Consider the following 115,343-nt stretch of genomic DNA (forward strand, 5'->3'; position numbering starts at 1 on the left):
GCATTCTCCTGTCGGGCAACGATGAAATCTGACGCCTGAAGGCATTATTGAAAAGGCCGCGGCAGAAACCTGCCGCGGCCTTTTCGCGATATGAAAAATAGGGCGCCTAATAGCAATCAGTCAGCAGTCACACCCTGAAAGGGGCGAACCTCGCGGCCGGGCATGAAGACGCCGAGCCTCTTGATCTCCCATTCGAGCTTGATGCCGGAATGCTCGAACACCTCGCGACGAACCTGCTCGCCCAGATATTCGAGGTCATAGCCGGTCGCCTGTCCCATGTTGATCATGAAATTGCAGTGCAGCGACGACATTTGCGCGCCGCCGATGACGAGCCCGCGGCAGCCGGCTTCGTCGATCACTTTCCACGCGGAATGACCTTCGGGGTTCTTGAATGTCGAACCGCCGGTCTTCTCGCGAATCGGCTGCACGGTTTCGCGGTGATTGCGCACCGCATCCATTTCAGCACGAATCTTGACACGGTCCTCCGGATACCCCTCGAACACGACGTCGGTGAAGATCAGGTCGTCCGATGCGGAGGAATGACGATAGGTATAGCCCATCTCGGCATTGGAGAGCACATGCTTGTTGCCCTTGCGGTCGACCGCATGGACCTCGACCAGCCGGTCGCAGGTCTCGGAGCCGTTCGCGCCGGCGTTCATACGGGCGGCACCGCCGATAGCCCCGGGAATACCGTAGTAGAAATGAAAGCCGCCGATGCCGTTGTCCATCGCCATGGCGGCGACGTGCTTGTCCGGGCAGATCGCACCGGCCTTGATACGGTTCTCGCCAACCAGTTCAACAGCACCGAAGCCCTTGGCCGACAGCCTGAGAACGATGCCGGGGATACCGCCGTCGCGCACGAGAATATTCGAGCCGACCCCGACCACGGTCAGCGGCACTTCGGCCGGTAGTATCTTCAGGAATGCAACGAGATCGTCGCTGTCGTGCGGCTGGAACATCAGCTCCGCCAGCCCGCCGGCGCGGAACCATGTCACGCGATCCATCGGAGCGTCCGGTGTCAGCCTACCCCTGATGTCCTTGACGCCCTCACCGAGCGACGCAAGCAATTTTTCCCCATCAACTTGTTTCATGCGGACTTACCCGAAAGACCTTCCAATTCCTTTGGCAACGCTGCTGCCCAATAGGTTATGCTGCCAGCCCCTAACAAAACCACAAAATCGCCCGGCCGTGCAATCTCTTCCACCAACGGGGCAATATCCTCAGGCGAACGCAGATAACGCGCGTCGCGATGGCCGCCGGCCTTGATGCGCGCAACCAGCGCCTCTGAATCTACGCCCTCTATGGGCTCTTCCCCAGCGGAATAAACCGGCGCAAGGAAAATACTGTCGGCATCGTTGAAGCAGGTGGCAAATTCTTCGAACAGGGTGGAAAGTCTGGTGTAGCGATGCGGCTGGTGGACAGCGATGATCCGCCCGCTGCAAGCCTCTCGAGCGGCCTTCAGTACAGCCTTGATCTCGACCGGGTGATGGCCGTAATCGTCGAAAATCTTGACGCCGTTCCATTCGCCGGTAAGCGTAAAGCGCCGCTTGACGCCGCCGAAACCGGCAAGCCCCCGGGCGATATCCTCGTTGGAAATCCCCAGCCGGTTGGCGACGGCGATGGCGGCGACCGCATTGGAGATATTGTGACGACCGGGCATCGGCATGACGAGATCCTTGATCTCGATGATCTGGCCCGTGCGGCGCCTGCGAATCTCGATATCGAACACAGAGCGCGTGCCGTCGATGCGGACGTTCATGAAGCGGACATCGGCCTGCGGGTTTTCGCCATAGGTGATAACCTTGCGGTCCTCTATCCGCCCGACCAGCGCCTGTACCTCAGGATGATCAAGGCAGAGCACGCCAAAGCCATAGAATGGCACGTTCTCGACGAACTGCCGGAAAGCGGCACGAACCGCATCGAAGTTGCCGTAGTGGTCGAGGTGTTCGGGGTCGATATTGGTGATGACCGCAACGTCAGCCGGAAGCTTAAGGAACGTCCCATCCGACTCGTCGGCCTCGACTACCATCCATTCGCCGGCACCCATGCGGGCATTGGTGCCATAGGCGTTGATGATGCCGCCATTGATGACGGTCGGGTCGAGCCCGCCAGCCTCGAGCAGCGTCGCCACCAGCGAGGTCGTGGTCGTCTTGCCGTGGGTGCCGCCGATGGCAATGGCGTTGCGGAAGCGCATGAGTTCGGCGAGCATCTCGGCACGACGGACGACCGGCAGCAGCTTTTCGCGAGCCGCAATCAGTTCCGGATTACTCTTCTTGATCGCTGTTGAAACGACCACCACCTCGGCGTCGCCAAGATTTTCAGCGGCATGGCCGATGAGGACCTCGATACCCTTTTCGCGCAACCGCTGGACGTTGGCGCTTTCCGATTGGTCCGAGCCCTGGACCCGATGGCCAAGATTATGCAGGACCTCGGCGATGCCGCTCATCCCGATGCCGCCGATACCAATGAAATGAACCAAGCCTATAGCCTTCGGCAGCTTCATGCGCCTGCCCCCTTGAATTCTGCAATTGAACGTTTGCCCGCAATAGCCTCAACCATGTCCGCAAGCAAGTTTGCGGCATCCGGCTTGCCGGAGAGCTTTGCGGCTGCTGCCATCTTCACCAGCTTGTCCGGGGACGTCATCGCCCCCCGCAGGAGGCCGGACAGCTTCTCTGGCGAAAGCTCCGACTGGGCAATGACCTTGGCGCCGCCGTTGGCAGCAAGCGCTGCCGCATTGGCCGCCTGATCGTGATCGAGGGCATAAGGATAGGGAACGAGGATGGCCGGACGGCCGATGACCGAGATCTCCGAGACGGTCGAGGCGCCGGAGCGGCAGATGACGAGATGCGCGGCACCGATGCGCTCAGCCATGTCGTTGAAGAAAGGCGCGATGTCCGCGCCCATTTCCAGATGCACGACGCAGTTCTGGACCGTCTCCATGTCCTCGGGTCGAACCTGCTGGGTGATCCTCAGCCGCTTGCGCAATCCGTCTTCGAGAAGGCTGACCACGGTCGGAATGGCCTTCGAGAAGAACTGCGCGCCCTGGCTGCCGCCGAAAACCACCAGATTGAACGGATCGTCGGGACCTGACGGCGTGTAGGGGATCTTCGCAGCCTCGATGACGGCCGGCCGAACCGGGTTGCCCGTCGTCACGGTCTTCTCAGGAAACGCGCCGCCGTTTTCCGGCAGAAACCCGCCGGCGATTGCCTGCACCCGCCCCGCCAGCGCCTTGTTGGCGCGGCCCATGACGGCGTTCTGTTCGTGGATCATCGTCGGCACGCCCATGCGGGTCGCAGCGAGCAGCGGCGGCACGGTCGGATAGCCACCGAAGCCGACGACGCAGAGCGGCTTTATATTGCGGATCAGCTTGCGAGCCGCCCGCATGCCGGTCCAGAGCGTCCAGAGCGAGCGCGCTACCTTGATCGGGTTTTTCGAACCGATCGTCGCCGAGGGCACGACGTGGATCTCGTCGGCCGGAAACTTGCCGGCAAACCGCGCCGCACGGCTGTCGGTGACGAGATGCACCGAATAGCCGCGCTCCTTCAGCTTGTGGGCGAGCGCTTCGGCCGGAAAAACGTGACCGCCGGTGCCGCCTGCCGCCAGAAGGATGATGCCCTTGCTCATCGCCTCACTCCGCCGCAACGCCATGGGTGACGCGGAACAGGCTGCGTTCCTGCGCGCGCTTTTCAGGACGATGACGCGTCAACGCCAGGATGAAGCCCGCGGTGACGCAGATCGCGATCATCGAGGAGCCACCATAGGAGATCAACGGCAGGGTCATGCCCTTTGCCGGCAGAAGTTGCAGGTTCACGCCGACATTGATGATCGACTGTATGCCGATCTGCAGCACGAGGCCGGCAACCGCGAAGCGGTTGAAGTCGTTCTTTTCCTTGTAGGCGTGCGACAGCCCGCGCAGGACCAGCACGGCGAAGATCAGCACCAGGGCCATGCAGAAGATGATGCCGAACTCTTCGGCTGCGACCGAGAAGATGAAGTCGGTATGGGCGTCGGGGATGATGCGCTTGACGATGCCCTCGCCGGGTCCGACGCCGAACCAGTCGCCACGGACGATCGCCTCGCGCGCGGTGTCCACCTGGAACGTATCGCCTTCGCCGGTCAGGAACCGGTCGACGCGTCCCGCCACGTGGGGAAAGACGTAATAGGCCGTAACGAAGCCGCCGGCGCCAAGTCCGCCAAGTACCGTGATCCAGAGCCACGGCATCCCGGCCATGAAGAACATCCCGGCCCAGACGGCGGTCGTGAGGATCGTCTGGCCGAGATCGGGCTGCGCCACGAGCAAGGCGGCGACGATGCCGAAGAGGATGATAGCGAAAAGATTGCCCGGAATTTCCGGCTGACGGGCGTGCTCCGCAAACAGCCAGGCGCAGACGACGACGAAGGCCGGTTTCATGAATTCGGACGGCTGGATCGACAGGCTGGCAATATTGACCCAGCGCCGCGAACCCTTGACCTCGACGCCGAAGAACAGCGCGAACAGCATCATCGCCAGGGCGACGATCAGGATGATGACGGCGGTTCGCCGCACCTGCCTCGGCGTCAGGAACGAGATGCCGATCATCGTCGCCAGCGCCGGAATGAGGAAGGCCGCGTGGCGCTTGACGAAGTGGAAGGGCTCGAGCCCGATGCGCTCGGCAACCGCAGGCGATCCCGCAAAGGACAGCATGAAGCCGATGCCCATCAACAGGATGAAAATCGCCAGGAAAAATCGGTCGATCGTCCAGAACCAATCGGCCAAGGCCCCACGTTCAACGCGGCTTACCATGTCATTTGCCTCCTGTAGCTGAACCGATCAGCATTGTGATCCCGTCGAGCGCTGCAACGTGACTGACGAACGCGTCACCGCGAACTTCAAAATTCTTATACTGGTCGAAGCTTGCGCAAGCCGGTGATAGCATCACGGCCGAAGCGCCATTCTCGTCTTTTTCAGAATCGGCAGCAGCATGGGCCACCGCCTGTTCGAGTGTCCCCGATATCTCGTAGGGAACCGCTTCGCCGAGCGTCGCTGCAAATGCAGGCGCCGCCTCGCCGATCAGGTAGGCCTTGACGATGTGCGGAAAGAGCGGCGCCAGGGTGGTGATGCCGCCCTCTTTCGGCAGCCCGCCGGCGATCCAGTAGATACGGTCGTAGCTCGACAATGCGGGCGCCGCGGCATCGGCATTGGTCGCCTTGCTGTCGTTGACGAAGACGACGTTGCCACGCCTGCCGACCGGCTGCATTCGATGTTTGAGCCCCGGAAACGACGTCAGGCCCGCGCGGATCTCTTCAGACGAAAGCCCTACTGCAAGGCACGCGGCAATGGCGGCGGCGGCATTCTGCGCATTATGTGAGCCGCGCAGCGTCTGGATGCCGTCGAGGTCAGCAATGGTTGACGTTACGGCGCCGATAGCCTGCACGATACGGCTGCCCTCGGCGTATAGACCGTTGGCGAGGATGCCGCGGCGCGAAATGCGCGTTACCTTTCTTCCCCCCCGCTCGATGCGATCGGCGATCAGCGCCGAATAACTGTCGTCGACGCCGACGATGGCGACGCCACTGCCAGCCACCAGCCGCTCCTTGATGCCGGCGTAGTGCTGCATCGTGCCGTGCCGGTCGAGATGATCGGGCGTCAGGTTGAGCAGGATTCCGGCCGAAGGATTGAGCGTCGGCGCAAGATCGATCTGGTAGGAGGAGCATTCGACGACGTAGTATCGCTCGGCTTTCGGCGGCTCGAGCGTCAGGACCGCCGTGCCGATATTGCCGCCGAGCTGCGTATCGCGGCCGCTCGATTTGAGGATATGGGCGATCAGCGCCGTCGTGGTCGACTTGCCATTGGTGCCGGTGATGGCGATAAACGGACAATTCGGTGCATGCGCCCGGCGTTCACGCACGAAGAGCTCTACGTCGCCGACGATATCAACGCCTGCGGAGCGAGCCAGATCGACCGTCCAATGCGGCTTCGGATGGGTCAGCGGCACGCCCGGCGACAGCACGAACACCGAAAGCGCATTCCAGTCGATAGTCCTGAGGTCGGCGGTGTGTATCCCCTCGGCCGAGGCCTTCATCACGCTGTCCGGATTGTCGTCCCATGCGGTGACGTCGGCACCACCGAGGATCAACGCCCTAGCGGTCGCAAAGCCCGAGCCGCCGAGCCCGAACAGTGCGACTTTCATTCCCTTGAGCGTGGTGACCGGGATCATTCTCGTCTACCGCAGTTTAAGTGTCGAAAGGCCTACCATCGCCAGCACGACTGCGATGATCCAGAAGCGGATGACCACCTGGCTCTCCGTCCAGCCCTTCTTCTCGAAATGGTGGTGGATCGGCGCCATCAGGAAAACCCGGCGGCCGGTCATCTTGAAGAAGCCGACCTGGATGATCACCGACAGCGTCTCGATGACGAAGAGCCCACCGATGATCGCCATGACGATCTCGTGCTTGGTGGCGACCGCGACCGTGCCGATCATTCCACCCAGTGCCAGGGAGCCGGTATCGCCCATGAAGATTGCGGCGGGTGGCGCGTTGAACCACAGGAAGCCGAGCCCCGCACCGATCATCGCGCCAAGCACGACCGAGAGTTCACCGGTTCCGGGTACGAAATTGATCTGCAGGTAGTTTGCGAACACCACGTTGCCCGCGAGATAAGCAATGACGCCGAACGAGGCCGCGGCGATCATGACCGGGACGATCGCAAGTCCGTCGAGGCCGTCGGTCAGGTTGACCGAGTTGCCCGCAGCCACGATGACGAAGCCACCGAACAGCACGAAGAACACGCCGAGATTGATCATGAAGTCTTTGAAAAAGGGAAAGGCGATCGACGAACCGAAAGTCGATCCTGCAGGACCGGAGGAAAGCGCCGACCGCATCATGAAATAAACTGCGATGCAGGCGATCAAAAACTCGATGCCGAGGCGAGCGCGGCCGGAAAAGCCCTTGTCGCTCTGCTTGGTGACCTTGAGATAATCGTCATAGAAGCCGATGGCCCCGAACCCCAGCGTCACCAGCAACACGGCGACGACGTAGACGCTCGAGAGATCGGCCCAGAGCAGGCAGGATCCGACCACGCCGGCGATAATCATCAGCCCGCCCATCGTCGGCGTGCCGGCCTTCTTGAAATGCGTCTGCGGGCCGTCCGCACGGATCGGCTGCCCCTTGCCCTGCCGGACCCGGAGGGAGGAGATGATTTTTGGACCAAACAGGAAAACGATGATTGCCGAAGTAAACAGCGCGCCACCGGTGCGGAACGTGATGTACCTGAACAGGTTGAAGAATTTCACATGCTCCGACAGGTCGACAAGCCAGATCAGCATCAAGAGCCCTTTCTAGGGTCAAATTTCAGTTAGGACAGGATCCAGGGAGTCGGATCATGCCAATTCAATTGGGCCCCGTTTCGGAAAATGCGGCAAACTTGTCAAGCAAACCTGCCACGATCTTCCCGAACCCCGTTCCCAGCGAAGATTTCACCATCAAGACGTCGCCAGGGGCGACAGAATCCAGAATGAACGCCACGAGATCCTCGGTGTTCTCGCGATATTCGACATGCACGCTATCAGGCAACGAATCCCTGAGCGCAGCCATTTCAGGACCGGCCAGCCAGACATGCTCGATGCCGGCGGCAAGAAGCGGCCCCGCCAGATCCGCATGGACCTTGTGCGAATGGTCGCCCATCTCAAGCATATCGCCGAGCACGGCGATGCGCCGCGTCCGGCTGTCCGAGGAACTCGCAGCAAGCAGCGAGATCGCGGCCCGCATCGATGCCGGGTTGGCATTGTAGCTCTCGTCGATCAGCGTGAAATAGGACCCGCCGACCGACAATTTGTGCCGCTTGCCCCTGCCCTTTTCCGGCTGCAGGGTCGACAGCGCTTCGATCGCCTTGTCGAGATCCGCACCTACCAGCGTTACCGCGCCGAGTACTGCCAGAGCATTCTCTGCAATATGACGCCCCGGCGCGCCAATGGCGATTTCGAACGTCTCGCCGCCAAGCGTCAGCCAGAGGGCAGAGTTTTCTTCGGACCCATTGAACTCCGCCAGGCGGAAATCGGCCTTGGGGTGCTGGCCGAAGGTATGGATGTTCTCGACGCCGGCTGCCTGTGCGGCGCGATCGAGGAAATTGAACTGGTCGCTGTCGCGATTGAGAATGGCGTGGCCGCCGGGCACGATCCCTTCGAAGATCTCGGCTTTGGCCGTGGCGATCTCCTTGATGCTCTTGAAATTGCCGAGATGTGCTGCCGCGATCGTCGTGATGATCGCAACATGCGGCTGAACCATCTTCACCAGCGGGCGGATTTCGTCCGGATGGTTCATGCCGACCTCGAAGATGCCGAAGTCGGTATCCTCAGGCATCCGCGCCAGCGTCAGCGGCACGCCCCAATGATTGTTGAAGGATGCGACCGACGCATGCACCTTGCCGGACGGCGTCAACACATGCCGAAGCATCTCCTTGGTGGTGGTCTTGCCGACCGACCCCGTCACGGCAATGATCTTGGCCTCTGTGCGAGCACGCGCCGCGAGGCCGAGCTTGGCAAGGGCCGCAAGGACATCCTCGACGACGATCATCGGAACGGTCAGCCGCCCCATGGCCGGAAGCCGGGCCTCGCTGACGACGAGCAGCGCCGCACCGTTCGCCATCGCCATGCTGGCGTAGTCGTGCCCGTCGACACGATCACCCTTGATGGCGAAGAAGGCTTCGCCGGGGCCGATGGACCGGCTGTCTATGGAAATTCCGGTAATGCCTTCCGGCGGCGTGCCGAACGGCCGGCCCGCCATGGCGGCAATCATCTCATCCGTTGTCCAAAGCCAGCTCACGACCGCTCCTCCAACGCTTTGCGCACTTCCGCATGATCCGAAAACGGCAGGGTGACGCTGCCGATGGTCTGTCCTTCCTCGTGCCCCTTGCCCGCGACGATCAGCGTGTCGCCGGATTTCAACATCCCAACCGCCTGCCGGATCGCCAATGCCCGATCGGCGATCTCGGTGGCGCAACCGGCCGCCGCCATGATTTCTGCCCGTATCGCTGCCGGTACTTCCGAGCGCGGATTGTCGTCGGTGACGATGACGACATCGGCAAGGCGGCACGCGATTTCGCCCATGATCGGCCGCTTGCCCCTGTCACGATCGCCGCCGCAGCCGAAGACGGTTATGACGCGGCCGGTGGTGAACGGCCGTACAGATGCCAGGACATTTTCCAGAGCATCGGGCTTGTGCGCATAGTCGACATAGGCGAGCGCACCGTCCTTGGTGTGGCCGACCAGTTCCAGCCGTCCCGGCGCACCCTGCAGCTTCTCGAGCGCCGCCATCGCGACCGCTGTCGGAACCCCGGTCGAGATCGCAAGACCGGCTGCGACCAGCGCGTTGGCAACCTGGAAGTCGCCGGCGAGCGGAATATGCACTTCGAAGATATCCTTGCCGACATGGACCTCGGCAACCTGCTTGTGACGAAAATGCTCGACGCGCTTCAGCGTCAGGAAATCGCCTTTGCGACCGACGGTCCTGATATCGTGACCAGCAGCGGTAGCAGCGGCTATCGCCTTCTCGGACCATGCGTCGTCAGCGAAGATGACAGCCGGCGACCCCTTCGGCAGAAGGGCTGAAAACAGCCGCATCTTTGCCGCCATGTAGGCGTCGACAGTCGGATGGTAATCCATGTGGTCGCGGCCGAGATTGGTAAATGCGGCGGCTGCAAGCCGGACGCCGTCGAGCCGGAACTGATCGAGCCCGTGACTGGAGGCTTCCATCGCCGCGTGGGTGACGCCTTCCTCGGCGAGTTCGGCGAGAAGCTGATGCAGGGAAACCGGGTCGGGCGTCGTCAGCGAACCGTAGTCGTTGCGCGTTGGCGATACCACGCCTGTCGTACCGATCATCGCGGCAGGATGGCCGGCAAAGGCCCAGATCTGGCGGGTGAACGATGCGACGGAGGTCTTGCCGGCAGTGCCGGTGACCGCGACCATCGTTTCCGGCTGCTTGCCGTAGAAATGCGCGGCGGCGAGCGACAGAAGCCGGCGGGGTTCGGAAACCGCGAGAACAGGGACATCGCCCGCCTGCCCGGGATGCCCGGCGAAGATCACTGCTGCGCCGCGAGCGGCTGCATCTGCGATGAAGCTGGCGCCATCCGCCTTGGTACCGGCGACAGCAACGAAAGCCATTCCAGGTGCGATCTTGCGGCTGTCGGCGGAAAGACCAGAGATTTCAAGGTCACCAAGCGTCCCGTCGACATATCCGTTGAGGTCCGGAAATCCTTTTCCAGTGATGTCCCGCAATTTCATCGCGTATACTGCTTCTCTTTCGGGCCCCCGCGCCCTCGCGAATCGGCCGTTTCACCTATTTACACTTAATAAGACACCAGCAATGCGGAGCTATCTTGTCCGAATTTCGGTTGTACACCGAGATTCGGCGCAGCCCTTGCGATGATGTCACGGGCAATCGGCCCGGCCGTGCCGGCCGAAATTGTGTTGCCGTACTTGGCCTCACCGGACTTTGGCTCGTCACAGAAGGTCATGACGACATATTCCGGATTGTCGATCGGGAAGGCCGCAATGAAGGAGTTGAAGTTCAAGGTCTTGGAATAGCGCCCGTTGACGACCTTGTCGGCGGTGCCCGTCTTGCTGCCGACGTCGAAGCCGGGAACGCGGGCAACACGACCCGAGCCCTTCGAGCCGTTGAAATCGAGCAGGTATCGGATATCGTCGCTCGTGCTTTTCTTGAGGACGACCTTGGCAACCTCGTCGGCCTGCTCCCGCGTACGTGGGAGGAAAGTCGGCTCGATCAACTTTCCACCATTGACGAGGGCTGCGGCCGCAACCGCTGTTTGCAGCGGCGTCGTTGAGACGCCATGGCCGAAGGAGATGGTGATCGAGTTGATCTTCTTCCAGACATGCGGTTGCGACGGCATCTTCACTTCTGGCAGCTCGGTCTGCGTCTTGGTCAAAAGACCGACGCGCGTCAGGAAGTCCTTTTGCGCATCGATGCCTACCAGATCGACGATCTTTGCCGTGCCTATATTGGAGGAGTACTGGAAGATTTCCGGCACCGTCAGCACGCGGCCCTGGCCGTGGAAGTCATGGATCGTAAAGCCGCCGATATGAAGCGGTGCACTGGCGTCGAAGGCATCGTGCAAAGTGATCTTGCCGCTATCGAGTGCCATGGCCATGGTAAAGGTCTTGAAGGTCGATCCCATCTCGAACGTGCCGTTCGACATGCGGTTCAACCATCCTTCGGCAGCACTCGCGTTCGGATTGTTGGGGTCGAAATCCGGTGCCGATGCCATGGCGATGACCTCGCCGGTATGGATATCGAGTACGACCGCGCCGGCACCCTTGGCCTGGAAGTTGGTAACCGCATTGACCACGGCATCTCGTACGATTGCCTGGACCCGCAGGTCGAGCGAAAGCCTGACCGGCTCAAGCGGCTGATTGCTGGTCATGCCGACGGCAGCAAGATCGGCCAGACCCTGGTCGTCGATGTACTTCTCCATCCCAACCACGCCACGGTTGTCGATATTGACATAGCCCAGAACGTGGGAGGCAGTCGGGCCGCCCGGATAGAAGCGGCGCTTCTCCGGACGGAAGCCGATGCCGGGAATGCCAAGCGCCAGGATCTGGCTCTGCTGCTTAGGCGTCAGCTGGCGACGCAGCCATTGGAAATGCGACTTGGAGGAAAGCTTGCGATAGGTGCTCTTCGGCTCGAGATCGGGCAGCACGGTCGACAATTTCTCTGCCGCATCATCCGCATCGACGATCTTGTTCGGCTCCGCAAACAGCGACACGGTACGGATGTCGGTCGCCAGAAGCGCGCCGTTGCGGTCGACGATATCGGGCCGCGAAGCCATCAGCCGGTCCGGCGGCAGGATACTCGAGGTCGTATCCGGCATCGCAACGCCGTATTCGACGAGGCGAGCACCGATGATGCAGTAGACGGTGGTGAAGCTGAGGATCAGCAGGACGACGCGGCTCTTGGCCTGCCCTGATTTGCGCTTGCGCGTACCTTCGAAAATGGCGGCGCTGTAGGGGTCGGTCGGGCGGCTGTTGGCGCCGGCGGAAAAATGAGCCTTGCTCTTCAAAACCATGATGCGAGAGAGAAAAGACATCAGCGCTTCACCGATCCCGTTTTGATTTCGTCTGTGTCAGGCTTGCCGTGCTTCAGCGGAGTGGCCTTCGCCATGGGCTTCGGAGCGGGCTTGGAGGCAACGTCGGCGATCACCTTCCTGATGTCATCATCCGTGCTGCCACCCTTCGACAAGGCTACGCCTGCCGTTTTCGCGCCCTTGCCGTCCTTGCCATCTTTCCCATCTTTCCCATCCTTGCCATCGGCGACGATGGGGGCTTCCGGAAGCTGCGAACGAAGCATCGGCAGCTCCGTCGGCTGGACCATGGCGGTCGACAGCGTCGGAGCGAGCTTGAGCTCTTCGTTATAGTTGTTGACCAGCCGCTCCAGGCGGTTCGGCTGGATCACCAGCGCCCAATCTGCCTTCAGGAGCTCGATCGTATCCTTCTCGAGCTTGATCTCGGATTCCAGGCGATGCACCTCTTCGAGCTTCATCTCGGCCCGATGCTTGATCGTATAGGTCACGGCCGCAGCCGCGGTCATGATGCAGATCAGGATAATGTCAAAGGTCTTCAGCATCTCAACCTCCGAGCTTTCCGAGAGTGGCAAGATTGGGCAACTCGAAGATCGACAGATCGGCGGGCTCGGCGGGCGCGCCGGTCCGGAGACCCGCGCGAAGCTTGGCGGAACGCGCCCGTGGATTGACCGCTGCCTCACCGTCGCTCGCCGAAACCATGGCCTTGCCGATCGCATCGAAGGTCGCTGCCCGCTCATGGACGATCGGCAAGTGCCGAGAGCCGGTCGAGCGGCCTGACCGGTCGGCGAAGAATTTCTTGACGATGCGGTCTTCGAGCGAATGGAAGGTGACGACGACGAGACGCCCGCCGGGCTTCAGGACCTGCTCGGCTGCAAACAGCGCAGCGGCCAGTTCGCCGAGTTCGTCATTGACGAAGATGCGCAGCGCCTGGAAGACCCGCGTTGCCGGGTGAATCTTGTCCTTGGCCTTGCGCGGCGTCACCGTCTCGATCAGCCCGGCAAGATCGCGCGTCGTCTCGAACGGTTGTTCGGCTCGGCGCTTCTCGATGGCGTGAGCGATGCGCGGCGCCTGCTTTTCTTCGCCGAGGTAAACGAAGATCCGGATGAGATCGGCAAGCTTGGCGTGATTGACAACGTCAGCCGCCGAAACCCCGCTGGCCGACATCCGCATGTCGAGAGGACCGTTCTTCTGGAACGAAAATCCGCGCTCGGCCTCGTCGATCTGCATCGAGGAGACACCGATGTCGAGGACAATGCCGTCGAGGCCACCCTCTGGCGCATGCTCGGCAAGCTGCGAAAACTGCGATTGAATGAGCGTGAGATGGCCACTGTGCTTTTCGACCAGCGCCTGTCCGGCAGCAATGGCGGTCGGATCACGATCGAGCGCGATCACGTCGGCGCCGGAGGCAAGGATCGCAGAAGTATAGCCGCCAGCACCGAAGGTACCGTCAAGGATGACCTTGCCGGACGAAGGCGCCAGCGCCTCGATCACCTCGGTCAGGAGAACCGGAATGTGGCGAACCGGTCCGCCATCGGCATCAGAAGAACCTCCGCCTGGATTCGCCACCATTCCGTCCCCTCGTATGATCAGGAACGCCCGCCCGCCAGCCGGCGCTCCTCTCTTGCGGTCGCCTGCAAGGCCTGGAAGGCCCCCGGTTCCCAAAGCTGAAAATGGTCCGCCCGACCGACGAAGGTCACCTCGCTGGTGATGCCGGTGAAATCGCGGATGAAATCCGTGACCATCAGCCGCCCTTCGGCATCGAGCTTCATGAAGACCCCGCCCCCGTGGATAAGGAGCGACATCTGGTTCGCAGCCGGCGAAAACGGATCCTCGGCCGAAATCTGCCGCTCGAATCGATCGAGCAGATCCGGACCACCGACGCTGATCGCCGGAAACACGAAGTCCTGGAAACAATAAAGCTCCTGGACCTTGCGCTCCGACAGCACCGTACGAAACACCGAAGGTACGGAAACCCGACCTTTGGCATCGATCCTGTTTGTCGCATTCGACAGGAAGCGGTTCATCACGCGAAACACCCGTTCCCAATGGCAGGCGAACGATCATCCGTTCGCCGACACCGCCAAAATCGGACACAGCTTCGCAAGCCTCAGGAACGAACATCCCCTTGGCTCCCTCGTCACGAGGGTGGCCGTAGCTTTGCGATGAATGGGCACCGAATTGCCCTTGTGCAGTACGACTTTGGGATAGCATGGGACCATATGGGCGTCAATGGGATGCGACCAAATGAGCACTGTCGCAGCTTAGGATATTCATAAGCTGTTAAGTTTAACGAAAGGTTAGGATCGCCAGCTTCAGCCGGCGCGGACCCAGCGTATATGCAGGGAATCCAAGGAACCGAATTTCTGATTGAGAACATCTAAAACATATTGAATTTCAATAGCTTGCATGAATATATTCCAAGCGGCCGCATGCGCGCCGCCGGGAAAGGAGCGAATACCAGTTGGCCTGTAAGCCGGGTTCTGTAAGGCTCCGACCGAAGTCGGAACGTGGCAGCCATTCATCTGGGACGACACTTGCGCGCCGCCTCATGCAACCCACCCGGATGACCGGCCCGGAAACAGGCTGGAGCGCTTGCGCGCTCCGCGTCATCCCTATTCGGTTTTGCTCCCGGTGGGGTTTACCATGCCGTCGCTGTCACCAGAGACGCGGTGGGCTCTTACCCCACCCTTTCACCCTTACCCGCTCCCGAGGGAACAGGCGGTTTACTTTCTGTGGCACTTTCCCTGAGGTCGCCCTCGCCGGACGTTATCCGGCACCGTGTTTCCGTGGAGCCCGGACTTTCCTCACCTCACCGCCTTTCGACATTGTGAAGCGCGGCTGCCCGGCCAACTGGTAGCCGCTCATTAGCCGAGACCGTCACCGAATGCCACCGAAATATGCCTGACGAAGACTTATGGGGTCAGTTCAGAAAATGCCCTGAAAAATCCGTGCTGTAGGCTTGGTCCTTGATTCGACCTTCGAGGATCAGCTCCGCGCCGAGCCGTCCGATTTCGTCGGAGCTCTTCGCCGCCGTGCCGCATCCGCCTGTCAACACAGCGATACGCGGCGACGTCGTGTAGCTGATCATCGGATAATCGGTCGGCGGATAGGACGTGACGCAGGAACTGCTGGATGTCGAGATCGGCTCCAAACCGGGAACTAGCCCGTGGATCATTCCGGACAGATGCTCGCGCACCGTCTCTCGTCCATCGGTGCGAAACCAGGCGCGCAATTCGCCATCGCTGCCAAGTCCCAGATCATCCGGATCGCCGCCGATTTTCAAATAGTAGCGTCCATCTGGATAGCGTATTGGCGGCAGCAGGTAGATGCTGTCGGCATCGCTGGCGCCCTTGGTGATCAAGGACGGCATGGCGGAAAGAGCCCCGGCATCCGCCTCGCTAACCTCGAAGAACGCGACTGTCCGGCCGCGAATCTTCATGTCAACAGGCGTCGCCAAGAGATTCTCGGCAATGGAGAATCCGCCGGCGGCCATCAGCACCTTCTCGGCACGATAGCTGTGGCCCTCGCTCGTCGTCACGACGGCGAGGCCGCCCTCGTCGCGAATGGACGTTACCGTTTCCTTGATGACCCGAGCACCCGCCTTTTCGGCAAGCAGGGACTGCGCCTTCACCAGCCGACGCGGACTGATGTGCCCGGCACCATGTGGCTCGTGCACGCCCTCGCTGTCGGCGGCAAAGGAAAAATACGGGAAGCGCGCCTTCAGGGCGTGGTCGTCGAGAATGTCGGACCTGACGTCCAGCCGGGAAGCCGCATTGACCACATTCCCTATATAGCTGTCCGCCCCACCCCGCTTCGGACCGACAACGAGGCAGCCGACCTCGGCATAGAAATCAATGCCGCTGTCGCGCTCGATCTCGGCATAGCGGGCGATGGAGCGATTGGCGAGCAGTGCCCAGTTGGCGTCGGGATCGATGGTCCGGGTGATCCGGCCCTCGTCGTAGTGGCTGCCGAAGACGCCGTCGTGACGCTTCCGGTCCTTTGGCTCGTCCGGCCCGATCACCGCGATGCAGTCCGTCTGCCGCGCAAGGTGACGGGCTGCTGCCGCCCCCATCATGCCGCGCCCGACGACGATGAACCTGAAATCCGCTGCCATGTTCGACCCTCGCAAAAACCATCAACCGGATATCATGGTTGATGGTTGATTCAATACTTGAGGAGCAGGCAAAAGCGATTCAGTCCCAAGGACTTGGCAACTTTAGTCGAGAAGCGCCAGCACCTTGCCGCAATAGCGCTCAGAAATAGGGTTCATGCGGGTCGCGGCGTGGCCGGCATTGTATTTGAGGATGGTGTTGCAGGTAGGACCGCCACCGAGTTGCTGGGCCATGGCAAGATATTTCATGCCGATGCGGATATTGGTTTCGGGATCGTAGAGCCCCTTGGCCGAGCCGGTATAGCCCATCATCCGCGCGGTGGCAGGCTTGACCTGCATGAGACCGATTTCGCCGGCGCTGCCGCGCATCTTCGGATTGAAGTTGCTTTCGATCTGGACGACCGCAGTCGCCAGTTCAACCGGTACGCCATTTTGCGTGGCATACTTGGCGATCATATCCGTGTAGGGATTGGCCTTTGCGACGGATCCGCCCGGAGTGACGGCGGCGGTGGCTGCTGCGGCGACTTGCGGAGTGGCATATCCGGTGCTGCGCGTGACGGTCTTCAAGGAAACGGTCTCGACCTTCACCCGATGGCTCCGCTGGGCCACACGATTTTTGTGAACTAGGCGAGCCTTGTGGACTACGTGAGTCTTGTGAACCAGGTGGGTCCGGTGGACCGGGTGGGCAGGCTGGTTCTGGCCGGCGAATGCGCAATCATATCCTATAAGCAACATGCTCACGCACGCTGCAGCCACAGCAATCAGATTTTTCATGTAGTCTTTTGTCTCCGAGCAAGAGATCGCAGGACAGCGCGCAGCGCTATCGACCCGGACACTGCCATTGAATGGCAAGGGTGCCGCAACGATCCCCGTTGATTGATTTACGGCCACACCCAGACAAACAAACAGAGCGTGTGCGGCCGCCGTTCAGTGGCGCCGTTAGACCATCGCAATGAGGAGATAATAGGGAAATGATGTGGCAGCGCAGGGTGTTAGGGATTCTTGAGGCATTAGGAGAATTTTGCGCTGTGGAAAAGGATGCAACTTACGCTAGGCGAAGTTAGGCAAGGCACGGAGCAATCGATGCAGCGTATCGATCGTTGAGAAGTCGGCGATCCCGTCCACTCTCTCCTGCCGGAAATGCCGTTGGAAGGCTTCGACGTCGCCCGCCATGGGTTCCGAAAATTCGCCATTGATGTCAGTGCCGTAACCATAGAGCGACAGCATCGATTGCAGTGCCTCTATCGGCTGCCCGGCGTCGCCCTTCTGGAAGAAGCGTCCGCCGGTAATCGGCGTCGGCTCGACCCAGTGTCCGACCCCTGCAGCGTGCAGCCTTGCCCAGGGAAAGCGCTCGCCCGGATCGACCTTTCGGATCGGGGCCACATCGGAGTGGCCAAGCACCCTTTCAGGAGCGATCGACCAACGATCGCCGCAATCGAGACACAATTCGATCACTGCGGCTATCTGTTCGTCGGGGAAATGAGGCAGCCCGCCGGGATGGCCGGCATTGGCGATCTCGATGCCGATAGACTGGGAGTTGATGTCGCCCTGCTTGTGCCAGCTCCCCTTGCCTGCGTGCCAGGCACGCCGCTCCTCCGGCACCAGCTGGACGACGGTGCCGTCCTCGTGGATGAAATAGTGGCTGGAAACCTGGCTTTCCTCCCGACAGAGCCAGTCGAGAGCGCCGAGCGCGCTGCCCATGCCGGTATAATGCAGGAGGATCATGTCAGGCTTGCGCCCGCCCGCGCGCTCGCCATGGTTCGGCGAGGGCTGCACCAGCGCACGGCGATAATCTGCCGCAAACAAAGTCATGCGGCGCGGCGTTCTTTCTCGATTTCTTCGTAGGCAGCGTTCAGAATCGCCATCCGCTCGTTGGCGATGGCGTGGAATTCCTTCGGAACGCCGCGCGAAACGAGGCGATCAGGGTGGTTTTCGTGGACCAGCCCGTGATAGCGCCGGCGGATCGTCGGGAAATCGTCGCTCGGGGAAACACCGAGAACCTTATAGGGATCGTGGCCGTTGCCGGAAACATGGCGCGCCATGATCTGCTCGAAGCGCTCCTGGCTCATCTTGAAGATTTCGGCGACATGCGAGAGAAACGCAATCTCCTTGTCGTGGATCATGCCATCGGCCTTGGCGATATGGAAAAGACCGTCGAGCACGTCCTCGAGAACCGGGCAATTCTTGGCGCAGGTGACGCAGAGCGACGAAAGGCGTTCGGCATAGGCCTCGTAACCGGCAACATCCTGACGCGCCAGATTATAGAGCCGGGCGACGTTCTTTGCCTGGTCATCGGGAAATTCGAAGATCTCGCGGAAGGCGTTGACCTCTTTGTCGGTCACAACGCCGTCTGCCTTGGCCATCTTGGCGGAGAGCGCAATAATGGCCACGGAGAAGGCCACCTTGCGGCGCGTCTCCGGGTCGCCCTCGAACAGGGTGCGAATAGCCTCAACCACCGCCGACAGAGCATTGCTCGCGGTACCGACGGCATTCAGCAACTTTTCCCAAAACGACATGATGGTCTCGATCACTCTTCAGAATGAGAAACACGTTGATCAAATAATGGTTGCAAAAGCAAGCTGTCCATTGGTCGCATGTCTGAAAACACCTTTCACAATTCGGTAATGATCGGCCGCCCGCTAGCGACCCATCGCGTTCGCTTTTCGGCGCTAAAATCGAATGAATTTCGCAGCTTGGCCCGCTCCGGAGACGCTTTTCATCCGGAGTTCCGATGCCCTTTGGCGACCACCCTCGGCTCACCTCTTTGAACTGATCGGCCAGAACGGATTTCAATTGGAGGCTGGCGAGACATCCGACTGCCTGCGGCTGCCCTATCCGCGGCGTTCGCCTTTTTGGCGCTGCTCCCGCGCGCGCGCATCCGGCTCGGATGCAAAGCACGCCTTTCGTAAATTCTTTACTTTACAGCCTCCATTCCCTGTCGCATCCATTCCCACAGCAACTATCGGAAGGACGCAACGCGTCCCTGCAAGGAGGAACCTATGGCCAAACAGAAAGTCGCAATGCTCACCGCCGGCGGACTGGCGCCCTGTCTCTCCTCCGCGGTCGGCGGCCTCATCCAGCGCTATACCGACGTCGCGCCCGATATCGAAATCATCGCCTATCGCTCCGGCTATCAGGGCGTCCTGCTTGCCGACCGCATACAGGTGACCCCATCGATGCGCGAACGCGCCCATCTGCTTCACCGATACGGTGGCTCGCCGATCGGCAACAGCCGCGTCAAACTGACCAACACGGCCGATCTCCTGAAGCGCGGCATGGTCAAGGAAGGCGAAAACCCGTTGCGGGTCGCAGCCGAACGCCTGGCTTCCGACGGGATCACCATCCTGCACACCATCGGCGGCGACGACACCAACACCACGGCTGCCGATCTTGCCGCCTATCTCGGTGCCAATGGATATAACCTGACAGTGGTCGGCCTGCCGAAGACCGTCGACAACGACATTGTGCCGATCCGCCAGTCGCTCGGCGCATGGACAGCAGCCGAAGTCGGCGCCGCCTTCTTCGACAATGTCAGTAACGAGCAGACGGCGGCACCACGCTCGCTCGTCATCCACGAGGTCATGGGTAGACATTGCGGCTGGCTAACGGCGGCAACCGCCCGCGCCTATATCCAGAAAACCAGCAATAACGAATATGTCGAAGGCTTCATGACCAACGCCGAGATGAAGTCGATCGATGGTCTCTATCTTCCGGAAATGGCGTTCGACGTCCAGGCCGAGGCGGAACGTCTGAAGGAAGTCATGGACAAGTCGGGACATGTCACGCTGTTCGTCTCCGAAGGCGCCTGCCTCGACGCGATCGTGGCGGAGCGGGAAGCCGCGGGCGAAAGCATCAAGCGCGACGCATTCGGCCACGTGAAGCTGGACACCATCAATGTCGGCAGCTGGTTCCAGAAACAGTTCGCCTCGCTACTCGATGCCGATCGCTCCATGGTCCAGAAATCAGGCTATTACGCCCGCTCCGCGCCCGCCAACGGCGAAGACCTGAGACTGATCCAGGGCATGGTCGACCTTGCCGTCGAAAGCGCACTCAACAAGGTGTCGGGCGTGACCGGTCACGACGAGGGCCAGGGCGGTAAGCTGCGCACCATCGAATTCCCGCGAATCAAGGGTGGCAAGCATTTCGATCTCCACGCGAAATGGTTCGGCGAGGTCATGGATCACATCGGGCAAAAATACAAAGAAGCCTGATTGACAGCTTTTGACGGCGATGGCTTGGTTGCGGCGAACAGAACAGGAGGAGCAGATGTCCATTCAAACCTGGCTCGCGTTCGCCGCAGCGTCGGCGATCATGCTGGCCATCCCCGGTCCGACCATCCTTTTGGTGATCTCATATGCGCTTGGCCACGGACGCAGGACTGCGCTTGCGACGGTCACGGGCGTCACGCTCGGCGACTTCACAGCCATGACGGCGTCGCTTGCCGGCCTCGGCGCCCTGCTGGCCACCTCTGCCTCCCTGTTCACGATTCTTAAACTGATTGGTGCTGGCTACCTGATTTTTCTCGGAATTAAGCTCTGGCGCGCCCCAATCATTAACGGCCCAATGGGCGACAACGACAACCTTCCAGAAGAAAAACCACTGAAGATTCTTGCACACGCCTATGTTGTGACGGCGCTGAACCCGAAGAGCATCATTTTCTTCATCGCCTTCGTCCCGCAGTTCCTCGATCTCGGCAAGCCCTTCCTTCCGCAAACGCTTATTTTAGAGGCAACCTTCCTCGCTCTGGCGGCGCTCAACTCGCTCGCCTACGTCCTTCTGGCGGACATGGCACGAGGCTTCATTCGCAAGGCAAGCGTGCAGCGATTGGTCAATCGAACCGGTGGAACGCTGCTGATTGCGGCGGGTGCGGTGACCGCTGGATACCGTCGGATGGCTGCCTGAGCGTCAACCACGCTTGCGGCTCAATCACGAATAGGTTAATTGGGGTTCATAAATTTATTTTACCTGTGACTGTTTTACATCGCAGGTGGGGCGAAAATTTTCGGAAGCGACAGAATGGCAATGAATGGATTTTCCAGCCTTAAGCGCAGCTTTGCCTATTCGGCAATCCTGTGCGGCGCGCTGGCCGGCTGTGCAAGCACCGACCAGCATGCGTCGAAGGCAGAACTTTCCCCGGCACAAGCAAACGTGCCGCATCCGGCAACGGCTTCTACCCCGGCCGGCGTTGCATCGACGTCAGGCGCTGCCGCTGCGACGACGGTGGCGAGCGTAGGTTCTCCCCAGAATGATCCGGCAACGGCGCTTCCGAAATCCGGCCGCGTTCAAACAACAACCGCGATAAACCAGAGCCCGCACGGCAGCGCGCCGATCACCACCGTCGAAACGGCGAAGATCGAGCCTGGCCAGATCAACGCGGCGCAAGACCGTCTGGCGCAAACGCAGTCCGGACCGTCGGCGCCTCAATCCGGCCAGGCGCAGGTGGCGATTGCCGCCGCGACCGGAGCTACAACAACCAGCACCTCGGCGTCGGCCGCCTATGCGCCATCAGACCAGCCGCCCATCCCCACGATGGTCGCCATCCCGACGCCCAATCCGGCCCGTCCAGGTGACATGGCGCTTCAGCCCGTCGGCGGCTCCGCCGTCGACACGGCCTACGCTCCTATCCCGCTGACGCCCGAAATGGTGGCGATCCAGTCGGTAGTGCCGATCCCGCGCCCGGGCGAAGCTCCGGGGGCGGAGGCGACCATGGTTGCTTCGGCAACTCCATCGACCCAGCTCCCGGGACTTTCCTATGCGGATGCCCGTCCCCACTACGACTATAATTTCGATACGACCGGCCCAACCGTCATCCCGGCAGTCCTTACCGAAGGCAGTGAATACGACAGCAATGTTCCGCCGGCGGAAAAAAGCTACATCACCCAGCTCATCCAGAAATATGCCAAGCTTTACCAGGTTCCCGCAGCACTCATTCATCGCGTCGTCCATCGCGAAAGCCGCTACGATCCCAAGGCTTACAACAATGCAGGCTATTTCGGCCTGATGCAGATCAAGTACAACACTGCAAAGTCCATGGGCTACCAGGGCCCCGCCTCCGGCCTGTTCGATGCCGAAACAAATATCAAATATGCGGCGAAATATCTGAGCGGCGCGTGGAAGGTGGCTGATAACAAGCAGGACGACGCAGTGCATCTTTATGCTCGCGGCTATTACTACGATGCCAAGAACAAGGGCATGATGGATATCGCCACGGGCAACTACTAGGCCGCGCGTTTCTCAGGCCCGGTGCCGTCACTCAGCTCTTGATCGGCATCACCGCTTCCAGGATCTTCTTCAGCAATATTTGCGGTCGGTAGCCGAGAATGCCGGGCGTCAACCCGAGCCTGACGACCACGAGGTTGGCCGAGGGCACGATGGCCATGCTCTGGCCGTCATGGCCCAGCATCCAGAAGGTATCTTCCGGCAGGCCGAATTGGCTGCTCGACCCTCCCGGCCCCGAAAGCCAGGCCTGAACCTGCGTATATGCTCCGTTCGACGCGGCAGTTCCGGTACGCATCGCGCCGACGAAGCCTTCCGGCAGCAGCCGCTGACCATGCCAGACGCCATCCTGCAGCAGGAACTGCCCGAAGCGCGCCCAGTCGCGTCCTGTGGCATAGAGATAGGATCCTCCCACGAACGTGCCGCTCTCATCAGCCTCCAGCACCGCGCTCGACATGCCGAGTGGCGAGAACAGGGCTTCGCGGGGATAAGCAAATGCCTCGTTCTGGTTTGAAAACCTGTTCATCCAGATGCGCGACAACAGCATGGCTGTTCCCGTCGAATAATAGAATCGCGTGCCCGCCGGCTCTCTCTGCGAAGCATTCTCCGGCAAAACCGCCATATCGGGATCGAGAAAGAGCATGCGCGTGACGTCGGTCACCGCGCCATAGTCCTCGTTGAAGGCCAGGCCGCTTTCCATCGCCAGCAGATCGCTCAGTCGCAGGCTGCTGCGCTGATCCCCGTGCCACTGCGGCAACAGGTCTCGGTCATCGAACGACATGCGACCGGCCAGCATCAGGCGACCGATGATCGCCGCGTTCACGGTTTTCGTCATCGACCAGCCGATCAAGGGCTTGGCGGCATCGAATCCGTCGCCATAGGTTTCGGCAATGACGCGGCCGTCCTTGACAACGATGATCGCCCGCATTCCCGGTCCGGCAAGCGCCTTGTCCGTGATGAGCCCCGACACCGGCCCCTGACCGTCAACGTCGATTTCTCGGCCGTCCGGCCACAGCCCATCGCCGTCTACTGTGCCGGGCTGCTCCATTGCGGGCATGCTTCCCGCAGCTGCAAGATTGCCGTCCGGCAGGCTTACGCAGCCGAGCGCGCCGCGGTAAAGCGCATAGTTCGGTGCGAACAGCCCGAGAATGCGAGCGGTGACAAGGCCGGCGTCCCGGTCGACGGAGATCCGGATGAGCTTCAGAGCGGGATTGCCTGGGGCCTGCACGTCCTCGGCAAGCACGGCCTGCGCGTCACGGCCCGCAATGAAGACGTTGGAGCAGACGATCTTGGCGGCATATCCGTCGCCGACCCGCAACAGGTCAGGCGGAAAGAAGGAGAGCCAGGCGACACAACCGATAACGGCAAGCAGCAGGAGAACTGCGACACCCTGCACCACCCTCAACGCAACTCGCATGCCTCATCCTCCGATCCCCTGACACAATCAGGAAAACGAAAAATGTGAAAGGGCAACCACGATCAAAAGACCGAGACCGCCATCCCGGCGGCACTGCAGAAAGGATACCAACAGGCAGCGTCATCAGTCTGTAGCATTGCCGGGTTACACGCCCAGAACCTTAAAAAAGGGGTGACAGACTCACATGACGGAATTTGCACCGGATGCCGGCTTCCGCAAGAACCGGAAGCTCAAGGACGCCCTCCTCCAGCACAAGGCCCTTTCGAAGGCCGGCTTCTCCGAGCGGCTGTTTGGCCTGTTGTTCTCCGGTCTTGTCTATCCGCAGATATGGGAAGACCCCGATGTCGACATGGAGGCGATGGAACTCCAGCCGCATCACCGCATCGTCACGATCGGTTCCGGCGGCTGCAATATGCTGGCTTACCTGTCGCAGAGCCCGGCCTCAATCGACGTCGTCGACCTCAACCCGCACCACGTGGCGCTGAACCGGCTGAAGCTTGCAGCCTTCCGCCTGATGCCCGGCCATGGCGACCTCGTCCGCTTCTTCGCGACGCCGAAGCTTGGCGTCAACAGCCAGGCCTTCGATCGGTTCATCTCCCCCGGCCTCGACGAAGCCACGGCCACCTACTGGAACGGCCGCGACATGCTCGGCCGCCGCCGCGTCACGGTGTTCAATCGCAACATCTATAAGACAGGCCTGCTCGGCCGCTTCATCGGCGCCGCACATCTTCTTGCCCGCCTGCACGGCGTCAAGCTTGCGAAGATGACGGAAGCAAGGACTCTCCGCGACCAGAAGCAGTTCTTCGACAACGAGATCGCGCCGATTTTCGACCGACCGATGGTCCGCTGGCTTCTCGGCCGCAAGAGCTCGCTCTTCGGGCTTGGCATCCCGCCGCAGCAATATGACGAGCTTGCAAGCCTTGCCGACGGCGGGTCGATATCCGCGGTGCTGAAATATCGGCTGGAGAAACTGAGCTGTCATTTCCCGATGCGCGACAACTATTTCGCCTGGCAGGCCTTTGCGCGCCGCTATGCCGACCGCAACGAAGGTCCCCTGCCGACCTATCTGAAGCCGGAGCACTATCAGGCGATCCGCAATAATGCGGAGCGCGTCACCGTGCATCATGCGAGCTTCACCGAGCTCCTGGCCACCAAGCCGGCCGCCTCGATGGATCGCTACATCCTGCTCGATGCGCAGGACTGGATGAACGACACGCAGCTGAACGAGCTCTGGGCCGAAATCAGCCGCACGGCCCGCGAGGGCGCCCGCGTCATCTTCCGCACCGCCGCCGAGAAGAGCATCATCGAAGGCAGGCTATCGCCGGCGATCCGCGAACAATGGACCTACTTCGAAGAGAGGTCTCAAGGATTGAACGTCCTCGATCGTTCCGCGATCTACGGCGGCTTCCATATCTATGGTAAGAACGCGTGAGCCGCGCCGAGACCGAGATCGCTGCGCCCACGGACAACCATGCCGGCCTGATGGACGGCATGTACCGCTACCAGCGGCATATCTACGATCTTACCCGCAAATACTATCTTCTCGGCCGCGATCGGACGATCGATCATCTGGACGTACCGTTCGGCGGCTCGTTGCTCGAGGTCGGTTGCGGAACCGGACGCAACCTGCTGTTTGCTCATCGGCGCTTTCCTTCGGCGCAACTCTATGGTCTCGATATCTCCCAGGAGATGCTGCTCAGTGCACGCAAATCCTTCCACGGCATGTCGCAGATGCCCGATTTCCGCGTGGCTGACGCCACCGCCTTCCTGGCGACCGATTTTGGCACCGAAGGCTTCGATCGGATCATGATCTCCTACGCGCTGTCGATGATCCCGGATTGGCGGAGTGCCATCGACGCATCGCTTGACGCGCTCGCTCCCGGCGGCGAGCTTCACATCGTGGATTTCGGCCAGCAGGAACACCTGCCCGGCTGGTTCCGCACGGTGCTGAAATCCTGGCTGCGGAAGTTCCACGTCACGCCGCGCGCCGATCTGCGCGCTGTCCTCGAGGAGCGTTGTGCAGCCCGCGGTTCGCGTCTGATCTTCGAAGAAATCGGTCGGGGTTATGCCTGGCGGGCAGTTATTATGACCCGGCGAACATAATTCGCTTGAAGATAACGCAATTTTTACGTTGATATGGTGAAAAAGAGGTTATGGCCTCTTTTTACGGCAGCTGGGATTCACCTATCGCGGAAGCTCGAGCATTGGGGCATCAGGATTACTCGCGCCATCACGGGACGCCTATGCACCGGCTTTTGTTGTGCTTACTGCCGCTTGTCATGCTTCTTAGCAGCTGCACCGCTGGCTATGATTTCATGGAAACGAAGTCCATCAGGCCGAAGGCGCGCTTCCACGACACCAAGCCGCAGGATTTTGGAGCGGACCATCCGCAGCTGCACCCTATCCACGGCATAGACATCTCGAAGTGGCAGGGCGATATCGACTGGCGCACGGTGAAATCATCCGGCGTGGCCTTCGCATTCATCAAGGCGACCGAAGGCAAGGACGTCATCGATCAGCGCTTCAGCGAATACTCGCAGGAGGCCCGCGCCGCCGGTATCCCAAGCGCGCCCTACCATTTCTATTATTTCTGCTCGACGCCTGACGAACAGGCCGACTGGTTCATCCGCAATGTGCCCAAGGAAGCCATGCGCCTGCCTCCGGTCCTCGACGTTGAGTGGAACAGCGAATCGAAGACCTGCCGCTATCGCCCGGACGCGGCGACCGTCCGCAGCCAGCTCCAGCGCTTCATGGACAGGCTCGAAGCTTATTACGGCATGCGCCCGATCATCTACACCTCGGTCGACTTCCACCGCGACAATCTCGTTGGCTATTTCCAGGACTATCACTTCTGGGTTCGCTCGGTCGCCAAGCATCCGAAGGTGACTTATTCCGACCGGCGCTGGGCCTTCTGGCAATATACTTCGACAGGCGTCATCCCCGGCATCAAGGGCCCGACAGACATCAATGTATTCGCCGGCAATGAGCAGAACTGGCACAATTGGGTTGCGGCAGTAACAAAGCAGGGAAATTCTTGAGATAACGGACATTTCGTTCTTGCTTCTGTCACATAGTTCTGTGAAAGCGACCTCACCCGTAAGCAAAGAGGATCGCGCATGAGCCGCATCACCGTCCGAAACACTGCACTTGCGATTGTAATTGCCGCCGCGTTCGCCGGCACTGCGACAGCGCAGCAGAGCCAGCCCCAGGCTCCGACTGCGGAAGCCGCCCCTCAGGTCGCGTGCGGTGGAGACCTTTCAGCCTTCCTTGCAGGCGTCAAGGCAGATGCAATTGCCGCGGGCGCAACGGCGGAAAGCGTCGACAAGACCTTTGCCGGGGCACAGATTGACCAGAAGGTCTTGGCAAGAGACCGCGCCCAGGGTGTCTTCAAGCAAACATTCCTCGAATTCTCGCAACGCACCGTCAGCCAGGCCCGCCTCGACATCGGCCGCCAGAAGATGAAGCAATATGCCGACGTCTTTGCCCGGGCCGAGAAGGAGCATGGCGTACCTGCCAGTGTGATCACCGCTTTCTGGGCCATGGAAACCGACTTTGGCGCCGTGCAGGGCGATTTCAACACGCGCAATGCGCTTGTCACCCTCTCGCACGATTGCCGCCGCCCGGACCGATTCCGGCCGCAGCTGATTGCACTCACCGAGCTCGTTCAGCGCGGCGATGTCGATCCGGCCACGACGGCGGGTGCATGGGCTGGCGAAATTGGCCAGACGCAGCTGCTGCCGAAGACCATCATTGAATTTGGCGAAGACGGTGACGGCGACGGTCTCGTCAAATTGAGGGAAAGCGCGCCCGACGTCATCCTGACGACCGCCAATTTCATCGCATCGCTTGGCTTCCAGCGCGACCAGCCCTGGATACAGGAAGTCACGCTGCCGGCCAGCCTGCCCTATGAAAAATCCGGCATCGGCGGCACGATGACCGCCGGCGAATGGTTTGCTCTCGGTGTCACGCCGCGCGACGGCAACACGTCTTTCGCCAATCTGCCGTCGGCCCTGATCCTGCCGCAGGGCCGCCTGGGGCCGGCATTCCTGACCTATCCCAATTTCAACACCTATCTCGCCTGGAACCAGTCGTTCATCTACACGACGTCAGCCGCCTATTTTGCCACCCGTCTCGGCGGCGCCCCGACCTACAACAAGGGCACGCCTGAAAAGGGCCTGAGCGACACCGAGATGAAGGCTTTGCAGACCAAGCTGAAAGCACGAGGCTACGACGTCGGCGACATCGACGGCATCCTCGGATCCGGCACCCGCATCGCCATCCAGAAGGAACAGTTTCGCCTCGGAGAACCCGCCGACGGTTGGGCAACCGAAGCACTGCTGAACGCGCTTTGAGGTCACCATCGGGTTGAAGGAAACAGGCGGCCTTCGGGTCGCCTTTTTTCATGGCTTGTCCGAATAGTCCTACCCATTCTCGACCACCCGCTTTTTCGCCGGCCTGGCAGGAAACGGGTGGCGCGGGCGCCGCGGATCGCGATGATGGCCTGCAAGCAACGAGGGCAGACCAATGAAAACCGATACCGGCATGAATGCGCTAACCTGGAGCCTCTTGCTCCTGCTCGGCCTCATCTGGGGTGGCTCGTTCTTTTTCGCGCGCATAGCCGTTCACGAGGTTCCACCCTTCACGCTGGTCTTCCTGCGCCTGTCGATCGCGGCAATCGCGCTGCATCTCCACATCGCAGGGCGGCTTGATATATACCGCCTGCTGCGGTCCCACTGGCCGCAATTCCTGCTGCTAGGCCTCATCAATAATGCGGTGCCTCATGCCCTGATCTTTCTCGGCGAGACGGAAATCGGCGCCGGCCTTGCCTCTGTGCTGAACGCGACGACCCCGATCTGGACCGTGATCATCGCCCACTATCTGACCGAGGACGAAAAGCCGACAGCCGCGAAACTGCTCGGCTGCCTTGTCGGGCTCGTCGGCACCATGGTTCTCGTCGGCCCCGCAATGATGGTCGCAAACGGCGCACCGCTCTGGGCCCTGCTGGTGCCGATCCTTGCCGCGGTCTCCTATGGCTTTGCCGCCATCTACTCCAAGCGGTTCAAGGGCATGCCGGCACCGGTCATCGCAGCAGGACAACTGACGGGCTCATCGATGATCATGCTTCCGGTCTCGCTGATCGCGGACCGGCCCTGGACACTGGCAGTACCGTCGGTTGGCTCGTTCGCCGCCATCGTCGCCCTGGCGCTGGTTTCCACCGCCTTCGCCTATATTCTCTATTTCCGTATCATGGCACTAGCCGGCGCAACCAATGCCTCGCTGGTGACCCTGCTTGTTCCGCCAGGCGCCATTCTGCTTGGAGCTGTCTTCCTCGGCGAGCGGCTGGGCGCAACCGACATTGCCGGCATGCTTCTGATCGCCGTGGGCCTGCTTATTCTTGACGGGCGTTTGTACGCCAGGATGCGGCCAGGCCCGCGACCTGCATAACCCTACGGAAGTAGTCGTTTCGCGCTGCGGCAATATTAACGATTTGCGCCTGAAATTTAACAGTTCATTAAAAATCGTGAACGAGTCGACAACTATTTTTTACATTTAAAATCAACTGCTTGCCCTTCGATCGCCAAACCTCGCGACCGTCGATATCGCATCGCAATATCGATTTTCTTTGCCAGCGACATATTTGTGACATAAGCTTTAAGGGTTAACGGAGGAGGCAGACATGGGACTGACACAATCCTTTAATGTCCTATTGATCAGTGCTGCGTTCGTGTTCGTTGCGGCCATGCTCTTCATCTGAAGGCAGGCTTTGGCGAACTCAAAGACAGGAAATGCGACTCCTAGAAGCTAACAGACAGTCAATTCGAAGAAGCGCATGCCTTAGCGGGTATGCGTTTTTTTGTGCCTTCAGGCCGCCGCCCCGGCAGCCTTCGCCTTTGTGCCGCAGCTGAGACCGAGACATTCCAAAACCGATCCGACCAGCGGCGCGCGGTTCATCGTATAGAGATGAAACTCGTTCAGTCCACGACGGACGAGATCCTCGATCTGTTCGGCAGCGACGTCAGCCGCGACCTTGGCACGCTCCACCGGTTTCTCATCCAGCCCCTCGAAACGTGTATCCAGCCGCGCGGGAATGGTGGCCCCGCACATGCCGGCGAAACGCTTCAGCTGCGTCAGGTTCTGGATCGGCATGATCCCCGGCACGACTGGGATGCTGATGCCCGCAGCCCGCACGCGCTCGAGATAGGCTTCGAAGATATCATTGTCGAAGAAGAACTGTGTCAGGGCCCGGTCGGCACCGTTGTCGGCCTTCCGCTTCAGCATTTCGACGTCAGCCTTGACATCGCGGCTTTCGGGATGCTTCTCCGGATAGGCCGATACCGAAATCTCGAAATCGCCGAGCTCGCGCAGGCCCGCGACCAGCTCGGCGGCGTTGGCATAGCCGCCCGGCTGGGGCTGGTAAGCGCTGCCGACGCCATCAGGCGGATCGCCACGCAACGCCACGAAATGTCGAACGCCGACAGCCCGGAACTCGTCGACGACGCGATGGGTGTCCTCCCGGGTGGCGCTGACACAGGTCAGGTGGGCAGCCGTTGCAAGCGGCGTCTCGGAGATCATCCGTCGCACTGCTGCGAGCGTCGGCGCCTTAGTAGAACCGCCCGCACCATAGGTTACGGAAACGAACTCGGGCTCCCATTTCTCCAATTCCGCCACGGCGCTCCAAAGCTGCGCTTCCATCTCCTCCGATTTCGGGGGGAAGAACTCGAACGAGATGCGAATGTCGCGGCGGTGGTCTTCGGAATTCGAAGGCATATCAGGCGCTCCCGGCAAGCATGGAGGAAGACTGGCGATCCTGTTCGGCGGCCATCAGCAATCGCGGATCACGCGCCACCCAGATCGTCACCGTCAGGTTTTGTCCATTCTGCTTTCCGGCATGAAGGTCCTTGACCTCCTCCACCTCGAGCCCGGCATGCTCCAGCCAGTCGCCCATCATCTGGTGCGAAAAGCCAAGCCGCAGATGCGCGTGCTCGTCGCGCAGATATTCCAGCGCGTGCGGCGCAAGATCTATGATCACCAGGCGCCCACCCGGCCGCAGCATCCGCGCCGCCTCGCCGATCGCCAGCTCCGGCTGATAGAGGAAATGTAGCACCTGATGGATGGTGATAAGGTCGAAATCCTGCGCATCGAGCGGCAGGTTGAAGATGTCGCCATGGCGCACCGATGCCGTGGTGATATTCGCCTTGTCGAGATTGGCGCGTGCCACCGCCAGCATGTCGCGGCTGGCATCGACGCCGAGCCCGCGGCGATAGACGCCCGAGAGCAATTGCAGCATGCGGCCTGTACCAGTCCCGAGATCGAGGAACGCATCGACGGGCTTTGCACCGATCAGATCGATCAGTGCGCTGTCGACATCCTCGTCGGGTACATGCAGGCGTCGAAGCTCATCCCACTCAGCGGCATTGCGGCTGAAATAGGCCTGGGCACGCTCGGCGCGCACCCGCTTGACGGCAGCAAGCCGCTCGCCGTCACGCAACAGGATAGGATCATTCTCGGAAGTGTGCTTCAACAACGTCCGCACCAGCTGCACGGCCTTGCCATCCTGCGTCAGCCGGAAATAGGCCCAGGCGCCCTCCTGGTAGCGATCGATCAGCGAGGCTTCACCGAGCAGCTTCAGATGGCGCGAAATGCGGGGCTGCGATTGGCCGAGAATTTCGGTAAGATCCGTAACGGTGAGATCGCCGGCGGCAAGCAGTGCCAGCAGCCGAAGGCGCGTCGGCTCACCCGCCGCCTTCAGCACGTCGACCAAACCATCCAGCCCGAATTTCACCAGATTCGACATGTCAGCACCCAATCAAGATATAAACATATCTTTATGTGATTTGCTTTTTGATGGCAAGCGGGAATTGCGCAATGGGCATCTGGCCAAAGAAAAACCCCGGCAGAGCCGGGGTTCGCAAGCTTGTTGATCGGAAATCCGACTAGCGCGTCAGGCGCTTGTAGGTCACGCGGCTCGGGTTGAGCGCGTCGGCACCGAGGCGACGGACCTTGTCGGCTTCATAGTCCTCGAAGTTGCCTTCGAACCACTCCACGTGGCTGTCGCCTTCGAATGCGAGGATATGGGTCGCCAGACGGTCGAGGAACATGCGATCATGGCTGATGATCACGGCGCAGCCCGCGAACTTTTCGAGCGCATCTTCCAGCGCCGAAAGCGTCTCCGTATCGAGGTCGTTCGTCGGTTCGTCGAGCAGCAGCACGTTGCCGCCCGCCTTCAGCATTTTGGCCAGATGCACGCGGTTGCGCTGACCGCCGGACAGGTTTCCGACCTTCTGCTGCTGGTCGCCGCCCTTGAAGTTGAAGGCGCCGCAATAGGCACGGGAATTCATGTCGAACTTGCCGAGCTTGATGATTTCCGCACCGCCGGAGATTTCCTCCCAGACTGTCTTGTTGCCATCAAGCGCATCGCGGCTCTGGTCGACATAGCCGAGCTGCACCGTGTCGCCGAGGCGCAGGGTGCCCGCATCGGGCTTCTCCTGGCCGGTAATCATCCTGAACAGCGTCGTCTTGCCGGCGCCGTTCGGACCGATGACGCCGACGATGCCACCCGGAGGCAGTTTGATCGACAGGCCGTCGATCAGGAGCTGGTCGCCATAGCCCTTGGAGATGCCGTCCATTTCGATGACGACCTGACCAAGCCGCTCGCTGACCGGAATGATGATCTGCGCATCGCCGGGACGCTGCTTGTCGGCCGCATCGACCAGCTGCTCGTAGGACTTGATACGGGCCTTCGATTTCGCCTGGCGTGCCTTGGGGCTGGAGGCGATCCATTCCTGCTCGCGCGAAATTGCCTTCTGGCGGGAGGCGTCTTCACGGTTCTCCTGCGCCATGCGCTTGGCCTTGGCGAGCAGATAGGCGGAATAATTGCCTTCATAGGGTATGCCGCGACCGCGGTCGAGCTCGAGAATCCAGCCGGTGACGTTGTCGAGGAAGTAGCGATCGTGGGTGATCATCATCACGGCGCCGGGATAGGCACGAAGGTGCTTTTCGAGCCACGCGATAGTTTCGGCGTCGAGATGGTTGGTCGGTTCGTCGAGCAGCAGCAGATCGGGCTGCGACAGCAGCAAGCGGCAAAGCGCCACGCGGCGCCGCTCACCACCGGAAAGGCTGGTGACATCGGAATCGCCCGGCGGGCACCGCAGCGCGTCCATGGCCATCTCGACCTGGCTTTCCAAATCCCAAAGGTTCTGGCTGTCGATCACGTCCTGGAGCTTGGAGCCCTCTTCCGCCGTTTCGTCGGAATAGTTCATCATCAGTTCGTTGTAGCGCTCGAGAATGGCGGTCTTTTTCGCGACGCCTTCCATGACGTTCTCGAGCACGGTCTTATCAGCGTCGAGGTGCGGCTCCTGCTCCAGGTAGCCGATGGTGGCACCTTCGGCCAACCAGGCCTCGCCGGTATATTCCTTGTCGAGGCCGGCGATGATCCGGAGCACTGTCGATTTACCGGCGCCGTTCGGTCCGAGGATACCGATCTTGGCGTCCGGGTAGAATGACAGGTTGACGTTTTCGAGGATCTTCTTGGCGCCATAGGCCTTGTTGAGCCCTGACATGTGATAGATGAACTGACGTGCCATTGCTGCACTGCTCCTAGGCGAAGGGATTTCGGGTTTGTGCCGCGCTATGTAAGGTAAACAAGGCCGCCGGGCAACGCGAAAAGTCGATATCGCCTTGAGGCGAGGTCGCGCGATGGGCCCTGTCAGGGGCCGACAGCCTGCACCACGCCCTGATCGCAGCCGAATTTCGTGCTGCCGGCATCCTGGATCAACGCTTCCAGCCGCGGCCCCGATAGATTTGGCTCGATCGCGTCCTCCGAAAGGCCGATGGTCAACTCCGAAATGACCCTGGTCTTGCCGACACGGCGACAGCTCATCTTGACGCGCTCGCTGGCCCCTTCCCCGAAGCTCTTGTCGAACGCCGCCTTGATCGCCTCCGCATCCAGCGTCTTGCCGATATTCTGCGCGAACAGGTCGCGGACCGCCGAAGCGTTCAATTCCTCGATCAACCCGACGGCACCGGCAAAATAGTCATCCGCCGAAAGCTTCGTGCAGGTGCCGTGCTTGATCCACTCGTGACGCTCCAGGCCGGACTGCGTGCCGGGCATCGCCTTCGCCAGCAGCGAGCGCGTCTTCGCCGATAGCGGCACCTCGGGCAGGCTGTTCCAGTCGCTGTGCCCATCGGCTTGCCGCAGGTCTTCCGCCACGTCGCAATATTGCTGCCGCATCGGCCAAAGCCCATGCAACGAAAAATTCGTCGCATCGAATCCGTTGGGTTTTTCGCCCCGGCATTCCGCTTTTTTCTCGTTGGTAGCGCAGAAGGCCGGCTCCCAACTGGCGGCAAGGATGAACCGCGTCCGTCCACCCTTCTCCGCATCCTGTGCCGAGACGCCTACTGCAAGAATCGGCAGAAATAGCGCTGCAATAAGCGCACGAATCCAGAGCTGCATTATTACCCTCCAAACTAGAACAATATAGGAACAAATAAGCAGCTTGCTCTGATATTCGCAACCCTGAATCGCACCGACATGAATATTTTGTTCTGGTGTGCCGGCCGCCATTGCAAATCGGCGCCCGATGGCTTTTTGTCGCGCTCAAGTCGGAGGAGGGTTGCATGTTCGGGGAAACAAGCTGGCGCGACAGCCGGACAGGCGCGACGCTTGCGTTTCATCACGCCGCTCCTGATGGCGAGGCCCGCGGGATTCTCCTTGTCTGCCATGGACTTGCAGAGCATTCCAGGCGCTATTCGCGTTTCGCCGAAGCGCTGGGAAAGCGAGGCTACCACGTCTATGCCCATGACCATCGCGGCCATGGCGAAACCAGAGCGGCGGATGCCCCGATCGGCCTGTTCGCGCGACGCGACGGCGCAAGTCGGGTGGTCGAGGACGTCCTTGCCATACGCGATCACGCCGTCGCCGCCCATCCGGGATTGCCGGTCATTCTCTTCGGCCACTCCATGGGCGGCCTTGTCAGCCTCAACACGGTGATTGCCTGCCCGGAGAAATTCGATGCAGTTGCGGTGTGGAATGCAAATTTCAACCCCGGCCTCTCGGGTCGCCTGGCGCAGCTCATCCTTAAGACAGAGCGGATGCTGAAGGGATCGGACGTGCCAAGCGCCATCCTGCCGAAGCTCACCTTCGGCACCTGGGCGCGGTCGGTCCCAGATCGCCGGACAGATTTCGACTGGCTTTCCCGCGACGCGGACGAAGTGGATAAGTACATCGCCGATCCCCTCTGCGGCTTCGACGCTTCCGTGTCGCTGTGGCTGGATCTTTTTGAAATGACGTTCCGCGCTCCGCAGAAAGCCCAACTCGAGAGATTGCCCAGGGGCTTGCCGATCCATCTGGTCGGCGGCGGAAAGGATCCGGCGACGGAGTGGGGAAAAGCCGTGACCTGGCTGGCAAACCATTTGAAACGTCATGGTTTCTCCCATATCACGACCGAGATTTACCCCGACATGCGGCACGAAACCCTGAATGAGATCGGTGCCGACGAGGCGATATCGTCATTCGCGGATTGGTGCGACCGGTCAGTCGCACGGTCGCCAGCAGAAGGCCTCAAATGAGCAGCAGCAACTCCGTCCGTTCAGCGTCGCCCAACTCCGAGGTGACCATGGGCCTCACTCTGATGTTCTTGTCGGTTATGGTCTCGCCGATCATCGATATCTTCGCCAAGCTCGCCATCGTCACCGTTCCATCAGCCGAAATAACCGCCGCGCGCTTTGCCGTGCAGGCGCTCTGCATGCTCCCGATCGTGCTCTGGCGGCGGACATGGGCTGATTTTTCGTGGCGGCAGAGCGTCTTCCATGCGATCCGCGGCGCCATTATCACGGTTTCGATGGTGTCCTTCGTCACGACGCTGAAATACATGGCCGTCGCCGATGCCATCGCCATTTTCTTCGTCGAGCCGATCATGCTGACCATCCTCGGCAGCATCTTTCTCAAAGAAACTATCGGCTGGCGGCGCTACACCGCCTGCGGCGTCGGCTTTTTCGGCGCGATGCTGATCATCCAGCCGAGCTTCGAGGAGGTCGGCTACGTCGCGCTCCTGCCTGTTGTCAGCGCCCTCTGCATCGCGATTTTCGCCCTCATGACCCGGGTGTTGTCACATCGGGAAGACCCCTGGTCGATGCAGTTTCAGATGGGCCTGTGGGGATTGCTCTTCTGCGCGGTCATTCTGCTCCTCGGCCGGGGGACAGGCTCCGACATTGTCGACCCGGTCATGCCGGGAAGCGTCGCCTTTCTCTATCTCGCAGGCGTCGGCGCGATGGCGGCGATATCCGGCATTCTCGGCGTCTATGCCTATCGTTCGGCTCCCGCGTCCACTCTCGCGCCGCTGCAATATTTCGAGATCGTCTCGGCGACGATCTTTGCTTGGCTGGTGTTCGGAGACTTCCCGGACGCCATCAAATGGCTCGGCATCATCATCATCATGGGGTCCGGATTCTACATTCTATGGCGCGAGCGGCGCTTTGCATCGAAGCCCGTATCCGATACATCTGAGGCAATTCGGGCGCCATGAGCGCCGATCTGGAATGACATGACGAACAAGACAATGAAAAAACCTCCCCTTGCCGGCATCCGCGTCCTTGAGCTTGCCCGGGTCCTTGCCGGTCCCTGGGCGGGGCAGATGCTGGCCGATCTCGGCGCCGATGTCATCAAGGTGGAAAATCCCGATGGTGGCGACGATACGCGGCAATGGGGACCTCCCTTCGTCGAGGGCAAGGACGGCGAGAATCTGTCGGCCGCCTATTATCACTCCGCCAATCGCGGCAAGCGCTCCGTCACCGCAGACCTGAAGACGGAGGAAGGCCAATCCCTCGTCCGCCGGCTGGCAATCACATCGGATGTGCTGATCGAGAATTTCAAGCTCGGGGGCCTCGTCAAATACGGCCTCGATTATGAAAGCCTCAGGAAGATCAACCCGAAGCTGGTCTACTGCTCGATAACAGGCTTCGGCCAGAGCGGCCCCTATGCCGAGCTTGCCGGCTACGACTATATCGTCCAGGGCATGTCGGGCTTCATGTCGATCACCGGAGAGCCGGACGGCCAGCCGATGAAGGCGGGTGTCGCCATTGCCGATGTCTTCACGGGCATCTATGCGGTAGCCGCCATCGAGGCCGCCCTGATCCATGCGCTGAAGACGGGCGAAGGCCAGTTGGTCGACATGGCGCTGCTCGACGTCCAGTCCGCCGTCCTTGCCAATCAGAACATGAACTACCTGATCTCCGGCAAGGCTCCTGAGCGCCTTGGCAATGCCCATCCCAACATCTCCCCCTACGAGGTCGTGCCGGTTACGGATGGCTTTCTCATCCTCGCCATCGGCAATGACGGCCAGTTTCGCCGGCTGTGCACTCTTCTCGGCATAGAGGCGATCGCCAGTGACGAACGTTTTGCGACCAACAAGGCCCGCGTCGCCAATCGCATCGAAGTTCGCCGGTTCGTCTCGACGGAAACGCTGAAATGGACAAAAGCCGAGCTCCTCCGTCTTTGCGAACAGAACGGGGTGCCATCAGGCCCGATTAACACCATCGAGGAAATGTTCGCCGACCCGCAGGTCGTCGCCCGCAAATTGCGGATCGATCTCACGGACGCTGCCGGGACGAGCATCCCCGGCGTCCGCACGCCGGTCGTGCTGTCGGAAACGCCGCTGCGCTATATCAGGCCAAGCCCGCGTCTCGGCGAACATCAAGAGGAGGTCCTGGCCGAACTGGCAGACCTCGAAAGAAAGGCAAAGTCATGAAACGCACCGGCGGCCAGCTCATCGTCGAAGCCCTGAAGGCAAATGGTGTCAGGCGCATCTCCTGCGTTCCCGGCGAAAGCTTCCTCGCCGTCCTCGACGCGCTGCACGATAGCGACATCGAAGTCATCGTGTGCCGCCAGGAAGGCGGAGCCGCGATGATGGCCGATACCTGGGGCCGGCTGACAGGCGAGCCTGGAATTTGCATGGTCACCCGTGGTCCGGGCGCAACGAACGCTTCCGCAGGCCTGCACATTGCCCGCCAGGACTCGATCCCGATGATCCTGTTCATCGGCCAGGTCCAGCGCGACGCCCGCGAGCGCGAGGCATTCCAGGAAGTAGAATACCGCCGCGCCTTGACCGAGTTCGCCAAATGGGTCGGCGAGATCGACGATGCCGCCCGCATCCCGGAATTCGTCACTCGCGCCTTCGCGGTCGCGACGTCCGGGCGGCCAGGCCCGGTCGTGCTGACGCTGCCCGAGGATATGCTCCGCGACATGGTCGAGGCACCGCATGCCAGGCGCTACATGCCGGTCGAGAGCCATCCCGGCAAAACCCAGATCGACGACCTCTACCTCAGGTTGATCGCCGCCGAGCGACCGATGATCGTCCTTGGCGGCACGCGCTGGGATGAGCACGCTGTCGCCGACATCAAGGATTTTGCGGAACGCTTCCAGTTGCCGGTCGGCTGCTCCTTCCGCCGGCAAATGCTGTTCGATCACCTCCATCCGTCCTATGCCGGCGATGTCGGCATCGGCATCAATCCGGCGCTGGCAAAAGAGGTGAAGGAGGCGGATCTCCTCATCCTTCTCGGCGGCCGCTTTTCGGAAATGCCCTCCTCAGGCTATACGTTGATGGACATCCCCTACCCCCAGCAGTCGCTGGTGCATGTCCATCCCGACGCCTCGGAGCTCGGCCGCGTCTATCGCCCCGATCTGGCGATCTGCGCAGATCCCGCGAGCTTCGTCGCTGCACTCGCCGATCTCGCGACGCCAGTCGCCTTCGCCGCCCCTGCCGAACCGCGCTGGGCTGAGCGGACGGAGCGAATGCACGCGGCTTATCTCAAATGGTCGACCACGCCGGAAACAAGCCCTGGCACTGTCCATATGGGCCGGATCATGGACTGGATCGAGGCAAACACGGCACCGGATACCATCTTCACCAACGGCGCCGGCAATTACGCCACCTGGCTCCATCGCTTCCATCGCTTCCGTAAGTTCAACACTCAGGCAGGACCAGCCTCAGGATCGATGGGCTATGGCCTGCCGGCGGCGGTCGCCGCCAAGCAGCTTTTTCCGGAGCGTGAAGTCATCTGCTTTGCCGGCGACGGCTGCTTCATGATGCACGGCCAGGAATTCGCGACTGCGGTGCAATACGGCCTGCCGCTGATCGCGCTCGTCATCAACAACGGAATGTACGGCACGATACGCATGCATCAGGAGCGCGACTATCCGGGTCGGGTCAGCGGTACCGCACTGGTGAACCCCGACTTTGCCGCGCTCGCGCGTGCCTATGGCGGCCATGGCGAGACGGTCAAGGCGACCGCGGAGTTCGGCCCGGCCTTCGAACGGGCCCGCGCAAGCGGCAAGCCCTCGATCATCGAAATCGTGCTGGACCCGGAAGCGATCACACCGACACGAACGCTGAGCGAAATTTCCGCGGCAGCAAGAAGCCGGTAAGCTTGCACCCACCGGCTTAGTTCGTTGACAAAGCATGCTCCTTGTTCGACGTCATCCTCGGCCTTGTGCCGAGGATCTGCTCCATTCCATTAATCAGCAGATGCAGATGCTCGGGACAAGCCCGAGCATGACGGAGAAATTGGAGGCCTTATCAGCAGCCTAAGCCGTTGAGCTCTCATCCACCGGCTTAAGACACAATTGTCGCTCTGATCAATCAAGAGCCGCGGTGACGATGAATTCGACCTTGTACTTCGGTGCGGCCAGCTTTGCTTCGCTGGTGGCGCGGGCTGGCGTGTTGGCCGGGTCGACCCAGGCTTCCCAGGCGGCGTTCATCTCGGCGAAGTACGCGATGTCGGAGAGGTAGATCAGCGTCTGCAGGACTTTCGCCTTGCTGCTGCCGGCGGCGGCCAGCAGGCGGTCGACTTCGGCCAGTGCCGATTTGCACTGATCGGTAACGCTTTCGCCCTCGCCGACCTGGCCCGCCAGATAGATGGTGTTGCCATGGATGACGGCGCCGCTCATGCGCGGGCCGCTGTCGATGCGCTTGATGCTCATTATTCTCTCCTGAAGCTATCGGTATTTGTAAATAGTAGCCGTCGCGATACGGAATTTACGTCCGCATATGCTCGGATCTCTGGTAGATCGCCGTCGAGCGTGCGCCGGAGCGGCAGTAGCCGAGCATGGGACGTGGGAATTCGTCGAGCGCATCGACCATGCTTACCACCGCATCTTCGGTGACGCCCATCGGTCCGACCGGGACATGAGCGATCATCATGCCGAGTTCTTCGGCGCGTGCGGCGATATCGTCGAAAAACGGCTGATCCGGGCTTTCGTGGTCGGGACGATGGCAGACAATCGACTGGAACCCCATCGCCTTGATCTCATCGAGGTCATCGACGGTGATCTGGCCGGAAACCGAGTATTGGTCATCGATCTTGCGGATATCCATGCTTCATCCCTCTTTGAAACCGCAGGCCCTCGCACAGGGCTCTGCAAAACCTCGGCCACTGATCTACGCCGGGGGAAAGCGAGCGTCAACCGCCCGCCCCCGTTGCGGCCGCAGGCTATACAAATGCGAAGCTGAGCGCGAAATTGCGGCTTTCGCCCGGCTGGAGAATATTGAATTCGCCCGCCGCCTCAAGCTCCGCCCGAGAGACCCAGCGATGAGAAACCGGCTCTATGCCAAGCACATGCGCCGGTGCTTTCTGGTTGCGCCAGACCTGCAGGAAGGGCAGCGTTTCTGCATCGAAGCGAACCCTAAGGGTCTTGCCGCCAATCGCCGCGATCGGCCCGAGCGCGACTTCGGTCCATTTCCCATCAGTTGCCGGCGAAGGCACGCAGAACAGGCCGCCAAGCTCCTCGCCAAAGGTCCAGGGGAAGCCGCCGCCTTCGAGCATCTGCCCCGTCAGGCGCACTCCGTCGTCGAACCATTTGCCGCCGATATTCATGTGGTACATCAGGAAGACTGGCGCAGCCTCGTCGCCGGTATTGATGACGCGGTCGGTCAGGTGCACCTCGCCGGTCGCCCCGTCGATCCGCCAATGACGCTCCAGCCGGAATGGGCGACCTTCTGCGCCGACAAGATCGACATCGGCGCGGCATTCCGCATTGCCGTTTTCAAGCCGTGTCCACAGCACTTTCGCGGGGCTCGCTGAAAAAGACCCATGCAGGGGATATTTCTGGCCGCCGAATTCCGCGCTCATTGGCTCCGGATGACGAATGTGATCCGGGCCGCAGGTGAAGAGGAAGCCCTCGACGGAGTGCGAAATCCTGGCGTCGCCGTCGTCGGGAACGGCCTTGCCGGGTGAGAGATCCACACCCTCGACGATGCAGGCGCCAACGTCCATCGCCGAACCTTCGTCCAGCGTGAGCTTCGGACCCTTGTCAGCTGCGAAGTCAATCATCGGCCTCATCTCCCCTGTCGACGCGGCAGCAGCGTTAAGACGAGCGACGCTTCGCGTCAACGGGGAAAGGTGCGCCTTTACTCCAAGTTAACCATAGTTGCGCAACCTGATGGAACGACCTGCAACCACTACGAAACCATTTGGATTACCGAACGTTAAGACGCTATCCATGCAATCGTAATTTTTTATCTTTTATTCAGTATGATGCGTGAAATTCCACACTGGTGTCAAAATTCCAATGTGTGTGTGCCGGACCACTGATCAAGGAAGACCCAGACGTGAACCGATTCTTGAGGACGAGCATTTCCCTGGCTGCGATGGTCACGGCGTTTACCGTCGCCTCGCTCGATGCCGATGCGCAGCAATTCTATGGCCGGGGAAATGGTGATGTGGTTCTGGTAGCGCCTGACGGCCGGATCCTTAATCAGATACCCGAGGAGGGTGATGTCACCGTCGCCCGCGATCGTCGCGGCCGACGCGTGCTTATCGATCGCAGCGGCAATCTGATCGCCACAGAAATGCGGGCCAGCACCTATTACCCGAAGCCGCCGGTGCGCGACGCATACAATGGCGGATATCAGGACAATGGCGATGGCGATCGCTACGGCGATACCCGCTTCGACAACAACAGGGGCTACGGCGTCAATGACGGCTATGGCCAGGCCGAGCCCGGCGCGATCACCGGTGGGATACCGCGCGAAAGTTCTGTCCAGCGCCTCCCCCTCGACGACCAACTTGCGACCGATCCCAACGACCCGAATGGCGACAACAGCTACGCTTCGCTGGACCCTCAGCAGCAGCCGCCACCGGTTACGCAGCCGCCTGCCCAGCAGCCCGTCATCACGCTAAAGAACAAATCCAAGATGGAGATCACCGCGCTTGAGGTGTTCCTCGATCGCCAGGGAATCTCGCCTGGCGCCATCGATGGCCGCATGGGCGGCAACGTCACGAAGGCGATATACGCCTACCAGCAGATGACCGGACAGACGCTCGACCCGAACGACACCGACTCGATCCTTGAGCAGCTTCGCAATTCCGGCGGCATGCCGATTACCAGCTACACGATCACCCCGGCGGATGCTGCTGGTCCTTATGTTGCCGAAATCCCCGAAGACTACGCCCAGAAAGCAACGCTTTCATCGCTTGGTTACACGTCGACGACCGAAATGCTCGCCGAGCGCTTCCACATGGACGAGGGATATCTGAAGGAAATTAACAAGGGCGTCGACTTCACAATCCCTGGAACGACGATAAAAGTGATCGATCCAGGCCCGCCGAAGACCGGAGTCGTTGCCCGCATCGTCGCGGACAAGGGTAAGAAACAAGTCTTCGCCTATGACGCCAACGGCGCATTGCTGGCAGCCTATCCGGCAAGCATCGGCTCGACCGACACCCCCTCGCCGTCTGGCACGGTCACTGTCGAGCGCGTCGCTTTCAATCCGGGCTACACCTACAATCCGAAGATCAATTTCAAGCAGGCCGGCAACGACAAGATTCTGGACATCCCGCCCGGCCCGAACGGCCCTGTCGGCAATGTCTGGATGGCGCTTTCGAAGCCGACCTACGGCATCCACGGCACGCCCGATCCATCAAAGATCGGCAAATCCCAAAGTCACGGCTGCGTTCGCCTGACAAACTGGGATGCCAACGAGCTTGCCAAGATGGTCAAGCCGGGTGTCACAGTCGAATTCGTCGAATAGGGTGGGTTGAAATATAAAGACAAAAGGCCGCCGGAGCAAAACTCCAGCGGCCCTTTCTATTGTACTCTATTTTCAAGCGGCGCTTCTTATCGGGTCGTAGCCGAGGCTACTTGCTGAAGCCGTCAGACGAACAGGCACAATCCGCATCATCTCCTCGGCAAACGCGCAGGCGTTTTCCTGCGCCTTGTCGAGATTGCTGACGCGGCTCGGGTGCATCGTCTCCAGTGTCCCGCCGCAGTCGAAGATGTCCCGGAAGGCAGCGCGCTCGACGATCGCCGTTTCGAGCACCGACACCTGCCGCTCAGACAGGAGATCCTTCACAGTTTGCAGCGCCCGCGTGGTTACCAGCGGGTTGACACGTGTCAGCACCACCGAATGGGCAATGCGGATCCCCGCCCGCTGCGCCAGACAGTGCAGCAATTCCAGCACCTGCGCTCCGCCGCGCGCATCCATTGCACAGCCCTGTATCGGGACCAGAACGTGATCCGAAAGGCCGATGGCGGTTGCCAGAAGCGTATCCCTCGCACCGGGAAGGTCGATGATGAAATAATCGGCCTTGTCCTTCTCTTCCTTCAGATGGATCGGCAGCGAGGTCGTGGTGACAAAATCGATCACCGATATGTTCGGAACCGGACCGGAGATTTCATGCCAGCGGGAGATCCAGTGCTGCGGATCGGCATCGAGTATCGTCACACGATAGCCCCGTCGTGCCAGTTCGGTCGATAGAAGCAGGACAGCCGTCGTCTTGCCTGCTCCGCCTTTGGTGTTTGCGAATGTGATGGTGGCCATTGTCGATCCTCTGGGAGCTTCGACATCGCTCCTTTAGGCACCTCGGGATCATGGTGCGATTAATACATTCTTTCGAATTATGGTTAACAAAGTGCAAACGGTTGCACCCTAATTTAGCATCACTACTTCTGACCGTCCCTCGCCGGTCGTTTCGTGCAGCAAAAAGCCCGGGGTGCAGATGCATCCCGGGCCCTTCTGGTCCGCCTTGAAGTGAATGAAATAGATCAGAAGCAATCGCGGAAAAGTGCCTTGGTGTTTTCGAGCGTCAGTGCGACAGGATTGCCCCCGGCACTCGGATCCTCGATCGCCATCGCCGACAACTCGTCGATCCGGTCGCTTGCAATACCCATCGCGGTGAGGTTCTCGGGAACGCCGAGCTCGGAGCGCAGCGCCAGCACGTAGTCGTAAAAGCCGTCGAAGCCGCCTGAAATACCCAGATACGCGGCAGCCCGGGCGATCTTTTCTTCGATCACCTTGCGGTTGAAGCGCAGGACTGCCGGCATGACGACGGCATTGGTCATGCCGTGATGAGTGTTGTAGACCGCGCCGATCGGGTGCGATAGCGCGTGGATGGCCCCGAGGCCCTTCTGGAAGGCGACCGCGCCCATGGCGGCGGCGGCCATCATGTTGGCGCGAGCCTCGAGATCGGTACCTTCCTTGTAGGCGCGCGGCAGGTATTCCTTCACGAGCCGCATGCCCTCCAGCGCAATGCCGGCCGACATCGGATGATAGAACGGCGAAGAATAGGCTTCCAGGCAATGTGCGAAGGCATCCATGCCGGTACCGGCAGTGATGATCTTCGGCATGCCGACGGTCAGTTCCGGATCGGCAATGACGACGCCCGGCAGGAACTTCGGATGGAAGATGATCTTCTTCACATGCGTCACCGAATTGGTGATGACGCTGGCGCGGCCCACTTCGGAGCCTGTGCCCGCAGTCGTCGGCACGGCGACAATCGGCGCAATGCCCTCGACGCTGGCGCGGGTCCACCAGTCGCCGATATCCTCGAAATCCCAGACCGGCCGTGTCTGGCCGGCCATGAAGGCGACGCACTTGCCAAGGTCGAGACCGGATCCGCCACCGAAGGCAACAACGCCGTCATGGCCACCATCCTTGAACGCCTTGACGCCGGCTTCGAGGTTCTTCTCGTTCGGATTGGGATCGACGTCGGCAAAGATGGCGCGTCCGAGGCCTGCCTCTTCCAGAATGTCGAGCGCATTCGTGGTGATCGCCATTGACGCGAGGCCCCGGTCCGTCACCAGCAGCGGCTTCTTGATACCGAGGCTCTTGCAGGCGTCCGCCAGTTCCTTTATCCGGCCGCGGCCGAGCTTGACTGCTGTCGGATAGCTCCAGTTGGCTGTGATGTTGGTCATGCTGTGACTTTCTTCAGATGGTAGGATTTCGGACGCGTCAGATTGTGGAAGCCGATAACGGAAAGCGAGCCGCCACGGCCGGTTTCCTTGACGCCTGTCCAGCAGAGCGCCGGGTCGAGATAGTCGGCGCGGTTCATGAAGACTGTGCCGGTCTCGATTTCGCGGCCAAGCCTTGCGGCACGTTCGCTGTCCTTGGTCCAGAGCGAAGCGGTCAGGCCGTAGGGGCTGTCATTCATCAGTTCGAGCGCTTCCGCATCGCTCTTGACCTTCATGATGCCGACTGCCGGCCCAAAGGTCTCCTCGCGCATGAACGCCATGGAGTGATCCACATTGACCAGGATCTGCGGCGCCAGATACGCGCCGCCGTCATCGGCCGGGAACAGCTTGGGATCGACCAGCGCCTTGGCGCCCTTGGCAACCGCATCGGCTATCTGGTCGCGAACAACCTTGGCGAAGCGCTTGTGCGCCATCGGGCCGAGTGATGTCTCGGGATCGAGCGGATTTCCGAGCTTATAGTTCGACACCCAGGCGACCGACTTCTCGACGAAGGAGTCGTAGAGAGATTCATGCACATAGATGCGCTCGATGCCGCAGCAGCATTGGCCGGAGTTGAATGTCGCGCCGTCCATCAGCGTATCGACCGCCGCGTCGAGATCGGCGTCTTCCATGACATAGCCAGGGTCCTTGCCGCCAAGCTCAAGCCCGAGCCCGGTGAAGGTGCCGGCTGCCGCCCGCTCCATCGTGCGGCCGCCTTCGACCGAGCCGGTGAAATTGATGAAGTTGAAACTGCCGGCAGCGATCAGCGCCGAGGTCGTCTCGTGATCAAGGAAGACGTTCTGGAACACGTCAGCGGGCACACCGACCTCGACGAACGCCTGCACCAGCCGCTCGCCGACAAGCAGCGTCTGGCTTGCATGCTTGAGTATGACGGTATTGCCGGCCATCAGCGCCGGCGCCACCGTGTTGATCGCCGTCATATAGGGATAATTCCACGGCGCGATGACGAAGACGACCCCGTGCGGCTCACGCTCGATACGACGCTCGAAGCTGGCGCTGCTCTCGACAACCATTGGCGCCAGCGCGTCGGCTGCAATCGAGGCCACATAGTTCGAACGCTCATTGAAACCGCGATATTCGCCTCCATACTTGATCGGCCGACCCATCTGCCAGGCAAGCTCGGGCACGACGACGTCAGCCATCTCGTTGAGCCGCGCAACGCCCTTGAGCACCAGCTGAACGCGGTCTTCAAGCGGACGGCGAGCCCAATCCTTTTGTGCCTTGCGCGCCCGCGCAACCGCATCCTTGCCGGCATCCAGCGACAATGCCGGGCGCTCCGCATAAACTTCCCCATTCACGGGGGAGACGCATGTGATCATGCTCATGATCGAATTCCTATTCTCTATTCACAAACAAAAATTTCGTTTCCGGCGTGGGATTGCCCCTCACCCTAGCCCTCTCCCCGCAGGCGGGGAGAGGGGACGATCGTGGCTGCCGCACCCTTGTCCCCCACGGCAGTTAAGGGACGAAAGAAGGTGCGCCTATCACCTTCTCCCCGTCAAAACGGGGAGAAGGTGGCCGACAGGCCGGATGAGGGGCCTTTTGCGCCACAGATCTAAGCCCGCTCAAACCCCCGCGCAACTTCCCAGTCGGTGATACGGCTGTCATATTGTTCCTGTTCCCATTCGGCAGCCCGCGTGTAGTGGTCGATGACGTCGTCGCCGAAGGCGGCGCGGAGCATCTTCGATTGCGTCATTTCAACCGTCGCGTGCCGAAGTGTCCGCGGAATCTCCCGAACCTCGCGGGCACCATAGGCGTCGCCGACGAAGGGAGCCTCAAGTTCGAGCTTGTTCTCGATGCCGTTAATGCCGGCGGCAAGAAGCGCCGCGAAGGCAAGATAGGGATTGAGGTCGGAGCCGCCAACGCGGCACTCGATGCGGATGCCCTTGGTATCGGCGCCGCAGAGGCGATAGCCGGCCGTGCGATTGTCTGTGCTCCAGATCGCCTTGGTCGGCGCAAAGGTGCCGGCCATGAAGCGCTTGTAGGAGTTGATATAGGGAGCAAGGAAATAGGTGATTTCGCTCGCATGCGAGAGGAGACCCGCGACATAGTTCTTCATCAGCGGTGTCATGCCATGCTCTTCACCCTTGTCAAAGAACAGCGAGTCCTTGCCGTCGGCGCTCCAGAGCGACTGGTGGATGTGCGACGAACTGCCGGCGGAGGTGTAACTCCACTTCGCAAGGAAGGTGATGGCCTTGCCCTTGGCCCAGGCGATCTCCTTGCTGCCGTTCTTGATGATCACATGCCGGTCGGCCATGGTCAGCGCGTCAGCGTAGCGAACATTGATTTCTTCCTGCCCTGCAGACGCCTCGCCCTTGGTATTCTCGATCGGAATATCGGCACCCTGCAGGCCCTTGCGGATGGCGCGCATCACATCCTCTTCCTTGGTCGTCTGGAAGATGTGGTAGTCCTCGTTATAGGCGCTAGCGAGCGCAAGATTGCGATAGCCTGATGCCTGTGCCTGTTCATAGGTCTGGTCGAACAGGAAGAACTCCAGTTCCGTGGCCATGAACGCCTTCATGCCCATCGCTTCAAGGCGCTTGACCTGTTTCTTCAGGATGGCCCGCGGCGAATGCGGCACTTCCTCATGCGTGTGATGATCTATGATGTCGCAAAGTACGAGCGCGGTGCCTTCCAACCAGGGCGTCCGGCGAAGGGTCGAAAGGTCGGGCTTTATCGTGTAGTCGCCATAGCCCTTTTCCCAGCTTGTCGACTTGTAGCCGGAGACGGTTTCCATCTCCATGTCGGTTGCCAGCAGATAGTTGCAGCTATGCGTCTCCTTCCAGGCGCTGTCGATGAAGAATTCGGCCTGGAATCTCTTCCCCATCAGTCGTCCCTGCATGTCCACCTGACATGCCAGAACCGTGTCGATGCGCCCTTCGGCAACATCCTTCTTGAGGTCGTCGAACGTATAGCTGGTGCTCATGATTGATCCGCCTGAAAGACTTGAAGAAATATGGGCTCGAGGCCGGCGCGACCGGGTCTGCAAGCCAAATCGGGGCCGCAGGATCGCGGCCCCGTCTGATCGGTTCAATGTGGTCTACGATTCGCCGATGGCGCGTTCGGTGGCAGCGATCGCCGCCTGGCGCTTGGCGATCATGTCGCCGATCGGCGGGCCGAGGAAACGACGCTTTTCAAAGGCGAACCATACGATCGCGGTCAGCACCAGGAAGCCGATGGTGATGTAGAGCGCCCATTGGTTCGGAGGCTGCACGCCGATGATGAAGATGATCGCCATGGCGAGAATGACGAGGCACGCCACGACGCGATAGAGACCGATCCCCATGTTCCACGGACCCATGACCGGCCATTTCGCCGTTCCGATCGCCTTGATGCCGAGCACGATCGGCACGGCGAAGGAAAGGAACAGGAAGATGACCGTGCAAGAGACGACGATCGTGTAAGCCGACGAACCGGCGATCGTGACGAGCGAAGCGCCCCAGACGAACAGCACCGAAAGCACGCCGGCGGTCCAGATGGCAACCGAAGGCGTACGATACGACTTGCTGACGCTGGCGAGCGCCTTGGAGAACGGCAGGCCGCCATCACGCGAGAAGGCGTAGATCATGCGCGATGCGGAGGTTACGGTCGCAAGGCCGCAGAGGAACTGCGACACGAAGATCGCGATATAGAGGAGCTTCGCGACAACGGGGTTGGTGATGCTGTCGATCGTCCAGAAGAACACGTTCCAGCCCTGCTTGGACGCGTCGTCCATGTTCGGGATGGCAAGCAGGAAGGCGACCAGCATGATGTAGCCGAAGAAGGACGACCACCAGACCGACGAAACCATGCCCCGAGGAACCGAGACCGAGGCCTTGATCGTCTCTTCGGACGTATGCGCCGAGGCGTCGTAGCCGGTGATCGTGTAGATCGGCAGCAACAAGCCGAGGGCGAAGATGTACCAGATATTGTCAGTCTTCGGCCAGACTGAAGCATCGCCTTCCGGTGTGCCGGAGTAGTTGGTGAAGGTCCAGATACGGCTGATGTCCCACTCCTTGACGCCGATCAGGCAAATGATCGTCAGTGCCAGTGCGGCGCCGAAAATCAAATAGCCGGACATGTCGGTCAGCTTTGCTGTGAGCTTGATACCGAAGTGGTTGATCAGTGCCTGCAGGCCGGTAATGACGGCAACGAAGATGATCTGGTTGGCAAAGCCAGCAGACGTCGTCGTGTCGACATTCATGCCGACCCAGCCACCGATCGAGCCGGCAAAGAAGCCCCAGGTGCCGGCATTGATGGCGCCGAGCACCGTGATGAGGCCGAGAAGATTGAGCCACGCGGTCAGCCAGCCGGTGAAGCGGTTGCCGAGGATGGAGCCCCAGTGATAAAGCCCGCCCGCCGTCGGATAGGCGGACGAAATCTGCGCCATGGCAAGCGCGAACACGCCGGAGATCAGGCAACCGATCGGCCAGCCGATGCCGATAGCAGCCCCACCCGCACCCGATGTTGCCTGCGCCAGCGAATTGATGCCGCCTGACAGGATGCAGATGATGGAGAAGGAGATGGCAAAGTTCGAGAACGAACTCATGCGCCGTTCGAGTTCCTGGGCATAGCCCATGGAATGCAGGATATGCACATCCTGCTTTTTGTCTGTTTCGGAATAGTCCGACATGAATGCCCCCTAAATACAGATCATCCGCGGAATTGCGGACGGTCCACCAGCCAAACTCCGCGCGGTACCCACCGTGCGGCCTGATCGCAGTTAAACTGCTCCCCGGGGTCTTTTTCTTTGGTAGTCAGGCGTCCAGGCTTCTCTGGATCAGCCCCGTCAGATAGTCGGCCACGACCCCTTGGCCTATATCGTCCGCGACGAGGTCGTTGCGGACCTCGATCATTACATTATGCAACCCATTGGCAATTCCGTGAAGCTTAAGCGTATGGGTCACGCCGTCTTCCGGTCCATAGGGGCTGTTGCGTTCGGTTTTGTAGAGCGGCGCATCCTCGGCGGCGTTCAACATGCGATCCGCGAGATAGCTGTCTTCGTCGTGCAGAATGCCGAGTTCGACGTCGCGCGATGCACCCATGTACACCGGCGTGAAGCTGTGGACCGTAACGATGACCGTCTCTTGCCCCCTCGCCCTCCGGTCCCTGAGAAGAGCGCGAATGCGGTCATGAAACGGAATGTAGAGCGCCTCCGTGCGCGCCTGACGCTCGGCAGCGCTAAGGTGCTGATTGCCCGGGATCGTATAGATCTCGCTGACCTCCGGCATCGCTCCCGGCGATTCCGGTGGTCGATTGCAGTCGTAGACCAGGCGCGAAAAGCGCTGATGGACCAGCGTTGCATCCAAGGCCGCCGACATGCCTCTCGACACCGCCAAGGCGCCCGGATCCCAAGCGATATGGCTGGCCAGCGCCTCGCTTGAAAGCCCGAGATTACCAAGCCGCTCCGGCAGCACGCAGGAGGCGTGCTCGCAGATGATAAGAACCGGGCTCTTCCCGTCCGGCTTCTCAACCGCGACGCAGTCCCCGTCCGCTTCGGTCAACACTGTTTGCCGAGCAAGCATCGTGCTGCTCCACCCATCGCTTAATAAAAACTTACTAAAGAAAAGAATTCTTCAGGTTTGCATCCCTGTCAACCCGAAACTGAAAATTTCTCTTCAAATAAGACATTGACTCCATATGTGACAGCGTTGTTAACTCATTAGGAGATCGGCAAAGACCGGTCCGGGGAGCAAAACCAGAGTGAACAATGCGTCGAAAACAGTCTCGGACGTCATAAATGCGCATTTCGACGGGCTGACGCGGGCGGAAAAGCAACTCGCCAAGAGCCTGTTGGATAACTACCCGGTTTCGGGTCTGGGAAGCATCACGACGGTGGCCGAAAATGCACGCGTGTCGACGCCGACGGTGGCTCGCATGGTGCAGAAGATTGGTTTCAAAGGTTATCCGGAATTCCAGTCTCGCCTCCACCAGGAGGTCGAGGCGACGATCTCCAATCCGCTCACCAAGCGCGACCGTTGGGCCTCCAATGCGCCGGGAACCCATATCCTCAACCGCTTCGCCGATGCCATTAGCGATAACTTGCGCCAGACGCTGAAGGACCTCGACACCTCCACCTTCGACAGCGTCGCCACCCTGCTTTCGGAACATCGGCGCGGCCTCTATTTCGTCGGCGGGCGTATAACGGGCGCGCTTGCAGAGTATTTCTTCACTCATATGCAGGTCATCCGGCCGAACACGACGCTGCTATCGGCCAATTCGAGTTCATGGCCGCAATACGTCCTGAACATGAACCCGGGCGACCTGCTGGTGATCTTCGACATCCGCAGGTACGAGCAGGAAATGGTCAGCCTTGCAGCCGCCGCCCGTCGTCGCGGCGCAGATATCATCGTCTTCACCGACCAATGGGCGACGCCCGCCGCCAAGCACGCCAGACATACCTTTCGCGTGCAGATCGAGGCGCCCTCGGCCTGGGATTCGTCCGTCGTCACGCTCTTCATCGTCGAGGCCCTGATCGAGGCCGTTCAGAATGCGACCTGGGACGAGACGAGCGAGCGCATGAAAACACTGGAGGGCCTGTTCGAACAGACCAAGCTCTTCCGCAAACTGGGTTAGGAGGGAAAAGGGGGGAACAAGATTTTCCGACGCAGCCCGCGCCACAGCCCGGAATAGTCACCCCGTAAAAGGGTAAGCCGAGAGGCTGCTAAACCAGGGATTTGCACGATCGGTGCCCGTCATACAAGCTTCATGCAATGTCATTAACAGCTTCGCCAGACACTGGAAAATAAAGGAGAAAAACATGACCACGAATTTACGCCGCGTCCTTTCGCTCTCGACTGCATTGGTCATGGCGTCCACCGCCATCGCATCGGCCGCTCCGAGCGACGACCTGATCGCCGCTGCCAAGAAGGAAGGCTCGCTGACCACGATCGCTCTCCCGCACGACTGGTGCGGCTACGGCGACGTCATCGCAGGATTCAAGGCCAAGTACGGCCTCACAGTCAATGAGCTGAACCCTGACGCCGGCTCCGGCGACGAAGTCGAAGCCATCAAGGCCAACAAGGGCAACACCGGCCCGCAGGCTCCTGACGTCGTTGACGTCGGCCTCTCCTTCGGCCCTTCCGCCAAGAAAGACGGCCTGCTGCAGCCTTACAAGGTCTCGACCTGGGACTCGATCCCGGATAGCGCCAAGGATGCCGAAGGCTACTGGTACGGCGATTATTACGGCGTTCTCTCCTTCGTCGTGAACAAGGACATCGTCAAGGAAGCCCCGAAGGACTGGGCTGACCTGAAGAAGCCGGAATTCGCCAACACCGTCGCTCTCGCAGGCGACCCGCGCACCGCGAACCAGGCCGTTCAGGGCGTCTACGCTGCCGGTCTCGCCACCGGTGAAAAGGATGCAGCCAAGGCTGGCGCAGCCGGCCTCGCCTACTTCGCCGAACTCAACAAGGCAGGCAACTTTGTTCCTGTCATCGGCAAGGCCGCTCCGCTGGCTCAGGGCTCCACCCCGATCGTCGTCGCATGGGACTATAACGGTCTTGCATGGCGCGACAGCCTGAAGGGCAACCCGCCGGTCGACGTCATCGTCCCGGCCACGGGCGTTGTCGCCGGTGTCTACGTTCAGGCGATTTCCGCCTTCGCGCCGCACCCGAACGCTGCCAAGCTCTGGATGGAATACCTCTATTCGGACGAAGGCCAGGTTCTTTGGCTGAAGGGCTATTGCCACCCGATCCGCTTCAACGATCTTGCCAAGAACAACAAGATCCCTGCGGACGTTCTGGCCAAGTTGCCGCCGGCCGAAGCCTATGCAAAGGCCGTCTTCCCGACGCTCGACGAGCAGGGTGCTGGCAAGACGGCAATCACGACGGGTTGGGACAAAGTCGTCGGCACCAACGTCAAGTAACCAAGGTGCTCGCCTCCCCGCCCACAGGCGGGGAGGTTCTTTTTCTCCGACGCAAAAGTGACTGGGCTTGATGAGCACCGTTTCGACATCCACGATCAGCACCCACGCTCCCCTGATCAGCAGGAAGACCATCATCGACTGGCTGGGGATCGCGCCCTTCACTATTTTTGCGTTGATGTTCCTCGTCGTCCCGACGATCTATCTGATTTCGGGTGCGTTCCTGACGCCCGAAGGACAGTTCACGCTCAAGAACCTCGCCGATCTCAATACGCCCGCTATCCGGGATGCCTATTGGATCAGTATTAAGATATCCATCGCCTCTTCCATTGGCGGCGCCTTCATCGGCTTCTTTTTGGCTTGGGCCATCGTGCTCGGCGGCCTCCCCTCCTGGATCCGCAGCGTGCTGCTGACTTTCTCGGGCGTCGCATCCAATTTCGCCGGCGTACCGCTGGCCTTCGCCTTCCTGGCAACGCTTGGTCGCACCGGCCTCGTCACCGTTTTCATGCGCGACTGGTTCGGCTTCAACCTCTATTCGACCGGCTTCAACCTGCTGAGCTTCGTCGGCCTGACCATCACCTACATGTACTTCCAGATCCCGCTGATGCTGCTGATCCTGACGCCGGCGCTCGACGGTCTGAAGAAGGAGTGGAAAGAGGCTGCCTCGATCCTTGGCGCCACCAACGGCATGTACTGGCGCATGATCGCCCTGCCCATCCTTTGGCCGAGCTTGCTTGGCACCACATTGCTGCTCTTTGCCAATTCCTTCGGGGCAATCGCCACGGCTTACGCGCTGACGGGCAGTTCGTTGAACATCGTGCCGATCCTGCTCTATGCCCAGATCCGCGGCGACGTGCTCCACAATGCGAACCTCGGCTACGCCCTGGCGCTCGGCATGATCGTCATAACCGGCGTCTCCAACGTCATCTATATCATGCTGCGCATGCGCGCCGAACGGTGGCAAAAATGAAAATGGGTCGTTTCTTCGCCTGGCTCGCAATCGCCATCGGCGTCATCTATTTCATCGTTCCGCTCATTGGCACGTTCGAATTCTCGCTTCGGGCACGTCGGGGCGTCTACAGCTTCGATGCCTACGAATCGGTATTCTCCGACGCCTCGTTCCGCGAAACCTTCGGCTATTCGATGCTGATGGCACTCTTCACCATCATCTTCGGCATGCTGCTCGTCGTGCCGACGGCCTATTGGGTGCGCCTACGCCTGCCGCAGATGCGGCCCGTCGTCGAATTCGTCACGCTGATGCCGCTGGTCATCCCCGCGATCGTCATCGTCTTCGGCTATTTGAGGATGTACAATTCGTCCTCGATCCTGCCGCTGACTGGCTACGGCTCCACCACCAACCTGCTGCTCGTCTGCTCCTACATCACGCTGTCCCTGCCCTATATGTACCGCGCGGTGGACACGGCGATGCGCACCATCGATGTCAGGACACTGACAGAGGCGGCCGAGAGCCTCGGCGCCAGCTGGACGACCATTATGTTCAGATGCATATTCCCGAACGTCATGAGCGGCGTTCTCTCGGGTGCGTTCATCACGCTGGCGATCGTCATCGGTGAATTCACCATGGCTTCGCTGCTCGGACGCCCGGCGTTCGGCCCGTATCTCCAGCTCGTCGGCGCAAACAAGGCTTATGAGCCTTCGGCGCTGGCAATGATCGCATTCGCGGTGACATGGCTCAGCATGGGCCTGCTCCAACTCGTTTCCCGCTTCAATCGAGCCGCTCCGGCCAAGGTTTAAGGTACTGCACCATGGCGTTTCTCGAACTGTCCAACATCAAGAAATCATTCGGCAACGTGCACGTGGTGCACGACTTCACCATGCATATCGAGAAGGGCGAGTTCGTCTCCTTCCTCGGACCGTCGGGCTGTGGCAAGACGACCGTGCTGCGGATGATCGCCGGCTTCGAAACGCCGACCGCCGGCTCGCTTTCGATCGCCGGTAAAGACCAGCGCCCTCTGAAGCCGAACCAGCGCAACATCGGCATGGTGTTCCAGGCCTATGCGCTGTTCCCGAACATGAGTGTGCATGACAATGTCGCCTTCGGCCTCAAGGTCGCAGGCGCTCCGAAGGAAGAGATCGACAGCAGGGTCAAGGAAATGCTCGGGCTCATCAAGCTCGATCATCTGGCTGATCGCTATCCATATCAGATGTCCGGCGGCCAGCAGCAGCGCGTGGCGCTTGCCCGCGCCCTCGCCGTCAAGCCGCAGGTCCTTTTGCTCGACGAACCGCTGTCGGCGCTCGATGCCAAGATCCGCGTTTCGCTGCGCGAGGAAATCCGCGCGATCCAGCAGAAGCTTGGCATCACCACCGTCTTCGTCACCCACGACCAGGAAGAGGCACTCTCGATCTCCGACCGGATCGTCGTCATGAACGCCGGCCGCGCCGACCAGATCGGCACGCCTTTCGAGATCTACAACACGCCGGCGACGCGCTTCGTCGCTTCCTTCGTCGGTACCCTGAACCTCATAGAAGCCAAGGTCGTCGACCCCGACAAGAACCGCATCGTCATCGGCGATCAGGGCGTCACGCTGAAGCAGTCGGTCACAGCATTCAAGGCTGGCGATACCGTTTCCCTGGCGCTGCGTCCGGAAGCAGGCTCGCTTGCCGAAGGTGCCAAGGGCGACACGGCACTGACCGGCGACGTGACTTCGGCGCACTTCCTCGGCTCGGTCATCCGCACCCGCATGAACGTCGGCGGCAATACCATTTCCTTCGACATGTTCAACACCCCGGGCAAGATGCCACCGGCCGTCGGCGAGCGTGTCACGCTGCGTTTTTCAGCCGAAGACCTGCTGGTCATTCGCGACTGATCGCTCTTCTCGAACAAACTGTTCACGAACGCCTCATATTTTGAGGCGTTTTTGCTTTGATTTTCTGTTTGCGCAGCGTTTATAGTCCAGGTGTTCTCAGGGCGGGGTGCAATTCCCCACCGGCGGTATCGGGACTTGTCCCGGAGCCCGCGAGCGCCTTCCGCCCCCAAAGCGGAAGGGTCAGCAGATCCGGTGCGATGCCGGAGCCGACGGTCATAGTCCGGATGGAAGAGAGCACGTTGGATCGACGGCCTTTCCGCACCAGGGGAGGCGTGGGCCCGGCATGTTCGCCCAAGGGATGTTTGTAGCAAACCCTTGAAAGGCAAGACCAGGAAATGACAATCTCCGTTATACCGCAAAGAGGCAAGATCGCCATCGTCCGTGCCCGCTGGCACGCCGACATCGTCGACCAATGCGTAAACAGCTTCGTATCTGAGTGGCAGGCGTTCGAAAGCTCGCCCGCAGCCGTCGAGATATTCGACGTCCCCGGCGCGCTCGAAATTCCCCTCCATGTCCAGACGCTTGCCCGCAGCGGCCGCTTTGCAGCGATCGTCGCCACAGCCTTCGTCGTCGACGGCGGGATATATCGCCACGATTTCGTCGCCGGCACCGTGCTTGACGCCATGATGCGCGTCCAGCTCGATACCGGCGTCCCGGTGCTCTCGGCAGTCCTGACCCCGCACCATTTCCAGGAAACGGAAGCCCATATCCGCTTCTTCAAGGACCATTTCGTCATCAAGGGCAAAGAAGCAGCCAACGCCTGCCAACAGATCCTCGGCGAACGCGCCAAGCTGCTGACGTTTGCAGCCTGACGGTTCCTTTCTTACCTCAAACCGCAAAGCCAACGATCCCCCTCTCCCCGTCCTTACGGGGAGAGGGTCGGGGTGAGGGGCAGTTCCGGGCGCCGAACCGACCAAAATAGAGCGGGGCTGCCGCCGCCACCGAGTACCCGTCGTCTTCACGTCCGCATCTTAAAATCTGCTTCTCCCCGTGGAATGCCCCTCACCCTAGCCCTCTCCCCGCAAGCGGGGAGAGGGAACCGCTCCGAATGTCCGCGTCTCCTACCGCCCATCAAAAACCTCTTGAAATCCTCCCCCCGATCCCGCATGCAACCATTGGAGTGAGGAAATAACGTTTCAGCAGAGGACAGCGCCATGTCTCCTACCACGACATCTTCGGCGGCCCCTCGCCGTCTGACATCACAGGATTTTCGCACGCTTGGATTGGCGGCCCTCGGCGGAGCGCTCGAGTTTTACGATTTCATCATCTTCGTGTTTTTCGCCGCCGTCATCGGCAAGCTGTTCTTCCCTCCTGACATGCCGGACTGGCTGGTGCTGATCCAGACTTTCGGTATCTTCGCGGCCGGCTATCTCGTGCGTCCCCTCGGCGGCATTGTCCTTGCCCACTACGGCGATCTCTTCGGCCGCAAGCGCGTTTTCGCCTTCTCGCTGCTCCTGATGGCGCTGTCGACGCTCGGAATGGCCGCGATGCCGACCTATGCTTCGATTGGCATCGCGGCACCGATCCTGCTGGTCGTCTTACGCATCCTGCAGGGCGCGGCCATCGGCGGCGAAGTGCCCGGCGCCTGGACCTTCGTTGCCGAGCACGTCCCCTTCCGCCGCGTCGGCTTTGCCTGCGGCTTCCTCTGCTCGGGCCTCACGCTCGGCATCCTGCTCGGATCGTTCATCGCCACGATCATCAACACCGTATTCACGCCTGATCAGGTCGCAGCCTATGGCTGGCGAATCCCTTTCCTCATCGGCGGCATCTTCGGCCTGATCGCCGTCTATCTTCGTCAATGGTTGCAGGAAACGCCGATCTTCGCCGAGATGAAGCGCAGCCGCTCGCTAGTATCCGAACTGCCGCTCAAAGCCGTGCTGCGCGATCACCCGCGCGGCATCGTCATCTCGATGCTTCTGACCTGGATCCTGTCGGCCGGCATCGTCGTCACGACGTTGATGACCGCGACCTTCCTGCAGAAGCTTTACCACTACACCGCCCAGCAATCGCTTGCCGCTACCAGCTTTGGCACCCTGTTCCTGATCTTCGGGACGGCAGCTGCCGGCGCCATCGTCGACCGCGTCGGCTCGGGCAAGTTCTTCACCGTGGCGAGCCTGTTCTTCGGTGCAGCGACCTTTACCTTCTACACCTACGCCGCGACGTCGCTGACTGTCATGTTCACCCTTTACGCCGTCATGGGCCTCTCGGTCGGTATCGTCGGCGCCGTGCCCTACGTCATGGTCCGCGCCTTCCCCGCCCGCGTCCGCTTCACCGGCTTGTCGTTTTCGTACAATGTTGCCTATGCCATCTTCGGCGGTCTGACCCCGATCGCCGTAACCTCGCTGCTCGCCGTAAACCCCATGGCGCACGCCTACTACCTCCTCTTCATCGCCGCCCTCGCCTTCGTGCTTGGCCTCTATCTCATGGCCAATGGCGACAAAATCGAAGCAGACGCTGGCATCGAGGAATTGACGACAAGGCTGGCTTTGGAGTCGTGAACCTACTCACGATCGCCGCATGGTTCCGTTTCGGTACCACGGCTTGAGACTGTCGCGGGCCTCTTCGCGCGACAGTCCGATGTCCCTCAACAACTGATCGCCCTTTCGTAGGGCGATCAGTTCAAGTGCGCTGCGTTGAGCCAGGTACAGGCGCAGCATTGCAAACCTGGAAGACAACTTTTCCTGCCCATCTGCGTCACACACCACGATCGCTCCCATCATTGTCTGGAGCAGATGTGAGCCGCTATTTGACATCGCACAAACGAATAGTGACAATGTCAACCATTGAAAAATTTCATGGCGAAACCGATGCATCTCCCCCTGGATAGCGATCTGCTGCGAATGTTTCTGGTTGTCGCCGATACGGGCAATGTGACGCGCGCCGCGGCGGATGTCGGCCGCACGCAATCGGCTGTCAGCCTGCAGGTCAAGCGGCTGGAAGAAAACATCGGCAAGCCGCTTTTCGCACGCGGTCCCCGGGGCGTGACGCTGACCGAAAGCGGCGTGCAGCTTTTGCCCTATGCGCGCCGTATCGTCGGGCTGATGGATGAAACCACCGCCGCCATGCGCCGCAAACCGCTGGACGGCCTGGTCCGCATCGGCATTCCGGAAGAGTACGGCCATACGGTTCTCCCGCGTGCGCTGGCCGCGTTTGCGGAAAGCCAGCCCTCGGTCGATGTCACCGTCCTTTGCGGGTACACCGCCCAGCAAATGGACGCGCTGGACAACGACCTGCTCGATCTTGCAGTCGTCTTCGACTGGGGCGCGCAGACATCGGGAGAAGTGCTGTTCATCGACCCGACCGTCTGGGTGACATCGTCAGTCCATAGACTGCACGAGCGCGACCCGGTGCCGATCGCCATCTACGGCCGGTCCAACTGGTGCCGCGATTTTGCAATCAGGTCGCTCGAACAGCACAGCCTGCCCTACCGCATAGCCTATAGCTGCGATACCAGCGGCGGCCTCAAGATCGCCGTCACGGCAGGCCTCGGCATCGCGCCGCTCTCGCGCAGCAATATCCCGCCCGACTGCCGCGAACTGACGCTGGAAGACGGCTTTCCCCCGATCGATTCGTCACGCGTCGTCCTCAGGCGCAATGCCCATCACTCCAGCCCTGCCGTCGAAAGCATGGCCGACGTCATCCGATCGGCCTTCCGGCCTATATCACAAACGGGCTTGCGATCGGCGTGACGTCAACGGCCATCGCCCTCACCCGAGATCGACCTTGAAAGTCACCCGCTCGGCCGACCAGAAGCTTTCGGCATAGGCAATGGGTCTGCCGTCCTTGTCCGCATCGACCTTCAGCACGACGAAGATCGGCAGGGATTTGGGCTGCCGCAGCAGCCGTGCCTCTTCAGCGTTGGGCATGCGGGCCTCAATCTCGGTGGACTGCCTATCATAATCAGTAATGCCATAGGTTGCGAGCGAGGCGGTGATGGTGGGATGCTCCAGTCTCACCATGTCGAAATCGGGAAAGCGATCCGCCGGATAGAAGGTATCGCCGAGTTCGACCGGGACGCCGTCTGCCGTCATCACGCCGCGACGGTGTATGACGAGCGCCCCATCCGGTAGCCCGAGGCGCAACGCGACCCGCGCGGGCGCCGGAATGATTTCATGGATCAGCAACTCGCCACCCGGCTCGAAGCCTTGCTCCATCAGATTCCGGGAAAATCGCGTCTTCTTCGACAGGGTGTAGTCGAGCATGCCTTTGTGAACGAAGGTTCCGCGCCCTTGCTCGGCGCGAACCAGCCCCCGTGCCTCCAGATGCCCGAGCGCCTGGCGGACGGTGAAGCGGCTGACGCCGAAGCGCTCCATCAGCTGCGGCTCGGTCGGCAGCCGTTCGCCCCCGGCAAGCGTCCCGGCCGCGATCTCCGCGGCCAGGACTTCGCCGATCTGATGCCAAAGCGCACTGCCGCTGTTGCGATCCACCATCGGCTTTTCGCTCACGCGCGCTTTTCCAACCGAAAGAGCAGCTTGTATTCTGCCGGATAGGCGAGCGCGTCGAGAATGCTCGGATAATATTTGCGATCCTTCGATGCCTGCACGAAGCCGTTGAAGCCGAATCGCTTTACCGAGACTTCGAAACCCGCGGCGACAAAAGCGTCGATATAGTCTTGCGGAGAATAATCCTGCACCGGCGCATTGCTATTGCCGCCGATCAGCTCTCGAAATTTCGGCCAGAGCGGCATCTCCGTGTGGCAACCCGTGACGGCATAATAGACGCCGCCATTGCGCATAACGCCGTACATCTGGTTGGCATGTTGCTTCAGCTCCGGAAGCAGGTAGACGACCTCATAGCTGAAGGCCACATCGAAGCTGTCCGCCCACGGCGAGAGGTCGGTCGTCACATGAAACTGCACTGGCATGCCGCCCTTGGCCGCATCAGCCGCCGCAATCGACTCCGAGGCGATATCAATGCCGACGCCGCGCCGGAATGGTCGCAGCGCATGCAGAAGCCGCAGGAAACCACCACGATTGCAGCCGAAATCCAGAACTGTCTTCGACGAAAAATCCCGCTCCGGGATCGTCTCGATGAAATGCCGCCAATAGGGGCTGTGTGATTCCGCCATGGAGACATCTCCCTGCGGCTCGGTGTGCCATGTCGCGTATGAGGTAGCTGCGCTCGTCATTCTTGTGCTCCGGCTCGGGTTGATCAGCCGCAAATTAGGGGATCACCATGACAATTACATGAATTCGTCCGGACGACCGGACGAACAAAAAAAGCCCCGCACGAGGGCGGGGCTTTGCGCTATCGGGGGGCGCGAAGTGCTAGGGCCGAATGGCCTGGTCGTTGGCGTCGAAGCGGTGCATGTGGCCGGCATCCGGGGTCGCGTAGACGATCTCGTCCGGCTCGTACTGGTGCTCGCCGAAGAGACGGGCGGTCAGCAGCCCGGTCTGGTCGGATTCGAGATAGATGATCGTGTCGGCACCAAGATGTTCGACGTGGACGACCTTGGACGCCCAGGTCCCCTGCTCGCGCGAAAGCGTGATGTGTTCGGGCCGTACGCCGATCGTCTTGGCCTCCCTGTCGCCGAGCCTGTCGCCCGGGATCATGTTCATCTGCGGCGAGCCGATGAAGCTGCCGACGAAGACGTTTGCCGGGCGGTTGTAGAGTTCCATCGGCGTACCGACCTGCTCAATGGCGCCGGCGTTCAGCACGACGATCCTGTCTGCCAGCGTCATCGCCTCGACCTGGTCGTGGGTAACGTAGATCATCGTTGCCTTCAGGCTGCGGTGCAGACGGGCGATTTCGAGACGCGTCTGGACACGCAGCGCCGCATCGAGGTTCGACAACGGCTCGTCGAAGAGAAACAGCGCCGGTTCGCGGACGATGGCCCGGCCGATGGCGACGCGCTGACGCTGGCCGCCGGAGAGTTCTGACGGACGCCTTGCGAGGTAGGGACCAAGCGACAGCATGCCTGATGCCTTGTCGACCCGCGCCTCTATCTCGTCCTTCGGTGTGCCTGCCTGCTTGAGGCCGAGGCCCATGTTGTCCTTGACGGTCAGGTGCGGATAGAGCGCATAGGACTGGAACACCATGGCGATGCCGCGCTTGGCCGGAGGCGTCACGGTAACGTCCTGGCCATTGATCAGCACCGTGCCGGATGTCACATCTTCGAGCCCGGCGATGCTTCGCAACAGCGTCGACTTTCCGCAGCCGGAGGGACCGACGAAAATGACGAACTCTCCGTCCTTCACCTCGAGGTCGATGCCCTTCAGCACATCATGCGTGCCGTAGGCCTTGCGGATGGATTTCAGTTGAAGCGATCCCACAGTCTTTGATCCTTACAAAAATACGGTCTTGCCGGTGCGAACGCTTTCGTCGGCAGCCAGGCAGATGCGAAGCGATTGCACGGCGTCGTGCATGTGCCTTGTCAGGTCCATGTCCTCGCGAATGGCCTTCAGCACGAAGGCTTGCTCGAAATTGCAGAGTTCCTGATGCCCGGGTTCGCCGTCCATGTGCAGGTCCTGATCCGGATGGATGAACTTGCCGTTCGGACCCGTTTCGGCGTTGTGCAGGCGGATGACCGATGTCTTGGTGTGCGTGTCGATATCGTCGGACTTGGCGTTCGGGTCCATCACGATCGACACGGCGCCGTTCGGTGACATGACGTCCTTCACGAAGAAGGCGGTTTCGGAGATCATCGGACCCCATGCCGCCTCGTACCAGCCGACCGAGCCATCCTCGAACTTCACCTGCAGATGGCCGTAATTATACATATCAGGTGCGATCTCGTCGGAAAGCCGCAGGCCCATGCCGCGAACCTCGACCGCCTTCGCGTCAGTGATCTGGCACATCACGTCAACATAATGCACGCCGCAATCAACGATCGGCGAGGTCGTCTGCATGAGCGCCTTGTGCGTTTCCCAGGTCGGGCCGCTAGACTGCTGGTTCAGGTTCATGCGGAAGACATATGGCCCGCCAAGATTGCGCGCTTCCGCGATCAGCCGCATCCAGGACGGATGGTGGCGCAGGATATAGCCGATCACCAGCTTGCGGCCGGCTTTCTTTGCAGCGGCAACCACCCGCTCGGCGTCAGCAACCGTCGTTGCCAGCGGCTTCTCGATGAATACGTCGCAGCCGGCCTCGAACGCCATCACGGCATAGTCGGCATGGCTATCGGAATAGGTGCAGATCGAGCAGAGATCCGGCTTCAATTCCGCAAGCGCCGTCTTGAAATCCGGGTGGATCGTGTAGTGGTGCAGCTCTTCCGCCAGCACCGGCTTGGAGCGGTTGACCAGGCCGACGATCTCGAAGCCTGGATTGTTATGGTAGGCCAGCGCATGGCTGCGGCCCATGTTGCCGAGACCTGCGACCAGCACGCGGATCGGTTTTGCAGAAGGGTTCACTTGACGGCTCCAGACGTGATGCCGCGGATCAGCTGCCGCGAGAAGATGACGTAGAGGACGAGGATCGGCAGGATCGCGAGCGACAAGGCCGCGAGCACCGCATTCCAGTTGGTGACAAACTGGCCGATGAATATCTGCGAACCGAGAGTGACCGTCTTGGTCGCCTCGCTCGGCGCGAGGATCAGCGGGAACCAGAGGTCGTTCCAGATCGGGATCATCGTAAAGACCGCAACCGTCGCCATTGCCGGACGGACCAGCGGCAGCACGAGGCGGAAGAAGATCGCATATTCGGTCAAGCCGTCGATACGGCCAGCATTCTTCAAGTCATCAGAAACGGTGCGCATGAATTCCGACAGGATGAAGATCGCCAGCGGCAGGCCTTGCGCGGTGTAAACCAGGATAAGCGCCGTCAGTGTGTTCACCAGCCCTGCGGCGACCATGCCCTGCAGGATCGCGACCGTGCCGAGACGGATCGGGATCATGATGCCGATCGCCATGTAGAGCCCCGTGAGCAGATTGCCGCGAAAGCGATATTCAGACAATGCGAAGGCAGCCATTGCCCCGAACAGCAGCACGATGACGATCGAGGAGATCGTGACGATGGCGCTGTTTTCGAAATAGATCGCGAAATTGCCCTGGCCGAGCACGGTCTGGTAGCCAATCAGGCTGAACGTCGACGGCAACGGCACGCTCAGCGGCGAGCGGAAGATCGAAGCGCGATCCTTGAACGAATTGACGACCGTCAGAAACACCGGAAACAATGCGATCAGCGTATAGCCAAGCAGGGCGACGTGGACGAGGCCGGTGCGGATGGTGGAGTTGCGTGCCTTGGACATCGGGCGCCTCCTCAGAACTGGTAGCGGCGGATGCGCCGCTGGACGATGAAGAGGTAGAACGAGACGCCGGCAAGGATGATGAGGAACATCACCGTCGCAATCGTCGCGCCCATCGAGCGGTCGCCGAGCTGCAGCTGGAAGCCGAAGAAGGTGCGATAGAGCAAGGTGCCGAGAATATCTGTCGAACCATCGGGTCCGGCAAGTGCACCTTGCACCGTGTAGACTAGGTCGAAGGCATTGAAATTGCCGACGAAAGTCAGGATCGAGATGATGCCGATCGCCGGCAGCACCAGCGGCAGCTTGATCTTCCAGAACTGGCTCCAGCCGGTAATCCCGTCGCATTCCGCGGCCTCGATCACCTCTTCGGGGATGTTCAAGAGCGCCGCATAGATCAGCATCATTGGAATGCCGACATATTGCCAGACGGAAATCAGCGCCACTGCGATCAGCGCGGTTCCGGGCTTGCCAAGCCACGGCTCGAAGAACGACTTGAGCCCAATGAGATCCATCATCCCGGGCGCCACGCCCCAGATCGGCGACAGGATCAGCTTCCAGATGAAGCCGACGATAACGAAGGATAGCAGCGTCGGCAGGAACATTGCCGTGCGGTAGAAGGCGACAAAACGGAGCTTCGGCAGCGAAAGCAGCGCTGCAAGCATCACGCCGATCGGGTTCTGCACGCACATATGGATGGCGAAGAAGACGAGATTGTTGCGCAGCGCGTTCCAGAAGTCATGTGCCCAACGCACATCGCCGAACAACACCTTGAAATTGGCAAGCCCGACGAAGGCCAGCTGCCCGTCGACCAGATTGTACATCGACTGCCGCAGCGTCTCGATCAACGGCAGGATCATCACGACTGTGTAGACCAGGAAGGCCGGAAAAAGAAAAACGAGGATATGCCAGCGCACCGGGCGCTTGATTGGAACCGCATCAAAGGCGGCTTTAGTATCGACGTCGCTCATGGCTTTTGCCTGCTCTTGTGTCCCTGGCCATGAAGGCGCAGCAAAATGAAAATGGATGATCGCTGTCGAGGTTCTAAATCGCGGCGATCTCCACCTCCCCCTTGATGGGGGAGGTCGCAGCGAAGCTGCGGGTGGGGGTGATACCTGCTCTGAAGGAATCACCCCACCCCGGCCTGAAGGCCGACCCTCCCCATCAAGGGGAGGGTGAAGCTCATTCACTTACTTCGCAGGCTTGAACCAGCTGTCGAGGCCAGTCTGCAGCTTCTTGGCGGCGGCGTCAGGCGTATCGGTGCCGTTGATGACGTTAGCCGATTCGACCCAGGTCTCGTTTTCGAGGTTCGGGGTGCCGCGCGACAGGATCTGGTAGGTCGAGCGAACGGTCGACTTGCACTTGCCGCGCCAGGAAACGAATTCCTGAGCGAGCGGATCGCTCATCTTCACCGGTGTGGAGTTCAGGCTGAAGAAGCCTGGCAGCGAATTCGCGTAGATGTCGGCGAACTCGGAAGACGCGACCCAGCTCAGGAACTTCTTGGCTTCCTCGGGATGCGCGGACTTGGTGTTGAGGCCAACGCCGATATCCGGATGGTCCGAGATGTAGCAAGTGTCGCCAGCCTTCTGGACCGGCGGCGGGAATGCTCCCATCTTGAACTGCGCCTGGCTGGTGAACAGCGCGATTTCCCACGAGCCGGCCGGGTAGATGGCAGCGCGGCCGAGCGTGAAGAGGTTCTGGCTGTCCGAGTATGTCTGGGCTTCGAAACCGTCGCCGAGGTAAGGCTTCCACTTGGCAAGCTGCTTGTAGGGCTCGACCCAGTCGGCATCGGTCAGCTTCTGCTTGCCGGCCATCAGGGCGTCGCGGCCCTCTTCGCCCTTCCAGTAGTTAGGACCGATGTTCTGGTAGCCCATGGTCGCGGCTTCCCAGAGATCCTTCGTGCCCATGGCGAGCGGAATGTAGGTGCCGTCAGCCTTGATCTTGTCGAGGGCTGCGTAGAATTCGTCCGTTGTCGTCGGGATCTTGATCCCGAGCTTGTCGAACGCATCCTTGTTGTAGATGAAGCCGTGGATGACCGAAGCCATCGGCACGCAGAAGGTCGACTTGCTGTCGTCCGTGCTCCAGGCAGCCTTGGCGACCGGGGAGAAGTTCTCCATGCCGGGCAGCGCGGTCAGGTCGACGAGATGCTTCTTGTTGAAGAGATCGAGCGAAGCGTCGAACGGACGGCAGGTGATGATGTCGCCTGCCGAGCCTGCATCCAGCTTGGCGTTGAGCGAAGCGTTGTACTCGGTCGGTGCGGTCGGCGAGAAGGTAATCTTGATGCCCGGGTTCTTGGCTTCGAAAGCCGGGATGATCTTCGTCTGCCAGATCGCCAGGTCGTCGTTACGCCAGCTTTCGACATTCAGAGTGACGTCTGCCGCATGTGCAAGGCCTGCCGAACTGATAAGGCAGGATGCAAGCAGCAAGCTTTTCAGAGCTTTATTTTTCATTTCCCTCTCCTGTTTTTAAGCACTTGGAACAAGCGCCTGATTTGGTCTGAAACAAGCGGTTGGCGTGCATGAAGAGACACCCAACGCCTATAAGGATCGCCACGACTGCCGACCCCGAATGCGCAAGGGCGCTTGCGGCTGTTATGCCAAAGCCACCCGACTTGTTTGCTCTCCACCAATAGTCCGGATGGAACCGCAATAAACTCAATCAAGGAAAAACGATGCAATGCCGCCGCACGGATCTTGATGATCCGCACTTTGTCCGACATCGGCTGGTCCGCCACCTTCGCGAGGCCCTCCGGCTATTTTATGCCGGTATTGCCGCTGTCTGTTCACACTGTTCCCTTGCGACGAATTAAGTCCAAAAAAATACCACTTGTCCAGCCGAATTTAACTTATTTGAACCAAAAAAATTAGATAAAATATTTTATTAAGCAAAATCAAATAGTTAAAAATGACAAAAAAGAACGACATCGCCACTTGGTAAATGGTATTTTTTTGGTATTGTAATAAAAAACACGGGAACAGCCGGCGTGCGGAGGATCAGATGACACAGTTTGCAATCGGCATCGATGGCGGCGGAACGAGCTGCCGCGCCGCTGTGGCAGACGAGAAGGGCAATATGCTCGGCATCGGCAAGGCAGGCGCTGCCAATATCATGTCCGATCCGCAAGGCGCCCTGGCCAACATCGTCGCCTCGGCGCGCGATGCCTTCAGCAATGCCGGCCTTGATCCCGAAGCTCTACGATCCAGCGCAGTCGTCCTCGGCGCCGCGGGAGCCAATATCGGCGCTTATGGAGCCCGCATCCAGGAAGCCCTCCCCTTCGCGAAGAGCCGGGTGGTCACCGATTCGCTGATCGCGCTGCAGGGCGCGCTCGGCCGGTCCGACGGCGTCGTCGGCGCATTCGGTACCGGCTCTGTCTATGGCGCACGCCGCAATGGCGAGGTGAAGGAGATCGGCGGTTGGGGCTTTGTCGTCGGCGACCAGTCGAGCGGCGCAAGACTCGGCCGCGATCTTCTCGAATTGGCGCTGCTTGCCCATGACGGCGTTTGCAGCGCCACCGACATCACGCGGATCGTCATGGACGAATTCGCAGGCGATCCGCAAAAGGTGGTCGAGTTCGCACATATCTCCAAGCCTCGCGACTTCGCCCGCTATGCCCCAATGATATTCGATCAAGCCCGACTTGGAGACGCTGTTGCGGTTCAGATTGTGCAGCGAGCTGCCCGCGACATCGACCAAAGCCTCGATGCACTGCTATGGCCGGAATGCAAGACAGTCTGCCTGCTCGGCGGCCTTGCCGGCGCATATCGAGCCTGGCTGCGCCCCGACCACCAGGCACTCCTCGCCGAACCGAAGGCCGATGCGCTGCAGGGCGCCGTCTCCTTTGCAATCGATCTCGCGGGCAACGGCGAAAGGCTTCATGCATGACCGAGGACCTGACCCGGATCTTTTCCCCAGAGCGGATGCTCGCAAACGGCACCGGCCCTCTTTACATCAAGCTCCGCCGTTCACTTGAAGACGCCGTCAGGGCGGGAGCACTGAAACACGGCGATGCCCTGCCTGCCGAACGCGACATTGCGGAATATGCTGCGGTCAGCCGCGTTACCGTCCGCAAGGCGATCGACAATCTCGTCGCCGATGGTCTGCTGGTTCGCCGCCATGGCTCCGGCACTTTCGTCACGAAACCGGTCTCCAAGGTAGAACAACGCCTGTCGCAGCTCACCTCGTTCACTGAGGACATGGCACGACGCGGCATGACGGCGCGTTCCGAATGGCTGCATAAGGGCATCCACACCCCCTCGCCTGATGAGATGATGATCCTCGGCCTCGCGGCCGACACTCGCGTTTCGAGGCTAAGCCGCCTGCGCATTGCCGACGACCAGCCCTTGGCTATCGAGCACGCGAGCGTCTCGGGTGAATTCCTGCCCGATCCCTCGACGGTGACGACGTCGCTTTATGCCGAACTAGAGAGGCGCCAGGTCCGCCCGGTCCGCGCCGTTCAGCGAATTTCCGCGACCAACATGAAGGAGACCGATGCCGGCCTCCTCGGCGTGCCTGTCGGCGCCGCCGGCCTGTCGATCGAACGCATATCCTATCTCGGCTCCGGTCGGGCCGTCGAATTCACCCGCTCGCTCTACCGCGGCGACGCGTATGATTTCGTCGCCGAACTGACGATTGGGGTGAGCTGAGGCGCCGCTCGTCTAGCAATAACTAACATCTATTGTTATAATGGGCGATTAACGGAGGTCGTTCGATGACCAGCATCGCACTCAACGAGCACTACGAGCAGTTCATAAGAAAGCAGCTGGAATCCGGTCGCTACAATAACGCCAGCGAGGTTGTCCGTGCGGGCTTGCGACTGCTCGAAGATTATGAGGACACACGCGAAAACTGGTTGCGTACCGAAGTGGCTTCGCGATTTGACGATTTGGAACGCAGTCCTGCAAAAGCTATCCCCGCAGCCCGAGTATTTGCTGACTTGGAGGTTCGACACAAGAGGCGGCTGGAGAAAGAAAAATAGCTGATGGAATACCGCATCGACTTCCATCCAGCCGCGGAACAGGAGCTTGCGGATATCTACGAATACATCGCCGACCAATCAGGCGCGACGCGCGCATGGAATTTCGTGTCAGGAATTCGTGACCATTGCACGGAATTGACAACGTTTCCGGAGCGCGGAACTCGCCGTGACGACCTCAGGCCTGGCTTGCGAATTATCGGCCACAGACGCCGCGTCAGCATAGCCTTTTCAGTAAAAAATGACTCCCTTCGCATCCTTGGGATATTCTATGCCGGCCGTCAGATTAGCGCCGAAATCCTTGAACAGCGGGAGTAATTTTATTTGATAACGCGTCTTACGGCCGCGAAACGCCCCGCCTCGAAACTGCATCAGCTTTCCGAATCACCCTCTCAGCCAGTCGCCCCAACCCGCCGAAAAGACTCAACAAATCACGCCGCGTCCTCGATCTTCGCTTCGCGCGCCGTCGGCACGTAGTTGAGCACCGGTCCCAGCCAGCGCTCCACCTGATCGATCGGCATGTTCTTGCGGGCGGCATAGTCCTGCACCTGATCCCGCTCAACCTTGGCGACGCCGAAGTAGTAACTATCGGGATGTCCGATATAGACGCCTGAGACCGAGGAGCCCGGCCACATCGCGAAGCTCTCGGTGAGCTTCACCCCCGTGGCCGCTTCCGCGTCGAGCAACCGGAACAGCGTATCCTTCTCGGTATGGTCGGGCTGAGCAGGATAGCCCGGTGCCGGGCGGATGCCGGCATATTCCTCGTTCAGGAACTGCTCGGCAGTCAGGTTCTCATCCTTGGCATAGCCCCAGAATTCGCGCCGTACCCGCTCATGCATGCGCTCGGCGAATGCCTCGGCGAAGCGGTCTGCCAAAGCCTTGACCAGGATCGAGGAATAATCGTCGTTGGCTCGCTCGAAGCGCTCGGCGATGGCAATCTCCTCGATGCCTGCGGTGACGACGAAACCGCCGACATAGTCTTTGGCGCCGCTATCGACAGGCGCCACGAAATCCGACAACGCGACGTTCGGCCGGCCGTCGCGCTTGGAAAGCTGCTGGCGAAGCGTGTAGAAGGTCGCGAGCTCACTTTCGCGCGTCTCATCGGCAAACAGCCGGATGTCGTCGCCGACGCTACCGGCCGGCCAGAAGCCGATGACAGCCCGCGGACGAAACCATGTCTCGTCGATGATCTGCTTGAGCATCGCCTGCGCATCGGCAAAAAGCTGCCGAGCCGCCTCGCCCTGCTTTTCATCCTGGAGGATCGCCGGATAGCGCCCCTTCAGCTCCCAGGTCTGGAAGAATGGAGTCCAGTCGATGTATTTGGCAAGTTCGGCCAGATCATAATTCTCGAACACCTTCGTGCCCAGAAACGACGGGGTCACCGACTTATAGGCTGCCCAGTCGAGCTTCTCCGCATTTTCACGAGCGCGAGGAAGCGGCAGGCGAACCTTCTCCAGTTCGTTGCGAGCATGCGCCGCCGCGACCTTGGCGTATTCGGCCCGCACCGTGTCGACGTATCCCTTCTTGGAATCCGGCGACAGAAGGGCGGACACGACACCGACAGCACGCGATGCGTCGGTTACATAGACGGTCTGGCCCTTTTCATAGCGCGGATGGATCTTGACGGCGGTATGGACGCGGCTGGTCGTGGCGCCGCCGATCAGCAGCGGAATATCAAATCCCTGCCGCTCCATTTCCGCAGCCACATGCACCATCTCGTCGAGCGAAGGCGTGATCAGGCCGGAGAGGCCGATGATATCGACATTCTCCCGGATCGCCGTTTCGAGGATCTTGGTTGCCGGCACCATGACGCCGAGGTCGATGATCTCGTAATTGTTGCAGGCCAGCACGACGCCAACGATGTTCTTGCCGATGTCGTGAACGTCGCCCTTGACGGTCGCCATCAGCACCTTGCCAGCCGCCTGCCGCTCGCCGCTTCCGCCATTGGCAAGCTTTTCGGCTTCCATGTAGGGTAGCAGCACGGCCACCGCCTGCTTCATGACACGGGCCGACTTCACCACCTGCGGCAGGAACATCTTGCCGGTGCCGAACAGATCGCCGACGACGTTCATCCCGGCCATCAATGGGCCTTCGATGACATGCAGCGGCCGCGCGACGCCCTGACGGGCCTCTTCCGTATCCGCTTCGATATATTCGGTAATGCCGTTGACGAGCGCATGCTCGAGTCGCTTTTCGACCGGCAATTCGCGCCAGGCGAGGTCCTGCACCTTGGCTTCGCGAACCCCAGTGCCACGGTAGCGCTCCGCGATTTCGAGCAGCCGCTCGGTGCCGTCGGCTCTCCGGTTCAGCACGACATCCTCGCAGGCTTCGCGCAGCTCAGGGTCGATATTGTCATAGACGACAAGCTGGCCGGCATTGACGATGCCCATGTCCATGCCCGCCTGGATGGCGTGGTAGAGAAACACCGAATGCATCGCTTCACGCACCGTCTCGTTGCCGCGGAACGAAAAGGAGAGGTTCGACACGCCGCCGGAAATATGAACGAGCGGCATCTGCTGCCGGATCGTCCGCGTCGCCTCGATGAAGTCGACGCCGTAATTATTGTGTTCGTCGATGCCAGTGGCGATGGCAAAGACATTCGGATCGAAGATGATGTCCTCGGGCGAAATGCCCGCTTGCTTGGTCAATATCTTGTAGGCGCGGGCGCAGATGTCGACCTTGCGCTGGTAGGTATCCGCCTGCCCCGTCTCGTCGAATGCCATGACGACGACGGCCGCACCGTAGTTGTGCACCAGCCGCGCCTGAGCGAGGAACTTCTCCTCGCCTTCCTTCAACGAGATCGAATTGACGATCGATTTGCCCTGAACGCATTTGAGGCCGGCTTCGATGATCGAGAACTTCGACGAATCGATCATCACAGGCACGCGGGCGATGTCAGGCTCCGCAGCGATCAGGTTGAGGAACTCGACCATCGCCTTCTCGGAATCGATTAGCCCCTCATCCATGTTGATGTCGATAATCTGGGCGCCGTTCTCGACCTGATCGCGGGCAACGACGAGCGCCGCATTGTAATCGGCATTGGTGATCAGCTTGCGGAATTTGGCCGAGCCGGTGACATTCGTGCGCTCGCCGACGTTGACGAAAGGAATGTCCCTGGTCAGTTCGAACGGCTCGAGCCCCGACAGCGACATGAAGGGCCGGTGCTCGGGGATTTCACGCGGCTTGTATTTCGACACCGCGGCGGCGATCGCTGCGATATGTTCAGGCGTCGAGCCGCAGCAACCGCCGACGATGTTGACCAGACCCTCGCTGGCAAACTCCTCGACCTGCGCCGCCATCATCTCGGGCGTCTCGTCATATTGGCCGAACTCGTTCGGCAGGCCGGCGTTCGGATAGGCGCAGATGAACGTATCGGAGACGCCGGACAATTCCTGCAGATGTGGCCGCATGGCGTTGGCGCCGAGTGCACAATTGAGACCGATCGTGAAGGGATTGGAGTGGCGCACCGCGTTCCAGAAGGCCGTCGGCGTCTGGCCAGAGAGAGTACGGCCGGAAAGATCGGTAATGGTCCCTGAGATCATTACCGGCAGGCGAACGCCCTTCTCGATGAAACGCTCTTCGCAGGCAAAGATTGCCGCCTTGGCATTCAGCGTATCGAAGATCGTCTCAATGAGAATGATATCGGCGCCGCCGTCGATCAGCCCGTCGATCTGCTCGCCATAGGCGATACGCAGATCGTCGAAGGATACGGCACGATAGCCGGGATTGTTGACGTCGGGAGAAATCGAGGCGGTACGGTTTGTCGGGCCGATGGCGCCGGCGACGAAACGACGCTTGCCGTCCTCCCGCTCTGCACGGATGGCGGCACGACGCGCAATACGTGCACCATCGCGGTTCAAATCATAGACCGCGCCTTCCATCTCGTAGTCGGCCTGGGCGATACGCGTCGAGGAAAAGGTGTTCGTTTCCAGAATATCGGCGCCGGCCTTGGCATAGCGATAATGGATTTCCTCGATCGCATCCGGCTGGCTCAGGATCAAAAGGTCGTTGTTGCCCTGCTGGTGACAGGCGCAGCCGATGAAACGCTCGCCGCGGAAGTGATCCTCGTTGAAACCGAGGCCCTGGATCTGGGTGCCCATGGCGCCATCAAGCACGAGGATGCGCTCGCGAGCCGCCTGTTTCAACGCCGCGAACACGTCGCTGCCATCGCGTTTCGCCGATGCGGGACCGAAAAGATCATCAAACACGAGCGTATTCCTTTGGCCTGATTGCGACTCTCACTCCAGATCACATAAAGATATCTTTATGTCAATATATGATTGCCCTGCGATTTCGCTGGCTGTGTTTTTCAAGTGCTGCCGATGACACCGGACTCTTAGGAAGCTATACGGGCTTCAACGAAAGCTGCGACGTCGGAGGAACGGGCATGAACCTGGAAGCAGAACCATCAACTTTGGGAAACTGGAGCAAGCGAACCTATCACCGGCGCTGGCTGCTGGACCAGGCGAACGGTCTCTTCGATTTCTTCCAGTACCGCGCCGTAAATCCGAAGGGCGGGTTCTACGACATGGACGATGTGGGCAACCCGCTCGATCCCGTCAACCCGGTGCGCGGCATTCATTCGACCGCCCGCATGGTCCATTGCTTCTCGATCGGCACCCTTCTCGGCCGGCCGGGCTCCGAGGCGATCGTCGATCACGGCATGAACTACCTCTGGAACCAGCATCGCGACAAGAAATACGGCGGCTACGTTTGGTCGGTCGACAATGACGGCCCCGTCGATGCAAGCAAGCAGGGATACGGCCACGCCTTCGTGCTGCTGGCCGCCTCCTCTGCCAAGACGATCGGCCATCCACTTGCCGACGGCATGCTCGCCGACGTCACCGACGTGATCGACAACAGGTTCTGGGAAGCAACCCATGGCGCCATTGCCGAGGAGTTCAATCAGGATTGGTCACCGATCGGTGACTATCGTGGCCAGAATTCGAACATGCACCTGACCGAGGCGCTGATGGCCGCTTTCGAGGCGACCGGCGACGGGGCCTATCTCGACAAGGCGGAAAGCATCGCCGATCTCGTGATCCGACGCCAGGCGGGCGATGTCGGCTATCGCGTGCCCGAGCATTTCAACGATAAATGGGAACTCGACAAGAACTATCGCGGCAACGAGATGTTTCGCCCATCCGGCACGACCCCCGGCCATTGGCTCGAATGGGCGCGGCTTGTCCTGCAGCTCTGGACGCTCGGCGGCAAGCGCCACGACTGGATGCCCGAAGCCGCCAAAGGCCTGTTCTCGCAGTCGATGTCACTGGGCTGGGACGACGAAAAGGGCGGCTTCTTCTATACGCTCGATTGGCAGGACGTTCCGGCCAAGCGCAACAAGCTCTGGTGGCCGGCCTGCGAGGCCGCTGGTGCCGCGCATTATCTCAACGAACACGCACCGAGCGATTTCCACGAGGACAGCTATCGCAAGATCTGGGGCATTATCGGCCAAGCGTTCGTCGATCACCAGAACGGCGGCTGGCATGAAGAGCTGAGCGAGGACCTCGTCCCCGCCCATACGCTCTTCCCCGGCAAGGGCGATATCTACCACGCACTGCAGGCCTGCCTCATCCCGCTCTTCCCGGCCAGCGGCAGTTTGACGAAGGTCATCACCGAGGCCGGCGGCAACATCTAGGCTGCGGCATAGGCGGGCGACGGACTGTCGCCCGTCAGCGGTCGGAAAGGCCCAGGTTGTGGAGCTCGTGACCGAGCATCAGTGCCAGCGCCTCCACCACCAGATTGTGGTCGTCGCGCTGCGGCAGGCCGGAAACGGTCACCGCGCCGATGCAGCCCGTACCCTTGACATAAATGGGGAAACTGCCGCCGTGCGACGCGTAGTCGGCGACACTTAGCCCGTTGGATTCTACTGTCTTTTCCTGTTTTTCCAGCGCAAGGCCACTTGCGTAGCTGCTGCGGAAATAGCGAAGCACCATGTTGCGCTTGCGCCGAATCCAATCGGCATTGTCAGGTGTCGAGCCCGGCAACGCGACATAAAACACCGGCATTGAGTGGAACGTGACATCGATGGCGACGCCCAGATTGCGCTCGCTCGCAAGATCATGAAGCAGCTTGCCGAGCACCCACGCCGTGGAAAGATCGAAGGCGTCGAAGCGCAGGGTCTCCTCCTGCAGCGCGATGCGGCTCAGATCGTGTTCTATGGTCATGGTCGAATCCTCTCCCGAAAAACTTAAAGGCTTGCCTATCAAGCGCGCCGTGCAGCTTTTGTCCACCATTTCGCTCGTACCCGATCGAAGGAGCGGCAGCCGACCGCCAATCTCCTGGAATCCCGTTCGATGTCTGGGCGATTGTGACGCAGATGCTACCGGAAGCCGAGAGGCCTCTTGCCCGTCGCCGTCGATCTCTGCATTGATGGTGGATCGACGATGCCGATCGGGAGAAATACAGTCTATGAGAGTAAAGATCGTCCTTCTTGCCATCCTGGCTGCCATCTCACGCGTGGCATCGGCCCGCGCAGGCGACCCCGGACAGGAGGTGCTGCGGGACGGCTTCGACGGGAAGGACTTTTCGCCCGCCGGCCGTCTCTACTATCGCGAAAATTTCGAACAGAGCGCCGGCAGCTACGAGTTCCAGTCGGACGTGACCCGCAATGGCGGCGGGGCGCTGAAGCTCAGCGTCAAACCGCTATGCCCGGCCGCAAAGGAGAACTGCAGCGAGCGAGCCGAGGTCTGGGAGCGCACGAAACATCGTGTCCCTTACACGCAGGGCGTCTGGTACGGCTTTGCAGTCAAATTCGACGACCCCATTCCCTCGGGTGACCACCGCTATCTCATCGCCCAGTGGAAGCGTGAGATCGGGCCGGATGCGAAAGGAGATTTCAGCCCGTTCCTGGCAATCAGGCTGAACAACGGCAAGCTGTTTGCCACCGTCGAGACCAACTATATCGCGCCTCCCACCGGCTCGGCAAACGGCGACCCGAAATCCTGCAGCGATGGAGAAGCGCCGGTCTGGTACCGACCGGATAGTAACCAGATGCGTGCGCTGGTGGCCACCGATCCCACCTGGACAAAGGATGATGGCGGCGAATTCAAGAGCTGCACCAACGCCCTCACCGTCACGGACCGCGGCAACAGGCTTCCGACGCCGGGTTCCGGCTGGATCGATTTTGCGATCTATACCAAGCCAGGGCCCGATGGCAGCGGCCGCATCGAAATCTTCGCCAACGACAAATGGATTGTCACCGTCAAGGGACATATCGGCCACGCCGATGCCGGCCTTGGCAAGAACCAGTATTTCAAGTTCGGCCCCTATCGCGACGCCGACACGACCAATTGGACCCTTTATTACGACGACTTCCGCCGCTCGCCGAATTGCGCCGACGTGCTCGGATCAGCCAGCCTTTGCCCGGCGGAATGAGCGGGGCCAGTGCTTACAATTCGTGATCAGAATTCACTGAACCTTTTTAGCCCCCCGGGGTTATAAGCAGTTAGCTAAGGAGGTGACCAAAATGCTTACCACTAGCCGGGACTGCAAGCGCGACAGCGCCAGGAATGCGATCCCCTCCCTGGGCGAGATCGAAGGACGGATGGCCGTCCTCGAAGTCGTGGCGCAGGCAGCGTTGACCCATGCTCTCACAGAGGGTGACGACAACGTCGACAGATCGTTGATTGCGGAAATTCGAGAAGCCATGCACGACAAATGCGGCGAACTGAAGCTCGACAGAACTGACGCAAGATCGGCTGTAATCTACGCGGAAGAACTAATCTGCGCGGCAATACAGGCGTCCCACATCGTTCGCCAATGATCGGGTCGCGTGCCAAACTCATACTCGTAGCAATGATCGCCATGGCAGTTGCTCTTGGCGTGCTTCTTTTTGTCGACCACTATGGCCGCAGGGGCACGCCAGCCATAAACTCAGCCCTGCACCCTCCTGCCCAGACGCCGGCGCAATAAGCCGGATCAGGCGCGCTCAAGACGCTGTCTCGATATGGGACGACGCCTGTGCCATATTCGGGCGGCGTTAACGCCAGCGCGCGAACTATCTTGCAAACCTCTAAAATAAAATCAGTCTTGCGTCGTTCGCCTGCTCCGGGCGAATCGACGCTCCACTCAAACCAGAGGTATCGCTCATGTCCATGATGCTCAATTCGTCTATCCATTCCGACGATGTCGACGTTCTCGCCGGCGCCCTCTATGCGTGGTGTGCCGAGCGGAGCATCAGGCTTCACAGCCAGGAAGGCCTGTCTATCGCAAGCAAGGCGATCGACCTCTACAATGCCGGTCACCAAACGCAGGACCAGCTTCTCGGCGCCCTGCATGGAAACGAACTTCACTAAAAAGTGCGCGCATCGAGGGCGCTATTCGCGTTCTCCAACGGAACGTTCGCAGCGACGGACTGTTTCATCCCTTGAATGAACCTGTCTCGGCATCGCCAGCGTTGACAAGGCGGCTGGGTGGCCGTAGTTCCAAGGAGCGTGAAAATGAATTCCCGTCTGACGACGAGCGTAATGGCCTTCTTCATGATCGTCGGTCTGATCTGTTCCATCGGCTATTCGCTCAGCGAGAAGCCCCGCAAGGAAAAGGTCCAGACAGACCAGACGCAGAACGAAAGCAGCCAATAGGTTCGGCACAAGGAATTCGGCTATGGCAAAATTAGCAAAAGCTAATCTTGTCGAAACGAAAGTGGAACATTTGCAATCCAATCGGTGTTTGGAGAGCATCGCACTCAAGGTTGATCACCCAATTGGGTAACAACCTTATCATTAGTAAATTGACCGTTAGAGATCGGACATATATTCTGTCCTGGATTTTGGATGGATGCGTTTATGCATAGTTCTGTTGATAGAGATTCGCTTAAACGCAAAGCCGCTTTTTTGAACGCGATGGCGAACCCGCATCGCCTCAAGGTGCTTGACCTGCTCGCAAGCCAGGAGCTCCCCGTCAATGCGCTGACGGAGCTCGTTGGCCTCAGCCAATCCGCGCTTTCGCAGCATCTTGCCAAATTGCGTGCACTGAAACTGGTGAAGACCCGCCGAGATGCTCAAACGATTTACTATTCTCTGAGTTTCGAGGGCGTCTCCGTGATTCTGGACACCCTGACCCAGATATTCGACGGCTCACGCTCTACCCAGCTTCCGGAAACAATAACGTCTTCAAGCCGTTAGCTCTCCGATGCCCCCGGACGATTACTTGAGATGCCGCGGCCGGCCAATGAGAAGCGCCGTCAGCAAACCGAACGGCACCTTGTGCAGAACCTTCCCCAAAGCGTAGCTCGCAACGGACGCCGCGCCGAGTTTCAGCCAGGGATAGTCACCGAGCTGCGCATGGGCGCTCGCGTTCAACGATGCTCCCTCGGCCGACACGACGCCTTTCGCCCGCGCACGGATTGCGGCCAATCGCTCCCTCAGCAGAAATATCTCGTCCTGGAGGCGCTCGACCTCCAACTGTGCCCTGGCCCTGGCTTCGTCCAGCGGTGTGGACGACTGGACGCCCTGGGCGGCGAAACGAAAATCCTCGCCTGCGACATAGTCTGAACCTTCCGTCTCCGGGGAAACTGGCCTCGGAGGGACAGAGTCCCCCGACTTGAATGCATCCGACATCAGTATTTCTCCTAGCTGCAGGCAGGAACGCCTCTCCCCTTTGGAAGTTCCCGAAGCGAGCATCGATGTCGAGGAGCGATCACTCCGCCGGCGCGGATTGAAGCGACCCGCCGTCAGCCCTCGCCTTATCCCTAAAACGTTTGGGAGCCATTCCGATCGCTCGTTTGAATGCGTTGCTGAAGGCACTTTCCGAGGTATAGCCGAGGGACAGCCCCAGCGTGGAAACGGGCGCATTGCCCTCTCGGAGGGCACGCTGGGCAAGCCGCATGCGCCAGTTCGTGAGGTAGGTGAGCGGCGGAACACCTGCGACCTCCCTGAAACGCGACGAGAACGTGCTTCGCGACATGGCGACGGAGTGGGCGAGCTCCTCCAGATGCCAGTCCCTGCTCGGATCGCCGTGCATCAGGCGAAGCGCCGGCGCGATGCGGGGGTCCCCGAGCGCGCGCAGCCATCCGGCCGCGAACGACCCGGAGGCAGCAAGATGCGCCCGCAGGATCTGCACGAACATCAACTGCGCAAGCTGGGCCGACGCAAGGCTGGCGCCCGGAAGGTCCGCCACCCGCTCGCGGACAAGCTGGTCTAGAAGCCACTGCAGGACGGTCGCCTGCGGCGAAGAGGCCCGAACATGGATCAGCGGCGGCAGGATATCCGCAAGCAGCCCGCCGCTTGCGGGATCCAGCCGCACATGGCCGCCGATCTGGATGCAATCCTCGCCGTCGCCGATCTCGGCGAACTTGCTGGCACCGCCGCCAAACAAGCTCGTTGCGTCGATCGGCACCGCCGCGAGATCACTCGACAGAACAAAGGAGCGTTGCGCTGAAAGGAGGAATACGTCGCCTTCCTCGATCCGCACCGGCGCCTCCTCGCCGTCCATGGACAGCCAGCAACGGCCTTTCACCAGACCAAAGAACTTAATCTTGTCGGGCGCCGGAAAGCGAACCGCCCACGAACCGCCGGCGGCAAATCCGCCTGACACAACGGATTGCGCATTGGTGAATTTGAGGATGTCTGAGAAAGGATCGTCGACCATTTTCGTACTATGGCGCAAAAAATGCGGACTTTCAAACATTCATAGTCCGAAGAGTGCAGCATATGGTGATGTGCAACAGAGGACAGCATTCTGAGCGAACGCGATCCCCTACCCACCCCACAAATATGGCATGCAATAAGGAGCTACGTTATGTCCACTCTGCAACAGCCGCTCGGTTCCGGCTTCAACGCGGCGTCCACGGCCGAAGATGTCATCGATGGCATCGACCTGACCGGCAAGTTCGCGATCGTCACCGGAGGCTATTCGGGCCTCGGTCGAGAGACCGCGCGGGTTTTGCGATCTGCTGGAGCCACCGTCATTGTGCCGGCGCGTGACCGTGAAAGGGCCGCCCGCGCACTTCAGGGGATCGATGTCGAGGTCGAGACCATGGACCTCCTCGACCCTGCCTCGATCGATGCCTTCGCGGAGAGGTTTCTGGCCACTGGCCGGCCGCTGCATATGCTCGTCAACAGCGCGGGCATTATGGCCTGCCCCCTTGCTCGCGACGCCAGGGGCTATGAATCCCAATTTGCAACGAACCATCTGGGCCATTTCCAGCTCGTCTCCCGCCTCTGGCCGGCTCTCCTCAAGGCAAACGGCGCGCGTGTCGTCTCCGTCTCGTCCTGGGGACATCATTACTCCCCGGTCATATTCGACGACCCCAATTTCGAACGGCGCGACTACGATCGTTGGGCGGGCTACGGCCAATCGAAGACAGCGAACATCCTGTTCGCGCTCGCACTGGACCATCGCGGCAAATCGGAAGGCGTCCGCGCCTTTTCCGTCCATCCCGGCAGCATTGTTGGAACCGGTCTTGAAAAGCACCTCTCGACTGAAGAGCTGCGCAAAGCCGGAGTCATCGACGAGAACGGCAAGCCGATCCTCGATCCCTCGCGAAACCTGAAGACGATCCCCCAGGGAGCCGCCACCAGTGTCTGGTGCGCCACCAGCCCACAGTTGGATGGCATAGGCGGCGTCTATTGCGAAAATGTCGACATCGCCTCGTTGGAACCCCTCGACCAGAAGACGGGCTGGAAGATCGGCGACGCTACGAGGCGAAGCGGCGTGATGTCCTACGCCGTCGACCCCGATGCCGCCGAGCGCCTCTGGAGGCTGAGCGAAACCCTGTTGCTCCCGGGCGACAAGAGCGCGGTAGGCTAAGAGGTCATTGAAAACCTGCGACACAAAGGCGTCCTAATCCTCGCCTAATTTTGCGCTGCTATTTTGGCTGCGAAGGAGATGTGTCATGGTCAGGTTTATCAGTCGAAACATAGCCCTTGTATTGGCAGCCGTTTTGGCAGCGGTTGCCATATTCTCGTATGACATGCTGCATTTGCTTGCGCGGGACTACCCGAGGACCGTGCACAGCATATACTTTGCAATCGCCGCAATCATCCTTTCCGGTCTATTCTACGCGGGTATCAACTACATCAAAATGATGCCGGAAGAGGATGACTAGGCGCGGGCCTCATCAATCAGAGCCCGACGCACCGTCCCGATCTTTGCGATAAAGACCGGGACAACAAATGGCAGCAACGGTTCGGCCTCCGGCTGGCGGCGTTGAAGAACACACTCCCCAACGACCCATCTTCGGAACAGATAACCTTCGCTCAGCTTCGAGCGCGGCGGAAGACGACTGAGTAGCGGAATCGCCACGTCGCTTCATTGTGGTCCACAGGTTCGTGGCTCCATCGCACCCAGGGCCACCCTCCCTTCGAGGGATCGGCAGTCCAGATATCCTCTTGCCGGTCGAGGACGGGGTCGAAGTTCGATGCCTTCAAGATTCGCGTCTTGAGATCGATGTCGATGCCTTCGACGACCAAAATGCCGCCGGGCTTCACGAGCTTCATGATGTTGCGCAGACAAGCTTCGGCAAGGGGGTCTTCCATTGGTCCAATGAAATTATTGGCCAAAACGATATCCTGCTGACCGACGATGTCGACCAGCGAGCGAGCGGTGGCATCGGCCGTGAGCCAGGTTACATTTTCGCGAAGCCGCTGATGCACGCTCAGCGTCCCGTCCGGCAGGATTTCAAGAATGCCGCCAAGCGCGTCGATGTCCTGACTGGAAACCTCCGCGCGGCCGGCAAGATAGAGCCCACCCTCAGCCGAGGGAGCGTTGGGGCGATAGATGCCGCGACGCGCAACCTCGACGACTGCTGTCGAAATATCAGCACCTTGTGCCAATATCTTCAAGTCGGGCCGCGCCTGGCGCAGAACATACAATGCCGAATACAGCTCCGCACCTGTGCTGCATCCGATCGAAGCGAGACGAAGTGTCGATCCCTGATCGTAGTTGGTCAAAAGGCCTGCAAGAACCTCCAGCAGCGGCGGATTTCTCATGAAATGCGTATAGTGGCTTTGAAGACGGACGACATTGCGAGTGAACCTTCGATAGATAAACCTCCCGGTATGGCGCATCGGCACGGTCTGCATGACGGGATTTGGCATCGTATCCCACACTGCTCGGCATAGTTTTCGTGGTGTCTGGCGAATGACGTTGGTGACATTGCTTGGCATGGCGAATCTCCTGGGTTTGAAGCACGGAGCAAATCGAGTGAAGGCTTGATCCCCGCTTTCGCAACTGCAATCGGACAAGGTCCGGGAAGATCGCTGCGCGAGGGGAGACCCATTGAAATTGGTCGAGGACTGCCGCAAACCATCCCGGTTGCGGTTGCCTCAAGGCGGGCCTTGGCGACGAGCGAAGACAATGTCGTGTTGGGGGTATTTTGGTGCTAACAGCCGGCGTCTATATCGACCAGACTGTCCCGGCTGACCGTTCGCGACCAACTCTCCACGCGACCAATTGCTTGTCGTGCGAGACCGCAGCTCAAGCTATCGGAGGACGATGAAGAATTCGGGAAACGATGAAAACATGTTCCACGCACTCGGCGTTCGCCTCGATGTTCTTTTGGCGATGGAGCGGAACGGCGGCGACCGAGGTCAGAATTGCAAGAATTGGGCAGGCCGCGCTGCAGCACCTTCGGCCACCGAACTTGCCACGGTGCCTGTCAGGGTCAGACGTCCCTACCTTGTTGACGCAGTCAACCTTGGCGACATGATAGGCGAAAACAGTCTTGTGGATCAGCAATTCGCTATGGTTATCTGTGGCAAATGCCTGGTGATGGGCACCCAAGTTGAAAGCGACCAGCGATAGGACCATCGCAAGTTTTATCAGGTCAAATACGAATGAAACGGTTCGCTTTCCCATGTCTCATTTTTAGATTACCGCTAGATCGAGAGCAACGCATCACTCGGACATCTGCCTTAGGCCGAATTGGGTAACCGACCTACCCCTTGCTTTCGCTGCCACAGAATATCAGTCGGAAACTGCTCGAATTCCTTCAGGTTCACTCACCTTACGGGAGGGCTCGAGATTCCATTTCGGCCGATGTCGCTCGTCTCCGACATCGCCAACAGGCTGGAAACGGCCTCGCCCGTCAGGGGTTTGGACAGCAAAAATCCCTGCATCTCGTCGCAGCCCAGCTTTCGGAGCAGAAGGTTTTGCTCAGCCGTTTCGATGCCTTCAGCCGTTGTTTTCAAGCCCTTTGCCCGTGCCAGTCCGATGATTGCTTCAACGATAGCTTCGCTGCCACCGGGCTTTCCGAAGCCGCTTATGAAACAACGGTCGATTTTGATCCGATCGACATCAAGACTCTGCAGTCGCCCAAACGAAGAAAACCCGGTTCCGAAATCGTCTAGCGCGAACCTGATGCCCATCTCACGCATCGCGCCGATGTTCTTCTCGCACTGTCCGGTGTCATCAGTTAATGCGCTCTCCGTAATCTCAATCTCGAGCCTGCTTGGATCGAATTCAAGCCGATGCAACAACGCAGCGATCTGCAAGGGGTAGGCCGGACTGCGGAGTTCGATAGCCGAAGCGTTTACCGACAGCGACACCTCGTGCCATTGCTTCGCGGTTCGGCAGGCCTCTTCGACGATGGTCTTTCCGAGACGCTCGATCAGGCCGATTTCTTCCGCGACAGTGATGAAGACATCCGGCGGAATCATTCCTCTCGTCGGATGACGCCAACGGGCAAGTGCCTCGACGCTGGTTATTCGCTGTTCCAAGGCTGAGTAGACCGGTTGATAATGAACTTCGATCTGAGTGCGTGATTCAACGGCGACGCGAAGGTCGCGCTCCAGATCCGCGCGCGCCTGAATGACGGCATCCATATGCGTGCCGAAAATCGCGAACTGGTTTCTTCCGGCCGACTTGGCGTGGTAAAGGGCGATATCGGCCCTTCGCGTGAGGTCGGCGCCATCGGGTCGATCCTTGTCAGTCATGGCAACACCGATGCTTAGGCCAATTAGAACCGGCTGCCCGGCTATGTCGAAGGGCTCTCGAACGGCCGCTATCAACTTGCCGCATATTTCCTTGATGTCCGGCGCGGATACGCCTTCCAGCAGCACGGTGAACTCGTCACCCCCCAATCGCGCAACCATCGCGTCGCCAACGATTTCCTGAAGCCGCGAGGCCACCTGCATGATGACCTTGTCTCCTACCGCATGGCCGAGCGTGTCGTTGACATACTTGAAGCGGTCGAGGTCGAGGAAAAGCACCGAAACGCGATTTGACGCCGCAGCGCCAAGAGCCGATTTTAGCCGTTGATTGAATGTCGCACGGTTCGGAAGTCCGGTCAGCGTGTCATGGTGCGCAAGGTGGCTAAGCTTGGCTTGGCTTTCAGCCAGCTTCATCGAACGGCGCCAAATAATCGCGCTCAACGCGCTCACGCCTCCAAGAAGGACGAAGGCAGACAAGGCAAGCACGGGCTCGAGCGTTGCCCGGACGCCGGCGCCTGGTTCGAACGGCGTCCAGGTCAGATAGCCGATTGGACCCGATGTTCCGACAAGAGCCGAACTGGAAAGCTCATCGGCATCCTTTGCGCTCCAGGCAAAACGCATGTTTTGGAAGAGATACTCACGTTCCAGCATTGTCAGGAAATTCCCATCGAGGTAGCGCACCGCAATATGGAGCACCTCAGTGCCTGGGACCTGTTCGACCTTGCCGCTGTCGGACACGATCGGCTTGACGCTGAGGATCGCCGGATGGCCGTGGACGGTCGTCAGGTCGCTTTCGCCAATGCTGAGAACCTGGTCCGTTATCCCGGTTTTATCGCCGCGCGCCAGCCGTTCCTGAAGTTTCGCGATGAGCGGAGCCGCTTGCGGTTGAACGTCCTTGTAGGCCGCGCCCTCGTCGGGCTCGTCGATCAAGAACGAAAAGATGGGCTCACCATCGGACCTGACGACAAATGCGCCGTCGTGTCGAAAGTAGGTATGCGTCCAGCTTCCGAGATTGGCGTCGATCCACTCCTTGTCGATGGTTCCCGTCACCGCCTTGACGGCATCGTCCCAGACAGTGGCACTCTCCTGATCATGCGCGACGTTTGCCCTCAACTTCGAAACGACGAGTTCGACCAATTGCTTCTGTCGAGCAATCGCAGCGATGTCGGTCTGCTTCGTGGACCATCGCATCGTGCCAAAAATAGCTGCAACGATGAGAACCGTGACAGCAAACGGCATGACGAGCTTCAGAACGAGCGATACTGGTTTACCTGAGTGACCCATGGGACCTTCCGACCGTGTCTTCGCCTCCTTCGTACCAATTACAGGTTAAGGCGTTGCGAACATGCACGCAACGCCACCCCAACTTTTCCCAGCCCGACATTTCCATTGTGGAATCGAATGCCAAGTGCTCGTCTTGCGGCCTAGCGCGTGCCGTAAACCACCTTGGCGGTCGAAAGCATGCGCACCTGACCGTCGCGCGCAGACTGCTTCGCCAACCCGAGAACCTCATCGCGGATAAGTGCCTGGGTCGCCGCGTCTGCTTTCGATAGTCCGGCCACGACAGGCGCTGCGACATCCGTCATGAAATCCCAATAGCGCTCGGGGCTCTCGTGGATCATCGTCGACGAGATTTCTTCCTCGCCAATATCGCGCAGCCCGGCCTTCGCGAATGCCGCCGAAATGAAGCCATCCGGCGCGCAACGGAACAACCCGGGCGAACCGCTCGGCGGTGGTGGTATCTCCACGTGGCGGGCGATCGGACCCATGATGGTCGTCGCCCACGGGTTCTTATCCGGAGCGCTCCAGACGGCTGCACAAATGCGCGCACCGGGCTTCGCCACCCGCGAGAATTCCTTGAGAGCCATGGCAATGTCCGGAAAGAACATGAAGCCAAATCGGCAGAGGACCGCATTGAAGCTGGCGTCGGTGAGCGGCAGATCGCCAGCGTCACAAACTCTGGTCTTGAAATTTCGAAGGCCCCGGCGACGCGCATTTTCTGCCGCCACCATCAGCATCCGCTCCGAGAGGTCGGTAATCGTCACCTCGCCATTCGGTATCAAAGCCGCAGCCGTCAGACCCGGCTCGCCAGTTCCCGCAGCCACATCGAGCACGTTGAAGCCGTCCTTGATCTCGGCATGGCGGATCATCGCCTCGCCGAAGGGCGCCAACCATCCCAGAACCAGATTATCCCACCTCTTCCAGCCTGACGAAAATTTGTCCCATGTTTCACGCTGTTGATCTCGAATGCGGTCGCGGTCCAATGACATCGACATCTCTCCTCCGTGATGCGCAGATGCAGGTGGGATCGGCGGAGTATGAGCCTGTTATGTTGGAAATCAACAATCCTGATGGAAACATGGCGCACCGCTGGATGTTGCCTTCAGTACTCGAAGCGATCGGCTTCAGGGCATTGGGCTAGCGCCAGGCCACTCTGTTGCTGGACGCGGGACCGCTGCAGCAAGCCACCACATCGATAGCTGAAGCCCGCTCGGCAACTGCGGAACTTAGACCCGTTGGCTCGCCTTAACGATATCTTAACGGCGATATCAACCGTTTTCGGCACATAGGAACGAGTTTATCTATTTTATCAAACACTACTTAAGAGGGTTCTGACAAACAAAGAGCTCAGAAGAAGCTCTGGTTTCAACGAGGCATGCCAATGTCTATCGCCCGCGTCTTGCACCCCATTCTTGAACGTCTCGTTTCAAATCGAGGCGGAAATTTCGGCATCATGACGGCGTTGGTACTGCCTGTCCTGTTGGGTGCAGGCGGCATTGCCGTCGATGTCACAAATGAGTTTCTTGCACAGCGCCAGCTTGAACAGGCGACCGACGCGGCGGCTCTTGCTGCCGCCACCGCATTGGCAAGCGGAACATCCACGATTGCCGAGGCGCAAACGCTTGCGGCCAACTTTGTCGCCGGCCAGATGTCGAACTATGCCACTGCAAGCGAACTTGCCGCCATCAAAGCAGGGACAACGGCGACGGCCGCCCAGACATCGACCGGAACCGGCAGCAAAACCTACACCGTCAAGGTGCAGGCATCCTATGGCGTCGCCTTGAATGGGCTGACCCAACTGGTCGGGCCAAAGACGGCGACGGTGGGCGCCTCCAGCTCTACGACCAGCCAGTCCGCCAGCAAGAACGCGATGTCGATGTATGTCGTGCTGGACCGCTCGGGGTCAATGTCATTCGTTACCGACGTCGTTCAATCGTTGACCACAAAATGTATGAACTTCACAAGGGACAATTGGGTAGACCCCCCGATCATTCCGACGACCAAGCCCTGCTATGTAAACAAGAGCGCGGCACTCAAGCTGGCCGCCGCCACGCTCCTTGACCAGCTCGACGCTGCCGAAGCAGCCGACACGACGGATACGCTTGTTCGAACCGGCGCGGTTTCCTTCACCGATACGATGCAAACGACGCAAGACATTGCATGGGGCACGGCAGGCGTCCGGACTTACGTCAGCAACATCCCTGCTTATCCGACCGGTGGAACTGACATGACAACTGCGATGAGCACGGCCTACCAGGCCTTGATGGACGCCAAGGAAACCACCAACCAGTCGAGCAAAGGCAACACCACGTTCTCAAAATACATCGTCCTGATGACGGACGGCGAAAACACCGGGAAGAGCAGCAACTGGAACAAGGCGCTGGATGACGCCACGCTAACCACCTGCACTAGCGCAAAGGCGGCGGGCGTTACGATTTACACCGTGGCTTTCATGGCGCCGGCGAACGGAAAGGCGCTCCTGCTGTCATGCGCTGGGTCCGCCAGCAACTACTATGCCGCCGACGACATGGCGTCCCTCGTCGCTGCGTTCAAAGACATCGGCCAGAAAGCCGCTGATCAGAGCACCCGTCTGACGAACTAGCGCCCAAATTGCAGGTGCATTCAGCGCTGCCGCCGATCTATTCGGCGGCCGTCCTGTCCGCAGATCGTTGAACCGCGCCAAAACTCTCGCTCGCTCCAAATCCGTGCGACGGAACTTTTTGTTACATTCATGGTTTTAATCTCTCAGGAGGAAGAACCATGACAAACGATTTCAATCGACCAAATCCCGATTTGCGAACGACGCCAATCCGCGACCGCTCTCCATGGACAATGTGGGCCAGCGTGGCTGCTGCCATCGTAGTCCTGGCATTGGCTTGGTCTTATTGGCCGCGCACGAGTGCCCCGCCGGTCACGGCACCGGCCGAAACATCCACAACGCAGCCACCGGCCACCACGACAGCACCCGCAACGCCGCCAGCAACAACCACTGCGCCCGCAACGCCGGCTCCCGCGCCAGCTCCAGCTCCTGCGCAATAAAAAATAGAGCCGCCAGAGATGGCGGCCTCCTCAACCTACCTGCCGGCATCCATCCCGCAACGATGCCGGCAGATGGAAGCTGTCGACTGTTGTCTTCATTGGGAACGTTATAGCGGCGAAGCAAAACAGCAGCGAACGCCCAGCCCGCATGGCTGGCGAAAAATCTATTGCAAATTGACGATACCCATCAGCGGCGATTCAAGTAAGTTATTGAAATCGTTAGAGCTCGGCGATTATCGCGATTCGGTGCGAGCCGCACGATGACGTCTAGGCTCAGTCCCGCTTCGAAAGCCACCATCTTGTTGGTTTCGTTAAAATAGCGAGGCGTTACCGTGTAGGTGTAATCGCCGAACTCCGGCGAGAGACCCTGGTGGTCCTGTCCCGGTACATGAAGCCATCTGAATTTGTGGATCGGCGCGTTCATTGTCGAATTCTCGGCTTCGGACGGGTCGCGCGCGTGCTGATCCGGATGTTCGAACTGAAGATCGTTTATCAGGTAGTACGCTTCGCGAGTTGGCGGCTTCACTTTGATGGTGAAGCCGGCGAGGCCCTTTTTGGCCGAATCCGTCAGAACGTCGAATGCGAGGAGCGTCTTTGCGTCCCCGCGATGCGCCGCAATGGAAACCGCGTCGTTCTTAGCACCTGCAACAGCCATGGCATTTCCCTCCCAAGAAGCGCCCAGACGCGTCCGCGCGGCAAACGTGCCCCGTCATAGCTCGGTTGAATCTAAAGCATATGATTGCGTATCTATTATTACAGTTGTATTTCCAGCACGGCAGCACTGAGGTTCACCGCAAAGCGAACGACTACGAGTCGCATTCGCCGCTCGGACCGTCTCAGCATCCGTCGATAAAACTCGGGCGTCCTCCACACAACTCGGCACTTTTGGCTCGGTTCTAGGAAAGCCAGCACGCGTTGCTTGCCACAACGATACTCGCTCACGTTGATCGATCTTGATAGCTGCCCGATATTACTACTTCAACTTTATCGAGCATATGCTACAGTCTGGCGTTCGCTTTACGGTCGGGGGGTCGATATGCGTGCCAGCCTTCTGTTCATACCATGCTTCTTGGTTTCGGGTCTGGCGATGGCCGCCGATCTGAACGACAATTTCGATGTCAAGACGTTGAACAAGTCCAAGTGGACAGAGCAGGAAATACTGCCCCGTCAATGGGATTTCATCTCGCCTGGCCGATGTGGAGCATCCGCCATCGACGTCGTGGTGCAGGCGGGTGACAACGGCGACAAATGCGAAGACGACTGCCAGCGCGCCGAAATCCGAACCATCAAAACTTCCTGGCCCACGTTCGGCGACGAGGTCTGGTATCAATTCAGCTTCCGAATAAACGGCGACGTGCCGCCGACAGGCAGTGCCAGATCGGTGATCGGGCAATGGAAGGGACCTGGCGACGGCAGCCCCATGGTCGCTCAGCGCTTCGACAACGGCGTGTTCCACATAACGGTCCAGGACAACGAGGTACGACGCGTCGTCGCCAAGGCGGAGGGCGATCCGGACGCGCTCGTCGCAGCGCAGGCGGCTCTCCGTAAGCTCAATCCGCTTGACGAAAAGGTCGTCAGCGGGATCAGGACGTTGCAATCGCTCGATCTTCTCACCAAGTCGCAGCCCGCGCTGGCCCAGCAGTTTTTCAAGGAGGACCTTCTCAAGACGCTGAAGCCGGAAGCGCCCGCAGCCAATTCACAACAGCTGTCGGACACTCTCGGCATCGCCGATACCGCCGTCGTCTCACAGTTCAGCGCGCTGTCCTTCGTGGCCGAACCTGAAAAATACTTCGGCAACGCAGATATCACGATCGAGCCGGAGGCAAACCGTCCGCTACCCGACCCGCGCAAAGGGTGGGTGGACATGATGTACCGGATAAAGCCCGGCCGTACTGACAACGAGTATGGTCCGCAAACTCCCGGCGAGGTCGATATATGGGCCAACGGCCAGAAGATCGTCTCGGTCCGCGGCAACATCGGCGCGACGTTGAAAAGCAGCGCTAAGCTTCCGCTCAGTGGTCCGTATTTCAAATTCGGCACCTACAGGCTGCGCATACCAGGGACGTTCCACTTCCAATTCGACGAGTTCTCGCAGTCTTCGGCGGAGCCGGGTTTGGCGAAACTCTGCGCGGCGCAGTGACGCGATGCGGGCGGGGAGCTTTACAATCGCTTGGTCGGCACTGTCCATCATGTTCCGCCCGCTGGGCGTTCTCGCGATGGCCGCCATCATCATGCTATCGGCATGCACGACAATCAGTTTCGACGAGCTGCCGCCCGGCAAGTTTACCGGAAGTCTCTTTGTCATGTGGGTCGGCGAAGGCGGATCGTCGGGTGACGGTAAGTTCGTATTCGTACCGGATCCCTCCGACCGCCTCACCTTCCAGCGAGGTGGAACCGGACCGGGTCAGACCATCGTACCGGGCGTCATGTATACCGACGGCGGATCGATCCCGCAGGTCTTCCAAGTCTTCCGCGGGCTTCATCCGTGGGGATACGCGCCCGCATACGTCGTTCACGACTGGCTGTTCACTGCTCATCAGTGCCTTAGCGACGGCCGCACGGACAAGGACTACCGGGCGCTCTCGGACGTCGACTTCGATAACTCCGCGAACATCCTTGGCGAGGCTATTCAGGCCTTAATCAAACAGCGGCAGGTATCTCGCGACGACGTCGCAGGCAGCGCCATCACGGCCGCTGTCGCCAGCCCGATCGCGCGGAATTCATGGAACAAGAAGGGGGCGTGCGCCGACGACGAGGTGACGGAAGCCGACCTGCGGGAGATCGAGAAGGCGGTGCCCGGCTCGACCACTCGAGAGGCGCGCCGGAGAAACCTCGACATCGCAGCCGGCGCCAAGAACCTCCGTCGGGCTTCAAGGGCGAGGCTCGTTACCAGAGTCAGCCTGCAATGATTAAAATCGGTCTCGTGCGACCAACGAAAGGAGCACCCCGTGAACCGTCTTAAGACCTTGTTGCCCGCCGCGTGCCTCGCTCTCATAACGGCAGCCGGGCCCGCGATGGCCTGGGGTGACCGAGGTCATTCCATCGTCGCAGAGATAGCGATGCGCCATCTCACTCCTGCCGCCGCAGCGCAGGTGGCGGCCATGCTCGGCAACGTGTCAGCCGCTTCAATTGCAAGCTGGGCGGACGACTACAAGAATACTCCCGAGGGCAAGTCGACCAAACCTTGGCACTTCGTCGATGTCGACTACGGGGAGGCCGAGTACAGCGAGAAGGATTGCAAGAACTCGCAATGCCTTGTGTCTGCGCTGGAACGACTCGCCAAATCCGTAGCGGACAAGACCGAGGCTGCAGAAGACCGCCGCCGCGATCTCATGCTTTTGATTCATCTTGTCGGGGATTCAACCCAACCCCTGCACTGCGCCGAGAAGAACGGCGACGGCGGCGGCAACGCGACGCTCGTGCAGATGGAGCTCGCCGACCCGAGCGGTGCGCCCCTCCCCTCCGGACCGGTCAAGCTACACGCGCTCTGGGACGACTACCTCGTGGGCGCGGCGGACTGGAGTTGGGGATCGTACGCGGATCGCTTGGACCGGACGATCGTCCCCAACCTTCCGCAGCCTGCTATAGGCCAGGGCTTCGCTGTCAAATGGATCAACGAGTGCCATACCATCGGCAAGCAGGTCTACGATCTGACCCCTCCACTGGGCACCGACAACAAGATTCACATCGGACCGGACTATCAGGCCGCAGTCCGGGAGACTCTCGACAAGCAGCTCGCGACGGGCGGCGCCAGGCTCGCTGCACTGCTGAACACGGTCATGGCAGAATGATCGTGGCCGGGGTCGCGTTTTTGTACAAGTGACGGACCCTGCGGCTGGAACACCTGTGAGGCTCCTCCCGAAAGCACCCCGCCTCAAACAAGGATACCGCCATGCGGATTATCGCTGTTTTTCTCTTGATCTGTCTGGGCACCGCGCAAGCCTCGGCTGAAAACTCGACAATTCCGCGGTCCGCGCATCCTTCCTCTTTGCCTCGGGGCGAGGCTCTCGGTGACGTCGCTATCGATTGCGCCGGGAAAGGCTCTAAATGTTCCATCTCAGAGTTCATGAGGGACGCTCGAGTATGTGCGCTCCTCGTCATCAAGAAGGGGCGGATCCGGCTCGAACGGTATGCGAAGGATTCGTCCTACTGCAAAGACGATGGCGCGTCGCCAAACGGTCCCACCAGGCCCTACGGAATCGCGTCGGTTACGAAATCGATCACCTCCACGCTGGTCGGCGCCGCGATAGCTGAAAAGTTTCACGCTCGGTCAGCGGCTGATTTCGCCTCGGTGCTCGCCCGACCCATAAAGACGTTCGTACCCGGCGTGGCTCGCGATCCCGCAAGCGCGTATGCGGATGTGCCGCTTGATCATGTGCTTCGCATGCGGTCCGGTGTCCGATGGAGCGAGTGGGGATGGCACGGGTACTTCTCTGACAATGCACGGCTGTTGAAGAATGTTCGGGAAAAGAGAACGGAAAGCATCGAGGACTTCGCCAGGGCATACCGAGCCCGCGTCTCCGCACAACGGCCACCCTTCGCCTATTCCGCACTCGACGCGGCGATCGCCGCACTAACCTCGGAAAGGATCGTCGGCAAGAAACTTCCCAATCTCGCGTTTCAGAAGCTTTGGAATCCGATCGGGGCTGCTTCGATCGCAAAATGGGGCGTCGACAGGACCGGCACGGCCATGGGCAACTGTTGCTTCAAGGCGACGGTGGACGACCTGGGGCGTTTTGGCATGCTTGTTCTCAACAGAGGATCGACCCTGGGCGGAAGACACGTTGTTCCTGCTGCCTGGTTTGACCTGGCGACAATGCGAATGCAGGGCGGCAATGATGCGATCCCTGAAGGCAATCCGTCGCAGAACGCCTCTTGCCCAATGGACTATCGATACTTCTGGTGGGTGCGCGAGAAGCGCTCCGATTTCACTGCCGTCGGAACGGACGGACAGTTCATCCATATCTATCCGAAATCAGCCGTCGTGATTGTGCAGATCAGCGACTGGAAAGGCTGGAAAGTGGTGACAGTCGCGAATGCGAGTCGTTCCGGGCGCACGATGCGTTTGTTGATGCGCTCGGTCGATGAGCCGATGCACGAGGTGAGCGGTCTGAGGCACTGCGCCGCTCCTTGTTCCGACCTTTCTCTGTGAAGCTGGAAGAAACTGCCGCGTCTACGACATCTTTGAGTGATCCGAGCCGTCGCCGATATTCGACGTAATCGGGATCTAAGCGAACATCGGCGAGTTAAGGCTGTGAAGCATAATTTTGTCGCGGACTAGGGCGACGAACTCGCTTGCACTTCGCAAAGATTGCAATTCCTTCCGAGTAATCACCAGAAGGTTTCTCCTCCGGAGCCGTGCGGTTTGTATGACCGAATGCGCGTGAGACGTTTTCTTACCCGCTCCTGTTATCCCATTGGCTGCGACTAAGAATGCCCAATCCAACTGATGATCGTCCATTTTGGAGATAAACTTGCGGACATCGCCGCTGCCTACCGGCCTGCCGGTATTCTTGCATTCGATGACGATCGCGGCGCTGGCGAAATTAAAGGGATTTTGACGAACATCGTTTTGAAAGCATACATCGAACTCTGCATCGCCTTTGTTCGTGATGACTCGGTTCCTCCAATGCGTGAAACCTGGTAGCGCTCCAAACACGTAACGCACGATCTCCTCAAGAATTCGACCGCGCTCGTGATTGCTGTCGCTAGCGTCCGAGCGGACCAATGCTTCGGCGATCGCGCCTACGAAATCCAAATCGGTTTCCATGAGTTCACCGCCCGCCTTCGGCGGCGCTGTTGCGGGCCACCGATATAGCGCGCCACAGCTCACCCTTGGCAAGCAATTCCACAAGCGCTTCCAATCCCACCACGATCGTAAGGGGGTCGGTGGCCCGAACGTCGAGAGAAGCCGTTGCGCCGTCGACGACAAGCATCGCCGTGCCTATTCCGCCTTCCGTGGCGTACTTGCGGATCTGCCCGATCTTCCGTTCTAGAGAAAATGCGGGTCCAATCGCTGCAACCTCGACCACTATCGGATTGACTATGGTTCCATGGTCGTTGTCCATCCAGATGGCGAAGTCAGGACGAAAGCTACGGTCGTTGAGGATCGGCGGCGCATGTTGGATCGCTCCAATCTCCGTCGCGAGTTGGAACGCCTCATAGAGGTGTCGTTCCAACATCGAGTCCGGCATCTGAAAATGATGTGAGCTGCCCCTGGGCAGCGCGGGCGCGCGGCCGGCGGCTTTCGGTCGACCGACGTCCTTTTCGACGCCTTCAAGGAACGCGGCCACGTGGAATCGAAGAGCTTGTTCGTCTGTCAACTTACCCTGGAAACGAGGTAGTGCCGCCAGAATCGAGTCCGTGCGGAACCTGTCGAGAGTTTCGCCTGCAATTAGAAGAACGGGGCGTTTGCTGCCAACCGCCAATCCCAGCCTGAAGGCGACATCTTGTAGGCTTTGCCTATCGAGGACGGCGATCACCGCATCGGCCGCCGCGATTGATTCCGACACCGTCTCATACAAGTGCGCGCTGCCTGATCGGTCTCCCTCTACGTTGACGACCCACCACCCAGTCTCCTGAATACACGATATCAGAGGATGAAGATCCACTCCGAAAGAAGCGACGATAAAGCATCTACGTTTGGACACTGTTGCTACCTACGACGCTTTAATCGGACGGACATCGAATTGCATGCGGGCAAGGAAGGAGCCGCGGGCTGGATCTGGAATACAAACCGCATAAGCTGAAAAACTTGTAAGTTTCTGAACAATCGAAAGTCGAAGATCGGAATTCTACGAAGAGTCGTTTCAGGCTTCGGTCCCCCGTCCCTGTCGTGGGCAAGCGAGTCGAGCTTAGTAAGCCGAAACAGATTGGCGCTGTCCAGGGCTCAATCAAGAATTCGACCATCAAAGGGTTCGCCCACACTTCCGGCGACAGTGATGCGGCCGAGCGCGACGGCTTCGCCGCGCGGTACAGCTTTGCAGCCAGGGCGAATTGACAGCCTCGGGCTTTCGAAAGGCTTGGGAATGGGTCGATGTTGTTCTGGTAGACGAAGCCCAATCGAACATTGTCCGACCTAACATTTGCCAAATGAGCGCAGCTCGATCCTTCGATCGACGACCAGTTCGGCGGTCAAGCGCATAAGCCGGCCCTTCTCTCGGGTCAATAACTCCTTCACAGCCTTCCACTCTTTCGCCAGGATCGCATCGATCTCGGCCCTGATTTCAGGCGGAGGCCTATAGGATTCGCCGACACGGGAGTGCTCGGCGTCGAAGCGGGGAACCTTGCCGAATCCATAACTGGCGACCATGCGCGTCGCAATCTGGGTCGCGTTGTCGAGATCGGAACCCATGATCCCGCCTGCACCTATCGAACGACTGCCTTGGACCACCTCCTCGGCCGCCATACCGGCGAGCGCGATCCGGATTTTGGCGCGCAACAGGTGTTCCGTCGGCAGCATCGGTTCGTTGATATCGTAGCGGGTCCGACCTCCCGATTGGATGCTTCCCCCTTCAAGGATTGAATCCTGCAGTTCGAGGGATACTACGTCGACAAACCCCGACGTCATCGCGACTATCGCGTGGCCGCACTCGTGGGTCGCGATACGGCGCAGTACGTCGTCCGAAAAGTAGATGCGCCGCGGTAGGCTCGCTTCGATGTCCGTAACCTGAACCGCGCGCTTTTGTCCTCGCGCAATCCTTTTAGACCTCCTTGCCAGCCATCCCAGATCTGCTGGCGTGACGTCGTGCAGCAGGTCGGTTACGGGCCGAATCTTCTCGGCAGCAAGTCCGCCGCCTAGATGGAAAGCCAGGATTGCCGCACGCTCTTCCGGATCGGGGAGCCCGATCTCGATATGCTTCTCGAACCGACCGGCTCGAAGGATTGCCGGATCGATGTCTGCTGGTCGATTTGTCGCACCGAGAAGGATCACCCCCTCCATCGTGTCCAGCCCTCCCGTCAACTCCAGGAAATTGTTGACAACGTTTGCCTCGTAGAACTGATATTGGCTCGAATGCGATCGATTTCCGATGCCATCGAGTTCATCGATGAGCAGCACCGCGCAAGATTTCGACTTCGCTTCAGCGAAAGACGCCCGCATCGCGCGGAGCGTGTCGCCGAGATATCCGCCATCCGTGGACTGCCATTTTCCGACCGAAGCCAAGACAAGCGGAATTTTGAGCTCCGCTGCCAGCGTCGCGGCGAAGAGCGTCTTTCCGACACCAGGCGGTCCCATCAGCAGTGCCGCCTTGTCGATTTCCGACCAGGCAAGCTGCCCGGCCCTCCATAAAGCGAGATCGGCGACAAGCTCGGCAGCCCACTGGCGCGCAGGCCCGAATCCAGGCAGCTCACTCAAGCGGGGAGCGTCATGAACCTCACCCTGGGCGGCCGCCAGGTTCGCGAAGTCAATCTTTTCGAACGATTGCCGACCGACCAGGGCTCCGATGGCATCCCAACCTTGCTTGGCGAGCCCATCCGCAGCAGCCGCGTCGATTGCCGATCTCCCTGCGAGTTTCCGGGCAGCCATGAGGTGTCTCGCCGTCGGCTTCTCGACTGTGACGATCACGTCGGCGGTCAGCCGCAGGTTTTGAGGTAATGCCTTTAGGGAGTCGGTCACCACCATTGTTTGATGCCGCGGCGAAAGCCAGTCGATGTCGATCTTTCTCTTCGATCCCGTCTCGAAGACGACCACCGCCCGCCCCGATGTCCTGGTATTGAAGATTGTGCGCCTTCGGCCGGAGAGAAGCAGTTCGGCCGCACGTTGGAACCGTTCGATCCACCGCCTGTCTACGACGACGATCATCAATCCGCCGGCGTTGCCTCGAAACTGGAGGGTGCCGCGAAGAGCGCGACGTAGTACGCAATACGCGATGAAGAAACCAAGGTGTTTCGCCAATTCCTTGAATGCGCTGGCGGTCATCTTGTGCTTCATGACTTGACCTCCGGCGCCGGGGATCCGATCCGGTACCAACGACTGAGCGTCCGCACGAAATGCTTGTCGTCCTCGACGTAGTGGGCGAAGAGCTGGCTGGTGATGATCTGATGACCATCCGGAAGCGTCGGATGGTCATGGACGACGCCCGCAAGGCACGCCTCCGCCCTCTTGGTGAAGCTCCAGTCGTTTAAGGTGGGGATGTCCAATAAGGACGAAGCCTTCACGGAACCAACCTTCAGCCGTTGAAGGTCGGCGACTAGCCGCTGAAGGCGGGGAAGATCCAGTAGCATTTGAAAGTTCATGATTCCAAGCGCCTCCTATATCGGGCTTCTCAAGGATTCGAAGCGCTAGACGCCGCGTGCGCTACGGAATAGCTTGTCGGCTCCTTAGGCGCCATTAATGGCGCCTGTGGCGCCATCGAGTCAACAGATTTTTCTTCGATTTGCCGACTCGACCGATCCATGCCAAAGAATCCTTATGCTGGTAGCGCCGCCGACCATATTGCAGATAGCGCGTGAGTTCCTTGGCCTCAGCCAGGATCAGGTCGCAGCGTTGTCTGGTGTCTCCCGCAAAACCATCCAGCGGGCCGAGAAGGGTGACCAAGGGATAACGCGCCAGGTTGCGCGGCTGCAGCAATTTTACGAATCTAACGGTATCGAGTTCGTCCCACCGGCAACGGGAAAGGGATGGGGTATTTTTAACCACAACACTATTGAAGACCCCCTTCGACTAAACCGGCTTCCGGAGATCAAAACCGAGAGAAAGAAGAAGACGTCCGAGAATTCACACTCCCTCAAAATTCCGAAGATACCAGATTGAGGAGCGGGCTCACGTTCGCGCATAGAGATTCGTAGGCGGTGCGGCGCTGCGCCAGGCCGAAGCTGAACGACTATGCGCTCTAAACGACCGTCCGCGACCAAGGATTCGTGCACACAATTCAATTCGCTATTTTGGGTAGATCTGGGCCTGTTTAGCCGAAAACGCTCTGACAAATTAGTTCAAATAAGAGCAGAAGATATTGCGGCCAAATTGCGGCAATAGCAACGGCAACAACGCAATTTTATCTATATTATTCAAAATCTTATAAAGAGAACGGCGACGGACGTTAGTTCACTATTTTGCGCAATTGGCTCGCCATTTTGCGCATTTGTTTCGCAATTAGTGGGTATCGTCACAAATAAAGAAATTTGGTGGGCCCGGGAGGACTCGAACCCCCAACCAAGCGGTTATGAGCCGCCGGCTCTAACCATTGAGCTACAGGCCCGGCGGCGGCAGTGCCGTCGCGTGGCGACGGGGCAATGGTCCCCCGAGGCAGACCCGCTCTAGCGTAATTTCCCTGGCTCGACAAGAGACCGCCGCAATACGTTCACAATCAATCGACAAAAAGCAATTGCGAGGAAACATCAACCAAGGAACGAACCATGTCATTGACCAAAACCAGGAATTTCGCCCTCTCCGCCGTGATGGGAGCAACCCTTCTGGCGGTTGCCGGCACGACAGCGTTTGCCGAGGATGCGAACCCGCGCCAGGCCGTCATCGTGGTGTCGGGCGAAGGTCAATCGGCGATCGCTCCGGATACCGCGCTGGTGACGCTCTCGGTCGTCAAGCAGGCGAAGTCCGCCCATGACGCGCTGGACGAGAACAACAAGGCAATGGGCGCCGTGCTGGCGACGCTGAAGGACAGCGGCATCGCCGAGCGCGACTTGCAGACCTCGGGCTTCTCCATACAACCGCAGTACAATTATTCGAATGGGACAAACGGCCAACCCCAGCCGCCGGAATTGATCGGCTACCAGGCGACCAATTCAGTCTCGGTTCGGGTGCGGGATCTCGCCAAGCTCGGCAGCCTGATAGACCAGGCGGTCGGCCTTGGTATCAACCAGGGCGGCGACATCCAGTTCATCAACGACAAGCCGGATGCCGTTCTCGATGAAGCCAGAAAGAACGCCGTGGCAAACGCCCTAGCCAAGGCCAGGACGTTGAGCGAGGCAGCCGGCGTCAAGCTTGGCCGCGTCATCGAGATATCGGAGGATTCGAACCGTCCGGCGCCGCAACCGGTCTTCCGCGCGGCGATGATGAAGCAGGCAACAGACAGCGTCCCCGTCCAGAGCGGCGAAAACACCTACAATGTCACCGTCACCATCACCTACTCCATCGAGCAGTAAGTCGCATAGGCGGTAGAGCGCCAGTCGCCAAAAACAGAACCGCCCTTTGCACAATCCGGGAAGACGGGCAAAGGGCGGTTTTTCTGCGCGTCAGTGAAGACGGACAGGCTCTCTTGTCGATCAGCGACCCATCACGGGGCAGCCGCGAACATTGGCGAACACCATGGTGTCAGGCCCGCGACGGCTGTAGCCATCGACGATGACGCGTCTAGGCGTGACGTCGCTGACGCGTGCGCGGCGCAGACCGTAGTCGCGGGCGATATCCACAGCCTGGCGGGGATCGCAGCCGCGGCGACCGTAGTTGCCGCCATAGCCGGGTGGCGGCGGTGGCGGACGGTCATAGTCCGGCGGTGGCGGACGGTGATAACCAGGCCCGACGTAGATATCGAGATTCTGGGCAGCGGCGTTCGTCACCGTGCCCGAGAATGCGCTGACGGCAATGGCCGCAGCGATCCCGAGTTTTGCAAGAACTTGCTTCATTTATCTCTCCCTCAAGCGAAACGCTTCTGTCTTGGCCGAAGCCGCCTTTCTCAAGCGGTTGCCAGATGTAACGACAAGATACCGAACAAGTTCAGAATCAGTCATTCACGCAGTGATCAGTTAAAAGGAAGGCCGGCGATATGCCAGAGCCCGGATCGACTGGAACAATGAAAAAGCAAGCCGCCATCGCAGGGCAAGACAGCTTTGCTACACTTCGCGACATGCCAATCAGCGACGGATGACCGGGCAGCCGGGCACATTGGCAAACACGATGCGATCGCGACCGTAGCGCCCGCGGCCTTCGACGATCACACGGCGGGGGGCGATCTCGGCAACATGCGCATGCCGCATTCCGTGGGCGCGGGCCTTGCGAACAGCCACGACCGGCGAGCAGACGCGCGCGCGATGATGGTCATAACGGACCTCGTGGACAACACCGCCGAGGGGTGCTGCTGACGCCGTCGAAATCATCGCGGACATGGAGCCGAGCGCGATCAGCGCAGCGATACCGGCCTTGGCGAGAATGGTTGTCATTGATCTTCCTCCTGGGTGTGTCATCTCGATGATCCCTCGTGCAGTGGGATTGCATGGAGAATAGGACCGCCAAGCTGAACGCCGGTCCAACCAGGCGTTCATCCGGCGTTCAAGTCGATTAACGTCTCGATCAAGTGGTTAACCCATTGTTTAGACGCCAAGATGAAGAACGATCTCGCGGCGGTGCGGTCTATCGCGATGCTCGAACAGATAGATGCCCTGCCAGGTTCCGAGCGCCAGGCGTCCGCCGGAAACGGGGATGCCGATCGAGACCTGCGTCAACGCGGATTTGATATGTGCGGGCATGTCGTCCGGCCCCTCCGCCGTGTGGACGACCCAGCGCATGGATGGATCGGACGACGGCGGCACCAACCGGCGAAAAAACATGTCGAGGTCTGCCTTGACGTCGGGATCGGCATTTTCCTGGATCAACAGCGAACAGGAGGTATGCCTGACGAACACAGTCAACAGGCCTTCGCTGTTGCCCGCCTTGCGCACGAAATCGGCGGCCTGGCTGGTGAATTCGTAAAGGCCCTGGCCCTGCGTCTGGATGGTCAACCCGATCTGCGGCATTCGATCTCCTTTCCCGGCTTGCGGCCTATGACCGGGAGCCGGCCGGCAGCGACAGCGGTCGATCTTTGCCGCGAGGGTATTCGCTTCTCAGCAGGCCCATCATCACGGTGTCCCATCGCTCGGACCCCACTCGCGTCGAAGAGCGGCGAACACCCTCGCTCACGAAGCCGAGCCGTTCATAGGCACGCATTGCCGGAATATTGAAGCTGAAGACATTGAGCTCCAGCCGCTCGATCTCCGGCATCGCAAAGGCAAGGTCGACGATCTGGCCCAGCATGTCGGAGGCAAACCCGCGACCGCGCTCGGCAGGGGCAATGCCGACGCGTGCCAGCCTGCCGATACCATTGCGCCAGTCGAGCGCAAGCTGGACGTGGCCGACGAGACGATCCTCGGCCACCGCCATCCACGCCAGCCGCTGCAGCGGTTGCTGCCGCGTCTCTGAAAGCATGGCCAGAAGCTGGTCATGATCGAGCGGGAAGGTCACGGTGGCGCCGGCCCATTGCACCGCCTCCGCCTCTGTCGAAAACCATGCGATCAGCGGGCCGAAATGCGCTTCTGTGAATGGAACGAGCGTGATCATGTGCTCTGAGTTAGCAGAGCAAGCCGCCTGCTTCCAGTCGGCTGTCCGCGGTCTGTCTTCAAAAGATTATGAAACATTTGTAGGACTGGATCGGTGTCGGGCGTCCTCGGAGCAGTCAATCGCACCAAGGGCAATCGCACCAAGGGAGGAATGAACATGCAGAAGATCACACCGTTTTTGTGGTTCAACGACCAGCTGGAAGAGGCCATCACCTTCTACACCTCGATCTTCGAGGATTGCCGCGTCACCTATATGAAGCGTGGGCCGGATGGCAAGGCATTCACGGCCAGCTTCGAGCTCGCAGGCCAGCATTTCATGGGCCTGAATGGCGGACCGCACTTTACCTTCAGCGAGGCGATTTCCTTCTTCGTTTCCTGCAAGGACCAGGCCGAAGTCGACTACTATTGGGAACGGCTGCGCGACGGCGGCAAGCCTCAGCAATGCGGCTGGCTGAAGGATCGCTACGGCATCGCATGGCAGATCATTCCCGACGCACTCATGCGCTATCTGAACGACCCTGACACCGCCAGGGCCAACCGCGTCCAGGCAGCCATGATGCAGATGGTGAAGATCGACGTCGCCGGGCTGGACGAGGCCTACGCCCAATAAGGCCGGGCTTTGTTCCAGCGCATGCCCTATCTGAAAACCGCCGCTCGACATACGCTAACCCTGCAGCGTCCTGACCTTGGTCAGATCGGGAAAAAGGCGCATCCACAGCAGAACGACGACGATAGTGCCTATGCCGCCGACGATGCCGGTGGCGACGGGGCCAAGCACGCCCGCCAGCATGCCGGACTCAAATTCACCCAGCTGGTTGGATGTCCCGATGAACAGCGAGTTGACGGCATTGACGCGCCCGCGCATCGCGTCCGGCGTCAGCAACTGCACGAGCGAGCTGCGCACCACGACGCTGACGGTGTCCGATGCGCCGACAACCAGCAGCGCGCAGACGGATAGCGCAATGTTGGTCGACAGCGCAAAGACGACCGTCGCTACACCGAAGATGAAGACCGCTGCCAGCATTTTCTTGCCGACCTCCGTCTGCAGCGGTCGCCGCGCCAATACGATCGACATGGCAAGCGCGCCGACGGCAGGCGCTGCCCTGAGCAGCCCCAGACCCCACGGGCCGGCATGAAGAATGTCGCGGGCAAACATCGGCAGCAGCGCCGTCGCGCCGCCGAGAAGCACGGCGAAGAGATCGAGCGAGATCGTGCCAAGCATCAGCGGCCGTCCCTTGATGAAGGACACCCCGGCAAACACCGAACTCAGGGTCACAGGTTCGCGCGACGACTGTCGCCGCTCGATCCTGATCGACGCAACGTTGAAGCTGGCGACTGTGAAGAGAACCGCCGCCATCGCAAACGGCGCAATCGGGCTGAGCCCGTAGAGCAGTCCCCCGAGCGACGGGCCGATGATCAGCGCCGTCTGCATCATCGACGTCGAGGTCGCGACCGCCTTCTGCAGCAGCGAGGGACCAACGACGTTCGGCAACAGCGCCGCCATGGTCGGCCGCTCGAAGGCGGTCGCCGCGCCCATGATCGCGACTGCGCAGAGGATGACGGCAGGCGTTACCCAATGCTGCCAGACGGCGACGGCAAGCACCAGCGAGGTCACGGCTTCGATCATCTGGCAAACGAGGCCGATCCGACGTCGATCGAACCGATCCGCGACGTGGCCGACGACGAATGTCAAAAGCACCATCGGCAGGAACTGGCAGAAGCCGACAAAGCCGAGGGCAAAGGCGCTATGCGTCTGGTCATAGATCATCCAGCCCATCGCGACGGTAACCGCCTGGAACGACAGTGACGAGAACACCCGTGACGCGGCAAAGGAGCGATAGCCGGGGTTGCGAAGGACGCTGCCCGGAATGACTTGTTGATGGTCCATGAAAACTTTCTGCGATCCGCGCCACTGGCAAGGCTCGGAGCGGAACTCAATCTTTGCTTTCGGCAATACTGATATTTGGACTGCCCTGCTGTCCCCGTTCCGCCGTCATGTCAACCAACATATCCGTTATCGACAATTTGCCGCAGCGCCTGCGGTGTCAGGGGCGTTCCAACACCGCCTTCACCGCCGAGATGTTCTCGCGGTGAACAATCTCATAGGGCTGGTAATAGGAGACGGCGCCCGAGGCCACGTCGTCGGCGACGAAATCCTTGAGCGACATGCCTTCGCATCGGCCAAGGTCGTCCGGGTCGGTCAGCCTCTCCAGATAGCTTCGGTTAGCATCGATCAAATTGGCTGAATAACCACCGGCCAAGATGCGGTCCGGGGCGCCGTGATTTGGCAGTATGCGGTGGATCGGCCAGGTTCGCATGCGCGCAAGCTCGCTGATGTGTGTCGCGATATGCTCTGCCTCGGAAATATAGGTGGTCGTATCTTCCAGCGTGTCGCCGGCGAGAAGGAGCCGGTCTTCCGGCAGCCAGACAACATTGCCGTCGGCGCTATGGATATCGAAATGATGCAGCTCGACCTGACGCCCGCCGACAGCAAGGTTCAGCTTCCCGTCGAACATGCGGTTGGGCATGACGAGCGGCGATATTGGCGGATCGCCGGTTTCGATCTTCTCGCGGTTTGCTGCCATCGCCGCGGCAGTCAGCGTCAAAGCGATAATCTCGCAATCGGCGAAGATCTCGTTTCCGGCAATATGGTCGTCATGCCAATGGCTGAGCACCACGCGAATGGAGCCAACACCGAGCCCTTCGAGATGGGACCTGATGGCACGGGCATGTGGCAGGGACATGTGGGTATCGTAGACCAGCGCCTCGCCCCGATCGACGATGGCATAGGAGGCGATGCCAAGACTGTAGGCACCGTCGTCGAGCCAGTTCGGCGCGTCCGAATGGAGCCGCCTTCCCTCAATGCGACCGTCGTAATAGGCGTACAGGCCCGGATAGGGCTCAAGAACTCTGAGCGTCGAAGTGGAGACGGACATCTGCAATTCCAAAGGTTATGGCCACCGGGCACACAGGCAGCCCCTCACGGACGTTCGTCGCCGAAGTCCGCTTTGGCAAGTCGTATTTCCCCGGAGCCGCATCCCGCTCAACATGCAAGGATGCCACGCCACACGGCAGCTACACGCCGTCTCAGCCGAGCGAATTGATGATTTCGCGATAGGCCGCTTCGGGGAAAGCCTTGAGGGTACGGGTGCGCACGCTGCCACCCGAGCCGAGCGAAAGCGCAAACCGCGCAGCGACTGCATCATCAGGCGCGTCGCACACCGCCACCATGTCGTGCTCGCCCATGGTGAGATAGAAATCCTTGAAATTGCCGCCCATCTCGCGCAGCAGCTTCTTGGCCGCATCAAGCCGCCGCGGCGACTCCCGCACGTTCTTCACGCCTTGCTCAGTCCAATCGATCAACACGATGTAAGTGCTCATTGCAGACCTCCTCGATGGAGGCACGGCCGACCGCAGGCGCCACGCTACGCCCAAACGTCTCCTCTACGCTGAAACAAACCCACTTTGCGCCGGCAAATGGCCCTCTCGCCCCATCGGCGGCAAGTATAGTCCTCGCCTCAGAGGCAAACAAGCAATCGCGGTCGCGCAAAGCATGCGCCGTCGGCAAGCGACCGGGCCGTAGGCATCATAGCGGCATAACTTAGTGAAAGGTGGTGTGGGAGATTTCGAATTTCAGGATCTCTAGCGCTTCCTCGAGGGCTGCCACGAGAATGTCGGTGAGTTCATCGCCCTTGTTCTCGAGAAACATCAGGCTCACGACTTCGTCCTGCGTATCCAGAAAGTGCTCGACTTCATTCGACATATCATTGTCCCCTCTGATTCCGGAACCATCCCGGTTGCAGGGGTGACGTTAGGTGCCCGTTCTTGCGCCAAGCTGTCGGGATTATTGATGAGGCTTGAATGCCTTAGTCTGCCGAAAGGTGACGACGCTTCCATTCGTTTCGGGGAATCGGACTTCCTACAGAAAACTGGAGCGAGACCACTTTTGTTGCAGCGTCATCGACCTCACACCGGAACTTCAGACCGTACCACACACCGTCGCTGAGAAATGCGCCGTCGTTTACGATGACAACGTTGGCGGATATCGGAGGATAGCTCGGCATCCCATCTGTGCTATAAGCGGGCGTTGCCTGCTGAAGTTGTACAGCCAGCTCCGTGACACAGAGCGGTCCAACACGCGTATCCCGCGACCGGTTGCCGATGGCTGTTACGGCCCTCGAACCTGAATTAGCTTTCTTCGACAAAAGTGTCTTCGTCCGGTTCAACCTATCTTCCGGAGGCTTTTCCGGCGGCGTCGGCATCGAAGACGCATCCTCCTGCTGCGATTGACTTGCCTTCGGGGGCACGTCCGGCTCGAAATGTGTCTTGGCCTCGTCCGCGCCCGCGATCGTCGGCCCATCATTCTCGGCATGGCTGGCAGCCGCGTCAATCTTCGGCAGATTGATGTCCGCAGGCACCGGGCTCGCCAAGAGTGGCTTTACCAAAGGAACTGGAAGGTCTGGCTGGCTGGGCGCTTGCGCTACAGCGGGCTCAGCTTCCGTTTCTGCGGCGTTACCCTTGTCTGATAGTTGCGGTCCCGCCTCTTTGTCGCCAAACCCGAAAATTGGCTCCACGCTACGGAAATCCTGCTTGAACGGCTGCTTTTCAGCCTCCGGTTTCGGCGGCTCTTCCTGCTTCGGCTCCTCCTGCTCCTTCGGCGGCTCCGGCTTTGGTTGTGCTTTTGCCTCCTCCTTCGGCGGCTCAGGCTCTGGCTCTTCCTTCTTCGCCTCCTCTTTCGGAGACGGCGGTGCAGGTGGCGGAGACGGCTCTTCCGCTTTCGTTTCCACCTTCGGCGGCTCCGGCGGCTTCACGGGAGGCTTCTCCTCAGGCTTCTTTTCGTCAGGCTTCTTCTGTTCCTGCTTCGCCTCCTCCGGCTTTTTCTCGTCCGGCTTTTTCTCCTCGGGCGGCGGAACCAGCTCTACATTCACGGCCTGCTCTGGGTCAGGCGTCTGCTGTTTGGCCGGAAGATTGACAAGAAAGGCAGCAGCAATCGCAACGTGAATGAGGATAGAGACCGGGGTGCCCCATTCGATTGATTTTTTCGGGTTTGCGGAATCTTGCTGCATGTTGGAACAGACACTCGGACGGCAGAAAGCATCAGGTTTGAACGCCAGCGTCCCGTTGGACGAAAAGGCGGAAAACAAAAACCCGGCCAGTTTAGTCTGACCGGGTTCGATTTTACAAGCAATGCGACATGTTCTCAGCTGTCGAGGAAGCTCCGCAGCTTGCGGCTGCGGCTCGGGTGCTTCAGCTTGCGCAGCGCCTTCGCCTCAATCTGACGGATGCGTTCGCGGGTAACCGAGAACTGCTGGCCGACTTCTTCGAGCGTGTGGTCGGTGTTCATGCCGATGCCGAAACGCATGCGCAGCACGCGTTCTTCGCGTGGCGTCAGCGAGGCGAGAACACGCGTGGTGGTCTCGCGCAGGTTCGCCTGGATCGCCGCGTCGATAGGCAGCAGCGCGTTCTTGTCCTCAATGAAATCGCCGAGATGCGAATCCTCTTCGTCACCCACGGGGGTTTCGAGCGAGATCGGTTCCTTGGCGATCTTCAGGACCTTGCGGACCTTTTCGAGCGGCATTGCCAGCTTTTCGGCCAGCTCTTCCGGGGTCGGCTCGCGGCCGATTTCGTGCAGCATCTGGCGCGATGTCCGGACGATCTTGTTGATCGTCTCAATCATGTGCACCGGAATACGGATCGTGCGGGCCTGGTCGGCGATCGAACGGGTAATCGCCTGCCTGATCCACCACGTGGCGTAAGTCGAGAACTTGTAGCCGCGGCGATACTCGAACTTGTCCACGGCCTTCATCAGGCCGATATTGCCTTCCTGGATGAGGTCGAGGAACTGCAGGCCGCGGTTCGTGTATTTCTTGGCGATGGAAATGACGAGGCGAAGGTTCGCTTCGACCATTTCCTTCTTGGCGATGCGGGCCTCGCGTTCGCCCTTCTGCACCATGTGCACGATACGGCGGAATTCCGAGATCGAGATACCGGTTTCGGTCGCCAGATTCTGGATTTCCTGGCGGATGTCGCGAATGGTGGTGTTTTCGCTCTTGGCGAATTCCTTCCAGCCGCGGGCGGCCAGATTGCCGATCGACTTCATCCAGTTCGGATCAAGCTCGGCGCCGCTGTACTGTTCGAGGAAGCTGTCGCGCTTGACGCCGTAGGATTCGGCCAGCCGCAGCAGCTTGCCTTCGTTCTGCACGAGGCGCTTGTTGATGTCATAGAGCTGCTCGACCAGCGCATCGATGCGGTTCTGGTTGAGCGACAGCGACTTCACCGACTTGATAAGCTCGTCCTTGAGCTCCTTGTAGCGGCGCTCCTGGGCCGACGACAGCGTGCCGGAAGCGGCAAGGCGCTGCTCGACCTGCTGGTCCTGCAGCTTGCGCAGCTTCTTGTAGGTCTCGGCGATCGTGTCGAGCGTCAGCATAACCTGCGGGCGCAGCTCGAATTCCATCGCGGCAAGCGACAGGCTGGACTCGTCCTCGTCGTCTTCCTCTTCCTCGCCCTGCCTCCCTTCGCCGCCCACATCGGTGATGTCGTCTTCGCCGGAGCCTGGGAAGCGGATCTTGCGGGCCTTTTCCTTCTCTTCAGCCGCCTTGCGGTCGGCCTCGATCTTTTCCGGGCTCTGGAACTGCGGCGCAGCCTTGGCTTCCGGGCCGGAATAGGTGGTTTCGAGATCGATGATCTCGCGCAGCAGCGTCGTGCCTTCGTTGAGTTCGTCGCGCCAGATGATCAGCGCCTGGAATGTCAACGGGCTCTCGCAGAGGCCACCGATCATCGTTTCGCGGCCAGCCTCGATGCGCTTGGCAATCGCGATTTCGCCTTCGCGCGACAGAAGCTCGACAGAGCCCATTTCGCGCAGATACATGCGCACCGGATCGTCGGTGCGGTCGGTCGGTTCTTTCTTCTTGGCAGTCGCCAGCGCGGAACCGCCTGACGGAGCAAGCTCGCCGCCTTCGCTTTCCTCGTTGTCGTTGCTGTCGTCGTCGTCGGCAGCAGCAGGCGTACCCGGCTCCTCGACGTCTTCGTCCTCGATGACGTTGATGCCCATGTCGGACAGCATTGCCATCGTGTCTTCGATCTGTTCCGACGTCACCTCTTCGGACGGAAGGACGGCGTTGAGCTCGTCCATCGTCACGTAGCCGCGCTTCTTGGCGGCCTTGATCATCTTCTTGACCGCGTCATCCGAAAGATCGAGAAGCGGGCCGTCGGAGGCGCCGTCGCGTTCGACTTCAGCTTCTTCGTTTTCTTTGACTTTGGTTGCCATTTATATCGTCGCTTTCCCTGACGCTTTAAACTTTGCTTCGGCGAATGGCCGTCGTATGGCATGGCGCGCGGAGCGCCAGCCTCGAATCACCCACATTCAACTAAAGGAATGACCTTTAATGCCTGCTTAACCACGATTGCCGGCGTCGGACAGCAGAGCTCAATCGCGTTTGAAATTCCGGCCATGGTTGTGTGATCTTCCTGACCCAGTTCACGGTTTCCTAGGGGTTAACGCTGAGTTTCCCCCGGGGGTAAACGGTGATTCCCACAATTTTCGTTCGCGTCAAGCTTTTCCAGCGAAATAGCCCACGAAAATCGCAAAATAGCCTTATCCACAGGCTTTCGCGCCATACCGACAGTTTCCATAATTTAGGAAGCCTCGGTGCGATGACAAGGGCGAGCACCGAAACTTAAGCGGGATATAGCGATACCGCGCTCGAATTACCACAACATAATGTCACCGGCCTCGCAGCGCCTTCCATCACCGGCCGCGCGAAAGAGCGGGTCTTACGCCCAGTCCATGACCACCTTGCCGGAATTGCCCGAGCGCATCGCTTCGAAGCCCTCGCGAAAATCGTCGATGCCGATGCGATGGGTGATGACGGGCGAGACATCGAGCCCACCCTGGACAAAGGCGATCATCTTGTACCAGGTCTCGAACATCTCGCGGCCGTAGATGCCCTTGAGGTTCAGCATCTTGAAGATGACCTTGTTCCAGTCGATCTCGAACCCCGCCGGCGCAATGCCGAGAATGGCAATCTTGCCGCCATTGTTCATCTTGTCGATCATGTCGCGGAACGCCGGCGCCGCGCCGGACATTTCCAGCCCAACATCGAAACCTTCGGTCATGCCGATCGATTTCATCACGTCGGAAAGGTTTTCCTTCGACGCGTCGACCACGTAATCGATGCCGACCTTGCGGGCCAGTTCGAGGCGGATGGGATTGATGTCGGTGATGACGACCTTGCGGGCGCCGGAATGCTTGGCGACCATCGCCCCCATGATACCGATCGGCCCCGCGCCGGTCACAAGCACATCCTCGCCAACGAGGTCGAAGGAAAGAGCGGTGTGCACCGCATTGCCGAACGGATCGAAGATCGCCGCAACCTCGTCGCTGATATCATCCGGGATCGGCACGACATTGGATTCAGGAATACAGACGAATTCACCGAAGGAGCCCGGACGGTTGACACCGACGCCCAGCGTATTGCGGCAGAGATGTCCCCGCCCCGCCCGGCAATTGCGGCACTTGCCGCAAACGATATGCCCCTCGCCCGAAACCCGCTCGCCGACATGGTACTTGGTCACGGAGGAGCCGATCTCGGCGATCACGCCACAGAATTCATGCCCGACCACCATCGGCACCGGGATAGTCTTTTGCGCCCACTGGTCCCAGTTCCAGATATGAACATCCGTGCCGCAGATCGCCGATTTCTTCACCCGGATCAGCACATCGTTCGGCCCCACCTCCGGCACCGGCACATGCTCCATCCAAAGCCCGACCTCGGGCTTCGCCTTCACCAGCGCTTTCATCATGTTCGACATCGGGTTTCCTTAAGTTTCTGTCTTCACCTCCCCCTTGATGGGGGAGGTCGCAGCATAGCTGCGGGTGGGGGTGACCGTCTCGGCATTCGCAACGCTCAATGGATCACCCCACCCCGGACCTGCGGTCCGACCCTCCCCCTCAGGGGGAGGGTAAAACATCAAATCACTCCCAGTTCTCTCCCCGCCTCGGCAAACGCCGCAATCGCCCGCTCCACATCCGCCTTCGAATGAGCCGCCGACATCTGCGTTCTAATACGAGCCTGGCCCTTCGGCACGACAGGAAACGCAAACCCGATCACATAGACGCCCTTCTTCAGCATCAGCGCCGCCATGTCCTGCGCCAGCTTGGCATCTCCCAGCATAACCGGAATAATCGGATGACCCTCGCCGGCAAGCGTGAAGCCGAGCTTCGTCATCTCGGATCGGAACAGCGCCGCATTGCTCGAAAGCCTGTCGCGCAGGGCATCGCCATTGTTGATCAGGTCGAACACTTTCAGCGACGCCGCTGCAATTACAGGTGCCAGCGTATTCGAAAACAGATAGGGCCTCGAGCGCTGCCTCAGCCAGTCGACGATCTCAGCCTTTGCGGAGGTATACCCACCGGACGCGCCGCCGAGTGCCTTGCCGAGCGTTCCGGTGATGATGTCGATCCGGCCTTCGACGCCGCAATGTTCGGCAGAGCCGCGCCCATGCCGACCGACAAAGCCGACCGCATGACTGTCGTCGACCATGACCATGGCCCCGTATTTCTCGGCGAGGTCGCAGACGCCGCCAAGATTGGCGATAATCCCGTCCATCGAGAACACGCCGTCGGTGGCGATCAGCTTGAACCGGCAGCCCTCAGCCTTCTTCAGTTCTTCCTCGAGCGCCGCCATGTCGTTGTTGGCATAGCGAAACCGCTTCGCCTTCGACAGACGGACGCCGTCGATGATCGACGCGTGGTTGAGCGCATCGGAGATAATCGCGTCTTCATCGGAGAGCAGCGTCTCGAACAGCCCGCCATTGGCATCGAAGCAGGAGGAATAGAGGATCGTGTCCTCCATGCCGAGAAAGGACGATATCCGCGCCTCGAGCTGCTTATGCTCCTCCTGCGTGCCGCAGATGAAGCGGACCGAAGCCATGCCATAGCCGTATCGATCGAGCGCCCGCTTCCCCGCCTCGGCCAGTTCGGCATTGTCGGCCAGCCCCAGATAATTGTTGGCACAGAAGTTCAAAACGCGCTCGCCGCCGGCAACGGCAATTTCGCCGCCCTGCTTTGACGTAATGACGCGCTCGGTCTTGTAGAGGCCCGTCTCCTTTAGCCCGGCGATTTCGGATTTGAGATGGTCGATGAATGCTGTTGTCATACCGCTCGCTCACCCTTTCGGAAGAAGTTCATCTGCGTCTGAAACGAACGCTGACACGCGACACAGATAGCATCTTGCGCCCTCTCATGATTAAGCCCGGACGCCCTAAAACGCCAGTCCAATGGCGCATTGGAGATAGCCGAAATTGAGATGCGACACACAGGCGTCGCATTGTTGCGCCCCTCGCCTGCCGCCGCTGGCTAACCGTCAAGCTGGGTACGGATAACCGCGAGAAAAGCATCGCCGTAGCGCTCGAGCTTGGCCTGCCCGATCCCCGGTACGCCAAGCAGCTGATCGCGATTTTTCGGCCGCCCAGTCGCCAGCGCGATCAGCGTCGTGTCCGGGAAGACGACATAGGGCGGCACTTCCAGCGCCCTTGCGATCTTTGTCCGCTCGGCGCGCAGAGCCTCGAACAGCTCGGCATCCGGGACCGAGAGATTGGACTTCGCACCCGATGCGGCCGTACGCGTACTCTTGTCCTTTCGCCCAACCACCGGCCGGTCCTTGCGGAAAAACACCTGCCGCTCGCGCTTGAAGACGGCCTTTGCCTCCGCCTCGAGCTTCAGAGCCCCGAATGCCGTGTGGTCGACACTGATCAGGCCGCCGGCAAGCAGCTGCCGGAACACCGATTGCCACGTCCGCGACGGAATATCTTTGCCGACCCCGAAGACCGGCATGTCTGCATGCCCGAAACGCTGCGTCTTCTCATTGACCGTCCCGATGAGAACGTCGATCACGTGCCCCGCTCCAAACCGTTCGCCGGTGCGATAGATAGCAGCCAGCGCCTTGATCGCGGCCTCCGTCCCGTCCCAGGTCTCGACCGGCTTCAGGCAGGTATCGCAATTGCCGCAGCCGCCCGCATGCGCTTCGCCGAAATGCCCGAGGATAGCCTGCCGCCGGCAGCCCGATGTCTCGCAGATGCCGAGAAGCGCGTTGAGCTTCGCCTTTTCCACCCGCTTGATCTCGTCAGCCGCATTGCCTTCGTCGATCATCCGACCGCGCTGGATGACGTCGGCCATGCCATAGGCCATCCACACTTCCGACGGCAGTCCGTCACGTCCGGCGCGGCCCGTCTCCTGGTAGTAGGCCTCGACGGAGCCCGGAATATCCAGATGCGCCACATAGCGCACATCCGGCTTGTCGATGCCCATGCCAAAGGCGACTGTCGCCACCAGACAGAGGTCGTCCTCCTTCAGGAACGCATCCTGGTTGGCGTCGCGCACCGAGCGGTCCATGCCTGCATGATAGGCAAGCGCCCTGATCCCCTGCCCGTTCAGCCACTCCGCGGTATCCTCGACCTTGGCCCGCGACAGGCAATAGACGATGCCGCTGTTGCCCTTGTGACCGCTGAGGAACCGCAAAAGCTGCTGGCGAGGCTGGTCGCGCTCGACGATCTCGTAGGCGATGTTGGGTCGATCGAAGCTGGTCGAGAACACCTTTGCCCGGTGTAGCGACAGCCGCTCGATGATGTCGTCGCGCGTATGCGGATCGGCCGTCGCCGTCAGCGCGATGCGCGGGACATCGGGAAACTGCTCCGCAAGCTTGCCAAGGTCGCGATACTCAGGCCGGAAGTCGTGGCCCCACTGCGAAACGCAATGCGCCTCGTCTATGGCGAAAAGCGCGATCTTCGCATTGCCGATCATCTGCCGGAAACTGTCGGTGAGTATCCGTTCCGGCGTCACATAAATAAGGTCGAGCGTCCCGTTCGATACCGCCCGATAGACATCCTGAGCCTCCTCGCGCGACAGCGACGAGTTCAGCGCAGCAGCGCGAACCCCCAGCTGCTTCAGCGCCTGCACCTGATCGCGCATCAGCGCGATCAGCGGCGAGACAATGATGCCGAGGCCGTCGCGGCAAAGCGCCGGAATCTGGAAGCACAGCGACTTGCCGGCGCCGGTCGGAAAAAGCACGACGGCGTCGCCGCCCGCAACGACATGCTCGACAACCGCCTGCTGCTTCCCCCGAAACGACGAATAGCCATAGATCCGCTTCAGGATATCTAGCGGTTCCGATGACTTAGGCTGTCCTTCAAAAAGCGCGTCGGCTGCCGAAAACCGCGGATCGTCCAATGGTGGCTGCAACATCTAGCTCTTTCAATCAGACCAGTTCTTTAGAGATCAGAATCATCAGGGCATGATCGTCCCTGGCGGACCCGATGCAAGGGATTTATCCAGCCGTCATGGTGAGGGGCTCTTCTCGGCCGCAGCCGAAAAACGCGTCGAGCCACGGGCCAGTCCGAAATACACGCTCCACCGTCAATGCGCCGCAACGCCCTTGACCCGACCCGACAGCACGCCGAAACCATCGATGATCGCTTCCTGGTTCTCCAGCCGCAGCCCCTCGAGATGGATTTCCTCAAGCGCCCGCATCAGCTGGTCGATCTGCTCGCCATTGCCGGCCTCTGTCGCCTCGGCGATCTCCCGCTCCAGCTCGACCCGCTGCCACCGCAGAGCCTTCGAGCGTTGGTGAAGTGCCAGCGTCTGGCGATACCCCTCGCGGGCATCCTCCATCGCGGCCTCCTCCGTCGCGGTCCAGAGGCGGGCATTGCGCACCTGCTGGTCGAGAACCTTCAAAAGCGCACCGAAACCCAGCTCCTCCAATCGCTCGATCAGCAGTTCGCGGGTCAGATGGATTGCCGCCACGGTCGCCGCGGTCCCGAGCATCGCCGACCAGAGTTTCTGCAGATCGCGGCTTTCATAGTCGATGGCGGCGATCTCGTCATATTCGTCCTGCAGCAGTTGCGGATGGTTGACGATGGTGAGCGCCAGCACGCTTTCCCGCAGCGCAGGCACCGTGTCGTGCCCCCGCACCATACCGGACCCGGTCAGCCGGTCGGAAATCGCGTTGGTAGGAGTCCGCGGTCCCGCCGCTCGCTGGCTGCCGCCACCGCGTTGGCCCTCAGGGCCGTTTCGCTTGTAGTTTCCACCCTGCTGGTTGCCACGGTTTTGATACTGCGGCTGGAAAAATGCGTTGAGCCGCGTGCGGATATCCTGCTGGTAGTGCCGGCGGACATTCTCGTCGGCGATGACGGCAACCAGTTGCTTCAGCCGCGCCTCGAGCTCGGCGCGCGCCTCCGGAGTATCGACCTTGCCGGCATTGAGCTCGCGGTTCCAAACCATCTCAGCCAGCGGTCGCGCCTGCGCCATCACCTTGTCGAACGGGCCACGACCGTCATGCCTGACGAGATCATCGGGGTCCTTGCCGTCTGGCAGCATGGCAAACCGAACGGTATAGCCGGGCTTCAGCCGCGGCAGGGCGAGATCGACCCCCCGATTGGCGGCGCGAATGCCGGCTCCGTCACCATCGAAACACAGCACCGGTTGCGGCGTCATCCGCCAAAGGAGCTCCAGCTGGTTCTCGGTCAATGCAGTCCCGAGCGGCGCCACGGCGTTCTCGATGCCGGCCTGATGGAGGGCGATGACATCCATGTAGCCCTCGACCGCTATGATCGTTCCGGTGGCGCCCTCGTCCGGTCCGGCACTGCTGGCCCGCCCGGCAACCTGGCTGGCGCGCCTGGCTCGATTGAAATTGTAAAGAACGTTGCCCTTGTGAAACAGCTCGGTTTCATTGGAGTTCAGGTATTTCGCCGGCGCATCGGGCGCCATGGCGCGGCCGCCGAAGGCAATCACCTTGTCGCGGGAAGACAGGATAGGAAACATGATGCGATCGCGGAAGCGGTCATAGGCAACGGGGATGTCCGGCCCATGCACGACAAGCCCGCAAGCCTCGATCTGCTCCTTGGACACGCCCTTCCCCGCCAGGAATTCCTTCAGTGCGTTGCGGCTGTCTGCGGCATAGCCAAGGCGAAACGTCTCGATCGTCTTCCCAGTCAAGCCTCGGTCGCGCAGAT

General features: G+C 60.1%; 107 protein-coding genes, 1 tRNA gene, 1 other RNA gene and 1 riboswitch (2 of these 110 only partly in view). Of the genes, 43 read left to right on the forward strand and 66 right to left on the reverse strand.

The annotated features are described in order from the left end of the window. Positions 1–32 carry the 3' portion of an MFS transporter gene (locus CPY51_RS12185; RefSeq protein ID WP_111160488.1) on the forward strand. The gene continues 1,273 nt to the left of window position 1, outside the view, so only the last 32 of its 1,305 coding nucleotides appear in the window; the start codon falls outside the window, past its left edge; it ends in the stop codon at positions 30–32. An 84-nt stretch (positions 33–116) separates the two neighbouring features. Here CPY51_RS12185 and murB read toward each other — a convergent pair whose 3' ends face one another. The 17 genes from murB to CPY51_RS12270 all read right to left on the reverse strand — a co-directional run bounded on the left by murB (position 117) and on the right by CPY51_RS12270 (position 18,697). Next, positions 117–1,091 (reverse strand): UDP-N-acetylmuramate dehydrogenase, encoded by a 975-nt coding sequence (gene murB, locus CPY51_RS12190; RefSeq protein ID WP_111160489.1) that lies wholly within the window; start codon positions 1,089–1,091, stop codon positions 117–119. Further along, positions 1,088–2,503 carry a UDP-N-acetylmuramate--L-alanine ligase gene (gene murC / locus CPY51_RS12195; RefSeq protein ID WP_111160490.1) on the reverse strand — a complete coding sequence of 472 codons (1,416 nt, stop codon included), beginning with the start codon at positions 2,501–2,503 and terminating at the stop codon, positions 1,088–1,090. Before murC ends, murB begins: the two co-directional genes overlap by 4 nt. Next, positions 2,500–3,624, reverse strand: a complete 1,125-nt coding sequence (gene murG / locus CPY51_RS12200; RefSeq protein WP_111160491.1) for an undecaprenyldiphospho-muramoylpentapeptide beta-N-acetylglucosaminyltransferase — start codon at positions 3,622–3,624, stop codon at positions 2,500–2,502. Before murG ends, murC begins: the two co-directional genes overlap by 4 nt. Positions 3,625–3,628: 4 nt before the next feature. Further along, complete coding sequence (gene ftsW / locus CPY51_RS12205) at positions 3,629–4,783, reverse strand: putative lipid II flippase FtsW (protein WP_111160492.1); 1,155 nt, start codon at positions 4,781–4,783, stop codon at positions 3,629–3,631. Position 4,784: 1 nt separating this feature from the next. Next, positions 4,785–6,197, reverse strand: coding sequence for a UDP-N-acetylmuramoyl-L-alanine--D-glutamate ligase (murD, locus tag CPY51_RS12210; RefSeq protein ID WP_111160493.1), 1,413 nt, complete (start codon positions 6,195–6,197; stop codon positions 4,785–4,787). 6 nt (positions 6,198–6,203) lie between these two features. Further along, positions 6,204–7,304 (reverse strand): phospho-N-acetylmuramoyl-pentapeptide-transferase, encoded by a 1,101-nt coding sequence (gene mraY, locus CPY51_RS12215; protein ID WP_111160494.1) that lies wholly within the window; start codon positions 7,302–7,304, stop codon positions 6,204–6,206. Between the two features lie 64 nt (positions 7,305–7,368). Continuing rightward, on the reverse strand, positions 7,369–8,799 hold the full coding sequence (locus CPY51_RS12220) for a UDP-N-acetylmuramoylalanyl-D-glutamyl-2,6-diaminopimelate--D-alanyl-D-alanine ligase (protein WP_111160495.1): 1,431 nt from the start codon (positions 8,797–8,799) through the stop codon (positions 7,369–7,371). Then, entirely contained in the window at positions 8,796–10,256 is a 1,461-nt protein-coding gene (locus CPY51_RS12225; RefSeq protein ID WP_111160496.1) for a UDP-N-acetylmuramoyl-L-alanyl-D-glutamate--2,6-diaminopimelate ligase, read from the reverse strand. Before CPY51_RS12225 ends, CPY51_RS12220 begins: the two co-directional genes overlap by 4 nt. A 65-nt stretch (positions 10,257–10,321) precedes the next feature. Continuing rightward, positions 10,322–12,076 (reverse strand): peptidoglycan D,D-transpeptidase FtsI family protein, encoded by a 1,755-nt coding sequence (locus CPY51_RS12230; protein ID WP_111160497.1) that lies wholly within the window; start codon positions 12,074–12,076, stop codon positions 10,322–10,324. Beyond that, a complete protein-coding gene (gene ftsL, locus CPY51_RS12235; RefSeq protein WP_111160498.1) occupies positions 12,076–12,612 on the reverse strand; it encodes a cell division protein FtsL in 537 nt (178 codons plus the stop codon). The genes CPY51_RS12230 and ftsL overlap by 1 nt, the downstream gene beginning before the upstream one ends. A 1-nt stretch (position 12,613) precedes the next feature. Then, the gene (gene rsmH / locus CPY51_RS12240; RefSeq protein WP_111160499.1) at positions 12,614–13,639 is read right to left on the reverse strand and encodes a 16S rRNA (cytosine(1402)-N(4))-methyltransferase RsmH; all 1,026 of its coding nucleotides are present in this window, start codon (positions 13,637–13,639) and stop codon (positions 12,614–12,616) included. 17 nt (positions 13,640–13,656) lie between these two features. After that, positions 13,657–14,094, reverse strand: coding sequence for a division/cell wall cluster transcriptional repressor MraZ (gene mraZ / locus CPY51_RS12245; RefSeq protein ID WP_111160500.1), 438 nt, complete (start codon positions 14,092–14,094; stop codon positions 13,657–13,659). Positions 14,095–14,523: 429 nt separating this feature from the next. Continuing rightward, positions 14,524–14,924: RNase P RNA component class A (gene rnpB / locus CPY51_RS12250), an RNA gene on the reverse strand. Between the two features lie 66 nt (positions 14,925–14,990). Beyond that, a complete protein-coding gene (locus CPY51_RS12255; RefSeq protein WP_111160501.1) occupies positions 14,991–16,184 on the reverse strand; it encodes an NAD(P)/FAD-dependent oxidoreductase in 1,194 nt (397 codons plus the stop codon). A gap of 102 nt (positions 16,185–16,286) precedes the next feature. Continuing rightward, entirely contained in the window at positions 16,287–16,955 is a 669-nt protein-coding gene (locus tag CPY51_RS12260; RefSeq protein WP_244598629.1) for a lytic transglycosylase domain-containing protein, read from the reverse strand. Between the two features lie 276 nt (positions 16,956–17,231). Further along, complete coding sequence (locus CPY51_RS12265) at positions 17,232–17,993, reverse strand: N-acetylmuramoyl-L-alanine amidase (RefSeq protein ID WP_111160502.1); 762 nt, start codon at positions 17,991–17,993, stop codon at positions 17,232–17,234. Next, positions 17,990–18,697 carry a J domain-containing protein gene (locus tag CPY51_RS12270; protein ID WP_111160966.1) on the reverse strand — a complete coding sequence of 236 codons (708 nt, stop codon included), beginning with the start codon at positions 18,695–18,697 and terminating at the stop codon, positions 17,990–17,992. Before CPY51_RS12270 ends, CPY51_RS12265 begins: the two co-directional genes overlap by 4 nt. A gap of 483 nt (positions 18,698–19,180) precedes the next feature. Here CPY51_RS12270 and CPY51_RS12275 point away from each other — a divergent pair, with 483 nt between their 5' ends. The 3 genes from CPY51_RS12275 to CPY51_RS12285 all read left to right on the forward strand — a co-directional run bounded on the left by CPY51_RS12275 (position 19,181) and on the right by CPY51_RS12285 (position 22,403). Continuing rightward, positions 19,181–20,392: a pyrophosphate--fructose-6-phosphate 1-phosphotransferase gene (locus CPY51_RS12275; RefSeq protein ID WP_111160503.1), complete on the forward strand. Its 1,212-nt coding sequence runs from the start codon at positions 19,181–19,183 to the stop codon at positions 20,390–20,392. Between the two features lie 55 nt (positions 20,393–20,447). Next, positions 20,448–21,083 carry a LysE family translocator gene (locus tag CPY51_RS12280; protein ID WP_111160504.1) on the forward strand — a complete coding sequence of 212 codons (636 nt, stop codon included), beginning with the start codon at positions 20,448–20,450 and terminating at the stop codon, positions 21,081–21,083. A gap of 114 nt (positions 21,084–21,197) precedes the next feature. Then, positions 21,198–22,403 (forward strand): lytic transglycosylase domain-containing protein, encoded by a 1,206-nt coding sequence (locus CPY51_RS12285; RefSeq protein ID WP_111160505.1) that lies wholly within the window; start codon positions 21,198–21,200, stop codon positions 22,401–22,403. 31 nt (positions 22,404–22,434) lie between these two features. On the opposite strand, the gene CPY51_RS12290 is transcribed toward CPY51_RS12285, so the two are convergent. Further along, entirely contained in the window at positions 22,435–23,814 is a 1,380-nt protein-coding gene (locus CPY51_RS12290) for a serine hydrolase domain-containing protein (protein ID WP_111160506.1), read from the reverse strand. A 184-nt stretch (positions 23,815–23,998) separates the two neighbouring features. On the opposite strand from CPY51_RS12290, the gene CPY51_RS12295 reads away from it, so the two are divergent. From CPY51_RS12295 to CPY51_RS12315, 5 genes are all read left to right on the forward strand, one after another. Further along, complete coding sequence (locus CPY51_RS12295; protein ID WP_111160507.1) at positions 23,999–25,246, forward strand: BtaA family protein; 1,248 nt, start codon at positions 23,999–24,001, stop codon at positions 25,244–25,246. Beyond that, positions 25,243–25,917 carry a class I SAM-dependent methyltransferase gene (locus CPY51_RS12300; protein ID WP_111160508.1) on the forward strand — a complete coding sequence of 225 codons (675 nt, stop codon included), beginning with the start codon at positions 25,243–25,245 and terminating at the stop codon, positions 25,915–25,917. Before CPY51_RS12295 ends, CPY51_RS12300 begins: the two co-directional genes overlap by 4 nt. A gap of 140 nt (positions 25,918–26,057) precedes the next feature. Further along, positions 26,058–26,852: a glycoside hydrolase family 25 protein gene (locus CPY51_RS12305; RefSeq protein WP_111160509.1), complete on the forward strand. Its 795-nt coding sequence runs from the start codon at positions 26,058–26,060 to the stop codon at positions 26,850–26,852. Positions 26,853–26,930: 78 nt separating this feature from the next. After that, on the forward strand, positions 26,931–28,166 hold the full coding sequence (locus CPY51_RS12310; RefSeq protein ID WP_111160510.1) for a lytic murein transglycosylase: 1,236 nt from the start codon (positions 26,931–26,933) through the stop codon (positions 28,164–28,166). Positions 28,167–28,338: 172 nt separating this feature from the next. After that, complete coding sequence (locus CPY51_RS12315; RefSeq protein WP_111160511.1) at positions 28,339–29,259, forward strand: DMT family transporter; 921 nt, start codon at positions 28,339–28,341, stop codon at positions 29,257–29,259. A 417-nt stretch (positions 29,260–29,676) separates the two neighbouring features. Here CPY51_RS12315 and metF read toward each other — a convergent pair whose 3' ends face one another. The 4 genes from metF to CPY51_RS12335 form a co-directional block, all read right to left on the reverse strand. After that, positions 29,677–30,582, reverse strand: coding sequence for a methylenetetrahydrofolate reductase [NAD(P)H] (gene metF, locus CPY51_RS12320; RefSeq protein ID WP_111160512.1), 906 nt, complete (start codon positions 30,580–30,582; stop codon positions 29,677–29,679). Between the two features lies 1 nt (position 30,583). Beyond that, positions 30,584–31,609, reverse strand: coding sequence for an ArsR/SmtB family transcription factor (locus tag CPY51_RS12325; protein WP_111160513.1), 1,026 nt, complete (start codon positions 31,607–31,609; stop codon positions 30,584–30,586). 139 nt (positions 31,610–31,748) lie between these two features. Beyond that, complete coding sequence (ettA, locus tag CPY51_RS12330) at positions 31,749–33,398, reverse strand: energy-dependent translational throttle protein EttA (RefSeq protein ID WP_111160514.1); 1,650 nt, start codon at positions 33,396–33,398, stop codon at positions 31,749–31,751. Between the two features lie 122 nt (positions 33,399–33,520). After that, positions 33,521–34,270 (reverse strand): ribonuclease T2 family protein, encoded by a 750-nt coding sequence (locus CPY51_RS12335; RefSeq protein ID WP_420820696.1) that lies wholly within the window; start codon positions 34,268–34,270, stop codon positions 33,521–33,523. 161 nt (positions 34,271–34,431) lie between these two features. On the opposite strand from CPY51_RS12335, the gene CPY51_RS12340 reads away from it, so the two are divergent. From CPY51_RS12340 to CPY51_RS12355, 4 genes are read left to right on the forward strand one after another with little or no spacing between them, the layout of a single operon-like run. Beyond that, the gene (locus CPY51_RS12340) at positions 34,432–35,382 is read left to right on the forward strand and encodes an alpha/beta hydrolase (protein WP_111160516.1); all 951 of its coding nucleotides are present in this window, start codon (positions 34,432–34,434) and stop codon (positions 35,380–35,382) included. Beyond that, complete coding sequence (locus tag CPY51_RS12345) at positions 35,379–36,338, forward strand: DMT family transporter (RefSeq protein WP_111160517.1); 960 nt, start codon at positions 35,379–35,381, stop codon at positions 36,336–36,338. The genes CPY51_RS12340 and CPY51_RS12345 overlap by 4 nt, the downstream gene beginning before the upstream one ends. A gap of 18 nt (positions 36,339–36,356) precedes the next feature. Continuing rightward, positions 36,357–37,559, forward strand: a complete 1,203-nt coding sequence (gene caiB / locus CPY51_RS12350) for a succinate--glutarate CoA-transferase (RefSeq protein WP_111160518.1) — start codon at positions 36,357–36,359, stop codon at positions 37,557–37,559. After that, positions 37,556–39,235, forward strand: coding sequence for a thiamine pyrophosphate-binding protein (locus tag CPY51_RS12355; RefSeq protein ID WP_111160519.1), 1,680 nt, complete (start codon positions 37,556–37,558; stop codon positions 39,233–39,235). The genes caiB and CPY51_RS12355 overlap by 4 nt, the downstream gene beginning before the upstream one ends. 210 nt (positions 39,236–39,445) lie before the next feature. Here CPY51_RS12355 and CPY51_RS12360 read toward each other — a convergent pair whose 3' ends face one another. The 3 genes from CPY51_RS12360 to CPY51_RS12370 form a co-directional block, all read right to left on the reverse strand. Next, positions 39,446–39,790: a RidA family protein gene (locus tag CPY51_RS12360; RefSeq protein WP_111160520.1), complete on the reverse strand. Its 345-nt coding sequence runs from the start codon at positions 39,788–39,790 to the stop codon at positions 39,446–39,448. A 55-nt stretch (positions 39,791–39,845) separates the two neighbouring features. Then, positions 39,846–40,184 (reverse strand): protein tyrosine phosphatase family protein, encoded by a 339-nt coding sequence (locus CPY51_RS12365; RefSeq protein ID WP_111160521.1) that lies wholly within the window; start codon positions 40,182–40,184, stop codon positions 39,846–39,848. 115 nt (positions 40,185–40,299) lie between these two features. Beyond that, positions 40,300–41,139 (reverse strand): DUF4432 family protein, encoded by an 840-nt coding sequence (locus tag CPY51_RS12370; RefSeq protein WP_111160522.1) that lies wholly within the window; start codon positions 41,137–41,139, stop codon positions 40,300–40,302. A 278-nt stretch (positions 41,140–41,417) separates the two neighbouring features. Here CPY51_RS12370 and CPY51_RS12375 point away from each other — a divergent pair, with 278 nt between their 5' ends. After that, positions 41,418–42,839, forward strand: coding sequence for a L,D-transpeptidase (locus CPY51_RS12375; RefSeq protein WP_111160523.1), 1,422 nt, complete (start codon positions 41,418–41,420; stop codon positions 42,837–42,839). Positions 42,840–42,911: 72 nt separating this feature from the next. On the opposite strand, the gene CPY51_RS12380 is transcribed toward CPY51_RS12375, so the two are convergent. The 6 genes from CPY51_RS12380 to CPY51_RS12405 all read right to left on the reverse strand — a co-directional run bounded on the left by CPY51_RS12380 (position 42,912) and on the right by CPY51_RS12405 (position 50,562). Continuing rightward, a complete protein-coding gene (locus tag CPY51_RS12380) occupies positions 42,912–43,628 on the reverse strand; it encodes a ParA family protein (protein ID WP_111160524.1) in 717 nt (238 codons plus the stop codon). Positions 43,629–43,852: 224 nt separating this feature from the next. Continuing rightward, a complete protein-coding gene (locus CPY51_RS12385; RefSeq protein WP_111160525.1) occupies positions 43,853–45,001 on the reverse strand; it encodes an iron-containing alcohol dehydrogenase in 1,149 nt (382 codons plus the stop codon). Further along, entirely contained in the window at positions 44,998–46,383 is a 1,386-nt protein-coding gene (locus tag CPY51_RS12390) for an aldehyde dehydrogenase family protein (protein ID WP_111160526.1), read from the reverse strand. Before CPY51_RS12390 ends, CPY51_RS12385 begins: the two co-directional genes overlap by 4 nt. A gap of 230 nt (positions 46,384–46,613) precedes the next feature. After that, complete coding sequence (locus tag CPY51_RS12395) at positions 46,614–47,984, reverse strand: glutamine synthetase family protein (RefSeq protein WP_111160527.1); 1,371 nt, start codon at positions 47,982–47,984, stop codon at positions 46,614–46,616. A 114-nt stretch (positions 47,985–48,098) separates the two neighbouring features. Beyond that, a complete protein-coding gene (locus tag CPY51_RS12400) occupies positions 48,099–49,670 on the reverse strand; it encodes an amino acid permease (protein WP_111160528.1) in 1,572 nt (523 codons plus the stop codon). 124 nt (positions 49,671–49,794) lie between these two features. Beyond that, a complete protein-coding gene (locus tag CPY51_RS12405) occupies positions 49,795–50,562 on the reverse strand; it encodes an N-formylglutamate amidohydrolase (RefSeq protein WP_111160529.1) in 768 nt (255 codons plus the stop codon). A gap of 178 nt (positions 50,563–50,740) precedes the next feature. Between CPY51_RS12405 and CPY51_RS12410 the strand changes: the two genes are divergently transcribed. The 8 genes from CPY51_RS12410 (at position 50,741) to CPY51_RS12450 (ending at position 59,415) form a co-directional block, all read left to right on the forward strand. Further along, positions 50,741–51,613 (forward strand): MurR/RpiR family transcriptional regulator, encoded by an 873-nt coding sequence (locus CPY51_RS12410; RefSeq protein WP_111160530.1) that lies wholly within the window; start codon positions 50,741–50,743, stop codon positions 51,611–51,613. A 184-nt stretch (positions 51,614–51,797) separates the two neighbouring features. After that, positions 51,798–52,901 carry an ABC transporter substrate-binding protein gene (locus CPY51_RS12415; RefSeq protein WP_111160531.1) on the forward strand — a complete coding sequence of 368 codons (1,104 nt, stop codon included), beginning with the start codon at positions 51,798–51,800 and terminating at the stop codon, positions 52,899–52,901. Between the two features lie 70 nt (positions 52,902–52,971). After that, complete coding sequence (locus tag CPY51_RS12420; protein WP_111160532.1) at positions 52,972–53,868, forward strand: ABC transporter permease; 897 nt, start codon at positions 52,972–52,974, stop codon at positions 53,866–53,868. Then, complete coding sequence (locus CPY51_RS12425) at positions 53,865–54,653, forward strand: ABC transporter permease (protein ID WP_111160533.1); 789 nt, start codon at positions 53,865–53,867, stop codon at positions 54,651–54,653. The genes CPY51_RS12420 and CPY51_RS12425 overlap by 4 nt, the downstream gene beginning before the upstream one ends. Positions 54,654–54,664: 11 nt before the next feature. Continuing rightward, positions 54,665–55,726, forward strand: coding sequence for an ABC transporter ATP-binding protein (locus CPY51_RS12430; RefSeq protein ID WP_111160534.1), 1,062 nt, complete (start codon positions 54,665–54,667; stop codon positions 55,724–55,726). Positions 55,727–55,814: 88 nt separating this feature from the next. Continuing rightward, positions 55,815–55,966: riboswitch (FMN riboswitch) on the forward strand. A gap of 95 nt (positions 55,967–56,061) precedes the next feature. Continuing rightward, complete coding sequence (locus CPY51_RS12435; protein WP_111160535.1) at positions 56,062–56,538, forward strand: 6,7-dimethyl-8-ribityllumazine synthase; 477 nt, start codon at positions 56,062–56,064, stop codon at positions 56,536–56,538. A gap of 342 nt (positions 56,539–56,880) precedes the next feature. Further along, positions 56,881–58,224 carry an MFS transporter gene (locus CPY51_RS12440; RefSeq protein WP_111160536.1) on the forward strand — a complete coding sequence of 448 codons (1,344 nt, stop codon included), beginning with the start codon at positions 56,881–56,883 and terminating at the stop codon, positions 58,222–58,224. A gap of 297 nt (positions 58,225–58,521) precedes the next feature. Further along, positions 58,522–59,415: a LysR substrate-binding domain-containing protein gene (locus CPY51_RS12450; protein ID WP_244598631.1), complete on the forward strand. Its 894-nt coding sequence runs from the start codon at positions 58,522–58,524 to the stop codon at positions 59,413–59,415. Positions 59,416–59,433: 18 nt separating this feature from the next. On the opposite strand, the gene phnF is transcribed toward CPY51_RS12450, so the two are convergent. The 8 genes from phnF to CPY51_RS32290 form a co-directional block, all read right to left on the reverse strand. Next, the gene (gene phnF, locus CPY51_RS12455) at positions 59,434–60,171 is read right to left on the reverse strand and encodes a phosphonate metabolism transcriptional regulator PhnF (protein WP_244598632.1); all 738 of its coding nucleotides are present in this window, start codon (positions 60,169–60,171) and stop codon (positions 59,434–59,436) included. After that, a complete protein-coding gene (locus tag CPY51_RS12460) occupies positions 60,168–60,794 on the reverse strand; it encodes a class I SAM-dependent methyltransferase (protein WP_244598634.1) in 627 nt (208 codons plus the stop codon). Before CPY51_RS12460 ends, phnF begins: the two co-directional genes overlap by 4 nt. Before the next feature lie 199 nt (positions 60,795–60,993). Further along, positions 60,994–61,998 carry an ABC transporter ATP-binding protein gene (locus tag CPY51_RS12465; protein WP_111160539.1) on the reverse strand — a complete coding sequence of 335 codons (1,005 nt, stop codon included), beginning with the start codon at positions 61,996–61,998 and terminating at the stop codon, positions 60,994–60,996. A 12-nt stretch (positions 61,999–62,010) separates the two neighbouring features. After that, entirely contained in the window at positions 62,011–63,075 is a 1,065-nt protein-coding gene (locus CPY51_RS12470; RefSeq protein ID WP_111160540.1) for a Gfo/Idh/MocA family protein, read from the reverse strand. Continuing rightward, positions 63,072–63,911: a carbohydrate ABC transporter permease gene (locus tag CPY51_RS12475; protein WP_111160541.1), complete on the reverse strand. Its 840-nt coding sequence runs from the start codon at positions 63,909–63,911 to the stop codon at positions 63,072–63,074. Before CPY51_RS12475 ends, CPY51_RS12470 begins: the two co-directional genes overlap by 4 nt. A gap of 11 nt (positions 63,912–63,922) precedes the next feature. Beyond that, on the reverse strand, positions 63,923–64,876 hold the full coding sequence (locus CPY51_RS12480) for a carbohydrate ABC transporter permease (protein ID WP_111160542.1): 954 nt from the start codon (positions 64,874–64,876) through the stop codon (positions 63,923–63,925). 219 nt (positions 64,877–65,095) lie between these two features. After that, a complete protein-coding gene (locus CPY51_RS12485; RefSeq protein ID WP_111160543.1) occupies positions 65,096–66,355 on the reverse strand; it encodes an ABC transporter substrate-binding protein in 1,260 nt (419 codons plus the stop codon). Then, on the reverse strand, positions 66,352–66,624 hold the full coding sequence (locus CPY51_RS32290) for a hypothetical protein (RefSeq protein WP_146260123.1): 273 nt from the start codon (positions 66,622–66,624) through the stop codon (positions 66,352–66,354). Before CPY51_RS32290 ends, CPY51_RS12485 begins: the two co-directional genes overlap by 4 nt. A 278-nt stretch (positions 66,625–66,902) precedes the next feature. Between CPY51_RS32290 and CPY51_RS12490 the strand changes: the two genes are divergently transcribed. The 4 genes from CPY51_RS12490 (at position 66,903) to CPY51_RS12505 (ending at position 69,195) form a co-directional block, all read left to right on the forward strand. After that, entirely contained in the window at positions 66,903–67,787 is an 885-nt protein-coding gene (locus tag CPY51_RS12490) for a glucosamine kinase nucleotide-binding domain-containing protein (protein WP_111160544.1), read from the forward strand. Further along, a complete protein-coding gene (locus tag CPY51_RS12495; RefSeq protein ID WP_111160545.1) occupies positions 67,784–68,548 on the forward strand; it encodes a GntR family transcriptional regulator in 765 nt (254 codons plus the stop codon). Before CPY51_RS12490 ends, CPY51_RS12495 begins: the two co-directional genes overlap by 4 nt. Positions 68,549–68,613: 65 nt before the next feature. Then, complete coding sequence (locus CPY51_RS12500) at positions 68,614–68,880, forward strand: type II toxin-antitoxin system ParD family antitoxin (protein ID WP_111160546.1); 267 nt, start codon at positions 68,614–68,616, stop codon at positions 68,878–68,880. A 3-nt stretch (positions 68,881–68,883) separates the two neighbouring features. Further along, positions 68,884–69,195, forward strand: coding sequence for a type II toxin-antitoxin system RelE/ParE family toxin (locus CPY51_RS12505; protein WP_111160547.1), 312 nt, complete (start codon positions 68,884–68,886; stop codon positions 69,193–69,195). Between the two features lie 113 nt (positions 69,196–69,308). Here CPY51_RS12505 and metH read toward each other — a convergent pair whose 3' ends face one another. Next, positions 69,309–73,085, reverse strand: coding sequence for a methionine synthase (gene metH, locus CPY51_RS12510; RefSeq protein ID WP_111160548.1), 3,777 nt, complete (start codon positions 73,083–73,085; stop codon positions 69,309–69,311). Positions 73,086–73,264: 179 nt separating this feature from the next. Between metH and CPY51_RS12515 the strand changes: the two genes are divergently transcribed. Beyond that, positions 73,265–74,515: an AGE family epimerase/isomerase gene (locus CPY51_RS12515; RefSeq protein WP_111160549.1), complete on the forward strand. Its 1,251-nt coding sequence runs from the start codon at positions 73,265–73,267 to the stop codon at positions 74,513–74,515. A gap of 34 nt (positions 74,516–74,549) precedes the next feature. On the opposite strand, the gene CPY51_RS12520 is transcribed toward CPY51_RS12515, so the two are convergent. Further along, positions 74,550–75,044, reverse strand: coding sequence for a heme-degrading domain-containing protein (locus tag CPY51_RS12520; protein ID WP_111160550.1), 495 nt, complete (start codon positions 75,042–75,044; stop codon positions 74,550–74,552). Between the two features lie 244 nt (positions 75,045–75,288). Here CPY51_RS12520 and CPY51_RS12525 point away from each other — a divergent pair, with 244 nt between their 5' ends. The 5 genes from CPY51_RS12525 to CPY51_RS12545 all read left to right on the forward strand — a co-directional run bounded on the left by CPY51_RS12525 (position 75,289) and on the right by CPY51_RS12545 (position 78,002). Continuing rightward, complete coding sequence (locus tag CPY51_RS12525) at positions 75,289–76,254, forward strand: polysaccharide lyase family 20 protein (RefSeq protein ID WP_111160551.1); 966 nt, start codon at positions 75,289–75,291, stop codon at positions 76,252–76,254. 91 nt (positions 76,255–76,345) lie between these two features. Continuing rightward, positions 76,346–76,642: a hypothetical protein gene (locus CPY51_RS12530; protein ID WP_111160552.1), complete on the forward strand. Its 297-nt coding sequence runs from the start codon at positions 76,346–76,348 to the stop codon at positions 76,640–76,642. Between the two features lie 325 nt (positions 76,643–76,967). Further along, on the forward strand, positions 76,968–77,174 hold the full coding sequence (locus CPY51_RS12535; RefSeq protein WP_111160553.1) for a hypothetical protein: 207 nt from the start codon (positions 76,968–76,970) through the stop codon (positions 77,172–77,174). 144 nt (positions 77,175–77,318) lie between these two features. Further along, on the forward strand, positions 77,319–77,459 hold the full coding sequence (locus CPY51_RS32530; RefSeq protein WP_154677732.1) for a hypothetical protein: 141 nt from the start codon (positions 77,319–77,321) through the stop codon (positions 77,457–77,459). Positions 77,460–77,651: 192 nt separating this feature from the next. Continuing rightward, positions 77,652–78,002 (forward strand): ArsR/SmtB family transcription factor, encoded by a 351-nt coding sequence (locus CPY51_RS12545; protein WP_244598636.1) that lies wholly within the window; start codon positions 77,652–77,654, stop codon positions 78,000–78,002. Between the two features lie 21 nt (positions 78,003–78,023). Here CPY51_RS12545 and CPY51_RS12550 read toward each other — a convergent pair whose 3' ends face one another. Continuing rightward, positions 78,024–78,437 carry a hypothetical protein gene (locus CPY51_RS12550; protein ID WP_111160555.1) on the reverse strand — a complete coding sequence of 138 codons (414 nt, stop codon included), beginning with the start codon at positions 78,435–78,437 and terminating at the stop codon, positions 78,024–78,026. A 79-nt stretch (positions 78,438–78,516) separates the two neighbouring features. Then, positions 78,517–79,467, reverse strand: a complete 951-nt coding sequence (locus CPY51_RS12555) for an AraC family transcriptional regulator (RefSeq protein WP_111160556.1) — start codon at positions 79,465–79,467, stop codon at positions 78,517–78,519. Between the two features lie 150 nt (positions 79,468–79,617). On the opposite strand from CPY51_RS12555, the gene CPY51_RS12560 reads away from it, so the two are divergent. Together CPY51_RS12560 and CPY51_RS12565 are read left to right on the forward strand one after the other, a co-directional pair. Continuing rightward, positions 79,618–80,628: an oxidoreductase gene (locus tag CPY51_RS12560; RefSeq protein WP_111160557.1), complete on the forward strand. Its 1,011-nt coding sequence runs from the start codon at positions 79,618–79,620 to the stop codon at positions 80,626–80,628. An 85-nt stretch (positions 80,629–80,713) separates the two neighbouring features. Beyond that, on the forward strand, positions 80,714–80,926 hold the full coding sequence (locus tag CPY51_RS12565) for a hypothetical protein (protein ID WP_111160558.1): 213 nt from the start codon (positions 80,714–80,716) through the stop codon (positions 80,924–80,926). Between the two features lie 151 nt (positions 80,927–81,077). Here CPY51_RS12565 and CPY51_RS12570 read toward each other — a convergent pair whose 3' ends face one another. Continuing rightward, positions 81,078–81,986 (reverse strand): CheR family methyltransferase, encoded by a 909-nt coding sequence (locus CPY51_RS12570; protein ID WP_111160559.1) that lies wholly within the window; start codon positions 81,984–81,986, stop codon positions 81,078–81,080. 328 nt (positions 81,987–82,314) lie between these two features. Here CPY51_RS12570 and CPY51_RS12575 point away from each other — a divergent pair, with 328 nt between their 5' ends. After that, a complete protein-coding gene (locus tag CPY51_RS12575) occupies positions 82,315–82,623 on the forward strand; it encodes a hypothetical protein (RefSeq protein ID WP_111160560.1) in 309 nt (102 codons plus the stop codon). A 197-nt stretch (positions 82,624–82,820) separates the two neighbouring features. Here the strand turns inward: CPY51_RS12575 and CPY51_RS12580 are convergent, their stop codons facing one another. Together CPY51_RS12580 and CPY51_RS12585 are read right to left on the reverse strand one after the other, a co-directional pair. Next, complete coding sequence (locus tag CPY51_RS12580; RefSeq protein WP_111160561.1) at positions 82,821–85,034, reverse strand: bifunctional diguanylate cyclase/phosphodiesterase; 2,214 nt, start codon at positions 85,032–85,034, stop codon at positions 82,821–82,823. A 140-nt stretch (positions 85,035–85,174) separates the two neighbouring features. Further along, entirely contained in the window at positions 85,175–86,020 is an 846-nt protein-coding gene (locus CPY51_RS12585; protein ID WP_111160970.1) for a class I SAM-dependent methyltransferase, read from the reverse strand. Positions 86,021–86,412: 392 nt separating this feature from the next. Here CPY51_RS12585 and CPY51_RS12590 point away from each other — a divergent pair, with 392 nt between their 5' ends. Then, complete coding sequence (locus tag CPY51_RS12590) at positions 86,413–87,633, forward strand: vWA domain-containing protein (protein WP_111160562.1); 1,221 nt, start codon at positions 86,413–86,415, stop codon at positions 87,631–87,633. Positions 87,634–88,257: 624 nt separating this feature from the next. On the opposite strand, the gene CPY51_RS12600 is transcribed toward CPY51_RS12590, so the two are convergent. Beyond that, a complete protein-coding gene (locus tag CPY51_RS12600) occupies positions 88,258–88,725 on the reverse strand; it encodes a hypothetical protein (RefSeq protein ID WP_111160564.1) in 468 nt (155 codons plus the stop codon). 381 nt (positions 88,726–89,106) lie between these two features. On the opposite strand from CPY51_RS12600, the gene CPY51_RS12605 reads away from it, so the two are divergent. The 4 genes from CPY51_RS12605 (at position 89,107) to CPY51_RS12620 (ending at position 93,222) form a co-directional block, all read left to right on the forward strand. Beyond that, positions 89,107–90,210: a heparin lyase I family protein gene (locus tag CPY51_RS12605; RefSeq protein WP_111160565.1), complete on the forward strand. Its 1,104-nt coding sequence runs from the start codon at positions 89,107–89,109 to the stop codon at positions 90,208–90,210. A 49-nt stretch (positions 90,211–90,259) separates the two neighbouring features. Next, entirely contained in the window at positions 90,260–90,979 is a 720-nt protein-coding gene (locus CPY51_RS12610) for a DUF1353 domain-containing protein (protein ID WP_244598639.1), read from the forward strand. Positions 90,980–91,018: 39 nt separating this feature from the next. Continuing rightward, positions 91,019–91,861 (forward strand): S1/P1 nuclease, encoded by an 843-nt coding sequence (locus tag CPY51_RS12615; RefSeq protein WP_146260124.1) that lies wholly within the window; start codon positions 91,019–91,021, stop codon positions 91,859–91,861. A 275-nt stretch (positions 91,862–92,136) separates the two neighbouring features. After that, positions 92,137–93,222 (forward strand): serine hydrolase domain-containing protein, encoded by a 1,086-nt coding sequence (locus tag CPY51_RS12620; RefSeq protein WP_195909511.1) that lies wholly within the window; start codon positions 92,137–92,139, stop codon positions 93,220–93,222. 75 nt (positions 93,223–93,297) lie between these two features. On the opposite strand, the gene CPY51_RS12625 is transcribed toward CPY51_RS12620, so the two are convergent. From CPY51_RS12625 to CPY51_RS12640, 4 genes are all read right to left on the reverse strand, one after another. After that, a complete protein-coding gene (locus CPY51_RS12625) occupies positions 93,298–93,840 on the reverse strand; it encodes a restriction endonuclease (protein ID WP_111160568.1) in 543 nt (180 codons plus the stop codon). 4 nt (positions 93,841–93,844) lie between these two features. Beyond that, positions 93,845–94,594 (reverse strand): hypothetical protein, encoded by a 750-nt coding sequence (locus CPY51_RS12630; protein ID WP_111160569.1) that lies wholly within the window; start codon positions 94,592–94,594, stop codon positions 93,845–93,847. A 554-nt stretch (positions 94,595–95,148) separates the two neighbouring features. Beyond that, on the reverse strand, positions 95,149–97,002 hold the full coding sequence (locus CPY51_RS12635) for an AAA family ATPase (RefSeq protein ID WP_111160570.1): 1,854 nt from the start codon (positions 97,000–97,002) through the stop codon (positions 95,149–95,151). Beyond that, on the reverse strand, positions 96,999–97,307 hold the full coding sequence (locus tag CPY51_RS12640) for a DUF6634 family protein (RefSeq protein ID WP_111160571.1): 309 nt from the start codon (positions 97,305–97,307) through the stop codon (positions 96,999–97,001). The genes CPY51_RS12635 and CPY51_RS12640 overlap by 4 nt, the downstream gene beginning before the upstream one ends. Positions 97,308–97,404: 97 nt before the next feature. Between CPY51_RS12640 and CPY51_RS12645 the strand changes: the two genes are divergently transcribed. Beyond that, complete coding sequence (locus CPY51_RS12645) at positions 97,405–97,824, forward strand: helix-turn-helix transcriptional regulator (protein WP_244598640.1); 420 nt, start codon at positions 97,405–97,407, stop codon at positions 97,822–97,824. Positions 97,825–98,193: 369 nt separating this feature from the next. Here the strand turns inward: CPY51_RS12645 and CPY51_RS12650 are convergent. After that, positions 98,194–98,269 (reverse strand) — tRNA-Ile (locus CPY51_RS12650). A gap of 199 nt (positions 98,270–98,468) precedes the next feature. Between CPY51_RS12650 and CPY51_RS12655 the strand changes: the two genes are divergently transcribed. Beyond that, positions 98,469–99,170 (forward strand): SIMPL domain-containing protein, encoded by a 702-nt coding sequence (locus CPY51_RS12655; RefSeq protein ID WP_420820697.1) that lies wholly within the window; start codon positions 98,469–98,471, stop codon positions 99,168–99,170. A gap of 120 nt (positions 99,171–99,290) precedes the next feature. Here CPY51_RS12655 and CPY51_RS12660 read toward each other — a convergent pair whose 3' ends face one another. The 4 genes from CPY51_RS12660 to CPY51_RS12675 all read right to left on the reverse strand — a co-directional run bounded on the left by CPY51_RS12660 (position 99,291) and on the right by CPY51_RS12675 (position 101,337). Continuing rightward, positions 99,291–99,650, reverse strand: coding sequence for a hypothetical protein (locus CPY51_RS12660; protein WP_111160573.1), 360 nt, complete (start codon positions 99,648–99,650; stop codon positions 99,291–99,293). Positions 99,651–99,878: 228 nt separating this feature from the next. Next, a complete protein-coding gene (locus tag CPY51_RS12665; protein ID WP_111160574.1) occupies positions 99,879–100,184 on the reverse strand; it encodes a hypothetical protein in 306 nt (101 codons plus the stop codon). A 150-nt stretch (positions 100,185–100,334) separates the two neighbouring features. Then, positions 100,335–100,757, reverse strand: coding sequence for a secondary thiamine-phosphate synthase enzyme YjbQ (locus tag CPY51_RS12670; RefSeq protein ID WP_111160575.1), 423 nt, complete (start codon positions 100,755–100,757; stop codon positions 100,335–100,337). A 25-nt stretch (positions 100,758–100,782) separates the two neighbouring features. Continuing rightward, entirely contained in the window at positions 100,783–101,337 is a 555-nt protein-coding gene (locus tag CPY51_RS12675) for a GNAT family N-acetyltransferase (RefSeq protein WP_111160576.1), read from the reverse strand. 156 nt (positions 101,338–101,493) lie between these two features. Here CPY51_RS12675 and CPY51_RS12680 point away from each other — a divergent pair, with 156 nt between their 5' ends. Next, positions 101,494–101,946 carry a VOC family protein gene (locus CPY51_RS12680; protein ID WP_111160973.1) on the forward strand — a complete coding sequence of 151 codons (453 nt, stop codon included), beginning with the start codon at positions 101,494–101,496 and terminating at the stop codon, positions 101,944–101,946. Between the two features lie 54 nt (positions 101,947–102,000). On the opposite strand, the gene CPY51_RS12685 is transcribed toward CPY51_RS12680, so the two are convergent. From CPY51_RS12685 to dnaG, 10 genes are all read right to left on the reverse strand, one after another. Next, positions 102,001–103,224, reverse strand: coding sequence for an MFS transporter (locus CPY51_RS12685; RefSeq protein ID WP_111160577.1), 1,224 nt, complete (start codon positions 103,222–103,224; stop codon positions 102,001–102,003). A 157-nt stretch (positions 103,225–103,381) separates the two neighbouring features. After that, entirely contained in the window at positions 103,382–104,272 is an 891-nt protein-coding gene (locus CPY51_RS12690; protein WP_111160578.1) for an MBL fold metallo-hydrolase, read from the reverse strand. Positions 104,273–104,423: 151 nt separating this feature from the next. After that, positions 104,424–104,717 (reverse strand): GYD domain-containing protein, encoded by a 294-nt coding sequence (locus CPY51_RS12695; RefSeq protein WP_111160579.1) that lies wholly within the window; start codon positions 104,715–104,717, stop codon positions 104,424–104,426. A gap of 220 nt (positions 104,718–104,937) precedes the next feature. Further along, positions 104,938–105,099, reverse strand: a complete 162-nt coding sequence (locus tag CPY51_RS32830) for a hypothetical protein (protein WP_195909512.1) — start codon at positions 105,097–105,099, stop codon at positions 104,938–104,940. 103 nt (positions 105,100–105,202) lie between these two features. Next, on the reverse strand, positions 105,203–106,402 hold the full coding sequence (locus CPY51_RS12700) for a DUF930 domain-containing protein (RefSeq protein ID WP_111160580.1): 1,200 nt from the start codon (positions 106,400–106,402) through the stop codon (positions 105,203–105,205). A 134-nt stretch (positions 106,403–106,536) separates the two neighbouring features. Further along, positions 106,537–108,603, reverse strand: a complete 2,067-nt coding sequence (gene rpoD / locus CPY51_RS12705) for an RNA polymerase sigma factor RpoD (RefSeq protein WP_111160581.1) — start codon at positions 108,601–108,603, stop codon at positions 106,537–106,539. Between the two features lie 506 nt (positions 108,604–109,109). Next, a complete protein-coding gene (gene tdh, locus CPY51_RS12710; RefSeq protein WP_111160582.1) occupies positions 109,110–110,147 on the reverse strand; it encodes an L-threonine 3-dehydrogenase in 1,038 nt (345 codons plus the stop codon). Between the two features lie 158 nt (positions 110,148–110,305). Further along, positions 110,306–111,493 (reverse strand): glycine C-acetyltransferase, encoded by a 1,188-nt coding sequence (locus CPY51_RS12715; RefSeq protein ID WP_111160583.1) that lies wholly within the window; start codon positions 111,491–111,493, stop codon positions 110,306–110,308. 200 nt (positions 111,494–111,693) lie between these two features. Then, a complete protein-coding gene (recQ, locus tag CPY51_RS12720; RefSeq protein WP_111160584.1) occupies positions 111,694–113,577 on the reverse strand; it encodes a DNA helicase RecQ in 1,884 nt (627 codons plus the stop codon). Positions 113,578–113,748: 171 nt separating this feature from the next. Further along, positions 113,749–115,343 carry the 3' portion of a DNA primase gene (gene dnaG, locus CPY51_RS12725; RefSeq protein WP_111160585.1) on the reverse strand. Its footprint extends 427 nt past the window's final position, so the window shows 1,595 of its 2,022 coding nt (coding positions 428–2,022); its start codon lies beyond the right edge, outside the window; its stop codon occupies positions 113,749–113,751.

Origin of the sequence: Arminella tubonensis, from assembly GCF_003240585.1 — a bacterium.
Taxonomy (GTDB): domain Bacteria; phylum Pseudomonadota; class Alphaproteobacteria; order Rhizobiales; family Rhizobiaceae; genus Rhizobium; species Rhizobium tubonense.

Coding starts and splice junctions, on each gene's coding strand:
- murB (WP_111160489.1), bottom strand. CDS start 1,091: ATGAAACAAGTTGATGGGGAAAAATTGCTTGCGTCGCTCGGTGAGGGC.
- murC (WP_111160490.1), bottom strand. CDS start 2,503: ATGAAGCTGCCGAAGGCTATAGGCTTGGTTCATTTCATTGGTATCGGC.
- murG (WP_111160491.1), bottom strand. CDS start 3,624: ATGAGCAAGGGCATCATCCTTCTGGCGGCAGGCGGCACCGGCGGTCAC.
- ftsW (WP_111160492.1), bottom strand. CDS start 4,783: ATGGTAAGCCGCGTTGAACGTGGGGCCTTGGCCGATTGGTTCTGGACG.
- murD (WP_111160493.1), bottom strand. CDS start 6,197: ATGATCCCGGTCACCACGCTCAAGGGAATGAAAGTCGCACTGTTCGGG.
- mraY (WP_111160494.1), bottom strand. CDS start 7,304: ATGCTGATCTGGCTTGTCGACCTGTCGGAGCATGTGAAATTCTTCAAC.
- CPY51_RS12225 (WP_111160496.1), bottom strand. CDS start 10,256: ATGAAATTGCGGGACATCACTGGAAAAGGATTTCCGGACCTCAACGGA.
- CPY51_RS12230 (WP_111160497.1), bottom strand. CDS start 12,076: ATGTCTTTTCTCTCTCGCATCATGGTTTTGAAGAGCAAGGCTCATTTT.
- ftsL (WP_111160498.1), bottom strand. CDS start 12,612: ATGCTGAAGACCTTTGACATTATCCTGATCTGCATCATGACCGCGGCT.
- rsmH (WP_111160499.1), bottom strand. CDS start 13,639: ATGGTGGCGAATCCAGGCGGAGGTTCTTCTGATGCCGATGGCGGACCG.
- mraZ (WP_111160500.1), bottom strand. CDS start 14,094: ATGAACCGCTTCCTGTCGAATGCGACAAACAGGATCGATGCCAAAGGT.
- CPY51_RS12255 (WP_111160501.1), bottom strand. CDS start 16,184: ATGGCAGCGGATTTCAGGTTCATCGTCGTCGGGCGCGGCATGATGGGG.
- CPY51_RS12260 (WP_244598629.1), bottom strand. CDS start 16,955: ATGAAAAATCTGATTGCTGTGGCTGCAGCGTGCGTGAGCATGTTGCTT.
- CPY51_RS12265 (WP_111160502.1), bottom strand. CDS start 17,993: ATGACTTTGTTTGCGGCAGATTATCGCCGTGCGCTGGTGCAGCCCTCG.
- CPY51_RS12270 (WP_111160966.1), bottom strand. CDS start 18,697: ATGTCGTTTTGGGAAAAGTTGCTGAATGCCGTCGGTACCGCGAGCAAT.
- CPY51_RS12275 (WP_111160503.1), top strand. CDS start 19,181: ATGGCCAAACAGAAAGTCGCAATGCTCACCGCCGGCGGACTGGCGCCC.
- CPY51_RS12280 (WP_111160504.1), top strand. CDS start 20,448: ATGTCCATTCAAACCTGGCTCGCGTTCGCCGCAGCGTCGGCGATCATG.
- CPY51_RS12285 (WP_111160505.1), top strand. CDS start 21,198: ATGGCAATGAATGGATTTTCCAGCCTTAAGCGCAGCTTTGCCTATTCG.
- CPY51_RS12290 (WP_111160506.1), bottom strand. CDS start 23,814: ATGCGAGTTGCGTTGAGGGTGGTGCAGGGTGTCGCAGTTCTCCTGCTG.
- CPY51_RS12295 (WP_111160507.1), top strand. CDS start 23,999: ATGACGGAATTTGCACCGGATGCCGGCTTCCGCAAGAACCGGAAGCTC.
- CPY51_RS12305 (WP_111160509.1), top strand. CDS start 26,058: ATGCACCGGCTTTTGTTGTGCTTACTGCCGCTTGTCATGCTTCTTAGC.
- CPY51_RS12310 (WP_111160510.1), top strand. CDS start 26,931: ATGAGCCGCATCACCGTCCGAAACACTGCACTTGCGATTGTAATTGCC.
- CPY51_RS12315 (WP_111160511.1), top strand. CDS start 28,339: ATGAAAACCGATACCGGCATGAATGCGCTAACCTGGAGCCTCTTGCTC.
- metF (WP_111160512.1), bottom strand. CDS start 30,582: ATGCCTTCGAATTCCGAAGACCACCGCCGCGACATTCGCATCTCGTTC.
- CPY51_RS12325 (WP_111160513.1), bottom strand. CDS start 31,609: ATGTCGAATCTGGTGAAATTCGGGCTGGATGGTTTGGTCGACGTGCTG.
- ettA (WP_111160514.1), bottom strand. CDS start 33,398: ATGGCACGTCAGTTCATCTATCACATGTCAGGGCTCAACAAGGCCTAT.
- CPY51_RS12340 (WP_111160516.1), top strand. CDS start 34,432: ATGTTCGGGGAAACAAGCTGGCGCGACAGCCGGACAGGCGCGACGCTT.
- CPY51_RS12345 (WP_111160517.1), top strand. CDS start 35,379: ATGAGCAGCAGCAACTCCGTCCGTTCAGCGTCGCCCAACTCCGAGGTG.
- caiB (WP_111160518.1), top strand. CDS start 36,357: ATGACGAACAAGACAATGAAAAAACCTCCCCTTGCCGGCATCCGCGTC.
- CPY51_RS12355 (WP_111160519.1), top strand. CDS start 37,556: ATGAAACGCACCGGCGGCCAGCTCATCGTCGAAGCCCTGAAGGCAAAT.
- CPY51_RS12360 (WP_111160520.1), bottom strand. CDS start 39,790: ATGAGCATCAAGCGCATCGACAGCGGCCCGCGCATGAGCGGCGCCGTC.
- CPY51_RS12365 (WP_111160521.1), bottom strand. CDS start 40,184: ATGGATATCCGCAAGATCGATGACCAATACTCGGTTTCCGGCCAGATC.
- CPY51_RS12370 (WP_111160522.1), bottom strand. CDS start 41,139: ATGATTGACTTCGCAGCTGACAAGGGTCCGAAGCTCACGCTGGACGAA.
- CPY51_RS12380 (WP_111160524.1), bottom strand. CDS start 43,628: ATGGCCACCATCACATTCGCAAACACCAAAGGCGGAGCAGGCAAGACG.
- CPY51_RS12385 (WP_111160525.1), bottom strand. CDS start 45,001: ATGACCAACATCACAGCCAACTGGAGCTATCCGACAGCAGTCAAGCTC.
- CPY51_RS12390 (WP_111160526.1), bottom strand. CDS start 46,383: ATGAGCATGATCACATGCGTCTCCCCCGTGAATGGGGAAGTTTATGCG.
- CPY51_RS12395 (WP_111160527.1), bottom strand. CDS start 47,984: ATGAGCACCAGCTATACGTTCGACGACCTCAAGAAGGATGTTGCCGAA.
- CPY51_RS12400 (WP_111160528.1), bottom strand. CDS start 49,670: ATGTCGGACTATTCCGAAACAGACAAAAAGCAGGATGTGCATATCCTG.
- CPY51_RS12405 (WP_111160529.1), bottom strand. CDS start 50,562: ATGCTTGCTCGGCAAACAGTGTTGACCGAAGCGGACGGGGACTGCGTC.
- CPY51_RS12415 (WP_111160531.1), top strand. CDS start 51,798: ATGACCACGAATTTACGCCGCGTCCTTTCGCTCTCGACTGCATTGGTC.
- CPY51_RS12420 (WP_111160532.1), top strand. CDS start 52,972: ATGAGCACCGTTTCGACATCCACGATCAGCACCCACGCTCCCCTGATC.
- CPY51_RS12425 (WP_111160533.1), top strand. CDS start 53,865: ATGAAAATGGGTCGTTTCTTCGCCTGGCTCGCAATCGCCATCGGCGTC.
- CPY51_RS12430 (WP_111160534.1), top strand. CDS start 54,665: ATGGCGTTTCTCGAACTGTCCAACATCAAGAAATCATTCGGCAACGTG.
- CPY51_RS12435 (WP_111160535.1), top strand. CDS start 56,062: ATGACAATCTCCGTTATACCGCAAAGAGGCAAGATCGCCATCGTCCGT.
- CPY51_RS12440 (WP_111160536.1), top strand. CDS start 56,881: ATGTCTCCTACCACGACATCTTCGGCGGCCCCTCGCCGTCTGACATCA.
- CPY51_RS12450 (WP_244598631.1), top strand. CDS start 58,522: ATGGCGAAACCGATGCATCTCCCCCTGGATAGCGATCTGCTGCGAATG.
- CPY51_RS12460 (WP_244598634.1), bottom strand. CDS start 60,794: ATGGCGGAATCACACAGCCCCTATTGGCGGCATTTCATCGAGACGATC.
- CPY51_RS12475 (WP_111160541.1), bottom strand. CDS start 63,911: ATGTCCAAGGCACGCAACTCCACCATCCGCACCGGCCTCGTCCACGTC.
- CPY51_RS12480 (WP_111160542.1), bottom strand. CDS start 64,876: ATGAGCGACGTCGATACTAAAGCCGCCTTTGATGCGGTTCCAATCAAG.
- CPY51_RS12485 (WP_111160543.1), bottom strand. CDS start 66,355: ATGAAAAATAAAGCTCTGAAAAGCTTGCTGCTTGCATCCTGCCTTATC.
- CPY51_RS32290 (WP_146260123.1), bottom strand. CDS start 66,624: ATGTCGGACAAAGTGCGGATCATCAAGATCCGTGCGGCGGCATTGCAT.
- CPY51_RS12490 (WP_111160544.1), top strand. CDS start 66,903: ATGACACAGTTTGCAATCGGCATCGATGGCGGCGGAACGAGCTGCCGC.
- CPY51_RS12495 (WP_111160545.1), top strand. CDS start 67,784: ATGACCGAGGACCTGACCCGGATCTTTTCCCCAGAGCGGATGCTCGCA.
- CPY51_RS12500 (WP_111160546.1), top strand. CDS start 68,614: ATGACCAGCATCGCACTCAACGAGCACTACGAGCAGTTCATAAGAAAG.
- CPY51_RS12505 (WP_111160547.1), top strand. CDS start 68,884: ATGGAATACCGCATCGACTTCCATCCAGCCGCGGAACAGGAGCTTGCG.
- CPY51_RS12515 (WP_111160549.1), top strand. CDS start 73,265: ATGAACCTGGAAGCAGAACCATCAACTTTGGGAAACTGGAGCAAGCGA.
- CPY51_RS12520 (WP_111160550.1), bottom strand. CDS start 75,044: ATGACCATAGAACACGATCTGAGCCGCATCGCGCTGCAGGAGGAGACC.
- CPY51_RS12525 (WP_111160551.1), top strand. CDS start 75,289: ATGAGAGTAAAGATCGTCCTTCTTGCCATCCTGGCTGCCATCTCACGC.
- CPY51_RS12530 (WP_111160552.1), top strand. CDS start 76,346: ATGCTTACCACTAGCCGGGACTGCAAGCGCGACAGCGCCAGGAATGCG.
- CPY51_RS12535 (WP_111160553.1), top strand. CDS start 76,968: ATGTCCATGATGCTCAATTCGTCTATCCATTCCGACGATGTCGACGTT.
- CPY51_RS32530 (WP_154677732.1), top strand. CDS start 77,319: ATGAATTCCCGTCTGACGACGAGCGTAATGGCCTTCTTCATGATCGTC.
- CPY51_RS12545 (WP_244598636.1), top strand. CDS start 77,652: ATGGATGCGTTTATGCATAGTTCTGTTGATAGAGATTCGCTTAAACGC.
- CPY51_RS12550 (WP_111160555.1), bottom strand. CDS start 78,437: ATGTCGGATGCATTCAAGTCGGGGGACTCTGTCCCTCCGAGGCCAGTT.
- CPY51_RS12555 (WP_111160556.1), bottom strand. CDS start 79,467: ATGGTCGACGATCCTTTCTCAGACATCCTCAAATTCACCAATGCGCAA.
- CPY51_RS12560 (WP_111160557.1), top strand. CDS start 79,618: ATGTCCACTCTGCAACAGCCGCTCGGTTCCGGCTTCAACGCGGCGTCC.
- CPY51_RS12565 (WP_111160558.1), top strand. CDS start 80,714: ATGGTCAGGTTTATCAGTCGAAACATAGCCCTTGTATTGGCAGCCGTT.
- CPY51_RS12570 (WP_111160559.1), bottom strand. CDS start 81,986: ATGCCAAGCAATGTCACCAACGTCATTCGCCAGACACCACGAAAACTA.
- CPY51_RS12575 (WP_111160560.1), top strand. CDS start 82,315: ATGAAGAATTCGGGAAACGATGAAAACATGTTCCACGCACTCGGCGTT.
- CPY51_RS12580 (WP_111160561.1), bottom strand. CDS start 85,034: ATGGGTCACTCAGGTAAACCAGTATCGCTCGTTCTGAAGCTCGTCATG.
- CPY51_RS12585 (WP_111160970.1), bottom strand. CDS start 86,020: ATGTCATTGGACCGCGACCGCATTCGAGATCAACAGCGTGAAACATGG.
- CPY51_RS12590 (WP_111160562.1), top strand. CDS start 86,413: ATGTCTATCGCCCGCGTCTTGCACCCCATTCTTGAACGTCTCGTTTCA.
- CPY51_RS12600 (WP_111160564.1), bottom strand. CDS start 88,725: ATGGCTGTTGCAGGTGCTAAGAACGACGCGGTTTCCATTGCGGCGCAT.
- CPY51_RS12605 (WP_111160565.1), top strand. CDS start 89,107: ATGCGTGCCAGCCTTCTGTTCATACCATGCTTCTTGGTTTCGGGTCTG.
- CPY51_RS12610 (WP_244598639.1), top strand. CDS start 90,260: ATGTTCCGCCCGCTGGGCGTTCTCGCGATGGCCGCCATCATCATGCTA.
- CPY51_RS12620 (WP_195909511.1), top strand. CDS start 92,137: ATGAGGGACGCTCGAGTATGTGCGCTCCTCGTCATCAAGAAGGGGCGG.
- CPY51_RS12625 (WP_111160568.1), bottom strand. CDS start 93,840: ATGGAAACCGATTTGGATTTCGTAGGCGCGATCGCCGAAGCATTGGTC.
- CPY51_RS12635 (WP_111160570.1), bottom strand. CDS start 97,002: ATGAAGCACAAGATGACCGCCAGCGCATTCAAGGAATTGGCGAAACAC.
- CPY51_RS12640 (WP_111160571.1), bottom strand. CDS start 97,307: ATGAACTTTCAAATGCTACTGGATCTTCCCCGCCTTCAGCGGCTAGTC.
- CPY51_RS12645 (WP_244598640.1), top strand. CDS start 97,405: ATGGCGCCTGTGGCGCCATCGAGTCAACAGATTTTTCTTCGATTTGCC.
- CPY51_RS12655 (WP_420820697.1), top strand. CDS start 98,469: ATGGGAGCAACCCTTCTGGCGGTTGCCGGCACGACAGCGTTTGCCGAG.
- CPY51_RS12660 (WP_111160573.1), bottom strand. CDS start 99,650: ATGAAGCAAGTTCTTGCAAAACTCGGGATCGCTGCGGCCATTGCCGTC.
- CPY51_RS12665 (WP_111160574.1), bottom strand. CDS start 100,184: ATGACAACCATTCTCGCCAAGGCCGGTATCGCTGCGCTGATCGCGCTC.
- CPY51_RS12670 (WP_111160575.1), bottom strand. CDS start 100,757: ATGCCGCAGATCGGGTTGACCATCCAGACGCAGGGCCAGGGCCTTTAC.
- CPY51_RS12675 (WP_111160576.1), bottom strand. CDS start 101,337: ATGATCACGCTCGTTCCATTCACAGAAGCGCATTTCGGCCCGCTGATC.
- CPY51_RS12680 (WP_111160973.1), top strand. CDS start 101,494: ATGCAGAAGATCACACCGTTTTTGTGGTTCAACGACCAGCTGGAAGAG.
- CPY51_RS12685 (WP_111160577.1), bottom strand. CDS start 103,224: ATGGACCATCAACAAGTCATTCCGGGCAGCGTCCTTCGCAACCCCGGC.
- CPY51_RS12690 (WP_111160578.1), bottom strand. CDS start 104,272: ATGTCCGTCTCCACTTCGACGCTCAGAGTTCTTGAGCCCTATCCGGGC.
- CPY51_RS12695 (WP_111160579.1), bottom strand. CDS start 104,717: ATGAGCACTTACATCGTGTTGATCGATTGGACTGAGCAAGGCGTGAAG.
- CPY51_RS32830 (WP_195909512.1), bottom strand. CDS start 105,099: ATGTCGAATGAAGTCGAGCACTTTCTGGATACGCAGGACGAAGTCGTG.
- CPY51_RS12700 (WP_111160580.1), bottom strand. CDS start 106,402: ATGCAGCAAGATTCCGCAAACCCGAAAAAATCAATCGAATGGGGCACC.
- rpoD (WP_111160581.1), bottom strand. CDS start 108,603: ATGGCAACCAAAGTCAAAGAAAACGAAGAAGCTGAAGTCGAACGCGAC.
- tdh (WP_111160582.1), bottom strand. CDS start 110,147: ATGTCGAACATGATGAAAGCGCTGGTGAAGGCGAAGCCCGAGGTCGGG.
- CPY51_RS12715 (WP_111160583.1), bottom strand. CDS start 111,493: ATGACAACAGCATTCATCGACCATCTCAAATCCGAAATCGCCGGGCTA.
- recQ (WP_111160584.1), bottom strand. CDS start 113,577: ATGTTGCAGCCACCATTGGACGATCCGCGGTTTTCGGCAGCCGACGCG.